This window comes from Aeromonas sp. L_1B5_3 (assembly GCF_963866575.1).
Lineage (GTDB): Bacteria > Pseudomonadota > Gammaproteobacteria > Enterobacterales > Aeromonadaceae > Aeromonas > Aeromonas jandaei.
In genome coordinates this window covers 1-111,987 of sequence record NZ_CAWMDN010000161.1, presented here as the reverse complement: position 1 = coordinate 111,987, position 111,987 = coordinate 1, and the positions used below count along the sequence as shown (strand labels likewise).

96 protein-coding genes and 1 riboswitch are annotated in these 111,987 nt (G+C 57.8%); of the genes, 56 read left to right on the top strand and 40 right to left on the bottom strand.

Features of this window, described 5'->3' with window-relative positions; all coding sequences use genetic code 11:
• The 6 genes from AACR93_RS21360 to AACR93_RS21335 form a co-directional block, all read left to right on the top strand.
• Positions 1 to 611, top strand: a 611-nt coding sequence (locus AACR93_RS21360; RefSeq protein WP_043849838.1) for a TnsA endonuclease N-terminal domain-containing protein, incomplete at its 5' end; no start/stop codon positions are given.
• Positions 612 to 621: 10 nt separating this feature from the next.
• Positions 622 to 2,790: a transposase gene (locus AACR93_RS21355; protein ID WP_231556886.1), complete on the top strand. Its 2,169-nt coding sequence runs from the start codon at positions 622 to 624 to the stop codon at positions 2,788 to 2,790.
• Positions 2,787 to 4,235, top strand: coding sequence for an ATP-binding protein (locus AACR93_RS21350; RefSeq protein WP_024946121.1), 1,449 nt, complete (start codon positions 2,787 to 2,789; stop codon positions 4,233 to 4,235). The genes AACR93_RS21355 and AACR93_RS21350 overlap by 4 nt, the downstream gene beginning before the upstream one ends.
• On the top strand, positions 4,232 to 5,191 hold the full coding sequence (locus AACR93_RS21345) for a TniQ family protein (RefSeq protein ID WP_024946122.1): 960 nt from the start codon (positions 4,232 to 4,234) through the stop codon (positions 5,189 to 5,191). Before AACR93_RS21350 ends, AACR93_RS21345 begins: the two co-directional genes overlap by 4 nt.
• Positions 5,192 to 5,195: 4 nt before the next feature.
• Complete coding sequence (locus AACR93_RS21340; protein WP_042862987.1) at positions 5,196 to 6,812, top strand: TnsD family Tn7-like transposition protein; 1,617 nt, start codon at positions 5,196 to 5,198, stop codon at positions 6,810 to 6,812.
• 54 nt (positions 6,813 to 6,866) lie between these two features.
• Positions 6,867 to 7,166 (top strand): hypothetical protein, encoded by a 300-nt coding sequence (locus AACR93_RS21335; protein WP_024946124.1) that lies wholly within the window; start codon positions 6,867 to 6,869, stop codon positions 7,164 to 7,166.
• A 148-nt stretch (positions 7,167 to 7,314) separates the two neighbouring features.
• Here the strand turns inward: AACR93_RS21335 and AACR93_RS21330 are convergent, their stop codons facing one another.
• Positions 7,315 to 7,758, bottom strand: a complete 444-nt coding sequence (locus tag AACR93_RS21330) for an antitoxin Xre/MbcA/ParS toxin-binding domain-containing protein (protein WP_080630556.1) — start codon at positions 7,756 to 7,758, stop codon at positions 7,315 to 7,317.
• A 251-nt stretch (positions 7,759 to 8,009) separates the two neighbouring features.
• On the opposite strand from AACR93_RS21330, the gene zorA1 reads away from it, so the two are divergent.
• From zorA1 to zorD, 4 genes are read left to right on the top strand one after another with little or no spacing between them, the layout of a single operon-like run.
• Positions 8,010 to 10,223, top strand: coding sequence for a type I Zorya anti-phage system protein ZorA1 (zorA1, locus tag AACR93_RS21325; protein WP_043849833.1), 2,214 nt, complete (start codon positions 8,010 to 8,012; stop codon positions 10,221 to 10,223).
• An 11-nt stretch (positions 10,224 to 10,234) separates the two neighbouring features.
• Entirely contained in the window at positions 10,235 to 10,978 is a 744-nt protein-coding gene (zorB1, locus tag AACR93_RS21320; protein ID WP_024946483.1) for a type I Zorya anti-phage system protein ZorB1, read from the top strand.
• On the top strand, positions 10,978 to 12,738 hold the full coding sequence (gene zorC / locus AACR93_RS21315; protein ID WP_041999544.1) for a type I Zorya anti-phage system protein ZorC: 1,761 nt from the start codon (positions 10,978 to 10,980) through the stop codon (positions 12,736 to 12,738). The genes zorB1 and zorC overlap by 1 nt, the downstream gene beginning before the upstream one ends.
• On the top strand, positions 12,738 to 15,974 hold the full coding sequence (gene zorD, locus AACR93_RS21310; protein WP_041999541.1) for a type I Zorya anti-phage system protein ZorD: 3,237 nt from the start codon (positions 12,738 to 12,740) through the stop codon (positions 15,972 to 15,974). The genes zorC and zorD overlap by 1 nt, the downstream gene beginning before the upstream one ends.
• Before the next feature lie 406 nt (positions 15,975 to 16,380).
• Here zorD and AACR93_RS21305 read toward each other — a convergent pair whose 3' ends face one another.
• Positions 16,381 to 17,934: a methyl-accepting chemotaxis protein gene (locus tag AACR93_RS21305; protein WP_043849832.1), complete on the bottom strand. Its 1,554-nt coding sequence runs from the start codon at positions 17,932 to 17,934 to the stop codon at positions 16,381 to 16,383.
• Between the two features lie 196 nt (positions 17,935 to 18,130).
• Between AACR93_RS21305 and AACR93_RS21300 the strand changes: the two genes are divergently transcribed.
• Positions 18,131 to 18,841 (top strand): HAD family hydrolase, encoded by a 711-nt coding sequence (locus AACR93_RS21300; RefSeq protein ID WP_043849831.1) that lies wholly within the window; start codon positions 18,131 to 18,133, stop codon positions 18,839 to 18,841.
• An 81-nt stretch (positions 18,842 to 18,922) separates the two neighbouring features.
• Here the strand turns inward: AACR93_RS21300 and AACR93_RS21295 are convergent, their stop codons facing one another.
• Positions 18,923 to 19,999 (bottom strand): permease, encoded by a 1,077-nt coding sequence (locus AACR93_RS21295; RefSeq protein WP_043849837.1) that lies wholly within the window; start codon positions 19,997 to 19,999, stop codon positions 18,923 to 18,925.
• Positions 20,000 to 20,107: 108 nt separating this feature from the next.
• Between AACR93_RS21295 and AACR93_RS21290 the strand changes: the two genes are divergently transcribed.
• Entirely contained in the window at positions 20,108 to 20,443 is a 336-nt protein-coding gene (locus tag AACR93_RS21290; protein WP_043849830.1) for an ArsR/SmtB family transcription factor, read from the top strand.
• A gap of 67 nt (positions 20,444 to 20,510) precedes the next feature.
• Here the strand turns inward: AACR93_RS21290 and AACR93_RS21285 are convergent, their stop codons facing one another.
• On the bottom strand, positions 20,511 to 21,893 hold the full coding sequence (locus AACR93_RS21285; RefSeq protein WP_043849829.1) for an amino acid permease: 1,383 nt from the start codon (positions 21,891 to 21,893) through the stop codon (positions 20,511 to 20,513).
• A 348-nt stretch (positions 21,894 to 22,241) separates the two neighbouring features.
• Between AACR93_RS21285 and AACR93_RS21280 the strand changes: the two genes are divergently transcribed.
• Positions 22,242 to 22,565, top strand: a complete 324-nt coding sequence (locus AACR93_RS21280) for a hypothetical protein (protein ID WP_082044047.1) — start codon at positions 22,242 to 22,244, stop codon at positions 22,563 to 22,565.
• A gap of 120 nt (positions 22,566 to 22,685) precedes the next feature.
• Here AACR93_RS21280 and ppsR read toward each other — a convergent pair whose 3' ends face one another.
• On the bottom strand, positions 22,686 to 23,498 hold the full coding sequence (gene ppsR / locus AACR93_RS21275) for a posphoenolpyruvate synthetase regulatory kinase/phosphorylase PpsR (protein ID WP_033116017.1): 813 nt from the start codon (positions 23,496 to 23,498) through the stop codon (positions 22,686 to 22,688).
• Between the two features lie 318 nt (positions 23,499 to 23,816).
• Here ppsR and ppsA point away from each other — a divergent pair, with 318 nt between their 5' ends.
• Positions 23,817 to 26,195: a phosphoenolpyruvate synthase gene (gene ppsA / locus AACR93_RS21270; RefSeq protein ID WP_043849828.1), complete on the top strand. Its 2,379-nt coding sequence runs from the start codon at positions 23,817 to 23,819 to the stop codon at positions 26,193 to 26,195.
• 74 nt (positions 26,196 to 26,269) lie between these two features.
• Here ppsA and AACR93_RS21265 read toward each other — a convergent pair whose 3' ends face one another.
• Both AACR93_RS21265 and asp read right to left on the bottom strand, forming a co-directional pair.
• Positions 26,270 to 26,728, bottom strand: a complete 459-nt coding sequence (locus AACR93_RS21265) for a serine protease chaperone (RefSeq protein WP_043849827.1) — start codon at positions 26,726 to 26,728, stop codon at positions 26,270 to 26,272.
• Positions 26,729 to 26,746: 18 nt separating this feature from the next.
• Positions 26,747 to 28,621, bottom strand: coding sequence for a serine protease Asp (asp, locus tag AACR93_RS21260; protein WP_043849826.1), 1,875 nt, complete (start codon positions 28,619 to 28,621; stop codon positions 26,747 to 26,749).
• Positions 28,622 to 29,082: 461 nt separating this feature from the next.
• On the opposite strand from asp, the gene AACR93_RS21255 reads away from it, so the two are divergent.
• Positions 29,083 to 29,910 carry a MetQ/NlpA family ABC transporter substrate-binding protein gene (locus tag AACR93_RS21255; RefSeq protein WP_043849825.1) on the top strand — a complete coding sequence of 276 codons (828 nt, stop codon included), beginning with the start codon at positions 29,083 to 29,085 and terminating at the stop codon, positions 29,908 to 29,910.
• Between the two features lie 79 nt (positions 29,911 to 29,989).
• On the opposite strand, the gene AACR93_RS21250 is transcribed toward AACR93_RS21255, so the two are convergent.
• Together AACR93_RS21250 and AACR93_RS21245 are read right to left on the bottom strand one after the other, a co-directional pair.
• Positions 29,990 to 31,840, bottom strand: coding sequence for a DUF3413 domain-containing protein (locus tag AACR93_RS21250; RefSeq protein WP_043849824.1), 1,851 nt, complete (start codon positions 31,838 to 31,840; stop codon positions 29,990 to 29,992).
• A gap of 47 nt (positions 31,841 to 31,887) precedes the next feature.
• The gene (locus AACR93_RS21245) at positions 31,888 to 32,115 is read right to left on the bottom strand and encodes a YejL family protein (protein ID WP_005344699.1); all 228 of its coding nucleotides are present in this window, start codon (positions 32,113 to 32,115) and stop codon (positions 31,888 to 31,890) included.
• Between the two features lie 73 nt (positions 32,116 to 32,188).
• Between AACR93_RS21245 and yejK the strand changes: the two genes are divergently transcribed.
• From yejK to AACR93_RS21220, 5 genes are all read left to right on the top strand, one after another.
• Entirely contained in the window at positions 32,189 to 33,250 is a 1,062-nt protein-coding gene (gene yejK / locus AACR93_RS21240; RefSeq protein WP_043849823.1) for a nucleoid-associated protein YejK, read from the top strand.
• Between the two features lie 395 nt (positions 33,251 to 33,645).
• Positions 33,646 to 34,827: a maltose/maltodextrin ABC transporter substrate-binding protein MalE gene (malE, locus tag AACR93_RS21235; protein WP_033116010.1), complete on the top strand. Its 1,182-nt coding sequence runs from the start codon at positions 33,646 to 33,648 to the stop codon at positions 34,825 to 34,827.
• Positions 34,828 to 34,902: 75 nt separating this feature from the next.
• Entirely contained in the window at positions 34,903 to 36,555 is a 1,653-nt protein-coding gene (malF, locus tag AACR93_RS21230; protein WP_041209356.1) for a maltose ABC transporter permease MalF, read from the top strand.
• Positions 36,556 to 36,567: 12 nt separating this feature from the next.
• Positions 36,568 to 37,458: a maltose ABC transporter permease MalG gene (gene malG, locus AACR93_RS21225; RefSeq protein ID WP_041209357.1), complete on the top strand. Its 891-nt coding sequence runs from the start codon at positions 36,568 to 36,570 to the stop codon at positions 37,456 to 37,458.
• Positions 37,459 to 37,526: 68 nt separating this feature from the next.
• Complete coding sequence (locus tag AACR93_RS21220) at positions 37,527 to 38,663, top strand: ABC transporter ATP-binding protein (RefSeq protein WP_042029975.1); 1,137 nt, start codon at positions 37,527 to 37,529, stop codon at positions 38,661 to 38,663.
• Positions 38,664 to 38,771: 108 nt separating this feature from the next.
• Here the strand turns inward: AACR93_RS21220 and ppk2 are convergent, their stop codons facing one another.
• Positions 38,772 to 39,587 (bottom strand): polyphosphate kinase 2, encoded by an 816-nt coding sequence (gene ppk2, locus AACR93_RS21215; RefSeq protein WP_043849822.1) that lies wholly within the window; start codon positions 39,585 to 39,587, stop codon positions 38,772 to 38,774.
• 114 nt (positions 39,588 to 39,701) lie between these two features.
• Here ppk2 and AACR93_RS21210 point away from each other — a divergent pair, with 114 nt between their 5' ends.
• Positions 39,702 to 40,502: an alpha/beta fold hydrolase gene (locus AACR93_RS21210; RefSeq protein WP_043849821.1), complete on the top strand. Its 801-nt coding sequence runs from the start codon at positions 39,702 to 39,704 to the stop codon at positions 40,500 to 40,502.
• 85 nt (positions 40,503 to 40,587) lie between these two features.
• Here AACR93_RS21210 and AACR93_RS21205 read toward each other — a convergent pair whose 3' ends face one another.
• Genes AACR93_RS21205 through AACR93_RS21195 form a run of 3 tightly spaced genes read right to left on the bottom strand, consistent with a single transcriptional unit; the run spans position 40,588 to position 42,759 of the window.
• The gene (locus AACR93_RS21205) at positions 40,588 to 41,394 is read right to left on the bottom strand and encodes a MipA/OmpV family protein (protein ID WP_043849820.1); all 807 of its coding nucleotides are present in this window, start codon (positions 41,392 to 41,394) and stop codon (positions 40,588 to 40,590) included.
• A gap of 35 nt (positions 41,395 to 41,429) precedes the next feature.
• Positions 41,430 to 42,500 (bottom strand): AI-2E family transporter, encoded by a 1,071-nt coding sequence (locus AACR93_RS21200; RefSeq protein ID WP_043849819.1) that lies wholly within the window; start codon positions 42,498 to 42,500, stop codon positions 41,430 to 41,432.
• Positions 42,501 to 42,525: 25 nt separating this feature from the next.
• Complete coding sequence (locus AACR93_RS21195) at positions 42,526 to 42,759, bottom strand: sulfurtransferase TusA family protein (RefSeq protein WP_042029966.1); 234 nt, start codon at positions 42,757 to 42,759, stop codon at positions 42,526 to 42,528.
• 121 nt (positions 42,760 to 42,880) lie between these two features.
• On the opposite strand from AACR93_RS21195, the gene AACR93_RS21190 reads away from it, so the two are divergent.
• Positions 42,881 to 44,335 (top strand): beta-barrel assembly-enhancing protease, encoded by a 1,455-nt coding sequence (locus AACR93_RS21190; RefSeq protein WP_410171358.1) that lies wholly within the window; start codon positions 42,881 to 42,883, stop codon positions 44,333 to 44,335.
• Between the two features lie 92 nt (positions 44,336 to 44,427).
• On the opposite strand, the gene AACR93_RS21185 is transcribed toward AACR93_RS21190, so the two are convergent.
• On the bottom strand, positions 44,428 to 44,910 hold the full coding sequence (locus tag AACR93_RS21185) for a TlpA family protein disulfide reductase (protein ID WP_043849818.1): 483 nt from the start codon (positions 44,908 to 44,910) through the stop codon (positions 44,428 to 44,430).
• 60 nt (positions 44,911 to 44,970) lie between these two features.
• On the opposite strand from AACR93_RS21185, the gene arsC reads away from it, so the two are divergent.
• Positions 44,971 to 45,321: an arsenate reductase (glutaredoxin) gene (arsC, locus tag AACR93_RS21180; RefSeq protein WP_041209366.1), complete on the top strand. Its 351-nt coding sequence runs from the start codon at positions 44,971 to 44,973 to the stop codon at positions 45,319 to 45,321.
• Positions 45,318 to 45,701 carry a DUF2069 domain-containing protein gene (locus AACR93_RS21175; RefSeq protein ID WP_041209367.1) on the top strand — a complete coding sequence of 128 codons (384 nt, stop codon included), beginning with the start codon at positions 45,318 to 45,320 and terminating at the stop codon, positions 45,699 to 45,701. Before arsC ends, AACR93_RS21175 begins: the two co-directional genes overlap by 4 nt.
• 54 nt (positions 45,702 to 45,755) lie before the next feature.
• Here the strand turns inward: AACR93_RS21175 and AACR93_RS21170 are convergent, their stop codons facing one another.
• Positions 45,756 to 46,373 carry an acyl carrier protein phosphodiesterase gene (locus tag AACR93_RS21170; protein ID WP_043849817.1) on the bottom strand — a complete coding sequence of 206 codons (618 nt, stop codon included), beginning with the start codon at positions 46,371 to 46,373 and terminating at the stop codon, positions 45,756 to 45,758.
• A 163-nt stretch (positions 46,374 to 46,536) separates the two neighbouring features.
• Between AACR93_RS21170 and iadA the strand changes: the two genes are divergently transcribed.
• The gene (gene iadA, locus AACR93_RS21165) at positions 46,537 to 47,667 is read left to right on the top strand and encodes a beta-aspartyl-peptidase (protein ID WP_043849836.1); all 1,131 of its coding nucleotides are present in this window, start codon (positions 46,537 to 46,539) and stop codon (positions 47,665 to 47,667) included.
• A gap of 91 nt (positions 47,668 to 47,758) precedes the next feature.
• On the opposite strand, the gene AACR93_RS21160 is transcribed toward iadA, so the two are convergent.
• On the bottom strand, positions 47,759 to 48,661 hold the full coding sequence (locus tag AACR93_RS21160; RefSeq protein WP_043849835.1) for a lysine exporter LysO family protein: 903 nt from the start codon (positions 48,659 to 48,661) through the stop codon (positions 47,759 to 47,761).
• Between the two features lie 533 nt (positions 48,662 to 49,194).
• On the opposite strand from AACR93_RS21160, the gene AACR93_RS21155 reads away from it, so the two are divergent.
• The 10 genes from AACR93_RS21155 (at position 49,195) to maiA (ending at position 58,191) form a co-directional block, all read left to right on the top strand.
• Positions 49,195 to 49,965 (top strand): ABC transporter ATP-binding protein, encoded by a 771-nt coding sequence (locus tag AACR93_RS21155; protein ID WP_033115996.1) that lies wholly within the window; start codon positions 49,195 to 49,197, stop codon positions 49,963 to 49,965.
• Positions 49,966 to 50,015: 50 nt separating this feature from the next.
• The gene (locus AACR93_RS21150; RefSeq protein WP_041209369.1) at positions 50,016 to 50,789 is read left to right on the top strand and encodes an ABC transporter substrate-binding protein; all 774 of its coding nucleotides are present in this window, start codon (positions 50,016 to 50,018) and stop codon (positions 50,787 to 50,789) included.
• 215 nt (positions 50,790 to 51,004) lie between these two features.
• On the top strand, positions 51,005 to 51,745 hold the full coding sequence (locus AACR93_RS21145) for an ABC transporter permease (RefSeq protein ID WP_041209370.1): 741 nt from the start codon (positions 51,005 to 51,007) through the stop codon (positions 51,743 to 51,745).
• 3 nt (positions 51,746 to 51,748) lie between these two features.
• Positions 51,749 to 52,441, top strand: a complete 693-nt coding sequence (locus AACR93_RS21140) for an ABC transporter permease (protein ID WP_042029963.1) — start codon at positions 51,749 to 51,751, stop codon at positions 52,439 to 52,441.
• Positions 52,442 to 52,602: 161 nt separating this feature from the next.
• Complete coding sequence (locus tag AACR93_RS21135) at positions 52,603 to 53,265, top strand: TIGR01621 family pseudouridine synthase (protein ID WP_043849816.1); 663 nt, start codon at positions 52,603 to 52,605, stop codon at positions 53,263 to 53,265.
• 7 nt (positions 53,266 to 53,272) lie between these two features.
• Positions 53,273 to 53,971, top strand: coding sequence for an HAD family hydrolase (locus AACR93_RS21130; RefSeq protein ID WP_231556882.1), 699 nt, complete (start codon positions 53,273 to 53,275; stop codon positions 53,969 to 53,971).
• A gap of 225 nt (positions 53,972 to 54,196) precedes the next feature.
• Positions 54,197 to 55,333 (top strand): 4-hydroxyphenylpyruvate dioxygenase, encoded by a 1,137-nt coding sequence (gene hppD / locus AACR93_RS21125; RefSeq protein WP_043849815.1) that lies wholly within the window; start codon positions 54,197 to 54,199, stop codon positions 55,331 to 55,333.
• Complete coding sequence (locus AACR93_RS21120) at positions 55,326 to 56,477, top strand: homogentisate 1,2-dioxygenase (RefSeq protein ID WP_043849814.1); 1,152 nt, start codon at positions 55,326 to 55,328, stop codon at positions 56,475 to 56,477. The genes hppD and AACR93_RS21120 overlap by 8 nt, the downstream gene beginning before the upstream one ends.
• A gap of 10 nt (positions 56,478 to 56,487) precedes the next feature.
• Positions 56,488 to 57,483, top strand: a complete 996-nt coding sequence (locus tag AACR93_RS21115) for a fumarylacetoacetate hydrolase family protein (RefSeq protein ID WP_043849813.1) — start codon at positions 56,488 to 56,490, stop codon at positions 57,481 to 57,483.
• Positions 57,484 to 57,552: 69 nt separating this feature from the next.
• Positions 57,553 to 58,191: a maleylacetoacetate isomerase gene (gene maiA, locus AACR93_RS21110; RefSeq protein ID WP_043849812.1), complete on the top strand. Its 639-nt coding sequence runs from the start codon at positions 57,553 to 57,555 to the stop codon at positions 58,189 to 58,191.
• A gap of 175 nt (positions 58,192 to 58,366) precedes the next feature.
• On the opposite strand, the gene AACR93_RS21105 is transcribed toward maiA, so the two are convergent.
• From AACR93_RS21105 to AACR93_RS21085, 5 genes are all read right to left on the bottom strand, one after another.
• On the bottom strand, positions 58,367 to 59,035 hold the full coding sequence (locus AACR93_RS21105) for an ATP-dependent Clp protease proteolytic subunit (protein ID WP_043849811.1): 669 nt from the start codon (positions 59,033 to 59,035) through the stop codon (positions 58,367 to 58,369).
• Between the two features lie 361 nt (positions 59,036 to 59,396).
• Positions 59,397 to 61,061 carry an asparagine synthase B gene (asnB, locus tag AACR93_RS21100; protein ID WP_043849810.1) on the bottom strand — a complete coding sequence of 555 codons (1,665 nt, stop codon included), beginning with the start codon at positions 61,059 to 61,061 and terminating at the stop codon, positions 59,397 to 59,399.
• Positions 61,062 to 61,253: 192 nt separating this feature from the next.
• Positions 61,254 to 61,622, bottom strand: a complete 369-nt coding sequence (locus AACR93_RS21095) for a cupin domain-containing protein (protein ID WP_043849809.1) — start codon at positions 61,620 to 61,622, stop codon at positions 61,254 to 61,256.
• A 129-nt stretch (positions 61,623 to 61,751) separates the two neighbouring features.
• Positions 61,752 to 63,326 (bottom strand): cation:proton antiporter family protein, encoded by a 1,575-nt coding sequence (locus AACR93_RS21090; RefSeq protein ID WP_043849808.1) that lies wholly within the window; start codon positions 63,324 to 63,326, stop codon positions 61,752 to 61,754.
• Positions 63,327 to 63,377: 51 nt separating this feature from the next.
• Positions 63,378 to 64,124 carry an HAD-IIA family hydrolase gene (locus tag AACR93_RS21085; protein ID WP_033115984.1) on the bottom strand — a complete coding sequence of 249 codons (747 nt, stop codon included), beginning with the start codon at positions 64,122 to 64,124 and terminating at the stop codon, positions 63,378 to 63,380.
• Positions 64,125 to 64,322: 198 nt separating this feature from the next.
• On the opposite strand from AACR93_RS21085, the gene AACR93_RS21080 reads away from it, so the two are divergent.
• Positions 64,323 to 65,357 carry an adenosine deaminase gene (locus tag AACR93_RS21080; protein ID WP_043849807.1) on the top strand — a complete coding sequence of 345 codons (1,035 nt, stop codon included), beginning with the start codon at positions 64,323 to 64,325 and terminating at the stop codon, positions 65,355 to 65,357.
• 115 nt (positions 65,358 to 65,472) lie between these two features.
• On the opposite strand, the gene AACR93_RS21075 is transcribed toward AACR93_RS21080, so the two are convergent.
• The 4 genes from AACR93_RS21075 to AACR93_RS21060 all read right to left on the bottom strand — a co-directional run bounded on the left by AACR93_RS21075 (position 65,473) and on the right by AACR93_RS21060 (position 70,717).
• Positions 65,473 to 66,459, bottom strand: coding sequence for a zinc-binding dehydrogenase (locus AACR93_RS21075; protein ID WP_043849806.1), 987 nt, complete (start codon positions 66,457 to 66,459; stop codon positions 65,473 to 65,475).
• A 159-nt stretch (positions 66,460 to 66,618) separates the two neighbouring features.
• Positions 66,619 to 67,728, bottom strand: coding sequence for an alkene reductase (locus AACR93_RS21070; RefSeq protein WP_043849805.1), 1,110 nt, complete (start codon positions 67,726 to 67,728; stop codon positions 66,619 to 66,621).
• 242 nt (positions 67,729 to 67,970) lie between these two features.
• Complete coding sequence (locus tag AACR93_RS21065) at positions 67,971 to 69,506, bottom strand: TerC family protein (RefSeq protein WP_041209385.1); 1,536 nt, start codon at positions 69,504 to 69,506, stop codon at positions 67,971 to 67,973.
• A gap of 284 nt (positions 69,507 to 69,790) precedes the next feature.
• Positions 69,791 to 70,717: a cation diffusion facilitator family transporter gene (locus tag AACR93_RS21060; protein WP_043849804.1), complete on the bottom strand. Its 927-nt coding sequence runs from the start codon at positions 70,715 to 70,717 to the stop codon at positions 69,791 to 69,793.
• Between the two features lie 166 nt (positions 70,718 to 70,883).
• Here AACR93_RS21060 and ydiJ point away from each other — a divergent pair, with 166 nt between their 5' ends.
• The 6 genes from ydiJ to AACR93_RS21030 all read left to right on the top strand — a co-directional run bounded on the left by ydiJ (position 70,884) and on the right by AACR93_RS21030 (position 79,806).
• Entirely contained in the window at positions 70,884 to 73,940 is a 3,057-nt protein-coding gene (gene ydiJ / locus AACR93_RS21055) for a D-2-hydroxyglutarate dehydrogenase YdiJ (RefSeq protein ID WP_043849803.1), read from the top strand.
• Positions 73,940 to 74,428 (top strand): hypothetical protein, encoded by a 489-nt coding sequence (locus tag AACR93_RS21050; protein ID WP_043849802.1) that lies wholly within the window; start codon positions 73,940 to 73,942, stop codon positions 74,426 to 74,428. The genes ydiJ and AACR93_RS21050 overlap by 1 nt, the downstream gene beginning before the upstream one ends.
• A gap of 109 nt (positions 74,429 to 74,537) precedes the next feature.
• Positions 74,538 to 75,023, top strand: coding sequence for a hotdog fold thioesterase (locus tag AACR93_RS21045; RefSeq protein ID WP_041209389.1), 486 nt, complete (start codon positions 74,538 to 74,540; stop codon positions 75,021 to 75,023).
• 156 nt (positions 75,024 to 75,179) lie between these two features.
• Complete coding sequence (locus tag AACR93_RS21040; protein ID WP_041209390.1) at positions 75,180 to 77,075, top strand: DEAD/DEAH box helicase; 1,896 nt, start codon at positions 75,180 to 75,182, stop codon at positions 77,073 to 77,075.
• A gap of 330 nt (positions 77,076 to 77,405) precedes the next feature.
• Complete coding sequence (locus AACR93_RS21035) at positions 77,406 to 77,888, top strand: molybdopterin-dependent oxidoreductase (RefSeq protein ID WP_043849801.1); 483 nt, start codon at positions 77,406 to 77,408, stop codon at positions 77,886 to 77,888.
• Between the two features lies 1 nt (position 77,889).
• Positions 77,890 to 79,806: a putative bifunctional diguanylate cyclase/phosphodiesterase gene (locus tag AACR93_RS21030; RefSeq protein ID WP_043849800.1), complete on the top strand. Its 1,917-nt coding sequence runs from the start codon at positions 77,890 to 77,892 to the stop codon at positions 79,804 to 79,806.
• A 79-nt stretch (positions 79,807 to 79,885) separates the two neighbouring features.
• On the opposite strand, the gene AACR93_RS21025 is transcribed toward AACR93_RS21030, so the two are convergent.
• From AACR93_RS21025 to AACR93_RS21015, 3 genes are all read right to left on the bottom strand, one after another.
• On the bottom strand, positions 79,886 to 81,208 hold the full coding sequence (locus tag AACR93_RS21025) for a Na+/H+ antiporter family protein (RefSeq protein WP_041209393.1): 1,323 nt from the start codon (positions 81,206 to 81,208) through the stop codon (positions 79,886 to 79,888).
• A 282-nt stretch (positions 81,209 to 81,490) separates the two neighbouring features.
• Positions 81,491 to 82,159: a ribonuclease T gene (gene rnt, locus AACR93_RS21020; protein ID WP_043849799.1), complete on the bottom strand. Its 669-nt coding sequence runs from the start codon at positions 82,157 to 82,159 to the stop codon at positions 81,491 to 81,493.
• Positions 82,160 to 82,256: 97 nt separating this feature from the next.
• Positions 82,257 to 82,979 (bottom strand): phosphatase PAP2 family protein, encoded by a 723-nt coding sequence (locus tag AACR93_RS21015; protein WP_043849798.1) that lies wholly within the window; start codon positions 82,977 to 82,979, stop codon positions 82,257 to 82,259.
• A 231-nt stretch (positions 82,980 to 83,210) separates the two neighbouring features.
• Between AACR93_RS21015 and AACR93_RS21010 the strand changes: the two genes are divergently transcribed.
• The 9 genes from AACR93_RS21010 (at position 83,211) to AACR93_RS20970 (ending at position 93,466) form a co-directional block, all read left to right on the top strand.
• Positions 83,211 to 84,332, top strand: a complete 1,122-nt coding sequence (locus AACR93_RS21010; protein WP_043849797.1) for a 4-phosphoerythronate dehydrogenase — start codon at positions 83,211 to 83,213, stop codon at positions 84,330 to 84,332.
• A 172-nt stretch (positions 84,333 to 84,504) separates the two neighbouring features.
• Positions 84,505 to 85,521 (top strand): aspartate-semialdehyde dehydrogenase, encoded by a 1,017-nt coding sequence (locus AACR93_RS21005; RefSeq protein ID WP_043849796.1) that lies wholly within the window; start codon positions 84,505 to 84,507, stop codon positions 85,519 to 85,521.
• Positions 85,522 to 85,790: 269 nt separating this feature from the next.
• Positions 85,791 to 88,001, top strand: a complete 2,211-nt coding sequence (locus tag AACR93_RS21000) for a FimV/HubP family polar landmark protein (RefSeq protein ID WP_043849795.1) — start codon at positions 85,791 to 85,793, stop codon at positions 87,999 to 88,001.
• A gap of 160 nt (positions 88,002 to 88,161) precedes the next feature.
• Positions 88,162 to 88,971, top strand: coding sequence for a tRNA pseudouridine(38-40) synthase TruA (gene truA / locus AACR93_RS20995; protein WP_033115966.1), 810 nt, complete (start codon positions 88,162 to 88,164; stop codon positions 88,969 to 88,971).
• Between the two features lie 119 nt (positions 88,972 to 89,090).
• Positions 89,091 to 89,954, top strand: a complete 864-nt coding sequence (gene accD, locus AACR93_RS20990; RefSeq protein ID WP_041209398.1) for an acetyl-CoA carboxylase, carboxyltransferase subunit beta — start codon at positions 89,091 to 89,093, stop codon at positions 89,952 to 89,954.
• Between the two features lie 2 nt (positions 89,955 to 89,956).
• Positions 89,957 to 91,216, top strand: a complete 1,260-nt coding sequence (folC, locus tag AACR93_RS20985; protein WP_043849794.1) for a bifunctional tetrahydrofolate synthase/dihydrofolate synthase — start codon at positions 89,957 to 89,959, stop codon at positions 91,214 to 91,216.
• A gap of 62 nt (positions 91,217 to 91,278) precedes the next feature.
• Complete coding sequence (gene dedD, locus AACR93_RS20980; RefSeq protein WP_043849793.1) at positions 91,279 to 92,079, top strand: cell division protein DedD; 801 nt, start codon at positions 91,279 to 91,281, stop codon at positions 92,077 to 92,079.
• A 157-nt stretch (positions 92,080 to 92,236) separates the two neighbouring features.
• Entirely contained in the window at positions 92,237 to 92,554 is a 318-nt protein-coding gene (locus tag AACR93_RS20975; RefSeq protein WP_041209401.1) for a heavy metal-binding domain-containing protein, read from the top strand.
• Between the two features lie 309 nt (positions 92,555 to 92,863).
• Entirely contained in the window at positions 92,864 to 93,466 is a 603-nt protein-coding gene (locus AACR93_RS20970; RefSeq protein WP_043849792.1) for a hypothetical protein, read from the top strand.
• A gap of 88 nt (positions 93,467 to 93,554) precedes the next feature.
• On the opposite strand, the gene cysG is transcribed toward AACR93_RS20970, so the two are convergent.
• From cysG to AACR93_RS20945, 5 genes are all read right to left on the bottom strand, one after another.
• Positions 93,555 to 94,946: a siroheme synthase CysG gene (cysG, locus tag AACR93_RS20965; RefSeq protein WP_043849791.1), complete on the bottom strand. Its 1,392-nt coding sequence runs from the start codon at positions 94,944 to 94,946 to the stop codon at positions 93,555 to 93,557.
• 172 nt (positions 94,947 to 95,118) lie between these two features.
• The gene (asrC, locus tag AACR93_RS20960) at positions 95,119 to 96,129 is read right to left on the bottom strand and encodes a sulfite reductase subunit C (RefSeq protein ID WP_043849790.1); all 1,011 of its coding nucleotides are present in this window, start codon (positions 96,127 to 96,129) and stop codon (positions 95,119 to 95,121) included.
• An 11-nt stretch (positions 96,130 to 96,140) separates the two neighbouring features.
• Positions 96,141 to 96,980 carry an anaerobic sulfite reductase subunit AsrB gene (asrB, locus tag AACR93_RS20955; protein WP_043849789.1) on the bottom strand — a complete coding sequence of 280 codons (840 nt, stop codon included), beginning with the start codon at positions 96,978 to 96,980 and terminating at the stop codon, positions 96,141 to 96,143.
• A gap of 1 nt (position 96,981) precedes the next feature.
• On the bottom strand, positions 96,982 to 98,040 hold the full coding sequence (asrA, locus tag AACR93_RS20950) for an anaerobic sulfite reductase subunit AsrA (protein WP_043849788.1): 1,059 nt from the start codon (positions 98,038 to 98,040) through the stop codon (positions 96,982 to 96,984).
• Positions 98,041 to 98,236: 196 nt separating this feature from the next.
• The gene (locus tag AACR93_RS20945; RefSeq protein WP_043849787.1) at positions 98,237 to 99,079 is read right to left on the bottom strand and encodes a patatin-like phospholipase family protein; all 843 of its coding nucleotides are present in this window, start codon (positions 99,077 to 99,079) and stop codon (positions 98,237 to 98,239) included.
• 265 nt (positions 99,080 to 99,344) lie between these two features.
• On the opposite strand from AACR93_RS20945, the gene AACR93_RS20940 reads away from it, so the two are divergent.
• Entirely contained in the window at positions 99,345 to 100,361 is a 1,017-nt protein-coding gene (locus AACR93_RS20940; protein WP_043849786.1) for a S66 family peptidase, read from the top strand.
• 63 nt (positions 100,362 to 100,424) lie between these two features.
• Here AACR93_RS20940 and AACR93_RS20935 read toward each other — a convergent pair whose 3' ends face one another.
• Positions 100,425 to 102,680 carry an LTA synthase family protein gene (locus AACR93_RS20935; RefSeq protein WP_043849785.1) on the bottom strand — a complete coding sequence of 752 codons (2,256 nt, stop codon included), beginning with the start codon at positions 102,678 to 102,680 and terminating at the stop codon, positions 100,425 to 100,427.
• Between the two features lie 255 nt (positions 102,681 to 102,935).
• Between AACR93_RS20935 and AACR93_RS20930 the strand changes: the two genes are divergently transcribed.
• Positions 102,936 to 104,021 carry a hypothetical protein gene (locus AACR93_RS20930; RefSeq protein WP_043849783.1) on the top strand — a complete coding sequence of 362 codons (1,086 nt, stop codon included), beginning with the start codon at positions 102,936 to 102,938 and terminating at the stop codon, positions 104,019 to 104,021.
• A gap of 79 nt (positions 104,022 to 104,100) precedes the next feature.
• Here AACR93_RS20930 and lysC read toward each other — a convergent pair whose 3' ends face one another.
• Together lysC and argA are read right to left on the bottom strand one after the other, a co-directional pair.
• A complete protein-coding gene (lysC, locus tag AACR93_RS20925) occupies positions 104,101 to 105,453 on the bottom strand; it encodes a lysine-sensitive aspartokinase 3 (RefSeq protein WP_043849782.1) in 1,353 nt (450 codons plus the stop codon).
• Between the two features lie 90 nt (positions 105,454 to 105,543).
• Positions 105,544 to 105,768: riboswitch (Lysine riboswitch) on the bottom strand.
• Between the two features lie 107 nt (positions 105,769 to 105,875).
• Entirely contained in the window at positions 105,876 to 107,204 is a 1,329-nt protein-coding gene (gene argA / locus AACR93_RS20920; RefSeq protein ID WP_043849781.1) for an amino-acid N-acetyltransferase, read from the bottom strand.
• Positions 107,205 to 107,472: 268 nt separating this feature from the next.
• On the opposite strand from argA, the gene msrA reads away from it, so the two are divergent.
• A complete protein-coding gene (msrA, locus tag AACR93_RS20915) occupies positions 107,473 to 108,105 on the top strand; it encodes a peptide-methionine (S)-S-oxide reductase MsrA (RefSeq protein ID WP_043849780.1) in 633 nt (210 codons plus the stop codon).
• A gap of 245 nt (positions 108,106 to 108,350) precedes the next feature.
• Here the strand turns inward: msrA and AACR93_RS20910 are convergent, their stop codons facing one another.
• Genes AACR93_RS20910 through AACR93_RS20900 form a run of 3 tightly spaced genes read right to left on the bottom strand, consistent with a single transcriptional unit; the run spans position 108,351 to position 109,603 of the window.
• Positions 108,351 to 108,689, bottom strand: a complete 339-nt coding sequence (locus AACR93_RS20910; protein ID WP_042029919.1) for a DUF3802 family protein — start codon at positions 108,687 to 108,689, stop codon at positions 108,351 to 108,353.
• 57 nt (positions 108,690 to 108,746) lie between these two features.
• The gene (locus tag AACR93_RS20905; RefSeq protein ID WP_043849779.1) at positions 108,747 to 109,223 is read right to left on the bottom strand and encodes a GNAT family N-acetyltransferase; all 477 of its coding nucleotides are present in this window, start codon (positions 109,221 to 109,223) and stop codon (positions 108,747 to 108,749) included.
• The gene (locus tag AACR93_RS20900; protein ID WP_043849778.1) at positions 109,220 to 109,603 is read right to left on the bottom strand and encodes an MmcQ/YjbR family DNA-binding protein; all 384 of its coding nucleotides are present in this window, start codon (positions 109,601 to 109,603) and stop codon (positions 109,220 to 109,222) included. Before AACR93_RS20900 ends, AACR93_RS20905 begins: the two co-directional genes overlap by 4 nt.
• A gap of 112 nt (positions 109,604 to 109,715) precedes the next feature.
• On the opposite strand from AACR93_RS20900, the gene AACR93_RS20895 reads away from it, so the two are divergent.
• Complete coding sequence (locus tag AACR93_RS20895) at positions 109,716 to 110,504, top strand: alpha/beta fold hydrolase (RefSeq protein ID WP_043849777.1); 789 nt, start codon at positions 109,716 to 109,718, stop codon at positions 110,502 to 110,504.
• Between the two features lie 375 nt (positions 110,505 to 110,879).
• On the top strand, positions 110,880 to 111,020 hold the full coding sequence (locus AACR93_RS20890) for a hypothetical protein (protein WP_156152878.1): 141 nt from the start codon (positions 110,880 to 110,882) through the stop codon (positions 111,018 to 111,020).
• Here AACR93_RS20890 and AACR93_RS20885 read toward each other — a convergent pair.
• Positions 111,003 to 111,854 (bottom strand): hypothetical protein, encoded by an 852-nt coding sequence (locus AACR93_RS20885; RefSeq protein ID WP_043849776.1) that lies wholly within the window; start codon positions 111,852 to 111,854, stop codon positions 111,003 to 111,005. The genes AACR93_RS20890 and AACR93_RS20885 overlap by 18 nt on opposite strands.
• Between the last annotated feature and the right edge of the window lie 133 nt (positions 111,855 to 111,987).

Below are 111,987 nucleotides of genomic sequence, written 5' to 3'. Positions count from 1 at the left end.
TTCGGAACAGCTATTTAGAAATTGCTGCCTCTCTGAACGTTGTCCATCCAGGTAATTATAAAGAACGAGGTAATCATGGTGGCCGCATCCCAGCCAAAACTATGACTCAGGATTTTGTCATTATTCGGCAAACGGAGGCAGGGAAGCATATATTGAGTCCATATAGCTTCAAATATTCTGATGCGCTGGATCCAGAAATAACATCCCCCCGTGTTGTTAATCGTACATTGGCAAAAGAGCGAATTTCCCTTGAGTATTGGCGTACTCAAAATATTGATCATGTGTTGATAACAGAGAAGAGTTTTGACGCCACCATTATTTACAATTTAGAGTTTCTACGAGAATGTTTTGATGAGGCTGAACTGATTCAGGTTTCGGCAGAATTTTATGCCAATGTTATTGTTCGGTTTAGGCACCACATGATAGCAACCCCTTTATCCACGCTGCTGATGTTAATTCATCAGGTAGCCTATGAACTTAATATTGATAAATTTCAGGTGCAGTGTTTGTTCCAGCACGCGGTTTATACCGGTCGTTTGAATATCGATTTGACACAACGAATCGAGTTATACCGTCCTCTGTCAGTAATACGGAGGTCTAATGCGGGTTAACCAAAAGATCGTGTCTGATACCAAAAATAGTTCCGAGCTGCTGATCATTGATATCTGCTGGGATACAATGCGGCTAGCTGTAACTGAATTGCTACTCGTTTCACCGAAACGGCCATTTACCTTGTCGCTTGACGAAGTTGAAAATGATATTTCTCAAGGGCGTAGACATATAGCAGATCATGATTTTCCAAAAATCATCTATGAAGCAGATAATAACTTAAATCCAAGCTGGATAAAAAAACGTGATGAAGGACTTGCTACGCTTGAACCCCTAATAAGCGATCATGAACTGAGGCATCGTTATCTATATGGTGACTCAAGCGGGATTTTGAAACTACTCATTGATCGTTCAGGAAAAAGTAAAAAGTATGTCACTAGTCAATTGAATCGCTACTTCCGATGTGGTGGCATTCCAAATGCGCTATTACCTAATTACTTCGCATGTGGCAAAAATCACCAGTTGCCTACTACATACCTGGAGCTGGAAAAGGGGAAAGTTTGTCTTGCATCAAAACGAGGGCGCGAAACGCTTTATGGTAAATCTTACCGTGGCATTACCCAACAAGACATTAAAAATATAGTATTCTTCTCCAAGAAAATCCGCTCGGGGACAGAAGTCCAGCTTTCTCGGTTGTATTTGGATTTTTGTATGGAGTATGCTTCGACAGAGTTGCGCCCGATGGGAGCCCCGGACGAGGATATTGCTGAACCGTTCAAAATGTTACTACCCAGAAATTATCTTATTTCTCCCAAATCATTCAAGCGCCAGCTTACTAAATATGTTGATCAGTTGACGTTTTTGAAAAAACGGGTAGGTAGTATAAATTATGATCGAGATTACGCCGGCAAGCCCGGGCTCGCGAGAGCGGGACTCCGAGGACCGGCATCGCGCTACGAAATTGATAGTACTATTGCAGATATATATATTCGATATTCCTACAGCAAAGATGAACTAGTCAGTATAGGACGACCTGTAATCTATAGTGTTGTTGATAGTTTCAGTGGAATGATTGTGGGAATTCATGTTGGTTTTGATAGTCCTTGTTGGCACGGTGCCAGTCAGGCATTATTTAATGCTATGAGTAATAAGGTCGAATTTTGTAGACAGTATGGCTATGAAATAGCTGAGTCTGATTGGCCCTGCCAGGAGGTTTGTCGTGAATTAACGTTAGACCGAGGTTCAGAGAATACTGATAGCAATATAGCTTCCCTCCTTCGCGGTCAAATTGGTATTACTGTAGGCAATTTTAATGCATATCATCGTGGTGATATGAAAGGCACGGTTGAGAAGAGTTTTGATATTATTCAGTCTCTAGCGATTCCCTTTGATTCTGGCAAGGTTGTAAAATCTCCAAAAAAAGAAGACCAACATGCATCCCGTAATTCTTTGTATACCTATGAACAGTTTATGGTTCGACTGATAAAATGTATCATATTTACCAACAATAACAGGGAAAGAGTCCTATCTCATAATTTTGAGATGTCGCGAGATGGTGTGGTTTTTACATCTCGTGGTGTTTGGGATTGGGGGATGGAGCAGGCGATATTGAAACCACGAGTTTCAACAAATCGCCTACGATACGCATTGTTGCCGGAAGCAGAGGCAACAGTTAGGTCTCAGGGAGTGTTCTTCAAAGGTTTATATTATAATTGTAATGAAATTGTACGTAGGGGCTATCTTGACCGAGCAAAAAATATTGGTCGTTTCAAAATAAAGGTTCGATATACCGATATCAGCACTAATCATATCTGGTATGGAGATGACGAAAGTGGAGAGCTCCTCCAACTGGATTTGACTGATCGTAGCGAAGCCTATAAAAATCAAATTTGGGCCAATGTCATGCGCCGTCAAGCGATTGTCAAAGAACAACTGGCTATTCTAGATGAAAGCAGATTTGATGCACGTGCATTATTGGAAATGGATTTAAAACAATGTGATGATGCGATTAGAGCAGAAAGTCGCCATCTTAAAAAATCCAATGCTAAAGGCATTCAGCCAGGGATGAAAACCCTCAAGCATATTGAGGCTGTACAGCAGCGACATAATGAAATGCAAGCCATTTATGCCGATCTCTCTGGGGTCGACAACCGGGATCAAATCCATCGGCCCAAATCGCTGCAATCTAAACAAAATTTGAATGATCCGACAGTAATATCCTTTCAGGAAGACGAACAATGAGCCAGCCAAATTATTATATGCATCCTAATCGACAGTATCGAGACAACCCATTAATTGAGGCGCTGGGTCAGCCATTAACAATGCAGCAGTTTTATGCACTCAGCGAGTTGCCTTTTATTAACAATGTTGATTTGACTGGTGTTGATGCATCACTTCATGGTTATTATATCCGAACCCTGATCGATCAATTGAATGATGTTTATGCCGTTCAAGACGAGGCATATCGTTTATATGATGTCATGCGACGCATGATTGAAGCGGGGTATGATAAACGCAATCCTCTGCGAACAGATATACGGCGGATACTGACGGCTATCGATAGAGACAAGACCAATCCCAATCAGGTTGCATATTTATCAAGCTTGGAACTCTATTCTGTATTGCAGAGTTATTTGTTGATTGGACTGAGTGGTCGTGGTAAATCATTTATGGTAAGGCGTATTCTGAAACTATTTGATCAAGTTATTGAACATTTCAATTATACCGACCACAAGGGGCAGGAGCATACGCTTGATCAATCTCAGGTAACGTATCTGTATGTAGAAATTCACGAGCGTCGTGGTCAAAAAGCGCTGCTGTTGAATATGCTGGAGGCGCTGGATGAGGTGACCGGACAAGCATATGCATATGAACACCGTAATAGGTCTGTTAATGAGTTAATTACCATAGTGCGCAAGCTTCTTATCGGTCATAGTGTTGGGTTGGTAGTCGTTGATGAGGCCCAAAATCTAGCCAAATCCTCCCGTAATGAAGTTTTAAGTATCAATGAAAAAACGTCGATAAAATTTGTCGAGGAATTGTTCAACAGAGTCGGTGTGCCGATCATGCTGGTAGGAACATTTGCAACGCTAGCATTATTTGAGCGTGAAACAACTATCGGTCGGCGAGTGACCAAAAATGGATCTATGTTATTGGCGAGTTGCGATTCTAATAGCTCATTTTGGAACCGCTTTATCCGCCTGCTATGCCAGACTCAATTACTAAAAAATCAATCAACATCGGTAGATATATTGTGTAGGCATATTCATTATCTGAGTGCGGGCATTCCGGCAATTGCCAGTAGCCTGGTTAGGGCCACGCTCGCCTATCTCACGTTCCTGGCACCTCAGGATCAAGATCTTTCGATAGCCGCGCTGGACTTAGTTTTTAATCGTGAATTTAGAGTGTTGACCCCGGCGTTAACTGCACTGAGAAAAGGTGATTACCACAAATTTGAGGATTTTGAGCCGATGCTGATGCTGGAGTCGGTGGCGAGTCATTCTGATGTCATGACACAGATAGCTCCGCCGCCCGCCATGAACCTGATTCAAGGGGAAGTCGAGCTGAGCGACAAACCCGTATCATCGCAGATTGAGGTACAGAAACGTAAAAAACTGGATCAGTTATCGCCGTCAGTATTGTTAGGACAACTCGGCTACAACCTAGATAAGGCGCAGCCGAAATGATCCTCCATCGTTTAGAGTTGCTGCCGGGCGAACATCTGGGAGCCGTGGCTGGTCGAATGCATGTGCTGAGCATCCATGGGACGTTCACCGCTACGGTAAAAGCGCTGGGTCTGGGTAGTCCACCTATTCGCCCCCAACGATTATCTCATGCCGATGACATGGCCCTCGATGCCATTTTTCGGGCGAAGGGGATAGCGCAGCCCTGGCAGACACATGGCTACGGCCATTATCTTACCCCGTTTTTAAGCCTGCCTGAGCAGGGTATGTTGATGTCTGCGTTGACGGGCCACACGCCGCTCCGGTTGAGGGTGACCGGTCAGAACAATGTACAGCATCGATACTGGCGTTGGTGTACAGACTGTATTGCCGAGGATCAGGATACTCAGGGCATGCCCTATTACCACCGCGACCATCAATTGCCAGGGGTGTTTCATTGCCATCGGCATCAACGTGGCCTATCCGGACGCTGTGTTGGCTGTGGTTTTGTAGCCATGGTGTTGTCGGCGCTGCCCATTCCTCCCTATGACAACCTCTGCCCGCACTGCGGCCACTGGATGGGGGGATACGATGGTCATTTTACCGAGCGGATGCGTGAAATCGAGTTGGCATCGCTGGCATTGGCCCAGTCGGGTTGCAGCCTCACTCTGTCAACGCTCACAGGTTATGTGAGAGAGGCTATGGGGATCTCGGGCGAGGCGATGCGCACGGTCAAGAGCATCAAAGCGATCAATGCGTGGTTTCAGCAGATGGACGCGCAGTGTGATCCCCTGGCGCTCACTGCGTATTTCACCAATTCAGAGGGGGACGGTCAGGGATGGCAATTACCTCCTCAGCTGCGTAATGCACGGGGCTACCATGAGCAGTCAGCCCGAGATCCGTTGCACCCCTTGGTCCACCTTCTCATGTTGCAGCATGCAGGCGTCGATCTGATGGGGCTCCTGAGGTCTGAGGGCTGACCTTGTGTTGGGCTCGGTAATCCCGGCGTACATCCCTGGTGAGTCGGCCTACAGTTGGGTCTCGCAGTATTTCGTGCAGTCGGCCTACAGTGACCGCAACCGCGTCTGTGACCGTTTGTTCCATCATCCGGCCATTCGTCTGCATCCGTCATTACCTGGTCATATTGAGGCAACGGCCCAGGCAGCGGGAGTGGATCCACAATACCTGCTGCACCATGGCACGGGTTTCCCGCTTTATGCCCTTACGTTGAGAGACAAGCTGCAAGTCGACACCCTGGCATCTGCGATGTTGGGTGAAGGGCAGGGGCTGATGGCCCTGTCAGGACAAGCGGCCAGCAAGCTGGCTTTTGGCGGTGTCTGCCTGAAATGGTGTCCCGCCTGCTTGCGAGAGGATGAACAGGACGTAGGATGTGGATATTGGCATACGGCGCATCAACTGTACGGGGTCACGGCCTGTACCAAGCATGCGCTGCGATTGCAAACTCTGGCGGCCAGTGCAGGAGGCATTGATCGGCAACTGCTTCTACCGGATCCCGAGATACCCTGTGAACAATCGCGTCCATCTGAACAGGAAATAAACCTTTCTACATATATCACCGCTCTGCATCGGTATCTGTGCGTCCAGTCGCCAACGGAGTCGCTAGCGGAGCTGTACCAGCGATGGCTCGGGCAACAGGGCTATCTGACGGCCCGAGGCCATCTGCGTAGCCAGCCCCTGTTGCAGGCCATGACGGAGTTCTGGCAGGGGTTGTTTGCCGATATAACGCCAATAGTGCCGCCGGGGCTGGCCAACTATCGATACGTCTCGGGGCTGGTGCACGGTGACCGCAGTCACCACTACCTGAAACATGTGATGCTGATGGCGTTTGTGAGTCGCAGCCCAGCGGAGTTCTTCTCCATCGAGGTGCAGCAGGTGTTGCCTGTGCCGCCAGCGCGTGACGCGCAAGCCGTCGAGCGAGCAGTGCTAAGGTGGTTGGCAGAGCCGCTCTCCATGCGTCAGGTCGCCCGCCAGACCGGTTACAGTGTCGGTTATATCAAGCAACTCGCGTTGCGACACAACCACCCCGTCGAACACCGAGCCCAGCGCATCACTGCGGCGGTGGCGCGGGGAATATGGCGGCAGGCGTTCATGGGGGTAAGCCGACAGCAGATCGCCCATTGCCATGGCGTCTCAGTCGGTGCGGTCGAAGCCATCATTCAGAGCCATCAGGGGTTGTCTGATTGGCGGCGGCATCTGGGCAGCGTGCGTAAGCTGCGTGAGCACCGAGATACATTGACGACATACCTGGCACAGCATGTCGATGCCAGTCGCGGTGGCATCGAACAGGCGTGCCGAACGGCATTCAGCTGGCTCTATCGGCATGATCGCTCCTGGCTGTATCAGCAGTTGCCCGCTCCCAAACAGTCTGTCTACCACCCCTCCGTGGATTGGGCACAACGTGACCGGGCACTGGTGGCCCAACTCGAACAGTTGGACGGGGAGGCAAGGTCACTGTCCGCGCTGGAGAGAGCGCTTGGCAGACCGGATTGGCTCAGGAAATACAAAGCTAGATTACCGCTCAGCTATGCGCTGGCTGTGCGACTTGTCGCTGCTTACGCAGCCCAGCATCCCAAACCCTGATGGCCACCGGTGATATCGGCACGGCTGTCAGGGGTCAACACGAGGAGTATTGCCATGAAAGTCGAAGCCATCTTCCCCACCACCCAAGTCGTCGATATTCTCTGCGATGTCTGTGGCAGCAGCACGACAACCACCATTGGTACGCAGGAGTTCGGCACGCTGGCTGCGCGCTGGGGGTATGGTTCGCAGCACGATGGTGAACGATATCAGGTACACCTATGTGAAGGCTGCTTTTTTGGGGCGCTGGCCAACCTGAGACAGGAGCATCGGTTGATGAATATGTTTTCGGATGATTATCAACCCGCAGACCCTGATCAATTTGGGAAAATTGAAGGCAATCGAGAGCTTATCTAACCACGATTTGAGTGGTTGTGTTGATCGGCTCATCAAGTGAGCCGATTGGTCGAGGTGATCGGCTCATCAAATGAGCCGATTGGTCGGGGTGATCGGCTCACCAAATGAGCCTATTGTTGGTGCTTTATGGTCACGTATGAACTGTTAATCAACAGGGGATGCCATGCCTAATCCGGCCGACAAGATCGATAACTGCCTGCGCTCCCATAGGCGTAGTAATCACATCGGCCGGTTTTTCACCACCTAATCCCCACGCAGAGCGGGTGAGCCATCTCATCGTTTTAGCAGTATCTCCCCGGTGTAGGGATATGGCTGCGTCCACTGCTAAGGCTGCCCAGTAAACGCGATCTCCCTGAGCTGTCGATAAGCGATTGCCCCGTTTGATTTGGCGATTCAGTGTGTCTCGGCTAATGCCAATCATCTGGCAAATTGTTCGGGTATTAGACCCCAATAGCTTGCTCAGTTTGACGACGATCTCAGGAGATACACCAGACACTATGTGCTGATGGGCGGCTAGCCAGTTACGTGGTAGACCGAGCGACTCCAGAACAGATAGATTGCTGGTTGGGGGAGATTGCTCTACATGAGTCATCATGAGTCTGCGCCTCCGTCTGGGGGTTGTTGATGGCAGCCCAATGCGAATCATCACTCAGGAGTTCATTGGGTCATCATCTAGTTTGGGGTATTCGTGAGCGGGTGACCACAAGAACGATAAATATATTAAATCCTTTTAAATCAGTCTCTTAAGTTGTTTGTGTCGATTGGGCCCAATTGCATGATTTCGATTAAAAAAGTGTTCATTGGAATTGGTATACTGCATCACTTCAAAATCGGGAGTGATGCATGAATTTCACCTTGTTGTTCGACTGGCTTAAGCACCTTGAGCCCAGCTCTGTCCCTACCATCGTGTTCTGTCTGGTAGTTTTGTTTTCCGCATTTTTTTGTGTGTTTTATCTTGGGCCATCATTTTTGGTGGCGAACAAGTTAAAGCAGGCTAGCAAGGGATTAGAAATACAGCATGAACTACCTGCTTCTGAAAAGTTAGAACAGGCTACAGCCATGTTTGCTGAGCCCAAATATCGGGCCATGAATCATGCATGGAAAGAATACGCTGACACTCTGCACAGACAGAGTGAATTGGTTGAGGGAGAGAGTCGATTAGTTGCTGTGCGAGCAACCTCCCTATCTGCCACTTTCTTCTCAGTGCCTAGTATTGTAGAGACGCCTCTCCGCACCGAGGTTTTCAAACACCTGCCAGGTGTACTGACAGGGTTAGGTATCGTAGGCACCTTCCTGGGTTTGATGTCGGGTTTGATGTCGGGTTTGATGCATTTTGATGTGTCGGATCCTGCCAAGGTTACCGAAAGTGTCTCTCGCTTGCTCAATGACGTGCTTTTTGCTTTTGTTGGGTCTTCGATCGCAATCTTTGCATCCATCGTAGTGACTGGATTGGAAAAATGGCGTTGGGGACGTTGCCTCCAGTTACTGGAAAAGTTGACCGAGTCCATTGATGAACTCTTCAAGGGTGGTGTGGGTGAGGAATATTTAGCTGACTTGGTTAAGGCCAGCAATGAAAGTGCAGTTAATGCACGACAACTGAAAGACAGCTTGGTCAGTGATCTACGCACCATGATGCAAAATCTGGTTGATACCCAGGTTCAGGAAAATCTCAAACTGGCCAATACCCTCTCAACCTCTTATCAAGAGGTTGGCACATCTTTGGCTACCCAGATCGGTCGCTCCATCGAAGATAGTCTTAAAGATCCCTTGGAAAAAATTGCTGGTTCAGTGAAGCAGGCAAGTGGCGATCAGTCAGGCCAAGTTCAGCATCTATTGACGGATGTACTGAGTGCCTTCATGAGCAAACTAGATGCATCTTTCGGTCAACAGTTCAGCGGTTTGCATGAAATGCTCGGTCAGTCAGTAACTGCAATGCAGTCCATGCAGCAAGGCTTTGTGGCATTGGTGGACGATATGCGGCGAGCTGGCGAGTCCTCTTCTCAGCAAAGTGCCACAGTCATCGCGCAACTGCTTACAGACATGCAGGCTGGTCAAGCCAGTATGCAGAATGGCATGAACGAGATGTTGTCAAAAATGCAGGCGGCGGTAGAGCGAATGGGAAGCTCGGGCGAGGATGCCAGTGAACGCATAGCTCACCAATTGGAGAGATTGTTTGCCGAGAGTGAGGCCCGTCAGCAACAGATAGCCGAACACCTGAATAGCTTTATTGAACAGAGCCAGCGGAGTATTGGCCAAGGGCAAGAAGAGGTCATGACCAACATGTCCACAAACTTGACTCAGCTGGGCTCACAACTTAATCAGATGTTCCAGACCTTTAACGCTAACCAAGAAGGAATGGATGCACAGCATCGCTTGGCACAGGCGGATATCAGGAATACAACTGAAACGGTTATTGGTGGGTTGGATAAGCAGCTTAGAGAGACGCTGCAATTGGTCGAGCAGCAGCGCAAAGAGGCACAGGAAGTCATTGACCTTCTTGGCTTGCAAACTAGAGAGCACTTGCAGCAAATGGCACAAGGGGCAGACAAGATGCGCCTTGCTGCGGATCGATTCGACACCGCGGGCAGCAGTGTGGTGCAAGCGGGTGAGACCACTGCCAAAGTATTGGGGTCGGTGCAGCAAGTCGGTGGAGAGCTGGCGGTAGCTTCCCGTGAGCTCACAACCATTATTGGTGAATACCGCAATCATCGAGAGTCTGCGGCCAAAGTTTTGGCCACCATCGAGTCCGTAGTCGCCGGAGCGCAGAGCGAACAAAGCCAGCGAGCACAACTAATTAACGATCTCAGGCAACACGGTGAGCGGATGCGTGACCTTAATCGTGAGGCCACAGAATATTTGGACCAGATTGGCAATGCCCTAGCGAAAGGGTTCAATGAGTTTGCCGATGGGTTGAATCGTAATCTGGTCAAGACCATGGGAAGTCTCGATAGTGAGCTAGACAAAGCGGTGAAGGGGCTTGCTAGTGGTATCGTTGATATGAAGGAAGGAATTGAGGATCTTTCCGAGTTGTTTGAGTCTATCAAGGTGCGGCGCTAAGGGGCTAACTTATGTTCGGGATGAAAGGCGCTCCGGCCTCGCGTCGCAACGATGAGGCGGAAAAGCCGTTTTGGATATCTTATGCCGATCTGATGACTGCCATGATGGTGTTGTTCTTGGTTGTCATGGTTGCTTCACTTGCGTCTGTGACCCAGCGTATTCGCGAAGTTGAGGCTGGAGAAAAGCAAAGAGGGCAGGATATTGCCCGTATCTGTCAAAGCTTGGAGATACTGGCGCGAAAGAAGAGCAACATCATTAAAGTTGACTGTCGTGACAACCGGATTAGCTTTGGGGAGGCCGGTCGCTTTGGTCACAACCAATATTTTCTAGACCCACAGGGTCAGCAGGCATTGCAGGACGTGGTGCCGTTGATCCTGGATGTTACCGATAGCCCAGAGGGGCAACGTTGGATGAAACAGGTGGTGGTTGAAGGTTTTACCGATACGGATGGTTCTTACCTCTATAACCTCCACTTGTCGCTACAGCGTTCCGAGTGGGTAATGTGTGCACTGCTTGACGGACGGAGCCAGTTGCAGCAATCCCTTTCTGCCGAACACCAGCAGCAGATCCGTAGCCTGTTTTTGGCTGGCGGTGTTTCTTTTAACAATGCCAAGGACAGCAAAGAGGCAAGTCGTCGAGTGGAGCTGCGCATGCAGTTTTATGGGCTCAAGGAAGACAAGCAGCAGGCGGCGGAGAGCGCACCTCAGTTTTCTGGTCTGATGACGGCTGAACGTTGTCAGTTGGAGATGCGCTGATGGTGGATGCAATTTCCCGTCTTACGGCGATCTTGGAGTCCAGTGTGGAGCGGGTCAATGGTCGCTATCAGGAGAGGACTCTGCATTCCTTTTCGGCTTTGAAGCGAGCTAGATCTGAGGTTGAGGCTAGGTTTGACCAAGCGGAGGCAGCTCCAGAACCACCGAAGGAGAAGCGTCATGCCGCTCTGGCGGCCTTCCTACGTAATGAACCGCTCACCCGGCGGCAGTGGCGGTTGGTATATGCAGGGCTTGTTGACTGCGTTGAAGCAGGCAAGCAGTTGCTAGATGATGAAAAGGTCTTTCCACGAGTGAGTAGGCATGTATCTGCTCACATCGATAGCCGTGAGTTGGTTCGCCGGGATTGGACTGCTCTCTGCTTCAGCTATTTTGGCTATGAGGCAATAGAGCCTGAGAAGAGCCAAAACTGGCAACAACTGCGCACTTATATCCGGGATGGTTATCGTGTACTACGGAATCCGGAGAAGCTTAAAGCTTGGATGCGGGTAGTTGATGAGCATCAAGAACTTTTTCAGAGTGAAGCAGGTTTACGGTTAGGACAGCAGGTATTTGAGGGGACAGTAACAGATCTTACTCAGCTACAGACTCTTGCCCAAATCCCAGCAGAAAGTTGGCTTTGGCATCAAGTTATCGCGGTCGTGCAGAAAAAAATTGCCGAACTTGATGAAGCTACGTTTTTAGACCGGTTATCAGAGTTGTTAGCGCTGATGGCTATCAATAATCGGCGTTATTCCGACGAGATCATGGCTGCTTGTCTCACTCGATATCATGGTTGTAGCTGTCATGTGCAGCCACAAGCCAACTTGATACAAGCTGGTCTGGAGATCTGGGGGAACCCCCAGTTGAAATCCGATCAAAATCGCTGGCGTCACCATGTGGATAAACCGGTATGTGACATGGTGGGGGCATGGCTTGCCAAGCAGGATTTACAGCACTTTTTTAGTTTGCTGAAAGGTGAAGGCGAGGTTGATCAGGCGCGTCTCTTCTATTGGCTCCGTTTTGCCGATCAGATGAGTTATACCCGTATCGTGATGGGACGTGATGCTCAATTAAACCGAGATGGAGAGTTTGTCCGTTTTCGTGATCAAAATAAGGGCCGCCTAGGAGATTTATCTGGGGGCTCGCCAGCTGATAACGCAGTAATCATGCAGATTGGCGATTACATCTTTGTCGAGTTTTCGCACACAGGAAACGCCTGTTATGTATATCGAGCTAACTCCTGCGGATTTAATCCTGATGCCAGTACATTGCACTTAACTCATGATTTGAAACAAAAAAACCTCGCGAAGGGGCGTTGGATACATGTTCCCAAACCATTAAAGCCCGATGCGATGGAGGGGTGGCAGCAAAAATATGATGATGAGTTACGGTTGCTTGGTATTGTTCCAAACCCACAGGGAGCCAATCAATTATGGAATCGTGTAGTTAAACCAAAAATTGTCAAACCAAGCGTTCCATCATTTCAAGCTCCCCTTGGCAACAATTCTGAATCAAAGAGCCAAGTTGTGAACACACCTGCTGATCGGACCGTTGTGATTCATTCAGGCGGTAAGGGGAAAGTTGATTTTGCTCTGTTGCTCGAACAGTTAGGCGAAAACCTGCGACATTATACGGATCATCGTGAAAAGGGCGGTGCTTTCCATATAGAGATCAAGCAGCGCAATACAGATGACATTTTGCTTCTGAGGCGCAATGGTTTTGTGGTCAAAACTGGCAGCCCGTTTATGTTTTGGAAAAAATGATGCTTGGACGTTGGTTTAGCAAATTTGGGAAAAATAAGCATGATCCGGTTGATCTCAGCCCATGTTGGCAGGCGGATGAGAGAGGGATCGTGTTTGCCGAACGTATACAGAGCGAGCCTGAGCGATGGGCCTTGGTTGCCTATCTGGAGCAGCTTGCCGAGGAGGAGTACGTTGCGGTGCTTAGCGACCGCTGGCTCCTGACATGGCGTGATATGTATCGATTAATGGCCGACGCCGATCATGAAAGTAGTCTGGCGTTGTTGTCGCTGCCTCACTGTACTGATCTACGCCCCAAATTGGAATGCAGAGGCAGCTTGGTCGATCCTCAGTTCACCGTTGCGATTACTCACTGGAGTGATGAAGTAACGGGAGAACATGTCGAGTTAAAACGTCAGGGGGCGTTGGTAACAACGAAGAAGGGACAACGTCTACTGAACGAAGCCAGCTGGCAGCTCTGTGAGTCTCTGCGTGACCTTGCTCGTTGTCAGAGGGATGAGCCGGGTGAGGCGACCAACTATGAAGGGTGGGCCGTTATTCGCAGTGTTGCCAAAGCGGCTAATGCCGACATGGATGGTTTTCTTGCCAAGACAGTGGTAGTTAAACCTCAGCGACTGGCTTTGCGACCACGTAAGGCAGAGATCGACTCTTGTCCTGTCATTGAGGTTGGCGTTGATTTTCCTGAACAACCAGTTGGGTTCCTTTCCTCATTTGATGCTACCCAACGGGTACAGGACAGATACCGTATCACGCAACCAGATGGCACCATCGCTCATGTGTTGATAGAGCCTGAGATCAAGCAAGTACTCGAAGCCATCAAGGCGATACCGGGGAGAAGGGTGGCTGGGGATTCGGCGTTGTCCCTGTTGCGCAATCCCTATGCCCTGCTGGGAGAAGTGACCAGCGTGGTACTCGATCCAGAGCAGCACGAGCAATCGCTTGTCGATGCGGGGATCTATTTTCATCATTTTCGTCTGGAACCTAAATGCGAGGCCGAAAGTGGGAAGATCGCCACCGTATTGCTGCATCTCTCCCCTATAAGCCGAGAGCCACTCCCTGATGAAACACTGAGTTTCAATTCACCTGGAATATTTGCGCCTTTTGTACAGGAGCTGCGCTTTAAGCTGGCTGCTGGTATGAGCGCAGGTTTCTGGCAGGGTTTTGAGCTGGAGTTAGGCGACTTTGACGAGCAGCAATTGTTGGACATCGAAAAGTTGCTAGATCGCTGGCAACGAGAGGTGTCCGGAGAGTTGTTCGATTCTTTGTTTGAACTCTCTCGCTATGGTGATCGCATTATCGGTCTCGGCGAGGTAGTGCCAGTATCATCTCCTTTCCTGACCCGAACAACCGGTCAGGATTGGCTTTCGAGCGAATCGAATGGAATTGAGGAGTCAGTGGGTGATGTTGTCGCACAGATCAATTTTGACGATGCAGCGGCGCTGGATGAGTTATCAAAGCGTATTGACGAGGCGTTTGCAGAGGGAGCAGGGCATCTTTGTTTGCCAGGATCTGAGCAACCCGTGCCATTGCGCTTGGCTGAGCAGATACAAAAGGAATGGCGAAAGCAGATCCGGAGCGAAGAGCCAACAGTTCAAGAATCCATGAGGAAAAACAGCATTGGTTTGCTGGTGGAAGAAAATATCGACGAGGTGGGTTATGCCAAGTGGCGACAAGATGCGATTCAACAGGCGCGTCTTTCCTCCCCGTCATTACCGGAGAGGCTTAAGCCAGAAATCTCGCTGCGTGAGCACCAATTACACGGTGTGGCATGGTTACAGCATCTGTTCGAGCTGTCACCAGAACATGTATCGGGTTGCCTCTTAGCTGATGACATGGGTTTAGGAAAAACGATCCAATTGCTTACCTTTGTGGTTGATTATCTGGAACGTCAACCAAGTGGTGATCCTGTACTTATCGTAGCCCCGGTTTCGTTATTGGATAACTGGGAAGCAGAATTGCGAAAATTCTTCTATGCCGATGACATTGCAGTCATGCGGCTCTACGGTGATGCTCTATCAGAGGCAAAGTTTCGCAGCTATGAAATCCCAGAATCATTGCGTCAGCAGGGTGTAACAAATCTGTTGCGTCCCGGTTGGTTACAGGAGGCTCGTATCGTGTTAACCACATACGAGACGCTGCGTTCCCAAGAGATCTCCTTGGGTCGTCAGTCATGGGCCATGGTGATCTGTGATGAAGCCCAAAAAATCAAAAATCCAGCAGCTATGGTGACTAGGGCTATTAAAGCCATGAAGTCCAGGTTTCGCATTGCTTGTACTGGTACTCCAGTAGAAAACACCTTGATCGATCTCTGGAGCCTGTTTGATTTTGTCCAGCCAGGTTTGCTTGGGGCCTTAAACCAGTTTGGTCGTGAATACCAAAAACCAATTGAAGAGGGGGAGTGCAAGGATCTAGAAGCTCTGGCTCGATTACGTTCCTTGATTGAGCCCCAGACCTTGCGGCGGACCAAGCAGGATGTGGCTAAGGATTTGCCTTCCAAGATAGAAGATCGCACTTGCCGCAATCTGACCATGGTTAGTCGGCAGCGTTCCCTCTATAACCAGCAGATTGGTGAATATCGACAGCGACAATTGGTGCAGGAGGCCGCAGGGAGTAAAGAGAGTTTCATCCTTCCTGTGTTGCATAAACTCAAGCTGGTCTGTGCTCACCCCTATTGTGTGGAGCCTGACCTTTGGTTACGTGAACATTCCCCTAAGATGAGGTGGCTGCTAGAACAACTGGATAACATCCGTTGCAGCGGGGATAAAGTTATCATCTTCACCGAACTACGGGATGTTCAGCGTGAAGTACAGCACGCGGTTAAGGTCCGTTTCGATATATCCCCAACAATCATTAATGGGGACACCAGTACAAGTAGCGATAGCCTGAATAGTCGCCAACGTCTGATTGATCGTTTCCAGGCAGTGTCCGGCTTTAATGTGATTATTCTTTCCACCGTGGCGGTGGGGTTTGGTGTCAATGTGCAGGGAGCAAACCATGTGATCCATTTCACCCGGTGCTGGAATCCGGCCAAAGAAGATCAGGCGACCGATCGAGCATACCGTATCGGCCAGACCAAGGATGTATTTGTCTATTATCCAACTATACGCGATGCTGACATTCAGACCTTCGAGGCAACGCTCGATGATTTACTGGACCAGCGTAGATCGTTAGCGAGCGATATGTTGCAGGGGAAAAATGACTTACAACTGTCGGAGTTTGATGGTGTGCTTAACAAATGATGTCATTACAAGGGGAGCTGCTAGGCTGACTTCCCGTGGTGTCATATACCTACAGCCACACCTTTCAACACCAGCATGTAGCCTCTCTGCTAACTGCGGACAAATGACATGCGTCTGCCTGCCACTGCTCATAAGAGGTAATTAGCTGTTTTGTAATTTAGTTACATGGTCACTATCATGGCAAACAGAGCTTGGTTTCCAACTTCAATGTCCTGCTTGTTCGTTGAGCAGGCGGAGGATTGCTATTGAGTTTCCAACTTAAATGTCACATGTGGTGTCGCTAAGTTACTGAATCGTTTGATCTGCTAGTTTCCAACTTAAATGGTTATGATCATGTCCGGAGTAAACCTATAAACAACAGGGCCACCCAAACGGGTGGCCCTGTTTGCTATGGGAGGGCTGGCCGCTAGCCGAAAGTGCGACTCAAATCTTTGAGCTGGCTTGCCTTGTTCAGCAGGCTGGCGCTGGTCTCGCTCACCTTGTCAATCTTGAGACTGTTGTCGTGGGAGAGCGAGGAGATCAGGTTGATATTGCGGCTGATCTCTTCGATGACCGCTTGCTGTTGGGTGGCCGCGGCGGAAATCTGGTTGGAAAAATCCGAGACCTTGTCGATCTCGACCACGACCTGATTCAGGTTTCCGGTACTCGCCCGGGTGGTGGCAAGACAGGCGTTGGTGCGAGTCACATTGAGGTGCATCATCTCTTTCCATCCCCCCAGCGTGTGCTGGATGTGGCCGATGCTGCTCTGGATCTGCTCGGTGGCCTTGTGGGTACGAGTAGACAGGTTGCGCACCTCATCGGCGACCACGGCAAAACCGCGCCCCTGTTCGCCCGCTCGTGCCGCTTCAATGGAAGCATTGAGTGCCAGCAGGTTGGTCTGATCCGCAATGCCGCGAATTTCAGTCATGATGCTGCCGATCCGCTCCGATTCGCTGGCCAGCTCGACGGCTGACTGGAATGCCTGCTCAGCCTGGGTTGCCAGTGTCGCGATCTCCTCTCCCGCCTCGCAGAGCTGCTTGTTGGTGGTGGTGCAGTGGTGACGAGCCTCTTCAATCTGCTGGTTGCTGTCCTGAATATTGCGATTGATCTCCTCTGCCGCTGAGGCCATCTGGGTCACGGCCGTGGCTATCTGCTGGATCTGTGTATCCTGCGAGGAGATATCCTTACTGGCCAGCGAGGCTGAACCTTGCAGATCGTTGGCCATGCTGTTGAGCGAACCTGTTGCATCGTCAACCCGGCCGAGCACGGTACGGATCCTCGCTTGCCCGAGTTTGATATGGAAATCGGCGATGCTGTGGGGAGCATCGCCCGAGAAGATGAGACGGCTGATGCTGTCGTAATCCTGTTCGAGCCGCTGCAGGTATCTTGGTGTCAGAAAGAGCGGGTGGCGGTTTAACCAGAGCACGGCCAGCAGAGGAGCGATGACCAGCAAGGCCTGGATGGGGGGGAGTAGCCAGAGAGCCATGGCGGCGCAAACCAGCAGCAGCGGAATGCTGAACATGGTCGGCGTGAGCAGGTTCTGGCCAAAACGGATGGCTGAGCCGCTCTCTCTAGCTCTGAGCACCTTGTACATTTTATCGGCCCGAGCCTTGTGCTCCGGGGCGGGACGACAGCGAACCGACTGGTAACCCGAGATCTGGCCCCCCTCATAGATAGGGGTGACATAGGCGTCAACCCAGTAGTAACGGCCATCCTTGCAGCGATTCTTGACCAGCCCGCGCCATGGTTTCCCAGCCTGCAGATGGGCCCAGAGATCGGCAAATGCCGCTTTGGGCATGTCCGGGTGGCGGACCAGATTGTGGTGCTGGCCGATCATCTCTTCGAGGCGGTACCCTGCCACCTGGCAAAACGCCGGGTTGGCGTAGGTGATGTCCCCTTTGAGGTCCGTGGTCGATACCAGCTGGATGTTGTCGGTCAACTCTACTTCGGTATCTATGGTGTGAAGCGCGCTGCTGGCCATGATCAGGCTCCGGTGTTGAGTAACGGAATGCTTCATCTGAGTATGACAGAGAGCCTTATTATTGTGTCTTTACACATTAAAAAATTGTGCTACTGCAGCAGCACTTGCCCCCCTGTTATTGGCGCCATGGTTTGGCGTGAACGCTCTGGCCAAGTAACATGGCATCATGTGATGTAACGCAGTAAAAGGGCTAAGAATGAAGTTGGACGCAATTTTGTGGGATTACGATGGCACCCTGGTCAATTCGGTGCCCAAGAATATCGACATCACCAAAAATATTCTGGCCGAGGTGGCGCCTCATCTGACCGGCGACAATCTACCCCGCTATTTGCGAAGTGAAGCCGACTATCACTATGCCAACCATGCTGCCAAAAACTGGCAGGACCTCTATGTCGACTACTACGGCATGTCACAGGCCGAGATGCTGCTGGCCGGCTCGCTCTGGGCAAAGCATCAGGAGATGAACCAAACAGACGTGCATTTCTTTGCCGGGCTGGAGGCTGTGATAGGCCACTTTTCTGAGGTTCCTCACGGGATCTGTTCGCAAAATTCCCAGAAAAATATCCGCCGGGTGCTGGAGCAGCATGGCGTGAATGGACAGTTCAAGGCTGTGGTAGGTTACGATGATGTCCCCGTGCAGCAGCAAAAACCGCACCCCTTGGGCGGCATCAAATGCCTGGAGTCCATTTTGGGCACGGTACGCAGCGCATCACTGCTCTATATCGGCGATCATGAGGCGGATGTGCAGTTTGCTCGCAATCTGCAAGCAGAGCTTGGCGGCACCGCCCGGGTGATCTCTGTTGCTGTCGCCTATAGCCACTCAACCCCGGAGCTGTGGGAGCACAAACCCGATCATATTGCCCGTAAAGTTGAGGAGTTGTACCCCATCATCCAGCAGCATCTGTAACGGTGAGCCACGGATTTTTGTCCGTAATAAATAAGACGCCGATCATCCGATCGGCGTTTTTCATATCTGGGGGGAGGGTTGTTAGAACAGCAACTGCGTGAGGTAGCCCATCAGGACAGCCATGCCGAGGATCACGGTCAGGAAGGCCACTATCATGGGGGCTTTGAACATCGATCTGAGCAAGATCACTTCGGTCAGGCTGGCGCCGGCGCTGCCGATGATCAGCGCCATCACGGCGCCCATTCCCATCCCTTTGCCCAGCAGTACCGACGCCAGCGGGATCACTGCCTCGGCACGAATATAGAGCGGGATCCCGACGATAGCGCTGAAGGGGATGGCCAGCGGGTTGTCGGCGCCGGCATGGGCGGCGATCCACTCGGCCGGAATAAAGCCATAGATGAAAGAGCCGATGAGTACGCCAAGCAGCAGGAAGGGCAGTACATCGCGAAACTGCTGCCAGGCATCGGCACCAGCCTTGCGCAACTGGGCAGGCAGCATCTCTGTAGCAACCGGGGTAGTAGCTGTATCCGGGCAGCACGAGAGGGTGGGGACCTCTGCACTCAGGGCTGAGGTACTACAGCAGGTGGCGCTTGCCATCGGCCGCATGGCCTTGATGGGACTTGCGCTGATTGTGCAGCAGGCGGTTTGCGCCGGAGAGGCTCTCTTGGTGCCGGGTTTACAACCGGTGGTGCAACTACCGGAGATTGCCTCTCTGGCATCAATGACATGCCGTTCGAACCCCATTTTGTCGAGCAGCAGGCTGGCCAGCATGGAGACGCTGGCGGCAATCACTGCGTAGAGCAGTGTCACTTTCCAGCCGAAGGTGGCCCACATCAAGCCGACGATGATGGGATTCAAGAGCGGGGAGATGAAAAGAAAGGTGATGGTCGGGCCAAAGCCGGCTTTGGCGGAGAGCAATCCTCTCAGCATGGGGATGGTGGAGCAGCTGCAAAAAGGGGTGACGGCACCGAGCAACGCAGAGAGCAAGTAGCCTCTGCCTTTGCGCGCCCCCAGCAGGCGCTGGATCTTTTCATCGGGGATTTTTTGCCGTAGCAAGCTGACCCCTGCACTGATGATCAGAAACAGGATGGAAAGCTCAAAAACCAGGAATAAAAACATATGGGATGCATCAGTCAGCATCGGTAACCAGTGGTTCATCATCATACTCTCTTGGTGAAAACTATATTTCTAAAATATTCGAAATGATGTGATGGTCAAGATATTTCTGGTATTATCGAAATGTCACAGCGTTGCAGGGGAATGAGAATGGAGCTGGAAGAGGTTGCCAAGGCATTGAAGGAGCTGGGTCATCCAACCCGTCTGTTTATCTTCAAACATCTGGTCAAGGCGGGGGAGCAGGGGTTGCCGGTGGGTGAGCTGCAAAAGCAGCTGGAGATCCCGGGATCAACCCTCAGCCATCATATTGCGGCACTGGTCTCGGTCGGGCTGGTGAAGCAGAACCGCGAGAGCCGCACCCTGCTTTGCGTCTCCCAATATGCGGTACTGGAAGAGATCATCGCCTTTTTTCAGGAGGAGTGCTGCGTCAACAGCCCTACCCGTACAGAGCCGTTATCCGCCAAGGCACCGGCTGGTGAACAGTGAGCGATTCGCTTGCATAAAAAAACGCCGATCAGATGATCGGCGTTTTTGCTATTGAGAAGCCAGGTTATCAACCGAGATTGACGGCTGCCTTGGTTTGGGCCTGTCCCTTGCGCTTGATGATGAAGCCGATGCCCAGTACCACCAGCCAGGCCGGGATCAGTTCGACCGAGATGCGGAAATCGGGGGTCATATACATGATCACCAGAATACCGACCATGAAAGCGAGGCAGAGGTAGTTGCCGAAGGGATACCAGAACGCCTTGAACTTGGGCTGGACACCTTCCGCGACCTTGGCCTTGCGGAATTTCAGATGCGCGAGGCTGATCATCGCCCAGTTGATCACCAGTGCGGAGACCACCAGCGCCATCAGCAGACCAAAGGCCTTGCCCGGCATCAGGTAGTTGATCAGCACGCAGAGCAGGGTGGCGATGGCAGAGACCGAGAGGGCAACCAGCGGTACACCGCTCTTGTTGGTCTTGAGCAGCACTTTCGGGCCGTTGCCCTGTTTGGCCAGACCGAACAGCATGCGGCTGTTGCAGTAGACGCAGCTGTTGTAGACCGACAGCGCCGCCGTCAGCACCACGATATTGAGCACGGTGGCGACCAGATCACTATCCAGTGCGTGGAAGATCATCACGAACGGGCTGCCGCCTTCGACCACTTTACCCCAGGGGTAGAGGGACATCAGGATGGCCAGGGCGCCGATGTAGAAGATCAGGATCCGGTAGATCACCTGATTGGTGGCCTTGGGGATGCTCTTCTCGGGGTTGTCAGCTTCGGCTGCGGTAATACCGACCAGCTCCAGACCACCGAAGGAGAACATGATCACCGCCATCGCCATCACCAGACCGCTGATGCCGTTCGGGAAAAAGCCGCCCTGAGCCCACAGGTTGGTCACGCTCGCCTCGGGGCCGCCGGCACCGGAGATGAGCAGATAGCCGCCAAAGCCGATCATGCCGATGATGGCGACCACCTTGATGATGGCGAACCAGAACTCCATCTCGCCAAACGCTTTGACGTTGGAGAGGTTGATGGTGTTGATCAGCACGAAGAAGAAGGCTGCCGACATCCAGGTCGGGATCTCGGGCCACCAGTACTGGACATAGATACCCACCGCAGTCAGCTCGGCCATGCTCACCAGCACGTAGAGCACCCAGTAGTTCCAGCCGGACGCGAAACCGGCAAACTCACCCCAGTATTTGTAGGCAAAGTGGCTGAAGGAGCCGGCTACCGGCTCTTCCACCACCATTTCACCGAGCTGGCGCATGATCAGGAAGGCGATAAAGCCGCCGATGGCATAACCCAGCAGTACGGAGGGGCCTGCCATCTTGATGGTCTGGGCAATCCCCAGAAAGAGGCCGGTACCGATGGCACCGCCCAACGCAATTAACTGAATGTGGCGGTTTTTGAGGCCGCGTTTCAGCTCTTCACCGTCTTGTTTCAAATCCATGGATCTGTCCTTTACCTATCTCTGTTGTCTCTTGCCGGTGTTGGGCTCTTCCTGAGCAGCATCGCGATGCGTAGCCAAAACCTGACGAAATCTGTATTTATTTCGTTACGCCATGTCATTTTCAATTTTTAATCTGGACTGGCAACGGAAGCAGAATAGTGATAATTCGCCATAAATGCACCTGTTTTCCGCGCCAAGTGGTGGTATTTTGGTCGCAAACCAGCTTTTTCATTAGATTTTCAGGTGATGAGATAGGTTTTGCTTGAAATTCAACCAATCGAATTGTGTTTTGTTGACATTTGTTGAGTCGTTTTGATTTCTGGGTGTTTGACCGGGAGGAGAGGGCTGATGATGGAGAGGCAACAGGATGAGCTGCGGCATACCCGTGACGAGGTAACACTGCTGCAGCGCTGGGTTGCCAGCGGATTGCTGGTGACGATCTGGCTGCTGATTGCCGCCAGTCCGCTGCTGCTGGTCGCGATGACGGCCATGATGGGGGGCTGGTTTGTACTGGGTGATGAGGGGTTGTTGCACCACTGGCCGTTGCTTCTGCTGGCCGGAGGTGTGGTAGGGGCGTTGGCGGGTTGTTTGCTGGCCGAGCGGATCCGCAGGCGCCACGGCCTGCTGCCCTTTTATGCCCGTTTGCTGAACAATCCCGAACTCAATCGCTAGGCAATCCCGGGCGGCTTTTCATCACGGCGGCCATGGGGTAATAACCAGAAAAAGAGGGGAGAAGCTTGATGGCTTCTCCCCTCTTTGCATCTGGCGTGGCTTATCTGCTGTCAAGCTGGCTTAACAGAGCTGGCGACGCAGGCCGGTTGCCTCGAGGATTTTGGCGCTGATCTCCTCGACCGAGTGGGAGCTGGTATCGAGAAAACGGATCGCCTCCTGACGAAACAGCCGCTCCACGCTGGCCAACTCCTGCTCGCACTGCTCCAGCGAGGCGTAGCGGCTATTGGCGCGGCGCTGGTTGCGGATCTCGTGCAGCCGCTGTGGCGCTATGGTGAGGCCAAACAGCTTGTGACGGTTGGCCTTGAGGGGCGTCGGCAGTTCCAGTCCACCCATGTCCTGCTCGATAAAGGGGTAGTTGGCGGCGCGAATGCCGAACTGCAGCGCCAGATAGAGGCTGGTGGGGGTTTTGCCGCAGCGGGAGACCCCGATCAGGATGATGTCCGCTTCGTCGTACTCTTTGGTGGTGATGCCATCGTCGTTGGCCAGCGCAAAGTTGACCGCCTCGATGCGATCGTCATAGAGCTTGCGGTTCTCCATGCCGTGGGTGCGATGGGGGCGGGGTTCGGCCTTCACCCCCAGCTCCTGTTCCAGCGGGCTGACGAAGGTGTTGAGAAAGTCGTGACTGCTCGCTTCTGCTTTCAGTACCTCCTCGCGCACCTGGGGATCGATGATGGTGTGAAACAGGATGGGGCGCACCCCGGTCTGGCGAAACTGCTCGTCGATCCGCATCCGCACCTGCCTCGCCTTTTCACGGCTCTCCACGAAGGGGATGGTGATCTGCTCGAAGGCCAGTGGAAACTGGCTCAGTACCGCGTGGCCGAACACTTCGGCGGTGATGGCGGTGCCATCGGAAACATAAAATACGGTGTGCACGTAGAGCTCCTGTTACATCGACCAAGGGGCTGGCCAGGAAGTATCTGTCGAAACCATCCCCCTGTTGTCAACCGATCTGCCATGCCCAAGTTGTGAAGTGGCTAGCAAACCTGAGTCGTTATCTTTTTGTGTCGGCATTGTAGAATGTTCGGGTCATTCGACCATCCCCTATCTTGCTCGGGGATTTTTTTGACAATAAGTAGAAAACGTTTTCATGGTCGTTGGCAATAGAAGAAAGAGACAATAACGCACCTTACTCACCTATAAAAATCGGGCACAAAAAAGGTGCCATGGCACCTTGCCCACCAACCTGGAGACATGCAAGTGCAACAGTACGTACTCTGGTACGAGCAACTCGGAATGCAGGACGTAGAACGAGTTGGCGGCAAGAACGCATCCCTTGGCGAGATGATCAGCAACCTCTCTGGCGCCGGTGTATCGGTGCCGGGGGGCTTTGCCACCACCGCCTTTGCGTTTAACGAGTTTCTGGAGTCAAGCGGCCTCAACGGCAAGATCCACCATCTGCTCGACAATCTGGATGTGGATGACATTGCCGCCCTCAATCGGGCCGGTCAGCAGATCCGTGACTGGGTGATCGAAGCCCCGTTCCAGAGCGCGCTGGAGCAAGCGATCCGCGAGGCTTACGCCAGACTGAGTGCAGGTTTGGATGCCTCTTTTGCGGTGCGCTCCTCTGCCACCGCTGAGGATATGCCGGACGCCTCCTTTGCCGGCCAGCAGGAGACCTTCCTCAACGTGCGCGGCATCGATGCGGTCATGGTAGCCATCAAGCATGTCTTTGCCTCACTGTTCAACGATCGCGCCATCTCCTATCGGGTGCATCAGGGTTATGACCACAAGGGCGTCGCCCTGTCGGCCGGGGTGCAGCGGATGGTGCGCTCGGATCTTGCCGCCTCCGGCGTCATGTTCACTCTGGATACCGAGTCGGGTTTCAACGACGTGGTCTTTATCACCGGGGCCCACGGTCTTGGCGAGATGGTGGTGCAGGGGGCGGTCAACCCGGACGAGTTCTACGTGCACAAGCCGACCCTCAAGGGGGGACGCCCGGCGGTGGTGCGCAAGACCCTCGGCTCCAAGCTTATCAAGATGACCTATTCCGGCGATGCCAGCCATGGCCGTCAGGTGCAGATTGTCGACACCAATGAAGCCGAGCGCGGCCGCTTCTGCATCACGGATGCCGAGGTGATGGAGCTGGCGAAACAGGCCCTTATCATCGAGCAGCACTACGGCCGCCCGATGGACATCGAGTGGGCCAAAGATGGGCAGGATGGCAAGCTCTACATCGTGCAGGCACGTCCGGAAACCGTACGCAGCCGCCAGGAGGCCAACACCCTCGAGCGCTTCGCCCTCAAGCAAGCGGGCAAGGTGCTGATCGAGGGGCGGGCCATCGGTCACAAGATTGGCGCGGGTCCGGCGCGGGTCATCTCCTCCATCAGTCAGATGGACGAAGTACAGCCCGGCGATGTGCTGGTCACCGACATGACCGACCCGGACTGGGAGCCCATCATGAAGCGGGCCTCCGCCATCGTGACCAACCGGGGCGGCCGTACCTGTCACGCCGCCATCATCGCCCGCGAGCTGGGCATTCCGGCGGTAGTGGGCTGTGGCAATGCTACCGATAGCATCGAGGCTGGCCAGCTTATCACCGTCTCCTGCGCGGAAGGGGATACCGGTTTTATCTATGACGGCGAACTCGACTTCGACGTGGCGGTCACCGAGGTGGGCAACATGCCGCGTCTGCCCATCAAGATCATGATGAACGTCGGCAACCCGGACAGGGCGTTCGACTTCGCCCAGCTGCCAAACGCCGGTGTCGGTCTGGCCCGTCTCGAGTTCATCATCAACCGGATGATCGGGGTGCACCCCAAGGCGCTGCTGGAGTTCGACAGCCAGAGCCCCGAACTCAAGGCCACTATCGGCAAGATGATCGCCGGTTACGACAGCCCGCGTGAGTTCTACGTCGCCAAGCTGACCGAGGGCATCGCCACCCTGGCCGCCGCCTTCTGGCCGGAGCGGGTGATCGTGCGGATGTCGGACTTCAAGTCCAACGAGTACGCCAACCTGGTGGGGGGCCGTGACTACGAGCCTCACGAAGAGAACCCGATGATCGGTTTCCGCGGTGCGTCGCGCTACATCGCCGACAGCTTCCGCCCCTGTTTTGCCCTCGAGTGCGAGGCGATCAAGCGGGTGCGCGATGTGATGGGGCTGACCAACGTCGAGGTGATGATCCCCTTCGTGCGCACCGTGGGCGAGGCGGAGCAGGTGATCGACATCCTGGCCGAGAACGGTCTGCGCCGTGGCGAGCGGGGGCTCAAGGTGATCATGATGTGCGAGATCCCGAGCAACGCTCTCCTGGCAGACAAGTTCCTCGAACACGTGGACGGCTTCTCCATCGGTTCCAACGACATGACCCAGCTCACGCTTGGACTTGACAGGGACTCGGGGCTTATCGCCCACCTGTTCGACGAGCGCAACGAGGCGGTCAAGGCGCTGCTGGCGATGGCCATTGCCGCCGCCCGCAAGGCGGGCAAGTACGTGGGGATCTGCGGCCAGGGGCCATCCGATCACCCGGACTTCGCCGCCTGGCTGGTCGAACAGGGGATCGACTCGGTGTCGCTCAACCCGGATACCGTGGTCGATACCTGGCTCTATCTGGCGGAGCAGCATGGCCGCAAGTAAGCCGCTGTCGCAGTGAAGAGAATAGAATAGAAAGGGGGCCATGATGGCCCCCTTTGTTATCCCGCTGACGAGACCTATTTTGGTTGCCGCTCGGCCCCCGACAGCTCGATCTGTACCTTCACCCCCTCGCTCTGGAGCTTGGTGGCGATGGCATTGAGATCGGTGCCCGATTTGGCCTCCAGCAGGGCGATACCGCCGCTGCTCTGCTTGAAGTTCAAGCCGTGGCGCGTCGCCAGCGCCTTGGCAGTAGCATCGTCAGCCTCCACCAGCAGGGTACCGCTGACGGTGAGCTCGGGGCTGGCCGCCCCCTGCATCAATACGTCGCCGCGGCGCAGGCTCTGCTGCGGCACTTTGTCATCCAGACTGCGGGTGACCCGCTTCTTGCTGCCGTTGTCGGGAATGAGGTAGGTCTGGCCGTTCACCTCTATGGTGCTGTACTGCTTGCCATCCATGGTGACGGACTCCTCGGCGCAGAGCTGTCCCGAGAGGGGAGCCAGCAGGGTTGCCAGAAGCAAGGTAACAGGTTTGTTCATGGTAATACTCCTAGCGTGTTAGCTGCGGTTGGCATCGTGACCCAGGACCCGCAGGGACCATGAGATCAGTTTGCCCGGTTGACGGTTGTTGCGCTCGGTCAGGGTGGTGCGCTCCTTGGTCTTGCGATTGAGCAGAGAGACCTGACGGGTACCGTTGGCAACGTCGGTTACCTCCAGTCGCCACTGGCCTTCGGCCGATTCACCGTAGAACTTGTGGGAGAGCAGGCGCATGTCACGCAATCCCTTGGTTCGCACAAAGCCCAGCTGCTGCTGGTCGAGAGATTGGCCGACCAGGCTGTTGAAGGGGCTCAGCAGGATGCTGCGGGTGCCAGCGGGGGAGACCAGTTCGATCAGAAGATCAGGCAGACGCTGGTGATCCAGGCTCACCATCACCTGAACCGCTTCGACCGTCAACGGTGTGGCAATGCGGGTCGCCGAGCTGGTCGGGCTGTTGCCCACATCCGGGATGGCAGCGGCACTGCCGGTGACACTGATCTTCTGCCACGGCAGCTGCACCAGCGGGGGGAGGGGCTGGTGATTGGCTGCCAGCTCAAGCGCCTTGTTGACGTCGATCAGACCAAAACCGTAAGTCGGGCTGAACCACATGCCGGCGGCATTGCGCTCCCACCCTTCCAGCCCTTTTACGTCGCGCACCTTGCCGGTGCTGCTGGTGTAGCTGACCATCACGGGTTGATGTTTGGCATCGACCCGGGTAGCGCTGCGCGCTAGCAGATCCCGAAAATCGCGTACTGACAGATCCGGGTAGGCGGACATCAGCAGTGCCATGGCGCCCGAGGTACTGGGGGTGGCAGAGGAGGTGCCGTTCATGACGCCGTTGTAGTCGCAACTGGCATCCAGTTGCGGGTTGCCGTGCAACCGGTTGGTGCGGGGATCGTCGGTGCGGTTGTAGCCCATATCGCAGCCGGGCAGATCCGTGGTCACCATGGCGGGGGAGTCGGTACCGTACTCGCCGCCGGTGGCGCTCAGGAAGACGTTGCTGCCGACGCTGGAGTAGGAGGATCTGACGCCATCTGCGTTGAGCGCGCTCACCACCAGGTTCCAGAAGTTGCTGTTTGAGGGGTCGAGATTGCTGTTCTCAAACGGCAATTTGGGGCCGTTGCCGGTGCGATTGAGCACATAGCCGCCCGCCGCTATCTTGTTGAAGCCGTTGCCGGCAGCCTTGATATAGGCGGCACTCTGCGCCTTGAGGGTTTGCTGTTCGAACAGGCGGTCGAGCTGGGCCTGATCCAGATCGTTGGCCGGACGGGGATCGACCAGGCTCATGCCATAGCTCTGGTTGAACACCCGGTTATCGTGGCTGGCATCGCTGTCGCCAAGGGCGTAGAGCCAGTCTTTCTGCAACTGCTGGCTGTTGTCGTCCAGCAGGTTGAACCCCTGCAACTGGGCCCGCGGGGCGATCCCCTTGGTGCCGATGGCGTTGTCTACCGCCGCTATGATGCCGGAGACCGAAGTGCCGTGCGCCGTATCCGCATCAGTCGGGGTCGGGTCATCGCTGCCGGTCACCACGTTTTTTGAGCCCGGACGGACGTTGTCCGCCAGATCCGGGTGGGCGATAGCCAAGCCATCATCCACTACGGCCACATTGACCCCCTGACCCAGCACGCCGGTGCGATGTGCCCACCAGAGGTTGAGATCGTTACCTGCCACGCCGCCACGGGCGCTGAAGGCATCCTGGCCACTGTTGAGCAGATACCACTGCTGATCCTGCAGCGGGTTGATGCCGGGCAGACAGCGTTCGCTGCTGCTGCGGCCGGTATCCAGTCCGGCTTCCTTGCCGGTCAGGGGGGCACAACTTTCATTTGCCTGAACAGATGCAACTGGCAGAGCCGACAGCAGTGCTGTGATCGCCAGTGCTAACGATGTTTGCTTCATTATTTTTAAACTCCATCTTATAGAGCACCTTCCTGGGTGCGAATGGAATCTACACATGGATAATGAAGAGCCAAAAGAACCTGTTTTCATAAGTTAGATCAGCCTCAAAGAAATCTGATCTTTTTTATGTTAGATATTCCATTGGAGCTGATCGTGTGTTTTATTGAGAGCATTTATCAGCGCTCGCTATTGATCTTTTTGTTGTTAGCTCAGGTGGTTAGCTGTCTTTGTTAACTGATGCCCGCTGAGCACAGCCACACTGGCGCTGTTTGTTTGCACTCCGTTCTCTTCATTCCCCATCTCTGCGTCGCCCGGCTCATAAGCTTCCTCATTTTTGTCGCTTGGTATTGGTAGCCGACTCTGATAAGTTGTCTTTCATTAGCCATTTGGACGTCCAGATTTCCAATTTGAAATCAGTAGTCCGCTATCACCTTGATGAGTCTTGAGACAGGGAGTCTTGTATGTTGCGTCGCACCTTCTGGTTTTGTTCTCTATTGCTCTTGCTGAGCGGCACTCTGGCTGGCACTGCCCGGGCGGGTGAGCAGGATCGCCAAGAGATTGTGATCGGCACTACGGTGGGGGATTTTGCCGACATGGTAACCGACTCCATCAAGCCGCAGCTGGAGGCCAAAGGGTACAAGGTCAGGCTGGTGGAATTTACCGACTATGTTTCCCCCAACATTGCGCTGGCGGATGGCTCGCTCGATGTGAATTGTTTCCAGCACAAGCCTTATCTTGAGAGCTTTAGCAAAGACCGCGGTTTGTCACTGACACCCGTTGTGCAGGTGCCCACCGGGCCGATGGGGCTCTATTCAGGCAAGTTGGCCACGCTCGATCAGCTGAAAGAGGGGAGTACGGTGGCTATCCCCAACGATCCCACCAATCAGGCGCGAGCCCTGCTGATGCTGCAGGATCTGGGCTGGCTCACTCTCAAGAAGGGGATTAACCCGCTCAAGGCGAGCGAGTTTGATGTGGTGAATAACCCGCACAATCTCAAGCTGGTGCTGCTCGAGGCGGCGCAACTGCCCCGTTCGCGGGAGGATGTGGATTTTGCGGTGATCAACGGCAATTTTGCCGCCTCCAGCGGCATCCCGTTTAGCCAGGGGCTCTTTCTTGAGCGCAGCTACAACTTTATCAACTGGGTGGTCGTGAAGCAGGTCGACAGCGAGAAGCCATTTGTCAGGGATGTGGCGGCCGCCTACAACTCGGCCGAGTTCAAGGCTTATGCCGCCAAGCGGTTTGCCGGCTACAAATTGCCGCAGGCATGGTCGACCGGGCAGGTTCAATAATCCACACCAGTAATTGCTTGGCGCAACTCCATAAAAAACGCCCCCGAATGCGGGGGCGTTTTGTTTGAATAGTTGCCTGTCAGGGGTGACGGTAGAAGCGGTTGAGCTCGTTCATTACCTGGATCATGGCGCCCATGTCGGGGGTGGCCCGCTTGATGGGTTGATAGCTATTGCGATCCAGCAGCTCGAAGTCACCCTGTTTGTTGAAGTGGGTGATGGTTCCGCTCTGGTAGATGGCAAAGTCATTCTGATCCCCGGCCAGCAGCCAGTTGCGCGGGCTGAAGTCGAACAGCGAGCGACCAATGCTGTAATCACGCGGCGGGTTGCGCACCCCCAGCATCCCCTGCATCAGGGTCGGCGCCAGGTCGAAATGGCTGCTCGGCTGTTCGATCACCTGGCTGCTGCGGCCAGGCCAGGCCACCACCATGGGCACCTGTACCTGATAGAGGGAGTAGTTGCTGCCAGCGCCCCAGCTGTTGCTCTGGGTGTCGTTGAACTCCTGACCATGGTTGGAGGTGATGACCACCACCGTATTGCTGTCCATGCCCTGCAGCTGCAGCTTGGTTAGCATCTCTTCCAGCAACTGGTCGGTATAGAAGACCGAGTTCTTGTAGCGATTCTCCAGCTTCACCAGGTTTTCCGCCCGATAGGCGGTGGCCGGATTGAAGTTGGTCAGCTCCGGCTGGAAAGGGCCCTTCATGGTTGCGGGCAGCTGGTAGTCGCCAGGACTTGAGAGATAGACCAGCGAGAACCAGGGGCGCTCCGGCGTACGCTTTTCCAGCCACTGCTGCCAGTCGGTCAGCAGCTTGCCGTCGTTGGTCTGCTCGGAGACAAACACCTGTTTGCGCAGACCGGCGAGGATGCTCTTGCGATACTTCTGGCCATCTTCTATCGCCCCGAACAGGCCGAACTGGTAATCCTGGCGCAGCAGTTCGTCAAACAGCACCGGCGGGCGTTTGTCGCTGCTGATCTCTTTGTAGTAGTGACCGGGCAGGCCATAAAAGAGGCTGAACATCCCCATCAGGTCATCGTTGCCGCCGCTCAGGTGATTGCGGAAGCTGAGATGCTGATCCGCATAGCGCTGCAGATTGGGCATGTTGATGTTGTTGAGCATGTCAAAGCGCAGCGAATCGACCACCACAATCAGCAGGTTGCTGTGGGTGAGGGGCGCATTGACGTTGAGTGGCCGCAGCGGATAGCGGATCCGGCTGTCACTGTCATCGCTCTGGCTGGCCGCCTGCTTCTCGTACTGATCCAGATCCAGCCAGCCATGTTTGGCCAGGAAGGAGCGGGCCGTCATGGGGTAGGAGAGGGGGAAGTTGGCACGCTGCATGGTGATGGGCTGATACAGGGTGGCATCCGCCCAGCTGTTGACCACGTGGGTCAGGATAAAGCAGACCAGCAGCGCCAGCCCTACCTGATTGCCGTACTGACGGCGCTTGCGCTTGTTGATTTTGCGCCAGACATAGGCCGACAGCAGCAGTTGCAGCAGGAAGATGGTCGGCACGGCGACGAAGATGATGCTCCAGATCGAGCCCTCCTCGGTCTGGGCCTGATCCAGCAGCAACTGCCACACCTGGGCATTGAGGTGGAACTTGAAGAGCCGGAATACCTGGGTGTCGATCAGTAAAAGCACCAGCGCCAGCGTCGCCACGACGGCGGAGATGAAGCGTAGGGGCTTCTCTTTGGGCAACACGAAGCTCAAAGGGAAGATCGTCAGCAGGTAGGTGACGAAACTTAAGAACGAGAAGTGGCCAATCCAGCTTACAACGAGGTAGACCACGCCAAGGGTGGTCGACGGCCAGCTGATGGCGCCCAGATAACGGGTGGCAATCAGCATGGCGAGAATGATGTTGAAGAAGGAGAACCAATGCCCCCAGGTGATCAGGCGAGAGACATTATCACGATAGGGGTTACCGGTTTCGACCATAGTGATCCATCTGCGTTGAGAAACGTCAAATCAACAGAGTCGGGGACTCAGTGCGTGTCGTGGCGGTTATCGACCGATGCGGTCAGGGCCTGGACAAACTTTTCGGTGATGGCCTGACGCTGGGCCGGAGCCATACCGTTGATGATATTGGTAGTCAGGTTGCCGAGCACCATCAGACTGAGATCCACCGGCGCCTTGTGCTTCTCCAGGGCGGTGATCAGGTCGTTCATCAGGGCGTCAAACTGCTCGTTATTGTACTTTGATACGATGGGCATAATCTTCAGTTCATCTCGGTTCAAAGCGCCTTATAATACTTCACCCTTTCGGCTAACACTATGGCTTTGTGACATGAGTCTCGATATCGACAAGATCATACTTCACTCCCTGCGCCAGGGCGGCGATGGTCAACCACACGCCGATACCCGTAGCCAGACCCTGCCTCCCGACGAGGCGGTACAGGGACTGATGGCGGAACTGCATCGCATCTACAACGGCAAGGGAGGCAAGGGCTTTGGCTTCTTTGCCGACCCCGAGGCCGCCGTCGCCGAGCTGGCGGAGGGGGAAGAGGCCCCCAAGCAGCCCTCTCCCGCGTTTCGCATCGCTCTTGAACAGCTGCTCGGCGAGCAGAGCGAATTTGTTCCCTTCTCGGTCAATGTGACCCAGATGCTGGTCAAACAGCTGGTGGAGCACGCCCTCGATGAGCAGGGGGTATTGCTGATTGCCAAATACAACTATGTCGGTGTCGATTATCTGATGATCGCCCTGCTGGAGGGCAAGGAGAGCGTCACCGTCAGCGAAGCGCTGGAGTTGCGTCATATCCAGTATCTCGATATTGGCAAACTCAATCTGGTGGCCCGCATCGATTTGACCGAGTGGAAAACCCAACCCGAGTCACGCCGTTATATTACCTTCAGCAAGGGACGTATTGGCCGCAAGCTGGGCGACTTCTTTATGGATCTGCTGGGTGCCCGTGAAGGAATGGATGCCAAGATCCAGAATAAAGGGTTGCTGCAGGCGGTTGAAGATTATTGCGAGAGTCGCCAGCTCGAACCGGCAGAGCGCAATGACTATAAAAAGCAGGTCTTCAAATATTGCACCGAGCAGGCGAGTGCCGGTGAAGAGATCGAGATCAAGGAGCTGTCGGCGGAACTCTCCGCAAAAGATGCCGGCGAGGGTGACCTCGATTTTTACAGCTTCATCGGTCAGGAGTACGAACTGGAAGAGCGCTTCCCGGCCGACCGTTCTACCCTGCGCGGGCTGACCAAGTTTGTCGGTTCCGGCGGCGGTCTGACCCTGAGTTTTGAGCAGAAGTTGTTGAACAGCCGCGTGTTTTATGACCCGCAGACCGACACCCTGACCATCAAGGGGGTACCGCCCAACCTCAAGGATCAGCTGCTGCGTCAGTCGTAATGTGATCAAACCGTCATTTCCGGCAAAAAGAGACTCTGCCCTGGCAGAGTCTCTTTTTTATTGGGCGAAAGGGGCAGGGCGAAACCGGGCCGGTGCTTTGTTAACAGATCAAACAAAATAAACCACCTGAAAGGGTTTTCATTCAAGTGAAAACCCTTTCATTGGGGTAATTATATTTCAGTTTGGTAATTATATTTCGGTTGTTGTTTTGAAATAAGCCGATAAACAGGGTTATTTCCCCGATTTAAGAAAATGTTTTCAAAACTTTCTGGAAGGAAATACGTAATTGCATTTCAAAAATGCGAGTTGCGTCATGTGAGGCGAATGACGCTTGGGATAATATTCACTTCGCACACAATGCTCTTACAGCGCGGAACTACTACAAGGAAAGGCTCATGAAAAAGAAATTGCTGTCATCCCTGATCGGTCTGGCCACTCTTGGCGTCGCTTGCACTGCTACTGCTGCCATCGATGAAGGCCAGCTGACCATCTGGATCAACGGTGACAAGGGATACAACGGTCTGGCTGAAGTGGGTAAGAAATTTGAAGCAGAAACCGGCATCAAGGTTACTGTTGCTCACCCGGATCAGGTTGAAGTGAAATTCCAGCAAGCCGCCGCCACTGGCAACGGCCCGGACATCTTCTTCTGGGCTCACGACCGTTACGGTGAGTGGGTCAAGGCCGGTCTGCTGGTTCCGGTAACGCCGAGCGCTGCCACCAAAGCCAAATTCGAACAGCTGGCATGGGATGCCATGACGGTTGACGGTAAAACCTATGGCTACCCGGTTGCCATGGAAGCAGTCAGCCTGATCTACAACAAGGATCTGCTGCCTGAGCCGCCGAAGACCTTCGAAGAGATCGCCAAGATTGACGAGACTCTGAAGAAGAACGGCAAGCGCGCCATCATGTGGGCCTATGACACCCCCTACTTCAGCTACCCGCTGGTGGCTGCCAACGGTGGCTACGCCTTCAAGAAAACCGCTACCGGTTATGACGTGAAAGACACCGGCGTGAACAACGCTGGCGCCAAGATCGGCGTAGGCTACATCTCCGAGATGATCAAATCCGGTCACCTGGAGAAGGGTATCGACTACGGCGTAATGGATGCCAAGTTCAACAAGGGCGAAGTGGCCATGATGATCAACGGTCCCTGGGCCTGGAGCAACCTGGACAAGAGCGGTATCAAGTACGGCGTAGCGCCGCTGCCGACCCTGAAGGGCAAACCGGCTAAAGCCTTCGTTGGCGTACTGGGTGCCACCATCAACGCCGCCAGCCCGAACAAGGATTTGGCCATCGAGTTCCTGGAAAACTACCTGCTGACCGATGCCGGTCTGGCTCCGGTCAACGCCGACAAGCCGCTGGGTGCCGTTGCGCTGAAATCCTTCCAGAAGACTCTGGAATCCGATCCGCACATCAAGGCCACCATGCTGAACGCCCAGGCTGGCGAGCCGATGCCGTCCGTGCCCGAGATGAGCCGTTTCTGGTCCTCCTTCGAAACTGCCCTCAAGAACGTGACCTCCGGTCGTCAAGGTGTTGACGAAGCGCTGGATACCGCTGCCAAGCGTATCGTTCAGTAAGCACGCACTACCCGGGAGGCCGCAATGGCCTCCCTCTCTCTCAAATCTCTCTTGGCGTTATAAAGGTTAATTGGCATGGAAGTAGTACCTTCTGTTGAGTCCTATGCCGGTCCGAAGGATAAGCACACCTGGCTTAAGTGGACTATCGCGGCCCTGGTCGCCATCCTCAACGGCTACGCAGCCGTGATGATGTACGCCAGTGGCGAGTGGGTATTCGCGCTGCTGGATCTGGTGGTGGTATCCGTCGGTCTGTATGTCTTCATGAACAAGAAGACCTATGCCCATCGCTACATCTTTCCGGGTGTGGCTGGCATGGTTGTATTTATCATCTTCCCTCTTGCCTACACGATTGGCATCGCCTTCACCAACTATTCAGGCACCAACTTGCTCTCCGTGGAGCAGGCTCGTGATTACCATCTGAAGAAAACCTACAAGGTGGCGGGCGGTGAATTCGATTTTACGCTGCTGGGTGGCGACAACGGCCAGTTCCAGCTGCAGCTGAACCAGGATGATCACGCCTATATCAGCCAACCCGTTACCCTGATGAACAACAAGGCCCGCGAGCTAGCCGTGAGTGAAGGTCGGGCACAGGCAACTCCTCAGGTCATTGAGCTGACTCCGGTCACTGGCGAGATCGCCAGCAAACCGGCTCCCATTCGCGCCATCGTTGATCATCGCACCCACCTGAGTGCGCTGGATCTGGTGCTGCCGGATGGTTCCACCCATCTGACCCTGAGCAGCCTGCGCAAGTTTGCCGCCCAGAAGTCCCAGTACACCCGTCTGATGGATGGCGCCGTGCTCAAATCCGGCGTGGTGATCAAAGACAGCAACCTGCTGCGCGACAACCAGAGCGGCGAGCTGATGCTGCCCAACGGCGAGACCGGTTTCTACCAGTACATCGACGATCAGGGCCAGTTTGTCGGCAAGGGCATCGCTCCGGGCTTTGTGGTCAGTGTGGGCTGGAAGAACTTCGCCCGCATCGTGACTGACCCGGGTATTCAGGCGCCGTTCCTGCAGATCTTCGTCTGGACCGTGATCTTCTCTGCCTGTTCCGTGGCGTTCACTCTGGCCATCGGTATGGTGCTGGCCTGTCTGGTGCAGTGGGAATCGCTCAAGGGGCGCGGCTTCTATCGGGTCATGTTGATCCTGCCCTACGCGATTCCGGCGTTTATCTCCATCCTGGTGTTCAAGGGGTTGTTCAACCAGAACTTCGGTGAGATCAACATGTTCCTGGAAGCGGCCTTTGGCATCAAGCCGGACTGGTATACCAATCCCATGCTGGCCAAGGTGATGATCCTGATCGTCAACACCTGGCTGGGCTACCCCTACATGATGATCCTTTGCATGGGCCTGCTCAAAGCCATTCCGGAAGATCTCTATGAAGCGTCCGCCATGGACGGTGCCGGTCCGGTGCAGAACTTCTTCAAGATCACCGTGCCGCTGCTGATGAAGCCGTTGACCCCGCTGTTGATTGCCTCGTTCGCCTTCAACTTCAACAACTTCGTACTTATCCAGTTGTTGACCAACGGTGCTCCGGACATCATCGGTGCCAGCACCCCGGCCGGTACTACCGACCTGCTGGTGAGCTACACCTACCGGATTGCATTCCAGGGATCGGGTGGTCAGGACTACGGTCTGGCCAGTGCCATCGCCACCGCCATCTTCCTCATCGTAGGTGCGCTGGCGCTGCTCAACCTGAAATTGTCCAAAGCCGACAAGCAGCTGTAAGGAGGCTTCAACATGGCAATCGTACAACCCAAATCAGTCAAATACCGGGTGTGGGCAACCCACCTGGTCATGTGGGGCTTCCTGGCGCTGATCATCTTCCCGTTGATCATGGTTATCGCCATCTCGTTCCGTAACGGTAACTTCGCGGTAGGGGAGATCATCCCCTCCAATCCGACCCTGGATCACTGGAAACTGGCGCTGGGCATCTCCATCACCAACGCCGACGGCAGCATCACGCCGCCGCCATTCCCGGTGCTGACCTGGTTGTGGAACTCCATCAAGATCGCCGGCATCACTGCCCTGATGATCGTGACGCTCTCCACCACCTGTGCCTACGCCTTTGCCCGTCTGCGTTTTCGTGGCAAGTCCACCATCCTGCAGGGCATGCTGATTTTCCAGATGTTCCCGGCTGTGCTGGCACTGGTGGCCATCTACGCGCTCTTTAACAAGATTGGTGACTACATCCCCTGGCTGGGTCTCAACACCCACGGTGGCCTGATCCTCGCCTACATGGGCGGTATCGCCCTGCACGTCTGGACCATCAAGGGCTACTTCGAGACCATCGACTCCTCTCTGGAGGAGGCTGCGGCCATCGACGGTGCGACTCCGTGGCAGGCATTCCGCCTGATCCTGTTGCCCCTGTCGGTGCCCATTCTGGCGGTGGTGTTCATTCTGGCCTTTATCGGTTCCATTACCGAGGTGCCCATGGCCTCCATCCTGCTGCAGGATGTGAACAATCTGACCCTGGCGGTCGGAGCCCAGCAGTACCTCTATCCGCAGAACTACCTGTGGGGTGACTTTGCCGCAGCCGCTGTGCTCTCCGGCTTCCCCATCACAGTGGTGTTCCTGCTGGCACAGCGCTGGCTGGTTGGCGGTCTGACTGCCGGTGGCGTGAAAGGTTAAGTTTATGGCCGGGGGAGAAGGCTCCCCCCGCTATCACGATTTGCAAAGATTCAAGAGCGGAGCTCGTCATGGCTGAAGTAGTACTCAACAACGTTCGCAAAAATTACGACCCGGCTGTTCACAAGGACACCCTGCGCAATATCAACCTCTCCATCAAGGAGGGCGAGTTCATCGTCTTCGTCGGCCCGTCCGGCTGCGGCAAATCCACCCTGCTGCGGATGATCGCGGGTCTGGAAGACATCACCAGCGGTGAGCTGACCATCGGCGGTCGCTACATGAACGACGTGCCGCCGGTAGAACGCAACGTGGGCATGGTGTTCCAGTCCTACGCCCTCTATCCGCACATGAACATCTACGAGAACATGGCCTTCGGTCTGAAGCTCAAGAAGATGGACAAGGAGAACATCCACAAGCGGGTGATGCGTGCCGCTGAAATTCTGGGTCTGGAGCCGCTCTTGGAGCGCAAGCCTAAGGCACTCTCCGGCGGCCAGCGCCAGCGGGTTGCCATCGGTCGCTCCATCGTGCAGCAGCCGCAGGTGTTCCTGTTTGACGAGCCGCTCTCCAACCTCGACGCCGCGTTGCGGGTCAAGATGCGGATCGAGATCGCCAAGCTGCACAAGGAGCTCAACTCCACCATCATCTACGTGACCCACGATCAGGTGGAAGCGATGACCCTGGCCGACAAGATCGTGGTGCTGAGTCCGCTCAAGGCCGATGCCGCCAGCAACCTGGAGCAGTTCGGTTCACCGCTGGATCTCTACCACAACCCGGACAACAAGTTTGTGGCCGGTTTTATCGGTTCGCCCAAGATGAACTTCCTGGCTGCCGAGCTGATGGAGATTGGCGAGCAGGAGTGCGTGGTCAAGCTCTCTACCGGCGACAGCGTGCGGGTGCGGGTCGATGCCCGTCGTGGCGCGGTGGGTGACAAGGTTGAGCTGGGTATCCGCCCGGAGCATCTGGTGCCGCTGAGCCACGCCCATGCCGACAGCAAGCTGAGCGGCGTAGTGCAGGTTGCCGAGCATCTGGGGGCCGAGTCCTTCGTCTATATGGATGTGGATGGTCACGACTTTACCGTCAAGACCACCTCGGATGTGGATGTGGCGACCGGTCAGAGCTACAGCGTGGGGATCCCGGCTGAAGCCTGCTATCTGTTCGATGCCAAGGAGCAGGCGTTCCCCCGCACAGCCAAGTACATCCGTACCTGATAGCGGTTTGGTGCAAGTTTTCCGTATCTTCAATGCCTTTTTGCCGGTCTTGCGACCGGCTTTTTATTGCCTGCCGTTTGGCTAAACCGGCAGGCGCGGTAGCTGGGCTCAGCCCTCGAGATCGGCAGTAATATCGGGCACAAAGGTCTGGCTGGTCAGGGGCGGGCGCTCGTACCCTTCGGTCTTGATGGGGGGGAGCTTGATGGGCTCGTAGTGGATCGCCTCGTAGGGCACCTTGCCCAGCAGATGGGCGATGCAGTTGAGGCGGGCGCGGCGCTTGTCGTCCGCCTCCACCACAAACCAGGGGCTGTCCTGGGTGTCGGTGTAGGTGAACATGTCATCCTTGGCGCGGGAGTATTCGACCCAGCGCGAGCGGGACTGCAAGTCCATCGGACTGAACTTCCAGCGCTTGATGGGGGTGTTGATCCGCTCCTTGAAGCGCTTCTCCTGCTCCTCATCGGAGACCGAGAACCAGTATTTGATCAGGGTGATGCCGGAGCGGATCAGCATCCGCTCGAACTCGGGGCAGGCGCGCAGAAACTCGCGATACTCGGCGTCGCTGCAAAAGCCCATCACCCGCTCTACCCCGGCGCGGTTGTACCAGGAGCGGTCAAACAGCACCATCTCGCCAGCAGCGGGCAGGTGTGCCACGTAGCGCTGAAAGTACCACTGGGAGCGCTCGCGATCCGAGGGGGCGGGCAGCGCCGTGACCCGGCAGACCCGGGGGTTGAGGGGCTCGGTGATCGCCTTGATGACGCCCCCCTTGCCGGCAGCGTCCCGTCCCTCGAACAGCACTACCACCTTGAGCCCCTCCTGCTTGACCCACTCCTGCAGCTTGACCAGCTCCTCCTGCAGGTGGGCGAGGTGGTGTTCATAACATTTCTTGTCGAGACGTGGCCGCTTCTTGCTCTTGTCCTTCGGCATCTTCTTCTCCTCTTTGAGTCCCTTCTTGCCGTCACTTCAGCTTGCACCAGGGAGAGTCGACTGCCAAGGGGGACGTGATACACTGCCCGCCCATCGCTGGCAACAGGAGATAACATGAAGCATTTTATGGAGATAGCGGGCCGCCGGATGGCCTATCTGGATGAAGGGCAAGGGCCGGTGCTGCTGTTTGGTCACAGCTATCTGTGGGACAGCACCATGTGGGCGCCGCAAATCGAGGCGCTCAAAGGGAGCTATCGCTGCATCGTTCCCGATCTGTGGGGCCACGGCGATTCCGATCTGCTTCCGGAAGGCGCCTGCACGCTGGCAACCCTGGCGCGCGATCATCTGGCACTGCTCGATGCCCTCGGGGTTGACGAGTTCGTGCTGGTGGGCCTTTCCATCGGTGGCATGTGGGGTGTGGAGCTGGCGCGCATGGCCCCAGCTCGCCTCAAGGGGCTGGTGCTGATGGATAGTTTCGTTGGCCTCGAGCCGCAGATCACCTGCGAGCGCTACCTCGGCATGCTGGCGATGATCGAGCAGCTTGGCACCGTGCCGGCGCCTATCGTCGAACAGGTGGCGCCGCTCTTTTTTGCCAATCAGCCTGATGAAGCGCTGATGAGCGGTTTCAAGGCGCGCCTTACCGCCTGGCCAAAGGATAAGATCGCCGCCATGGTGGCGGTGGGCCGCAGCTTTGTGACCCGCGAGGATCGCATCGAGTGGCTGGAGGAGATCAGCACTCCTGCCTTGGTGATGACCGGCTGCGAGGACAAAGCGCGTCCAGTGCTGGAGGGCTATCTGATGGCCGAGGTGCTGGGCTGCCCGTTCAGGGAGATCCCGGCAGCTGGCCACATCTCGTCGCTGGAAAATCCGGCCTTCGTCAATCAGCAACTGAGCGAATTTCTGGCAGCGCTATGAGCCTGAATGGGCAGCCTGAAGATGGTCGTGAAAAAGGGAGCCGAGGGCTCCCTTTTGTTTGTTCTTATCTCACGGTGCATCACCGTTACCAGATATAGCCCAAGGCAAATCCCGCATAGAGTTCGCCATCGTGCTGGACGATGGGGCTGTTTTTAATGTCCCGATCATACAATTCGTAGTTCATGGCAAACATGCCAATCCAGTTGGGACTGAAGCGGTAGCTGGTGATGAGCGCCGCCATGGGGGAGAGGGTTGACCCCGTATCCCAGGCTGGACGCTGGGCGGTGGCCTCGCTCTCGGAGATGCCGCCGAAGTAGTAGTTGACCATCTTGTCGCTGCGTAGCATCACCCCCATCCCCGGCATGATGAGCAGGTTGTCGCGCTGAATGGGGAAGTCGGCCCACAGCAGCAGCTCCTGACCCTTGCTGCGGCCGGTGATATCGCTGTTGGCCCGCACGGTCAGCAGGGCGTAGGGGGTGATGATGTTGCCACCGATCCCGCCTTCCAGCTGCCATTTGCGCTGTTCCATGCCGCTGAAGGCGGGAGAATCCTCGGGATCCAGATTGCCAAACCGCACCCGGCCATAGCCATACAGGGCGACATGTTCATCCTTGTGGAAGTAGTAGCGCGCCCGATCGCCGAGAAACATAAACTGCTTGCCGAAGTAGATAAAGCCCGGGATGGCGTAGGTGGCATTATCCTGCGCCTCATAGCGGGCTTGTCCCCCGATGAGCGCCGCACCGGCGACAAAGCCTTGTGGCACCGGACTGGTGGGGCTGTCGCTGGTGAGCAGATCCATAGAGCCAAGGTCGATATCGGCGCGGGCGGGCAGGGCGGCAGCGAGGAGCAGGGCCGTCAGCACTGCCGCTCTGATTTGACGGAAACAGGTCATGGACACTCCGTTGTCACGATTGCATGGGAAGTGGGTTATTTTGCGGCGCTCGGCAGATCTTCACGTTTCGGCCAGGCATTGATCACCGCCTTGACCAGGGTAGCGAGGGGAATGGCGAAGAAGACCCCCCAGAATCCCCATAGTCCGCCAAAGACCAGCACGGCGATGATGATGGCCACCGGATGGAGGTTGACCGCCTCCGAGAAGAGCACCGGCACCAGCAGGTTGCCATCGAGGGCCTGAATGACCAGATAGGACACCATCAGCCAGGCAAACTCCGGGGTGAGGCCCCATTGAAACAGGGCAACCATGGCCACCGGCACCGTCACCACGGCAGCGCCTATATAGGGGATCAGCACCGAGAAGCCGACCGCGACCGCCAGCAGCACCGAATAGCGCAGTCCCATCAGGGCGAAGGGGACATAGGTGGCGATGCCTACGATGAGTATCTCGATCACCTTGCCGCGGATGTAGTTGATGATCTGGTTGTTCATCTCGACCCACACCCGGTTGACCAGGGTGCGGTTGCGCGGCAGGAAGCGGCGCAGGCTGCCCATCAAGACCCGCTTGTCCTTGAGCATGAAAAAGACCATCAGCGGCACCAGGATCAGGTAGATCATGATGGCGACCACGTTCACCAGCGAGCTGAGAGAGGCGCTCACCAGATGCTCGCCGCCACTGAGAATGCGTTGGCGGATGTTGTCGATGACCGTCTCCACCAGACTGACGTCGATCAGCTCGGGATAACGGTCAGGCAGGGTGCGGACATAATCCTGAGCGTGAGTCAGCATGGCCGGCGCCTCTTTGGCCAGATTGATCCCTTGGCTCACCAGCGTCGGGATAAGGCCCAACAGGGCGGCGACAGCCACCGTAATAAAGAGGATCAGAATGACGCTGGTAGCCAGCGTGCGCGACAACCCCGCCTTTTGCAGCCTGGCCACCGGCCACTCCAGCAGGTAGGCCATCACCAGCGCCACCAGCAGGGGGGCCAGCAGATCGCCAAACAGCCAGATGATGGCAAAGCAGAAGACCAGCAACAGGAAGAGGGTAACGGCATCGGGATCGGAGAACCGGGTCTGATACCAGCGCTTCAAGACTTCTAACATGACTGCATCCTTACACGACAGGGGCTCAAGATGGCTGTGTCGCCCCGACAACCAGCTGCAAAGAGAGGGTATTATCCGGCTCGGGGGTGAGAATGACCCCGTGGCCGAGACGCTGCAGATAGGCCGGAATATCCTGCCGGGAGCCCGCATCGGCCAGCCGTATGGTCACGGTTTGACCGGTTTTGGCCTCCCGCAACCAGAGCTTGAGCCGGATCAGCGGCTCGGGACAGCGCCAGGGGGTCAGGTCGAGATATTCCATGGGGGCTCCATCACGCAGATGGCCGCTATTATGGCCGTGATAAGAGCATGAAACAACGCTTGTAGCCCTTGATGGGCAAGGGTATTCTGCCGAGGCCCTTTCTGATGGAGATAGAGATAACGTGGCACGCTTTTCCCCCCTGATGGCATCACTTCCCCTGCTGGCTTCCCTGATGGGCGCCACGTTTCATGCCGAGGCGAACAATCAGCTTCCCGACATAGGCACCGCCGGGGTCTCGGCCCTGCCCATCGAGCAGGAGGTACGCTACGGCAATGCCTTCATGCGCTTTGCCCGTGCCGGTTTGCCGATCATAGATGATCCCGTGTTGAGCCAATATATCGACGATCTGGGGCAGCGCCTGCTCTCCAACGCCGATGGGGTGCGTTTCCCGTTTACCTTCTTCCTGATTAACGATCCCAGCATCAACGCGGCCGCCTTCCTTGGTGGGCGGGTCAAGGTGCACACCGGCCTGTTTCTCTACGCCGACAGCGAGAGCGAGCTTGCCTCGGTACTGGCCCACGAAATCACCCACGTGACCCAGCGCCACATCGCCCGCTATATGGAAGCGCAGGCAAGCAGCTCTGCGGTGACTCTGGCCGGTCTGGTGGGCTCCATTGCGCTGGCGGTGATCAACCCGACCGCCGGTATTGCCGCGTTGCAGACCACTCTGGGCCTCTCCATGCAGTCCGCCATCAACTACACCCGCGACAACGAATACGAAGCGGACCGGATCGGCATGAAGACCCTCTACGATGCCGGTTTCGATCCCATGGGGATGGCCAACTTCTTCCAGAAACTGGCTGCCGAGTATCGCTATGCCAGCAAGCCGCCAGAAATGCTGCTGACTCACCCGCTGCCGGAGACCCGGATCAGCGAGGCGCGCGCCCGGGCGAGCAGTTATGGCCGCCGCGACTTGCCGCCGAGCCTCGACTTCTGGTTGGCCAAGGTGCGCATTCAGGTGCGCTATGGCACCGATACTCCGCAGGGGATGCTGAGTTACTTCGATAGCCGGATCCAGAAAGGGGATTACCCGCTCAAGGATGCCGCCATCTACGGCAAGGCGCTGGCGCTGATCCAGCTCAAACGCACCGACGAAGCGGACTCGCTGATGAAAGAGCTGGCCACCCGTCATCCGGAAGATCTCTTTATCGTCGATGCCCAGACCGACATCGATCTGGCCAAGGGGCGCAGTGCCCAGGCCATCGCGCGCCTCGAGAAGTTCCGCAGCCAGATGCCGGACAACGAGGTGGTGGTTGTCAACCTTGGCAACGCCTATCTCGAAAGCGGCAACTACAAGAAGTCCATCGCCATCCTCGACCCCTATGCCCGCGCGCATGAGGAGAACAATCTGGCCTGGAACCTGCTCTCCGACGCCTATCGCAAGGCGGGTAGAATGACCGAGCTGCACATGGCGCGGGCTGAAATCCTCTCCCTGCGCGGTGATTATCAGGCGGCCATCGACGAGCTGATTGTGGCGCGCGGCACCACCAGTGACCGGATGACTCTGGCCCGACTGGAGGCGCGTATCACCGAGCTGGAGCGGGCCAAGAAGGATCTCGACAGCCTCAAGGGGTGATGAGAGGCTATTGCCAACAACAAGGGTGCACTCTGGTGCGCCCTTGTTGTTTATGGTGAGTCAGAGAAACAGCTTTGAGCGCTGTGGGCAGCTCAGTTGCCCGGATGCCTGATGGATGCCTTGAGGGCGTCGATCTGCGATTGACCCAGTTCACCAACCAGTGTTTGCTTGAGTTTGCCCTCACTATCGAGCAGGTAGCTGGTAGGCAGCCCGCTTGGACGAGGGAAGGGGAGCCTGGCATCCTCATTGGCAATAAGGAGCGGCACCTTGATGTGGTACTGGGCGGCCAGCTTGTCCAGCTCGGCCGGGGTGATCGGGTCGTAGTTGATTGCCACCACGGCGATCTCTCCTTCGGTAGCCAGCGCGTTGAGGTGCGCCATCTCTCGCAGGCAGGGGGCGCACCAGGGGGCGAAGTAGTTGACCAAGAGCGGCTTGCCGGCAAAGTGGTCAAGCGCCACCGTTTGCCCCGCCGCGTCGGTAAATTCGGGGGCGGGCGTGCAGGCGCCCAGCAGGCCGGCCACAATCAGCCAACAAATTCGTTTCAATTCCTTTCCACTGCCGCTTACCCTGACCATCACTTTCCCCTACAATAGCGCCGTTTCTTGTCCCATCTTGCGATTAATCAGGGAGTTACCATGAGCGAGACCCAAATCTACCACAATCCGCGCTGCTCGAAGAGCCGTGAAACCTTGGCGCTGCTGGAACAGCACGGGATCGCCCCTGATGTGGTGCTCTATCTGGAGCAGGCCCCGAGTGAAGAGGAGATCCGCAAGCTGCTGACCCTGCTCGGCTTTAGCGACCCGCGCCAGCTGATGCGCACCAAGGAGGATCTCTACAAGGAGCTGGGCCTCGGCGAAGTGAATGGCGACGACCTTATTCGTGCCATGCACCAGCATCCCAAGCTGATCGAGCGCCCCATCGTCATCAAGAACGGTCAGGCCCGCATTGGTCGCCCGCCGGAGCTGGTGCTGGAGATCCTCAAGTGAGCACCCGCTTTGCTCGTCTGCTGACTCTGGTCGGCTTCTTTGGTCTGCTGGGCTGGGTCATCCTTTGGCATCTGTGGCTCTCGCCCCATCCTGACCTCAACCCCTGGCTGCTGCCGGTGATCTGGACGGTACCGCTGCTCTTCCCCCTCAAGGGGATAGTGCAGGGCAACCCCTATACCCACGCCTGGGGCAACTTCGTGCTGATGCCCTACTTCCTCCATGCCCTGACCCTGATCACCACGGATGAGGGGGAGCGTTGGCTGGCGGTGGTGGAGCTGCTGTTCACCACCCTCGCGTTTGTCGGCACCATCTACTACGCCCGTCTGCGTGGCCGCGAACTGGGCCTCAGCATTCGCAAGAAGAAAGACGAAGCCAGGTAATGTAAGAAGTAACGTGAAGCTACGTAATGAAGAACGCCCCGCAAGGGGCGTTTTTTATGGCGGTGATACCAGACCCGAATCTGCCCGGAGCAGGGCCAGCTGCTGCACGCTGTGATGCATCAGTTGCGGGTAGAAGCGCAGAAATCCTGCTTCGCCCCCTTGCCATTGAGCCGCATCGAGGGTGAGCAGTGCATCGCCGAGCGGCATCGGGCGGCGTAGCCGGCGGCCAATACCATTGAGGGCCTGCGCCAGCCCCTCTTTGCGCTGATAGGAGGCGATCCAGTTCTGCTCGGCCATCCGCTTGAGGGGAAGCGGCAACCCCTCTGGCAGGACGTGGTGGTCAGCCAGCAGCTGGCCATAGCTCTGCGCGAGAAAGCGGGGCAGGGGATCTGCGCTGAACGCTTGCCAGTGCTGGCTCAGCCAGTGGTCGTAGAGCATATCCACCACTATGCCGCCAAAGCGGCGCCAGGGGGCCTCGAAACAAGCGACGGCCGCCTTGTGCTCGGGATGGCTATCGGTGAAGGCATCAATTTTGCGGTGCAGCCAGATCCCTTCGTCAAACGGTGCGGCAAGGCCCGTTGGTAGCGAGCCTTTGACAAAATCACCGAGCAGGTTGCCGGTGAGGGAGCTTCCGGTGTGGGCGGCCAGATGAAGGTGAGCCAGAAAGTTCATGATGAAAGCGGGGCCTGCGAACGTATAGTGCCGCTGAGAGTAGCGGATCTTCCATCTCTCATGAAAGTCTTGTTCAGGAAGTGCTTTCACCGGCGCGCCAATAGTGGGTAAATAGTCCATCTGCCTGATGGCATGTCACGGTATTGAGCGAGGAGTAACCATGATGTTGACCCTGATCGAGGGGGCCGAAATTTTCAGCCCCGCCTACCTTGGCCAGCAGGATCTGCTGGTGGCGGATGGCCGCATCGCCTGGATGGGCAAGGGAATGAGCGTGCCCGCCGACTGGCCACTGGTGCGCGTTGATGGACGGGGCCACTATCTGGTGCCCGGCATGGTGGATCCGCTGGCGCATATTACGGGAGGTGGCGGTGAGGGGGGCTTTGCCTTTCGTACCCCCGAACTGGCGGCGAGCGAGGCGCTCAAGGCCGGAGTGACCACGCTGGTGGCGGCGCTTGGTACCGACAGCCTGACCCGCTCGCCGGCTCAGGTGCTCGGCAAGGTGCGTGAGTTTCGAGCCGCCGGCGTGAGCGCCTTCATGTATACCGGCTCCTACCATCTGCCGGTCAAGAGCATCACCGGCACGGTGGAGTCCGACATCATCCTGATCCCCGAAGTGCTGGGGGTGGGAGAGGTGGCCATCAGCGACCACAGATCCAGCGCACCAACCCATGACGAGCTGGCTCGTCTGGTGAGCGAGGCGCGGGTGGCCGGGTTACTCGCGGGCAAGAGCGGGGTCAGCTTCTTTCATCTTGGCGATGGTCAGGGCGCACTGGCGCCGCTGCGGGCCCTGCGCGACAAAACCGATATTCCGCTGCGCCAGCTCTATCCGACCCACTGCAACCGCAATCCCTGGCTCTTCGCCGAGGCGATCGAATGGGGCAAGGCGGGAGGTTGGGTCGATCTCACCACTTCCAGCTTTCCCGATCTGGTCGAGGATGGCGAGCGGCTGGCGGCCGATGCGCTGGTGGAGCTGTTGGCCGCCAACGTACCAGCCGATCGCATCAGCTTCAGTTCGGATGCCAACGCGAGTCTGCCGCGTTTTGATGGCGAGGGGCGCCTTATCGAGATGCGCTGCGGCCAGATCGCCAGCCTGTGGCAGGAGTGCGTTCGTGCCTGTCTGCTCGGAGTACCGCTCGAGGTGGCGCTGGCGGTCGTGAGCGCCAACCCGGCGCAGGCGCTGGGGCTTGGCGGCAAGGGGCGGATCGGGGTTGGTCAGGATGCCGACTTGCTGCTGATCAAATCAGCTTCGCTCGCCATCACGAAGGTGATGAGCGGCGGTCAGTGGCGTAGCTAAGCACTTGGCGTTTTATTGCGCGTATCGATTTCCAAACAACCAAACAAAAAGCCCGACAACTGTGTCGGGCTTTTTGTTTGGGAGAGGCAGCCTAGATAGCCAGAAAGCCGAGGATCAGGATGGGGCCGAGCAGGCTCAGAATAAAGCCGGAGACGATAGCCACTGGCACGACGGTGATGCCCCCCGACTTCTGGATGACCGGCAGGGTGAAGTCGAGGGCGGTGGCGCCGCCATAACCGATAGCCGCCGAGGGGTGACGGCGCATCAGGATCGGAATGATCAGGATGGCGATAAGCTCGCGTCCCAGATCGTTGATAAAGGCGGCAGAGCCCAGCACAGGCCCCAGCTTGTCGGCCACCAGAATACCGGAGAGCGAGTACCAGCCAAAACTCGATCCCAGCGCCAGCCCGTGAGCCAGGGGCATGCCCAGCAACTGGGCCGCCAGCAGGCTGCCGAGCCAGCTGCTGACAATGACGGTGGCGGCGATCTTCATCCCCCAGGGGTTGAGCAGGATCTGGCGCAGCCGCATGCCGGAGTTGCGCATCTGTACCCCGACCAGAAAAAGCAGCAGCATCAGCGCCCACTCGCTCCACTTGTCGATGGGCAGGGCGCGCAGATCTACCAGCAGACCCAGCAGCACACCGCCCAGTACCACAAAGCAGAGCTGCAGCGACTCCCACAGGAGATGGAGTTTGCTCGGCATTTTGGCACCGCTGGCGGCATGGGTCGGCGGCGAGCGCTTGTCGAGCCACCAGAGGGCCAGCAGGTTGCAGAGGGTAATGGCGCCGAGCATGATCCCGGCCACTTTGAAGATGACGGCGAGGTTGCTGCCAAGGTTCTCCACATAGGCAAGCCCCAGCCCCATCAGAAAGAGAATGAGGTAGACCATCTTGCCCAGCCCCTGATTGACCAGCTTGATCAATCGGGCGGAGGAGAGGGGAACCAGATAGCCGATCACCAGTGGCAACAGGATCAGCAAGACATTGAGCAACATCGGGGCCTCGATCACAAAAACTGATAAAAATCCCACCTTATCATTACTTATTGGCTCTGTGTCACATTTCTCTCGCTTTCCATGGGGTGTCGGGGCCATTTATTAGGGAGTTGTTACTTTTCAGCTTGATGTGGGGTGTGCGAAGGGGAACGCAGCTTCCTGACAAGGGGCCAATAAAATCAGTTTGATCCATTCGCTCCAGCCAGAATCTGCATGGGGAGTGGCTGCATAAAGCCATTTTGGAGTCGTTACGGGCCGAAAGTGGTTTTTCTCTTGCCACGGCCATGATTGGGGTATAAAAAGGCGGTATTCCAAACGCCGATGAAACGGCTGTTTATGCAAACAAAGTGCTGAAAAATACGTGATAGTCGAATAAAAATAGAGCGATTAACCAGGATCCCCGCGTTCCATATTGTTTTTTCACTATCCGGGTGATATTTTCGCTGAAGGTTACCGTCGGTTAAATTTTTGTTAAGTTGGCGATGGTGGAGTCACGCCCCTGCGGCGTCTAGGGACAGACAAGGTTGTAATGGATGAGCGACGTTGCCGCACTGGAAGTACGTGATCTGCACAAATATTTTGGCACCCACGAAGTGCTCAAGGGCATCGACATGACTGCCCACAAGGGGGATGTCATCTCCCTTATCGGCTCCTCGGGCTCGGGGAAGTCGACTTTTCTGCGCTGTATCAATCTGTTGGAAACCCCCTCATCCGGCAGCGTCTCCCTCCATGGCGAATTGATCCGGATGAAAACCAGCCGTTCCGGCGAACGGTTGCCGGAAGATATGCGTCAGGTTGAGCGCATTCGCAGCCGGTTGGCGATGGTTTTCCAAAGCTTCAATCTCTGGTCGCACATGACCATCATGCAGAACATCATCGAAGTGCCGATCCAGGTGCTCAAGGTGCCCCGTGCCGAGGCGATCGCCAAGGCGGAGCAGTTGCTCAACCGGGTTGGACTCTGGGAGCGGCGCGACTACTACCCGGGTCACCTCTCCGGCGGTCAGCAGCAGCGTGCCGCCATCGCCCGTGCGCTGGCGGTGGAGCCCGAGGTGATGCTTTTTGATGAACCCACTTCGGCGCTCGATCCCGAGCTGGTGGGAGAAGTTCTCGGCCTGATGCGCGAGCTGGCCGAAGAGGGGCGCACCATGCTGGTGGTGACCCACGAGATGTCATTTGCCCGCGATGTATCGAACAAGGTGATGTTCTTGCATCAGGGCAGAGTGGAGGAGGAGGGCAACCCCAAAGAGATTTTTGCCCATCCCAAATCCGAGCGGTTCAAACAATTCATCTCCTCCATCTATTGATGGCCGGAGCCCGGATTTACACGATCGACTGTTTTATCAAGGAGAGATACATGAACAAGCTGATGCTGGCGACTACCGTGATTGCTGCCCTCTCTTCCGGCAGCCTGATGGCCAAGGAGTGGAAAGAGGTGCGTATCGGGGTTGAGGGTGCCTATCCCCCCTTCTCCTGGACCGAGCCTAATGGCGAGGTAAAAGGGTTTGATATCGACATCGCCAATGCCCTGTGCGAAGAGATGAAAGTGAAGTGCACCCTGGTCAAGCAGGATTGGGACGGCATCATTCCGGCGCTGCTGTCGCGCAAGTTTGACGCCATCATCGCCACCATGGATATCACTGAAGAGCGCAAGAAGAAGGTGGACTTCACCCAGAAGTACCAGCACATTCCGGCTCGCTTTGCCGCCAAGAAAGGGACTGACGTCAAGCTCGACAAGGCCTTCATGGAAGGGAAAACCGTGGCGGTGCAGCGTGCTACCTCCATGGATACCTTCATTACCGACAACTTCCCGAACGCCACCATCAAGCGTTACGGCACTGCCGATGAAGCCTATCTCGATCTGAAATCCGGCCGTGTCGACTATGTGCTAGCCGACTCCGCCGCCATCACCGACGGTCTGTTCAAGAAAGAGGGGGGCGATGCTTTTGAATTCGTTGGCCCGAAACTGACCGATCCCAAGTGGTTTGGCGAGGGTGCCGGTATTGCGGTGCGCAAGGCTGACAAGGATCTGAAAGAGAAATTCAACGCCGCCATTCTGGCGCTGCGTGCCAACGGCAAGTACAAGGCGATCAACGACAAGTACTTTGAGTTCGACGTATACGGCGAGTAAAAACCGGAGCCGCGTACGGTGAGTCATTCGCCACATAGATAGCGAATAACAGGCTGACCGGCTCACCTCGCCAGTTGTCATCGGGCCCGTTCTCTCCGTGTGGAGCGATGGGCCCTATTAATTGCAATGGAGCTGCATCTGACCGTGTTAAGGATGTGGGTTCTCTTGTTGTTCAGAGGCATCAGCCCACTCGATAAGTTGCAATGGAGCTGCATATGTTTGATTTGAAAGGATACGAAGCCTCGTTGCTGGAGGGCGCCTGGGTCACGCTGGAGGTAGCGCTCGCCTCCCTGCTGCTGGCGCTTCTGCTCGGCATGCTGGGGGCGCTCGCCAAGCTCTCCCCTTACAAGTGGGCCCGCGCCATTGCCAGCAGCTATACCACCCTGATCCGCGGCATTCCCGATCTGGTGCTGATGATGCTGCTCTTCTTTGGCGGCCAGGTGTTCATCAACGCCGTCTGTTCCTGGGTCAACGAGACCTACAATAACTGGTTGCTGCAGAGCAACCCGTCTCAGGAGTGGGTCTCCCTGCTGCCCGATTATGTGGATATCAGCCCGTTTGCCGCCGGTGTGGCGACCATCGGCTTCATCTTCGGCGCCTATATGACCGAGACCTTCCGCGGTGCCATTCTGGCGGTGGACAAGGGGGAGCTGGAGGCTGCGCGCGCTTTTGGCATGCGCTCAAGCCAGCTCTTTGTGCGGATCCTCTTTCCCCAGATGATGCGCCACGCCCTGCCGGGCTTTGGCAACAACTGGCTGGTGCTGCTGAAAACCACCGCGCTGGTCTCCATCATCGGGCTCGATGACATGGTGCGCAAAGCGTCGCTGGCGGCGGGTTCGACCCAGCAACCCTTTACCTTCTACATGGCCGTGGCGCTCATCTTCCTGATCTTCACTGCCGTCTCTACCTCGGCGCTCAAGTGGGCCGAGCGTCACTACGCCATCAAAACGAGGTAAGCCATGGATTTTTCAATCATTCTCAAAGAGTGGCCCACCTACTGGGAGGGCCTCTACACCACGGTCTGGCTGGTGGCACTCTCCCTGCTGCTTGGCCTGATGATCGCCATCCCTCTGGGCATTTTGCGCAATAGCCGCAACTGGCTGATCAAGGGGCCGATCTGGGCCTACATCTACTTCTTTCGCGGCACTCCGCTGCTGGTGCAGCTCTTTATCATCTACTACGGTGCTGCCCAGTGGGAGTGGCTGAAGAACAGTGCCGCCTGGTCGCTCTTCTCCGAGGCCTGGTTCTGTGCGTTGCTGGCATTTACCCTCAACACAGGCGCCTATACCGCAGAAATCGTGCGCGGGGCGGTACACAACATGCCGCGTGGCCAGATTGAGGCGGCCAACGCCTTTGGTATGACCCGCTGGCAGACCCTGACCCGGATCATTCTGCCCAACTCGTTTCGCCGGGCGCTGCCTGCCTACAGCAACGAGGTGATCTTCATGCTGCAAGGTTCGGCGGTGGCGGGCATCATCACCATCGTCGATCTGACTGGCGCGGCGCGGATCATCAACTCCCGCTACTACAGTCCGTTCGAGGCGTTTTTGACAGCCGGTCTGCTCTATATGCTGCTCACCTTTGTCATCGTCTGGTTATTCAAGAAGTGGGAGACTCGCTGGCACGCCCATCTGCGCCCGCGCAGCGTTTGACTGGTCATCGCGCATGAAAAGCCCCGCCATGTCGACGGGGCTTTTTTTCGCCCGGCAATCGCCATCGGCCGTTTGCCAAATGGTGGCCGAGCAGGGACAATGCCTGCCCGAGAGCAGCCGGCGTGCCGGTTGCAGGCCTTTTTCCAGTTCGCCGAGGTGTTATGTACCGGATCCTGTTTCAACACGCCGATTTTCTGGTTATCGACAAGCAGCCCGGCATCGGCATGCATGACGAGAAGGGGGAAGAGGGAGGAGAGACTGAGCCCGGGCTGGTCAATCGGGTGAAGGCCGATACGGGTCTGACCCTCTATCCGGTACACCGGCTCGACAAGATGACCTCCGGTCTGGTGCTGCTGGCTCGCACCACGGAGGCGAACCGCGAACTGAGCATGGCCTTTGCGGCCCGCGAGGTGAGTAAACAGTATCTGGCGCTCTCCGATCGCAAACCCAAGAAGAAACAGGGTTGGGTGAAGGGGGATATGCAAAAGGGGCGCGGCGGCAGCTGGATGCTGGCGCGCACGCTGGATAATCCTGCCATCAGCTGGTTTGATTCGGTGTCGGTGCGCGAGGGGCTGCGGCTATATCGCATCAAACCGCAGACCGGCAAGACCCACCAGATCCGGGTTGCCCTCAAAAGCATCGGTGCCCCCATTCTCGGGGATGAGCGCTATGGCGGCACGCCAGCCGATCGCGGCTATCTGCACGCCTGGCGGCTCAGCTTTACCCTGGCGGGCGAGCCGTTCGATTTTGTCTGTCCACCCACGCAGGGGGCCGAGTTTGTCACCCCCGAGCTGACCGCCGCGATTGCCGCTCTTGCGCTTTGAGGCTCCCATGACAAGCCGCTCACCAGCTGAACCCGTGGTGCCGAAAGAGGGTGGGGGATATCAAGAGAACGAGGGGGCGCCGCGCTGGATCCTGGCCGACTTTGACGACACCCTGGCCCCCGGCGACAGCCACGCCGGTCTGCTGCGCTATATCCTGCGGCGCCGGATCTGGCCGCTGTTGCTGTTGCCGGTGATTACGCTGGGTGGTTTGGTCTATCTGGTGCCCAACCAGCGGCGGCGCGGCATCTCCCTTATCTGGTGGGCCATCACCCTAGGGCTCTCTCCCCTCGGCTGGCGCAAGCTGGTGCGCGCCTACTGCCACACTCGTCCGGGGCTGTATCGTCAGGCTCGCGATCTGCTGCAACACGAGGGGGCGCGCTGCTGGGTGATCTCCGCCAGTCCCTGCGCGCTGGTGCGAGCCCAGTTCTATCAGCAACTGCCCGGCCAGTTGCCCCACCGGATCATTGGCTCGCAGATGCACTACCGTTTTGGTGGCCTGATGCCGCGCTTTTATTGTCACGGTCAGCACAAGCTGCTGCCGGAGATTTGCGCCCTCGATGCCGAGCTGACCCTGAGCGACAGCCTGCACGATCTGCCGCTGCTGGGGTTGGGGAAAGAGGCGTGGTTGATCAATCCGACGCTCACGCGACTGCAAAAAGCCCGTGCCCGCTTGCCCCATCTGATGGTCAAAAACTGGCAACTGTAAGGCAAAGCTGACAGCCATGCGGGTCGTCACACTTTGATCCGCAGGGCTGCGGCTTGAATGTCACAATCCATTTACATCTTTTTGCTGCCAGCTGCGAAAAACTATCTGCAACCTGCCTCTTCTCTTCCTGCTACGCCCTGCCTCTAATGAAACAAGTTGTTAACACTTGCTGCGCCGCTGCGTGCCGCAATCCGTTTTAACCGAATCAAGAGCAAGGAGCGCCCGATGAATGCCACCTCTTCCGCCACCCACACCATCAATCCGCTAGGCACAGATGGCTTCGAGTTTGTCGAGTACACAGCCCCCGATGCCAAGGGGATTGCCGCTCTCAAGAGCCTGTTTGTGTCGCTCGGGTTTGCCGAGGTCGCCAAGCACAAACACAAGCAGTGCTGGCTCTACCGGCAGGGGGATATCAACTTTGTGGTCAATGCCGAGCCCCACTCCCAGGCGGAGCAGTTTGCCAGCCTGCACGGGCCGAGCGTTTGCGGCATGGCATTTCGGGTGAGCGATGCGGGCAAGGCCCAGCTGTTCGCCATCGCCAAGGGGGCCAAGCCCTTTGTCGGCAAGATTGGCCCCATGGAGCTCAATATTCCCGCCATCTACGGTATCGGCGAGAGCACTCTCTCTTTCGTTGACCGCTATGGCGACAAGGGCTCCATCTACGATGTGGATTTTGTCTTCTACCCCGACTGGCAGGCCCGGATGGCGGAGGTGGATGCCGGTCTCATCGAAATCGATCACCTGACCCACAACGTCCATCGCGGCAATATGGATGTCTGGTCCAACTTCTACGAGCGGATCGGCAACTTCCGTGAAATTCGCTACTTCGATATCGAAGGCAAGCTGACCGGGCTGCATTCGCGCGCCATGACTGCCCCCTGCGGCAAGATCCGCATCCCCATCAACGAGTCGGCGGATGACAAGTCGCAGATCGAGGAGTACCTGCGCCAGTACAAGGGGGAGGGGATCCAGCACATCGCCATGGCCTCCAGCGATATCTACCACACCATCCGCACCCTGCGCAGCCGCGGCACCGGCTTTATGCCGACCCCGGATACCTACTACGAGAAGGTGAACGGTCGGGTCGAGGGGCATCAGGAGGATCTGGCGGCCCTGAAAGAGCTGCGCATCCTCATCGACGGCTCCCCCACCAAGGATGGCATCCTGCTGCAGATCTTTACCGATACCGTGATAGGCCCGGTCTTCTTCGAGATCATTCAGCGCAAGGGCAACGAAGGGTTTGGCGAGGGCAATTTCAAGGCGCTCTTTGAATCGATCGAGCTGGACCAGATCCGCCGCGGCGTGCTGGATGGCGGTGAGGATGAGAAGGGTGCCCGCAAAGAGGGAGCGAGCAATGCGTAACTGGATTAACTTTCCCCACCGGGAGGGAACCCACTCCCGACAGGCTCATGCCGACCTGCCTGAACAGGCCATCTATGAGCGCGAGCTGGGGCGCAGTGGCTTTTTCGGCCCCGCCACCCACATGCACCACAAGCATGCCCCCACCGACTGGAGCAGTTGGGAAGGGCCGCTGCGGCCACGGCTATTTGACCTCAATGCCCTGCAGGAGGAGGTGAGTTCGCTCTCCCCCTGGGTGGCTCCCGACATTCTCAGCAACCCCCACTGCCGCTACCGGATATGGCGGCTCTCCGAGGCGATGCCGTTTCTGGTGCGCAACGCCGACGGCGACGAGCTGCTCTTTATCCACGAAGGAAGCGGCGAGTTCTTCTGTGACTACGGCCACCTGACCCTGCGGGACGGCGACTATGTGGTGATCCCCCGCGGTACCATGTGGCGCATCGAGCCGACGGAGCCCCTGTTCATCCTGATGATCGAGGCGACCAACGACAGCTACCAGCTGCCGGACAAGGGGCTGGTGGGCAATCACGCCATCTTCGACCCGACTGCGCTCGATGTGCCCGCCATCAACGAACGCTTTTTGGCCCAGCAGGATGAGAATCCCTGGTCGCTGCAGGTCAAACGCCACGATCAGGTGTCGGTCATTACCTGGCCGTTCAATCCGCTGGATGCGCAGGGGTGGCACGGGGATTTGTGCGTGGTGCGCCTCAACTGGCGGGATATCCGCCCGCTGATGAGCCACCGCTACCATCTGCCGCCGTCGGCCCACTCCACCTTTGTTGCGAGTCGCTTCGTGATTTGTACCTTCGTGCCGCGCCCCATCGAGAGCGACCCCGGCGCCCTCAAGGTGCCCTTCTATCACAGCAATGACGATTACGACGAAGTGCTCTTTTACCACGCCGGGGACTTCTTCAGCCGGGACAATATCGAGCGGGGCATGGTCACCTTCCACCCTGCCGGTTTCACCCACGGCCCCCATCCCAAGGCGTTTGCAGCGGGGCAGGCCTATGCCAAGAAGTTCACCGACGAGGTAGCGGTGATGCTCGATACCCGCGATGCGCTGAACGTCGGCAGTCTGTGCGAAGGGATCGAGAACACCCGGTATGTCTCCAGCTGGCAGCGCCCGGACGCGGCTGCCGGCAAATAAGGAATCGCTTATGAAATTGGCAACATTGAACAATGGCAAGCGCGATGGCGCTTTGGTGGTGGTGAGCCGGGATCTGACCCGTGCGGTGCGGGTGAGCGAGATTGCTTCCACCCTGCAGGCTGCCCTCGACGAGTGGGCCGAGGCTGCCCCCAAGCTGGAGGCTGTCTATCAGCAGCTTAACGAGGGCCGTGTGGCCGAGGCATTCCCCTTTGACGAAGCGTCTTGCCTCTCTCCCCTGCCGCGTGCCTATCAGTGGGCTGATGGCAGCGCCTACGTCAACCATGTGGAGCTGGTGCGCAAGGCCCGCGGCGCCGAGATGCCCGAAAGCTTCTGGCACGATCCGCTGATGTATCAGGGGGGCTCCGACAGCTTCCTCGCCCCCCGTGGGCCGATTGTCATGGGCTCCGAGGAGTGGGGGATCGATTTCGAGTCGGAAGTGGCCATCATCACCGATGATGTGCCGATGGGGGTAAGCCCGCAGGGGGCTGCCAGCCACATCAAGCTGCTGATGCTGGTCAATGATGTGAGCCTGCGCAACCTGATCCCGGGGGAGCTTGCCAAGGGATTTGGTTTCTTTCAGTCCAAGCCGTCCAGCGCCTTCTCGCCGGTGGCCATCACTCCGGACGAGCTCGGCGATGACTGGCGTGATGGCAAAGTGCATCTGCCGCTTCTGACCCACCTCAACGGTGCGCTGTTCGGTGCGCCAGAAGCCGGGGTGGACATGACCTTCAACTTCTTCGAGCTGATTGCCCATGCGGCCAAGACCCGGCCCCTTGGTGCGGGCTGCATCATCGGCTCCGGCACCGTCTCCAACTACGATCGCAGCGCCGGCTCATCCTGCATCGCCGAGCGGCGCATGCTGGAAATTCTTGATTGTGATCAAGCTATAACCCCCTATATGAAATTTGGTGATAGAGTGGCCATCACCATGCTGGATCGCAATGGCAAGAGTCTGTTTGGCACACTCTCCCAGCAAGTGGTGCAGGGTGGCAGCCAGACAGAGTGATGATCCCCGAGAGATGGGGGGCCGACAGGGGGCGAGGCTGCCTGTCGGCTGACAAAAGAAGGACGAAGTATGTTGCAGTTGTTTGGCTACTGGCGCTCGTCAGCCAGTTTTCGGGTGCGGATCGTGTTGCAGCTCAAGGGACTGGATTATGAGCAGCACCCGATCAATTTGCGGCAGGGGGAGCAGCGCGAGAAGAGTTACAAACGGATTAACCCTCAGGGGCTGGTGCCCTTTCTGGTGGATGGCGATGTGCAGATCGGTCAGTCGGTCGCCATCATGGAGTACCTTGACGAAACCTATCCCGCCCACCCCCTCATGCCCTCGGCCCCCGAGGCGCGCGCCAAGGTGCGCCAGATTGTCAACATGATCGCCTGCGATATCCACCCGCTCAACAATTTGCGGGTGCTTAACTATCTGGAAGAGCACTTCAGAGTGGGCAAGGAGCACGAGGCGGTTTGGTATCGCCACTGGATTGACGAGACCTTCACTGCCCTTGAACAGCTGCTGATGACTACCGCCGGTATCTATTGCGTCGGCAACGAGGTCACTCTGGCGGATTGCATGCTGGTACCCCAAGTCTACAACGCCCGCCGCTACGAGATGACGCTGGAAGCGTATCCGACCATCAACCGCATCGTCGCCAACTGCGAACAGTTGCAGGCCTTTATCAAGGCAGCCCCCGCCAACCAGCCGGATGCACAACCCTGAGCGCGCGATGCAGCATTTTGATGGCTAAAGCAGCAAATACTCATTGAGCAAGTGAGACGACTGGCTCACTCACGAAATATGTTCGCGCTGTTGCCAAAACTCAGCTTGTTTTGTGAACTGCCATGGCAGCCCTTCCTGTGTGTTGGAATGGCTGCCATGGCGGGATTTGCATCAATTAGTTCTGCATATCCGTGATGTAATAGGTCACGGGATATGTTGTCTGTTTTTTCATGTCCTGATTCACGAGACCTACTTTTTTGGCATTTTCAATGTTGTAGGTTGCACGTCGACTCTCAGACGAGGTGATGGCCTTTAGCTCCTCTGCCGGAATTTTGGTGCAGGAGGAGTAAATGGTGCGAAAGAGCGAGTTGTATTTTTCAGCGTCGTCCAAAATACGCTGTGCCTGATCCGGCTTCAGGTAATCATTGATTTCATTTGCCGCGGCAGCAGGATGAAGTAAGAAAGATGCCATTGGCATGGCATAACGCTCATTCGATGCACAGTAAATTATAGTTGCAGAAGAGGCGACATTTGATGCGTTAATCATATTCAGCTTCGTCGGGTTTTTACGCAACGCCTCGTAGGCCATATACCCGGAGTCCATATCACCGCCCCCGCTATTGAGATATATGTCTATATTTTGAATGTTGCGATAATTGCCGTTGATTTCATCAACAGAGGATAACAGCCAGGCCACTGTCTGTGGGTCTATGCCTGCATTGAAGTAGATGGCTGCCTTATCTACATCTGTGTCATTGACCGTATTTCCCTTGATGAAAAAAATGTTGGCGTGCACATGTATCGGTAATGCCAGAGCAAGCAAAATTAGTTTTTTTCTCAACATAGATACCTCATGGATAACATATTCTGGGACACTTGGTTGCTGACAATATCACTATTTCAAATATCGGCATCTGAAAAATAGATTGCTGTTAATTGATACCTACATTAATACAGTGTCGGCTACCCTGATTTCACCTCAACATGACGAATGCCATAGTGCCAGTTATGTAGCAGGGGGATACACCATCCCATTCTTCGATACGTGGTGCTCTGTCCGAGCCTATGCTCACACTTTCAACGTTGGTTTTATGGGCCATGTTCTGATCGTCGGTTTACTCTATTTGCCATAAGAAAAAGCCCTTCACCGTGGTGAAGGGCTTTTTGCTATCTGGCGTTAGCCGCTGGGGTCGCCCCGCTCTGGCTTAGTAGCCCTGCTGGTGCACATCCATTACTGCGCGGCCAGACGGGTCGGCCATCTCCTTGAACTTGGCATCCCACTCCAGCGCGGTGGGGGTGGAGCAGGCGACCGACTTGCCGTAGGGCACGGTGCGGGCGGCGGCTTCCAGCGGGAAGTGCTCGTCGAAGATGGCGCGGTAGAAGTAGGCCTCTTTGGTGAGCGGGGTGTTGATGGGGAAGCGGAATGCGGCCGCCTCGAACATCTGATCCGTCACTTCGGTCTCGACCATGGCTTTCAGGCTGTCGATCCACGAATAGCCTACGCCGTCGGAGAACTGTTCCTTCTGGCGCCATGCCACTTCGTGGGGCAGCAGATCTTCAAACGCTTCGCGCAGGATATGCTTCTCGATCTTGCCCTTGCCGCACATCTTGTCGGCGGGCTGCAGGCGCATTGCCACATCCATGAACTCCTTGTCGAGGAAGGGCACACGACCTTCCACGCCCCAGGCGGCCATCGACTTGTTGGCGCGCAGGCAGTCATAGAGGTGCAAGGAGGCGAGCTTGCGCACGTTCTCTTCGTGGAACTCGCGGGCGTTGGGCGCCTTGTGGAAGTAGAGATAGCCACCGAACAGCTCGTCAGAGCCTTCGCCGGAGAGCACCATCTTGATCCCCATCGCCTTGATGTAGCGGGCCATCAGATACATGGGCGTGGAGGCGCGGATGGTGGTGACGTCATAGGTCTCGAGGTGATAGATGACGTCGCGCAGGGCATCCAGACCTTCCTGCACGGTGAAGTGGATCTGGTGGTGGATGGTGCCGAGGTGATCAGCCACTTTACGGGCGGCAGCGAGATCCGGCGACCCTTCAAGCCCCACGGCGAAGGAGTGCAGTTGCGGCCACCAGGCTTCGCTCTTGCCATCGTCCTCGATGCGGCGCGCCGCATAGAGCTTGGTGATGGCGGATATGACGGAGGAGTCCAGCCCGCCGGAGAGCAGCACGCCATAGGGCACGTCGCACATCAGCTGGCGTTTGACCGCAGCTTCCAGCGCCGCTTTCAGCTCGGCCTTGTCGCTGATGTTGTGCTCGACCGCGCTGTACTCCATCCAGTCGCGCTTGTACCACTGTTTGAGCTCGCCATCCTTGCTCCACAGGTAGTGTCCCGGCGGGAAGGTTTCGACGCTCTTGCAGACCGGCACCAGCGCCTTCATCTCGGAGGCGACATAGAAGTTGCCGTGCTCGTCGCGGCCGGTATAGAGGGGGATGATCCCCATGTGGTCGCGACCAATCAGGTAGGCATCCTGTTCGGCGTCATAAAGAATGAAGGCAAAGATGCCGTTGAGATCGTCGAGAAACGCCGGGCCCTTCTCCTTGTAGAGGGCCAGCAGCACTTCACAGTCGGATTTGGTCTGGAACTGGAAGTCGACCTTGAGGGTTTTCTCCAGCTCTTTGTGGTTGTAGATCTCGCCGTTGACCGCCAGCACATGGGTGCGCTCGGGGTTGTAGAGCGGCTGGGCGCCATTGCCCGGGTCGACGATGGCCAGACGCTCGTGTACCAGAATGGCTTTGTCGGAGCTGTAGACGCCGGACCAGTCAGGCCCGCGGTGACGAAGTCGCTTGGACATCTCCAGCGCCGATTTGCGCAGAGCTACTGCATCGGACTTGATATCCAGAATGCCGAAAATTGAACACATTGGCGGTAATCCTCTTGATTTTTATATGAGCCCCCCACGTTTGGGCTCGAAATTCCATTTACATTCCTCGTCAGACACAATGCCTAGCGGAAAAACCTTTTGCAAGCGGGAAAACCGCAGAAAATCATGCCGTAAGCGTCAAGCGGATCAACAGGATAAGGGCTGCTGCAACGGGGCTGGTTGACGTGAACGTCAAGCCGAGGCGGGTTCGAAGATGACGTAGACCTTGCGACAGGGGGTAAGGGTTTCCCACTCTCCGACAAAACCGGCGGGAATGACGAATTGATCGCCGGGTTTGAGGGCCAGCTGGCCGCCCAGACTGTCGTGGATCACCACATCCCCCTCCAACAGCTGGCAATACTCGTGCTCGGTGTAGTGGATGGCCCAGCGGCCCGGCTCGCAAGCCCAGAAGCCGATGTGAAACTGCTGGCTGGGATCGGAGTAGTGGTTCCACACCGTCTGACTCGGGTTGCCCGCTTTAATGCGCTCAGGGGCAGGCATTAGAGGGGTAGGGGTCGCCTCGTGGCGGTCGAGCAAAATCCAGTCGTTGAGGGTCTTCATGGTGCCTCCTTGGCTTCGGCAGATAGGAACGCGGGGCCATCCGGTCCCGCGTTTGTTCGTTTTATTAAACGAGGTTGTGCATAACTTAAACGATGCACATTCCCTTGCCAAGGGCCGCTGGCCGCAGGATCAGAGCGGCTGCAAACGGCGGATCACATGGCGGGCAAAGCCGCTGCCCGCTTCGTTGTAGACGTTGAACACTGCATCCACCCCCTGCTCCTTGAGGGAGGCGATATCATCCTCGAAGCGGACGATGGCGGCTATCTTGCCGGCCAAGCCGTGGTTGCGCAGCTTCTCGATGGCGTAGAGATTACCCGAGTGGTGGGGCATCGCCAGCAGCACCAGATTGACCTGATTGGAGAGCAGCACCTTGTCCCAGAAGTCGGTATCGGTGGCATCCCCCTCGATGACGTTCATCCCCTGGGCGCGCAGGGTGGGCAGCTTCTCGCTGTCGTTCTCCACCCCGAGGATGACGTTGCCGTATTTATTCTCCAGCTCGAAGTAGGCCCCCTGACCGATCCGCCCCATACCTAGGATGATCACCTCCGCATCGCCAAGCTCGATGGGTCTGTCTTCCGGATGGAGGTTGCTCGCCTGCAACCCCTTGAGCCAGTGACCGATACGGTGGTAGATCCGCTCACTCTGGGCATTGAGCGGAGCGGAGATCATAAAGCTTGCCGCCAGCGCCAGCGAAACCGCCACCAGCCACTCGTAGGAGAGCCAGCCCGCCTTGGCGGCGATGGCGGCGACGATCAGGCCAAACTCCGAGAAGTTGGTAAGCGCCAGGGTGGAGAGCAGGGCGGTGCGCACCCGCAGGTGAGCGCCGCTGTAGACCAGATAGTAGAGCGCGCTTTTGAGCGGCAGGGCCAGCACCAGCGCCAGTGCCAGTAACATGGTGTCGTGGGTCGGCAGACCGTTGAGACCGATGGTGAGGAAGAAGCAGATAAGAAACAGGTCTTTGAGGTTGAAGAGTGCCTTGGCAAGGCCCGCAGCTGCCGGATGAGAGGCGAGCATCATACCGATGATGAGGGCTCCGAGATCCGGCTTGAGGCCGACCACCTCAAAACCGGCTGCACCTACCACCAGTGCCAGAAAGACCCCGAACAGCACCTGCAGCTCGCCGTGACCGGCCCGCTCCAATAGCTTGAACAGCAGCGGGCGCAGCAGCGGCAGTCCCAGTACCCAGAGCGCCCAGATACTGGGCCACTTGCCGCTGGAAAAGGCCAGAAACGCCACCGCGAACACATCCTGCATCACCAGCACGCCGATGGCGATGCGGGCGTAGAGGGCATTCATGTCGCTGCGATCTTCCAGCACCTTGACCGCAAAAACGGTGCTGGAGAAGGAGAGGGCAAAGCCCAGCAGCAGTGCCAGCTTCCAGTCCAGCGACAGGGCCAGCACCAGCCCGAGCCCCTTGCAGACCAGCAGCACCACGGTAAAGAGCAGGGTGGAGAGCAGCAGATGCAGGCTGGTGGTGCCCCACACATCGCGCCGCATCAGGGTCTTGATATTGAGCTTGAGACCGATGGTGAACAGCAGCAGGGTGACGCCGAGATCGGCGATCTCGTTGAGGGCAGGGGTGTTGTGATAGCCCATGCCATTGAGGATAAAACCGGCGGCCAGAAAGCCGAGCAGAGGGGGCAGGCCAATCAGATTGACCAGCATGCCGCAGCCAAAGGCCACGGCGATGAGAATGGGTTCCATAACAGGTCCAGCTGGGGCAGGGGAGACCTGCCCGGTTTAAATCCTTGGGTATCAGACGATATCGATGTCGACCACGGAGTCGAAGATGTGGTTCGGCCGAAACGGCATGCGGTCAATATCGGCGACCTTGCTCACTCCGGATAGCACCAGCACCGTCTCGAGGCCTGCCTGAAAGCCCGCCAGAATGTCGGTGCGCAGGTTGTCGCCGATGATGATGGTGTCGTCGGAGTGGGCCTCCATCCGGTTGAGCGCCGCACGGATGATCCAGGCGCTCGGCTTGCCGACATAGAACGGCTTCTTGCCGGTCATCCGCTCGATGGGGGCGCACAGGGCGCCGCAGGCCGGGTGCATCATGGGGCCGTGGGTATCCGGGTTGGTGGCGATAAAGCGGGCCCCCTGATCGACGAACTTGGCCCCCTGCTGGATCATGGTCCAGTTGTAGTTGCGGGTCTCGCCCACCACCACGAAGTCGGGGTCGATATCGGTGATGGTAAAGCCGGCCTTGTAGAGCTCGTGGGTCAGCGCCCCTTCACCGATCACATAGGCCTTCTTGCCATCCTGACGCTTGAGAAAGTCGGCGGTGCCCATGGCGGAGGTGTAGAAGCACTCCTCCGGCACCTCGATCCCGGCTGAGCGGAAGCGGTTTTGCAGATCTTTCTGGGTCTGGGCCGGGTAGTTGGTCAGAAACAGCAGCTTGCTGCCCTGCTCCAGCAGGCGATGGACGAAGCGGTCGGCGCCGGGAATGAGATCGTTGTTGTGCAGGATGACACCGTCGATGTCACAGATGACGTTCTTCATGAAAACTCCTTGTCAGGGCGCAGACGAGCTGCCAATCGGTAAGACGTTCAATCATTTATGATTTTTGTGACGCCATTATAAATCTGTTTGATGACAAGTCTCCCCTGTCTTGCAACTTGAGCGCACAATAAGCATGAAGTCGGGGCAATCGTGTGGAGGGGTTGCCCCCGGGATCTGGTCGCTGATGGAGCCGTCGCCATGGATAACCCTATTGCCGAACACTTTATAGCCGAATTGCCCAAGCTGGAGCTGCACCTTCACATTGAGGGTACCCTCGAACCCGAGCTGATGTTCGAGCTTGGCAAACGCAACAACGTGCCGCTGCCCTGGCCCGATGTGGCCAGCGTGCGCGCCGCCTATGACTTTGACTGCCTGCAATCTTTTCTCGACCTCTACTATCGCGGTGCCAGCGTGCTGGTGACCGAGCAGGACTTCTTCGACCTCACCTGGGCCTATCTTGAGCGGTGCGCCGCCGACAAGGTGGTGCATGTGGAGATCTTCTTCGACCCGCAGACCCACACTGCCCGCGGCATCCCCTTTGCTACCGTGCTCGGCGGTATCGAGCGGGCGCTGCAGCGCGGGGAGCAGGAGTTTGGCATCAGCTGGCGGCTTATCATGAGTTTTTTGCGCCACCTCAGTGAGGAGGAGGCGTTCGCTACGTTGGCAGAGGCCATGCCCTTTCTGTCACGGATCCACGGCATCGGCCTCGACTCGGGGGAGAAGGGCAATCCGCCCAGCAAATTTGCCCGGATTTTTGCCAAATGCCGCGAGCTGGGGCTGCCGGTGGTGGCCCATGCTGGCGAAGAGGGGCCTGCCGACTACATCTGGCAGGCGATCAACGAGCTGCAGGTGCGGCGCATCGATCACGGGGTGCGCTCGGCCGACGATCCCGAGCTGCTCCGTTATCTGGCCGATACCCGGTTGCCGCTCACCGTCTGCCCCCTCTCCAACACCCGGCTCAAAGTGTTTGACCAGATGGCCCACCACAATGTGCTGCGGCTGCTGGAACAGGGGATCTGCGTGACCATCAACTCCGACGATCCCGCCTACTTCGGTGGTTACATGGGGGCCAACTTTGCGGCGCTGGCGAACGATCTCGGTGCCACAGCGGATCAGCTCTGCCGTCTTTCGCTCAATGCGGTGGAGGCGAGCTGGCTGAGTCTGGCCGACAAGGCGCGGTTGACCCGGGAGATCCGCAGTTATGCCGCGACCCACGGGGTGATCCTGCACTGAGTCAGGCGCTAATGAAGTCGAGATAACATGCAGTAGATATAAAAAGAGAGGCCCGCCATCACAGGCGGGCCTCTCTCGTTTCAATGGCAGGTGTTGTTGCCGGGGGAGGATAGCATTACGCCACTCGCACCAGAAACTTCTCGCCCTGTCCTTCGCGCTTGAAGCGCTCGAGCAGGGTGGGCAGTTCCTCAAAGTTGCCCACCACCAGCGGCGGCAGGGTCAGCTCGCCGCTCGCCATCTGCTCCATCATGGCGACACCGGCGGCGACCAGCCGGCTCCACTGTTTGTCCGAGCCAAAGGCGTGCTGGGCACCCAGTGCAATCTCGTGCAACGAGTGGCAGTGGGCAAAAGCGGGTAGCGGATTGTGTGGAATACGCCCCAGCACAGTCACCATATGGCCGTAGTAGCCAAGGGCGGGCAGCAGGCTCTCTGCCTGCTGGCTGGAGACCAGATCGATGATCCCCTCGAACGGCTCGTTGCCGTTGGCGGCCTGCAAGGTGGCCAGCCAGTCTGGTTCCCGATAGTCGGCCACCCCCTGCACACCTATCTGCTTGAGCCACTGATGGTGGCGTGGACTGGCGCTGGCAAATACCCGCGCTCCTTGCTGGAGGGCCAGTTGCACCGCAAAGCGGCCGACGCTGCTGCCAGCGCCTGTGATGAGCAGCGCTTCCCCGTGCAGGCGCGGCAGCTTGGCCAGCGCCTGCCAGGCGGTGAGACCGGGACAGGGCAGGGCGGCGGCGGCCTCGTCGCTCAGGGCATCGGGCACCGGCAGCAGAGCGCGCGCCGGCACCCGGGTGTGACGGGCAAAGCTGCCGTGGTGGCGCAGATCGGTGTGGTAGGCGACCCGGGCGCCGAGACGCAGATGGCTGACGTTGGCGCCGAGCGCCACGATCGTGCCCATGCCATCGACGCCGGGCACCTGACCATCCTGCCAGTGGGAGTGGCCATATTCGATCAGCTTCCAGTCCACCGGATTGAAGGCGATGACCCGGTTGGCCACCAGTACCTCATTGGGGTCAAGGGGAGAGAGCGGGAGGTCGGCGAGGGTGAGCTGCTCCGGTTCACCCGGGGCATGCCAGCACCAGGCTTGGGTGTGATTCATGATGACTCCTTGCGAAACAGTGGGGAGAGCTTGATGAGATTATTGCAACAGCAAGACAGTAAAAATTCCACTGTTGCAATTGCGCAACAATACGGCAGGCCCCAACCTGTGGGGCCTGCTTAACGTGGTCTGCTGGCCATTGGCAAGCAACGGCCGGTTTTATGCGTCATCGGCCTGATAGGTCGGGTAGTCGGTCAGCCCCTTCTCGCCGCCGCCAAACAGGGTGGCCGGATCGTGGGGGGCCAGCGGATAGCCGTGGCGCAGCCGCTCCGGCAGATCCGGGTTGGCGACGAAGGGGCGGCCAAAGCCAATCATGTCGGCCCAGCCCGCCTTGAGGGCGGCGCGCGCCCGCTCGCCGTCATATTTGCCGGCATAGATCAGGGTGTTGGGGAAGGCATCGCGCAGACCCTGCTTGAAGTTCTCCGGCATCAGGGGGGCATCGTCCCAGTCCGCTTCGGCGATGTGCAGGTAGACCACGTTGAGTTGGCCCAGCAGGCGGGCGGCGGCCAGATAGGTCTCCTGCGGGTTGGCATCGACGGTGCCGTTGAGGGTGGTGAGCGGCGCAAGGCGCACCCCGACCCGGTCAGCGCCGATCTCGCTGCAGACCGCTTCGGTCACCTCTTTGAGGAAACGCAGCCTGTTCTCCAGCGAACCGCCGTAGCCGTCGGTGCGGGCGTTGGACTCGGAGTCGAGGAACTGGTTGATGAGGTAGCCGTTGGCGGCGTGCAGCTCGATGCCGTCAAAACCGGCGCTGATGGCGTTGCGAGCCGCCTGACGGAACTGGCCCACTACCGCATCGATATCGGCCTGGGTCATGGCGCGCGGGGTGACGGTCTCGACAAAGCCGGGGGCATCGCTGCCGTTATCGACAAACACCTTGACGCCGACCGCGGGCAGGGCCGAGGCCGAGATGGGCTGGGCGCCGCCGATGTTGTCCGGATGAGTGACCCGACCCACGTGCCAGAGCTGGGCGAAGATGGTGCCATGTTTGGCGTGAACGGCGTCGGTCACCAGCTTCCAGCCAGCGATCTGATCGGCGCTGTAGATACCCGGCGTCCAGGCGTAGCCCTTGCCCATGGGATCGATCTGGGTGCCCTCGCTGATGATAAGGCCGGCACCGGCCCGCTGGGCGTAGTAGCTGGCCATCATGGCGTTGGCCACATCACCGGGCTGACTGGCGCGGGAGCGGGTCATGGGGGGCATGACGATGCGGTTGGCGAGGTGCAGCTGACCCAGTCGCTGCGGGCAAAACAGGTGATCGTGGCTCATCTTGATTTCCTCATGGTGGGATTGAGGCTGACTCTAGCCGCCAATAGCGTTGCAACAAAGAGGGGTAATTGCACCATTGAATTGCACTGAACGCAGCAATCGTGGCTGGCAGGGAATGAACGTCGCGCCGGATGGCTGGCGGGGCCAAGCGGGCGCCGCAATCGGTGCATCACATGCAAATGAAAGGAGAATAAAAAAAGAGGGCTCACAGGCCCTCTTCTTATGGTTGCGTTGCGGCTCGATTAGCCAGCGACCGGCATCACCCGTACTCGCTCGATGCGTCGCTCACTCACCTCCAGCACCTCGAAGTTGAGCGCCTGCAGTTGCAGCTGCTGGCCCGGGGTGGGCAGGGTGCCGAAGTGGGAGAGCAGCATGCCGGCCAGAGTCACGTACTCGTCGCTCTCGCTCACCAGCCCCTCGTGCTCCAGCACCTGCTCCACATGGTGGATGTTGGTGCTGCCATTGATGAGCCACCCTTCGCCATCGCGGATCATGTCGGGGGTCTCATCCTCATCCGGCAGTTCGCCGACAATCGCCTCCAGCAGGTCGTGGGTGGTGACCAGACCCTGGATCACGCCGAACTCGTCGGCCACCAGAATGAGGCTCCCTTTCGCCTTGCGCAGCTCCGCCAGCAGCTTAATCACGTTGATGGTCTGCGGCACGATAATGGGGTCGTTCTGCTTGGCCAGCGCGCTTAAGGATTGCCCTTCGTTGAGGGCAAACAGCAGGTCGCGCGCCTTGACCACGCCGATCACCTCGTCCAGATCCCCGTCACAGACCGGGAACAGGCTGTGGGGTTCGCGCTGCAGCAGGATGCGGATATCCTCGCTGGTGTCGTTGATATCGATCCAGGCCATCTCGGAGCGCGGCGTCATGATGGTGCGGATGGAGCGCTCGGCCAGAGACAGCACGCCAGTCACCATGTAGCGCTCCTCCTCGCCAAAGCTCACCGGCGCGGCGGCCGGGGCATCCAGATCGTCATCCGGTCGGTCCTGATACGCCTTGCTCCCCATCAGCTTGAAGATGGCTGCGGTGGTGCGCTCGCGTAGCGGCTGTTTGGCTTCGTGGCGCATGGCGCTGTGCTGGGCCAGCTGGTTGAAAAACTCGATCAGCACCGAGAAGCCGATGGCCGCGTAGAGGTAACCCTTCGGAATATGGAAGCCGAAGCCCTCCGCCACCAGGCTGAAACCGATCATCAGCAGGAAGCTCAGGCAGAGCACCACCACGGTCGGGTGGGCGTTGACGAAGCGGGTCAGCGGCTTGGAGGCGAGCACCATCACCACCATGGCGATGGTCACGGCGGCCATCATCACGCCCAAGTGTTCCACCATGCCGACGGCGGTGATGATGGAGTCCAGCGAGAAGACCGCATCCAGCACCAGAATTTGGGCGATCACCACGCCAAAGCTGGCGTAGGCGCCGACAGGGCCATCATCGTGGGGCTTGGCCTCCAGCCGCTCGTGCAGCTCGGAGGTGGCCTTGAACAGCAGGAAGATACCGCCCCCCATCAGGATCAGATCGCGCCCGGAGAAGGGGTGATCCCAGATATGCAAAATGGGGGTGGTGAGGGTGACCAGCCACGACATCACGCTCAAGAGCACCAGCCGCATCAGCAGGGCGAGGCCAAGGCCGAGTACGCGCGCCTTGTCCCGCTGGGCGGGGGGCAGCTTTTTCACCAGAATGGCGATGAAGACCAGGTTGTCGATCCCGAGCACGATCTCGAGAATGATCAGGGTAAAAAGACCGATCCAGATGTGGGGATCCAGCAGCAATTCCATTGTGTGACCTCAAAAAAACAGACAGAGCGAACAGTGAACAGGGCTAGCGAAAGCCGCAGCAGCAAGGCAATGGCGTTATTCAGAGGCGCTGGTTAAGCAGAAACAGATAGCTTTTGACGGGAAGAAACGAAGGGCAACTTCGGGGATTGTCCATGATGGGCAATAAAACCTCGGGTTAAAAATGAGCCCTGATGATAGCGGCTGGCGCCAATTTGGCAAGTGGGCGGTGTCGGGATGTGACGCAGCCGGTGGAGGCTGGCAGGCAGCCTCCACCGGTTATCGGGTTACAACCAGCGCTTTTCGCGGGTGAAACAGACCGAGAGCCAGGCATCGCCCAGGGTATCGCCGAGGCGGGACCAGAGCTCCTGACGCAGGGCATCCTGCCGCTCGACGGGCCAATCCTGACCCGGGGCGACCAGAATGTTGAGTTCGAGATCGAAGCGGCGACCGCTTTTCGCCAGATGGCTGTAGCACTCGACGCCGTGACGCTGGCGCAGCGCCTCGACTTCGTTCTCGATCAGCTGGGAAACATCCCCTCTGGGGGCGATTTTCAGCACTTCCCGCAGGTTGCGACCGAGCACCTTGATGGGAATGAGGGTAGCGCAGAGGGCCAGCAGCGAGACCAGTACCGGGTCGATATAGCGGTTGTATTGGCCGTAGCCGATGGCATCGAGGCCGATGGCGACCACGAAACCGATAAGCAGGGTGGCACTGAGCAGGGTATCCACCAGCCACTCCTTGGAGTCTACCCGCACCAGTTCGGAGTCAACCTGCTCGGCGACCTGGGCTTCAATCCGGTAGAGGATGGCGCAGAAGAAGGTGGAGACAACGGCATAGATGAGGGCATGACCGAGATCGATCTCCCGTCCCCCTTCAAACAGGGTGGTGAGGCCGTTGTAGAGTGCCGCCAGACAGAGCAGCAGAATAATGGAGCCGTTGATGACGTTGGCGATGGGCTCGAAGTGCGCATAGCCATACTGGAAACGGTCATCGGAGGGGCGGGTGACGAGGTAGGCGGTGACCAGACCGAGGCCCGTCATGCCCATGCTGAACAGGGTAAAGATACCATCGAGCATGATGGCGTTGGAGCCAACGAACAGGCCGTAGCCGATGCCGAAGATGGCGAAAGTGATGCAGCCAAACAGCGACAGGGTGAGCGCCTGCTTCTCTGTGGTGACCAGCGTACTGATAACATGGCTGTGGTGAGCCATAAAAGTCCTCCTTTCAAATGGTTAATATTGCTACGCGCAAGCGGTTTTCGAGCTGATATACTGCCCGCTCACATGTGAGCGGACTGGCCTGATTGCCATTGACGGGCGATGGGTCAGTCGTAGTCGCCGGGGTGCCGGCATCAAGCAAATAAGGGAACAAGGATTCATGATCCCGAGACTCGATTACCAGGACAGTTTGTCACCCACAACCCTGTCGTACCTAGAGTTGCTAGGGCGCAGTGCCTTTCGTGGTGATATCGAAAAGTCTTATGCAAGCCGGTTGGCGATGGCGACGGACAACAGCGTCTATCAGGTAGTACCTCAGGCGGTTCTCTATCCGCGCAGTGCGGACGACATAGCAGTGATGCTCAAGCTGGCGGCGGAGCCGGCGTACCACACTCTGAGTTTTTTCCCTCGCGGTGGCGGTACCGGCACCAACGGTCAGTCATTGGGCGGCGGCATTATCGTCGATCTCTCCCGTCATATGAACCAGATCATGGAAATTAATCTGGAAGAGGGGTGGGTGCGTGCCCAGGCCGGGGTGGTGAAAGACCAACTCAACGCCTACTTGAAACCCCACGGCTACTTCTTCTCGCCTGATCTCTCCACCTCCAATCGCGCCACTTTAGGCGGCATGATCAACACCGATGCATCGGGGCAGGGCTCGCTGGTCTACGGCAAAACCTCGGATCACGTGCTGGGGCTCAAAGCGGTGCTGGAGAATGGTGACCTGATGGCCACCGAGCCGCTAAGTGGCGAGCGACTGGCCGACAAGTTGGCGCTGGAGAATCGGGAAGGGGAGATCTATCGCACCCTCTATCGTATCGGCAAGGAGCGCCGCGCCGACATAGAGGCGACCTTCCCCAAGCTCAACCGCTTTCTGACCGGTTACGATCTCAAGCACCTCTATCAACCTTACACTGATACGCTGGATGTCAGCCGGGTACTGTGCGGCTCGGAAGGATCCTTGGGATTCATCACCGAAGCCAGACTCAACATCACACCCATTCCGCGCTACCGCACCCTGGTCAACGTCAAGTACGACAGCTTCCCCTCCGCCCTGCGCAACGCCCCCTTTATGGTGCAGGCCGAGGCACTGTCGGTGGAGACGGTGGACTCTCGAGTGCTCGGGCTGGCCCGCGCCGACATCATCTGGCATTCGGTCAAAGAGCTTATTCAGGATGTGCCCGGCAAGGATCTGCAGGGGCTCAATATTGTCGAGTTTGCCGATACCGACGAGGCAGAACACAAGGCCAAGGTGGTAGAGCTCTGCCGCCGTATCGACGATCTGCTGGCCAACGGTGAAGCCGGGATCATCGGCTATCAGGTGTGTGATCACCTGCCGAGCATCGAGACCATCTACGCCATGCGCAAGAAGTCGGTGGGGCTGCTCGGCAACGCCGAAGGGCGCAAGAAGCCGGTGGCCTTCACCGAAGATACCGCGGTGCCGCCAGAGTCGCTGGCCGATTTCATCATGGAGTTTCGCGCCCTGCTGGACGCCCACGGCCTCGACTATGGCATGTTTGGCCATGTCGATGCCGGTGTGCTGCATGTGCGCCCGGCGCTCGATTTGTGCGACCCCGAACAGGAGGTGCTGCTGCGGCGCATCTCCGATCAGGTGGTGGCCCTCACCGCCAAATATGGCGGCCTGATGTGGGGTGAGCACGGCAAAGGCTTTCGCTCCGAATACAGCCCCGCCTTCTTTGGCGAGCTGTGGGAAGAGCTGCAGCGGGTCAAGGGGGCGTTCGACCCAGCCAACCGTATCAACCCGGGCAAGATCTGTGTCCCCTATGGCAGCGATGCCGAGCTGGTATCGGTGGATGGGCCCAAGCGCGGCAAGTTTGACCGCCAGATCCCGGTGGCGGTGCGCGAGAGTTATACCCGGGCCCTCGATTGCAACGGCAACGGTCTCTGCTTCACCTTCGAAACTGACTCCCCCATGTGTCCCTCGGTCAAAATAAGCCGCGATCGCCGCCACTCCCCCAAGGGGCGGGCGGGACTGATGCGCGAATGGCTGCGTCAGCTGGCGGAGCAGGGCTTCGACCCGTTGGCGGAAGAGGTGGCACTTCACTCCGGCGGCGTGCGCTTCAAACAGCTGGTGGACAAGGTGCGCAACAGCTGGGCCAAACAGCGCGGCGAGTATGACTTCTCCCACGAGGTGATGGAGGCGATGGCTGGCTGTCTGGCCTGCAAGGCGTGCACCAGTCAGTGCCCGATCAAGGTGGATGTGCCCGATTTTCGTGCCCGCTTTATACAGCTCTACCACGGCCGCTACCTGCGCGCGCCCAAGGATTACTTTGTCGGCACCGTCGAAAGCTATGCGCCGCTGCTTGCGAAAGCGCCGAAGCTGGTCAACTTCTTCCTCGAAAAAGAGTGGGCCCAGAAGGCGGCTGAAAAAGGCATCGGCATGGTCGATGTGCCGCTCTTGAGCGTGCCGACCCTGGCCGAGGAGCTGCGCGATAACCGCGCCCGTTACTTCGACCTGCAGGGTCTGGAGGCCATGACTCCCGAGCTGCGTCAGAAGGTGGTGCTGATCGTGCAGGATCCCTTCACCAGCTATTACGATGCCCCTGTGGTGCGGGATCTGGTGAAACTCGCCAGCAAGCTCGGGTTCCAGCCCTACCTGCTGCCCTTCAAGCCCAACGGCAAACCCCAGCATATCAAGGGGTTCCTGCGCGCCTTTGCCCGTACCGCGGCGAGCAGCGCCCAGTTTCTCAACAAGATTGCGGCGCTCGGCATCCCTATGGTGGGGGTGGATCCGGCCATGGTGCTCTGCTATCGCGACGAGTACGCCAAGGCGCTGGGGCCGGCGCGCGGTGATTTTCAGGTGATGTTGCCGCAGGAGTGGCTGCTTTCGCTTCCGGCCGACGTGGTGCCGAAACGTGAAAATCAGACAGCAGAGCCCTGGTATCTCTTTGCCCACTGCACCGAGAAGACTGCCAAGCCCTCGACCCACGGCGACTGGGGCACCCTGTTTGGCCGCTTTGGCGCCAAACTGAAACCGGTCCCGGTCGGTTGCTGCGGCATGGCGGGCACCTATGGTCACGATGTCAAACAGGTGGAAAACTCCAAGGGCATTTATGGGTTGAGCTGGGCCGAACCGCTGGCCCGTTTGCCACAGGATCGCTGTCTGGCTACCGGTTATTCCTGCCGCAGTCAGGTCAAACGGATGGAGGGAGAGAAGATCAAACATCCGCTGCAAGCCCTGCTGGAGCTGCTCTGATGCTGCGATTTCCCAAGCGGTTTCGGGTGCCGAAAGCCTATCGGCACCCGCGTTTCTTGTTGTTGCCCGCCACCCCCGCTCAGGCGGTGGTGGAGTTTGTCGCCATCTTGCGCGAGCGCGAGCAACTCCATCAGCTGTTTCGGCCAAACGATCTCTGGCCCTCCGCCAATTTCAGCCTGAGTCAGCACGAAGGAGATCTGGAGTGGCAGCAGTCGGAGTTTCTGGCCAAGCGCTCCTTTGCCTATGGCCTCTGGAGTCCGGATCGGGAGCCGCAATTCTGGGGCGGAGTTTATCTCTACCCCTCGGTACTGCCGGAGGTGGAGGTAGAGCTCTTTTTCTGGAAGGTGGCCGAGGCTCCCATCAGTGATGAAGAGCTGGAAGAGCTGCTGCGCGACTGGCTCGCCAACGTGTGGCAGTGGTCAGAGCCCCGCTTGCCGGGTCGGAAGATGCCCTGGGCCGAGTGGCCCGGCGTCACCTACCCCTGGTAAGGGGGCCGGTTTCAGGTTTTTCCCTGCCCCGGCTGCTGGCCGGGGCAGGCTTGTTGTGCAATGCAGTGATGCTCCATTTTCCCCATGCAATTGAAGGAGTTCTCTTTTCATGAGTCAGGAATCATCCCCCATCTGGCGCAGACCCATGAGCCTTGAAGGGCTCAACGCCAGCTCCCGAAATACCCTGATGGCCCACCTCGATATCATCTATACCGCTTTTGGCCCCGACTGGCTGGAGGCCACCATGCCGGTGGATCACCGTACTCACCAGCCGCTCGGTATGCTGCACGGTGGAGCCTCTGTGGTGCTGGCGGAGACGCTGGGCTCTCTGGCTGCCAATATGGCGGTCGGGCCTGACAGTTATTGTGTGGGTCTGGAGGTGAACGCCAACCATCTGCGAGCCAAGCGGGAAGGGGTGGTAACGGGGCGCTGCTCGCCACTGCATCTGGGGGCGACGACTCAGGTGTGGCAGATAGAAATTCGCGATGAGCGTGGTCGTTTATTGTGCACCAGCCGGTTGACCATGGCGGTGCTCAAGCACAAGCGGGGCAAGGACTCCGGAGAGGAACGATCTGCAATAACGCATCATGAGTGAAAAATAAGCAAGCTTAACTCGCAAGATCCCTCTATAATTGCCAACGTCTTGAGAGGCTTATCACATTTTTCAAGACAGCAGAACAAAGTGGCGCTATAATCGCCGCCTTTTTGCTATTCCGCGGTGTTAGCCGCCTGCCTTAATCTGGAAGAATCTATGTCTGATACCGAACAACTGCCCCTTTTTAGTGAGCTTGGACTGGCCGCGCCTGTATTGAAAGCGCTGCAGGACGTGGGCTATGAGCGCCCGTCCCCCATCCAGGCCGCAGCAATTCCCCACCTGATGGCGGGCCACGATCTGCTGGGGCAGGCGCAAACCGGTACAGGGAAGACCGCTGCTTTTGCCTTGCCTCTGCTGTCTCGTCTGGAAGCTGGTAACCGCAACACCCAGATCCTGGTGCTGGCGCCGACTCGCGAACTGGCTCTGCAGGTGGCTGAAGCGTGCCAACGCTATGCCCACCACATGCCTGATTTCCACGTGCTGCCTATTTACGGTGGCGCCTCCTACGAAACCCAGACCCGCGCTCTGCGTCGCGGTGCTCAGGTTGTCGTCGGTACTCCGGGCCGCGTGATGGACCTGATCCGTCGCAAGAACCTGGATCTCTCCGGTCTGAAAGCTCTGGTGCTGGATGAAGCGGACGAAATGCTGCGTATGGGCTTCATCGACGACGTGGACTGGATCATGGATCAGTGCCCGGCCGGTCGTCAGGTTGCGCTCTTCTCTGCCACCATGCCGGAGCAGATCCGTCGTGTGGCCCAGAAGCACCTGAAGCAGCCCAAAGAGATCAAGATCGCTTCCAAGACTGCTACCGCTACCACCATTCGTCAGCGTTACTGGCAGGTGACCGGTCTGCACAAGCTGGACGCCATGACCCGTCTGCTGGAAGTCGAGCCCTACGAAGCTCTGCTGGTGTTTGTGCGTACCAAAAACGCCGCTGAAGAGCTGGCTGGCAAGCTAGCCGCTCGTGGCCACGCCTGTGAAGCACTGCACGGCGACATCCCGCAGAAGCTGCGTGAGCGTACCGTTGACAAGCTGCGTCAGGGCCAGCTGGACATCCTGATCGCCACCGACGTAGTCGCCCGTGGTCTGGACGTTGAGCGCATCACTCACGTAGTGAACTACGACATTCCGTACGACACCGAATCCTACGTTCACCGTATCGGTCGTACCGGTCGTGCCGGTCGTAAGGGCGAGGCCATCCTGTTCGTGGCTCCGCGCGAGCGCCGCATGCTGCGCGCCATCGAGCACGCAACCCGTCAGGCCATCGAGCCGATGAAGATGCCGAGCACCGAGGACATCAACCAGCACCGTCTGGCCAAGTTCAAAGAGCGCATCCGCGAAACCATGATGGGCGAAGAGCTCGAGATCTACCACAACCTGGTAAACGAGCTGATCGAAGAAGATTCTGCCGATCCGCTGGAACTGGCTGCCGCACTGGCCAAGCTGGTACAGGGCGACCAACCGCTGCTGCTGGATGACTCCATCCCGGATCCGCTGTTCAACAACAGCAACGATCGCGGTGGCTTCGAGCGCCGTGACTTCAATGACCGTGGCGGTCGTGACTTCGGTGACCGTGGCGATCGTCCGGCCCGTCGTATGCCGTCCCTGGAGCCGCGTCCGCTCAAAGACAACCCGGACGTGGAGATGGAGCGCTACCGCGTAGACGTGGGTGCCCATCACGGCGTCAAGCCGGGCCAGATCGTGGGCGCCATCGCCAACGAAGCGAACATCGAGAGCCGCTTCATCGGCAACATCGACATCGCTGACGACTTCTCCACCGTCGATCTGCCCAAGGGCATGAGCGCCGATGTGCTGGAAGTGATCAAGAAAGCCCGTGTTTGCCAGCGTCCGCTGCAGATCACTCGCTACACCGAAGTGCCGGCCGGTGGCAACACCAGCAGTCGTCCGCCGCGCGGTGATCGTCCGTTCCGTGGCGACCGTCCTTTCAACAAGGATCGCCGTCCGCAGGGTGACCGTCCCTTCAACAAGGATCGCCGTGAAGGCGGTTTCGACAAGGGTCGCAAGTTCGGTGGCAAGCGCCGCGACAGCTAATCCCTGATTGGTAATGCCAGAAGGCCGCTCATTGAGCGGCCTTTTTTTATGATTTTTCCTGATGGCGCTTAGCTATAGCGAATCGAGGGTGCACAACTTACTTCGGTGATAAAAACGAGAGCCAAAAGGGCATTATTTTTTTGTTAAACGGTTGTGAGTGATAGGGGAGTGGTGTCATCCTGTCTCAGGACATTGAGGTCGTAGTCAATAAGGTGTGCCTCTGCTTGTGTTGTGTGGCTGCGACTTTAGTCGGTATCCCCTCTCTTTCGTTTGCATATGGCAGAAGAGAGTACGATTAATAAACTGAACACAATGACATGGAGGTTCATCATGACCGGATGGTTTGGCAGAGTGCTGTTGTTGTCTGGGTGTCTCGTATCAAGCGTGGTGCTGGCAGACGATGCGTTTCTGACGATTAAGGGTGATGGGTGTTGCAATGGCAAGGGGCAGATTAGTCTGACCCGGGCCGAGTTTGAGGCACTACCGCAAAGCGAAGTGACCACCAAAACGCCCTGGACCGAAGGCAGTCACACTTACCGCGGTGTGCTGCTGCGGGAGCTGGTGAAGAAATACGGCCTAAAGAGCAGCGAAGTGAAGGCTATGGCCGTCAATGATTACTGGGCTGCCGTGCCTGTCGAGGATGGTGACAAATATCCTGTGCTGGTTGCCGAGAAGCAGGATGGCAAGCCGCTGACCCTGCGCAACAAAGGACCTCTCTGGATTATCTACCCGCTCTCCGATTACCCCGACCTGAACAAGGAGCTCTATCACAGCCGCATGGTGTGGCAGCTGATTGGGCTAGAGAGCAAGTAACATGCTGCGCGGCAAGTTTGTCAGCCTGATCCTGATGGTGACTGCCTTTTTGGGGGTCGCCATCTGGTCGGTCTGGAACTATGACCGCGCATTCAATGCAGTGACTCGCTATACCCAGTTATCAGCCTGGGCGTTGGCACAGTTGGAGTTGGAAGTTCACGGTTTTGGCGAATCACTCCAGCTTTATTGCGCCGGCTCGGTGAGTCAGGAGGAGATGAACAAGCGGTTTGATATCGCCTGGAACCGACTTGATGTTTTCCTGCATGGTGAAGAGGCAAAGCCGGTCAGGTCTCGCTTTGGTGCTGCTCAAGCCGCAGGGCAGCTGATGTCGCTGTTTGAAGAGTACGAACAGGATGTGGTGAGCGGAACGCGCGATTCGACCAGGTTAGCTCGTTTCTCGATAGAACTTGATCGCGATCTGGCGGCTATTCGTGATGTCATGGTGAAGAACTTTACCGGCCCCTCTGCCATTGCTCAGCGCGAGCTGCTCAATGAGTCGCGTACCCAGAATTTTGCCATTCTCGCCTTTCTGATGTCGGCAACTATGGTGATGCTGGTGATGCTGTTTCGCGAAGTGCGTCACCAGCAGTTTCTTGCGTGGAACGATCCCCTGACCCGTCTCCCCAATCGGGCGGCGCTTATCAAGCACCTGAAGTTGCGGGCTGCCTATCGTGGCGGCGGCAGCAGTATCACTGTCTGCCTGGTGGATCTGGGCCACTTTCGTGAAGTGAACGACAGCCTGGGATATGAGATAGGGGATGGACTGCTTAAACAGCTGGCCGAACGGATCCATAGCGTGGCGGCGCCCGGTATTTTTGTGGCCCGAACCGGCAGTGACGAGTTTGCCATCATTATCTCCGGCGCCATGCCGACTTATCTGCGTTTCCCCTTTCTGGAGCAGTTGCGCACCGAGTTGGCCGATCTGGCCTTTGCGGCAGATCCGGCGCACCGGGTCAGGGTCTTCATGGGGGTGAGCCAATACGCTCGTCCGGTACATACTCCGGAAGAGATGCTGCTGTTTGCCGATATCGCCCTCGATAGTGCCAAGCGCCAGCGGCTTCATCGTTCAGTGGTCTTCTCCCGAGCCATGCATCAACACTACCTGCGCAACCGCCGCCTCTCGACCGAGCTGCGTGAATTGATCCAGAGCCCCGAGTGCCAGCAGCTCTGTCTCTACTATCAGCCGATAGTGCGTGGTCAGAGTGCGGTCCGGCTTGGAGCCGAGGTGCTGATCCGCTGGAATCATCCGGAATATGGCTTTATTCCGCCGCTCGATATCATAGCGCTGGCAGAGGAAAACGGTCTGGGAGAGGCGCTGGGGCTCTGGATTTTCCACCGTTTGCAGCGTGACCTTTCCATCTTCCCGAGCGATCTGGTGGAGTTGTTGGAGATCTCGGTCAACCTCTCCAGCTCCATGTTCAATATGGGGCTGGCTGCCAATGTTGAGGAGAGGATGAGTGTCGGCCCGCTCGGGTTACAGCAGTTGATCGTGGAACTGACGGAGACCATAGCACTGGATGATATCGAGCTGAGCAAGCAGATCATCGCCTCATTGCGCCACATCGGGGTGCGGGTGGCGCTCGATGATTTTGGAACCGGCTGGTCCTCATTCTCATATCTGCGTGAGCTCTATTTCGACAAGCTGAAGATTGACCGCTCCTTTATCACTGCCATCGACAACGATACCCGGCAGGCGCTCTTTGTTGAGGCTATCACCTCGCTCTCTCATCAGCTGGGGGTGCGTGTCGTGGCCGAAGGGGTGGAAAACAATGACGAACTCAAGGCGGTGCTGAGCATAGGGGTGGACGAGATCCAGGGTTACTTCTACTCAAGGCCGTTGACCTTGCAGGACTTTCTCCAATTCTGCCACCGCTACTTTGTCAATCGTGCCATCATGCAGGAAGTGGCGCTCGGGTAGAGCAGCAAACAACTTGCCATCAGCAACAAAAAGGCGGCCAACAGGCCGCCTTTGCTATCTAAACAGTGTCACTTTCAGGTCAGAGCACCATGGCGGCAATCCAGCCGAAGATAACCAGCGGGATATTGTAGTGGATGAAGGTGGGCACCACGCTGTCCCAGATATGGTCGTGTTGGCCATCGGCGTTGAGGCCCGATGTGGGGCCGAGGGTGGAGTCCGAAGCAGGCGAGCCTGCGTCCCCCAGCGCACCGGCGGTACCGACCAGCGCGATGATCGCCATGGGAGAGAAACCCAGTTGCAGGCAGAGCGGCACATAGATGGTGGCGATAATGGGCACGGTAGAGAAGGAGGAGCCGATCCCCATGGTGATGAGCAGGCCCACCAGCAGCATCAGGAAGGCGGCAATGCCTTTGTGCTGACCGATGGAGCTGGAAACGACCTGAACCAGACTTTCGACGCCGTGAGTCGCCTTCATGACGGCAGCAAAGCCGGCGGCGGAGATCATGATGAAGCCGATCAGCGACATCATGCGTACCCCCTGGGTGAAGGCATCCTGGCTCTCGCGAAACTTGATGACGCCACCGCAGGTGAAGATGACGAAACCGGCCAATGCACCCAGCACTATGCTGTTGGTCATCAGCTGGAGACCAAGTGCGACGCCGATAGCCAGCAGAGCAACCCAGATATGGTTGAGATTGAGCTCGACGGTTTCCGGCTCGGCTTCCAGGATCTTGGCCAGGTCATACTGGCGGGGTTTACGATAGCTGAAGAAGACCGCAATCAGCAGACCCAGCACCATGCCACAGCCCGGGATGGCCATGGCCAGCGGGATCTGGCTGGAGGTGATCGGCACACCGTTATCGATGAGGTTCTTGGCCAGAATATTGTTCAGGAAGATGCCGCCAAAGCCGACCGGCAGCACCATATAGGTGGCGGTCAGGCCGAAGGTGATGACACAGGCCACCTGACGACGGTCGATCTGCATCTGCGCCATCACATGGAGGAGGGGCGGGATCAGGATCGGAATAAAGGCGATATGCACCGGGATGATGTTTTGCGAGGAGATGGACACTGCCAGAACGGATGAGAGCAGCAGGGTCTTGACCCACAAAATGCGGCTGCTGCTGGCATCCTTGCCCAGCTGGCTGATCACCTTGCTGGCCAGCAGGTCGGTGATCCCGGAGCGGGAGATGGCGACGGCAAAGGCCCCCAGCATGGCGTAGGAGAGGGCAATCTCGGCGCCTCCACCCAGACCGCCGCTGAAGGTTGCCAGGGTATCGGTCAGGGAGAGCCCGCCGACCAGGCCGCCAGCAATGGCGCCCAGCGCAAGTGAGACCACCACATTGATCCGCAGCAGACTGAGCACCAGCATCAGTCCGACTGCGATAACAACTGGATTCATTTGATTTCCTTATGTTTGTTATTGCTGTCTGTCATGTGAAGGGGAGTTAGTTTGCGAAAAATGTGACAAATGTCGAGAAAAAAATCGGTCAAAACGGGCATCTGACCAAGGTCATCTGAAACAAAGTTGATCGGGGATGGTATTTGCTCTTCGTATGTCGCGCCTCCCATCTTGCACTCGTGTGGAAATAGCCAGGGGGATAAAGCGGGTGGTGGAGGGGCAATAGAGACAAAAGAGAGTCAAGGCACATAAAGAAAGGCTGCCTGCGGCAGCCTTTGCAACTTATTCCAGATCCTCATCTCCGGAGGCGGAGTCGCTATCCGGCCCGACTGGCGGCCAGCCGCCCATGCTCTTCCAGCGGTTGACGATATGGCAGAAGAGGTCGGTGGTCCGCTCGGTGTCATAGAGAGCAGAGTGAGCCTCTTTGTTGTCAAACGGAATGCGGGCGCTCTGGCACGCCTTGGCCAGCACGGTCTGGCCCAGCGCCAGCCCGGAGAGGGCGGCGGTATCGAAGGTGGCGAACGGATGGAACGGATTGCGCTTGAGGCCGGCCCGCTCGGCTGCCGCCATCACGAAGCCGTGATCGAAGGTGGCGTTGTGGGCCACGATGATGGCGCGGCTGCAGTCGCTCTCCTTCATCCCCTTGCGGATCCCCTTGAAGATCTCGGTCAGCGCCTCTTTTTCAGAGACAGCTCCGCGCAGCGGGTTGAAGGGATCGATACCGGTGAACTCCAGAGCGGCACGCTCCAGATTGGCACCTTCGAAAGGCTCCACATGAAAATGGTAAATCTGATCGGGCAGGAGCCACCCCTGCTCATCCATTTTCAGGGTATAAGCCGCGATTTCGAGCAGGGCATCGGTTTTGGCGTTGAAGCCGGCTGTTTCAACATCGATGACGACGGGGTAAAAACCACGAAAACGGCCCTTGAGGGTATGAACTGCGTCGGTCATGGGATCTCGGTCAGCATAAAATGAGGCGGCATTATGGCAAAAAAGCGCAGGCTTGTCCCCATCCCGCAAGAGGGAGCCTTGTGGGACAAGCGATGGCTCAATATCTGTGCAGCCACCAGCGAGCGGCTAGTAGTGCCGTGATGCTGCCGAGAATGGCGCTGGCCAGCACATCGGTTGGCCAGTGCATGCCGATCACCATGCGTGACAGCCCTATTCCGAGAGCCCAGAGCGGCAGCAGCCAGACCCCTGCCGGTGCGCGGGCCAGCCAGATGAGGCCAAAGTACTGGGCAAGGCTCATGGCGGCGATGCTGTGGCCGGAGGGGAAGGCGTAGTTCACCTCCTTTTGCCAGTGATTGCCAAGCCACTGGGGCAGTGCCAGCAGCTGGCTGGCAGCGTGTACCTGTTCGCTGCGCACTTCGGTACTGGCGGCGTAGAAACTCTTGATGGCGGGGATCAGGGACTGGCTCTCCAACCAGAGCAGGTAGGGTCTGGGCTCCTCGGTCAGATGCTTGATGATGCTTTTGATGAGCCAGTCTCCGGCGAGCAGCACCAGCAGCGCGCCGGCCAGAGCCAGCAGGGATGAGCGATCGAGCTGCAGTTTCTGCCTGGTCAGCAGCAACAGCAGCGCGGCGCTGATCCCAATTCCGGGAATATCGACCATGCGGGTGAGGGCATAAGGCCACCAGAGCCAGCCCGATTGCAGCGAGCCGGTCAGAAAGGGTTGCCAGGGGAGGATGGCAAGCAGCAGCAGGGGCAGGATCAAGAGGGTGGTAAACGCGAGCACCTGACTGCGGGAGAGGGAAGGGTTATGGGGCGGCATGATCTCTATCGGCAAGGGTCTGAAAAAAGAGCGCCATTGTGCCACTGCATGGTTTGACGGCAAAGCAGACCTGCCCTTCTGTTTACCTCTGCTTACACATTTGGCTGTTCGTTCATCAATTACCCTTAATTACCCTTGGTCTGCGGTAACCAAGTGCATGTCAGGCTGAAATATTGGCGGGCTTTGGGCTAGAATGGCGCGTCCATGGCGGTTGCCTGCAAAGAGAGCCCGATGAAAATAGTCGTAGATGAGAATATGCCCCACGCCGTGGAGCTGTTTGCCGAGTTTGGAGACGTGGTTGCCCTGCCCGGGCGGCAGATGCAGGCCAACGATCTGCAGGACGCCGATGTGCTGCTGGTGCGTTCGGTGACCAGGGTGAACGCCGACCTGCTGGCGACCAGCCCCAAACTGGCTTTTGTCGGTACCGCGACCATCGGCACCGATCATGTCGACAAGGCTTTGCTGGCTAGCCGCAATATCCCTTTTTATAGCGCCCCCGGCTGCAACAAATATTCGGTGGGGGACTATGTGCTCTCCGCCCTGCTGGTGTTGGCCGAGCGCTACGAGCTTGAGCTCGCAACAATGACGCTGGCGGTGATTGGGGCTGGCAACACCGGCGAGTGCGTGGCTGGCAAGGCCGAAGCGCTCGGTATGCTGGTGCTGCGCTGTGATCCCCCCAAGGCGCGCAATGCCCCTGATGCGGATTTTGTCGACTATCAGACAGCCCTTGGCGCCGATATCGTCAGCTTCCACGTGCCCATTACCCGTGAAGGAGTGGATGCGACCTACCATCTGCTGGATGCCGAGCAGATTGCTGCGCGCCCCGCCGGGCAGATCCTCATCAACGCATCCCGTGGCGAGGTGTGGGATAACCGGGCACTGCTGGCACGTCAGTTGAGCGATAAGCCATTGCGGTTGGTGATGGATGTCTGGGAGAACGAGCCTGAGCCGCTTGCACAGCTGGTGCCCCATACCGAGATTGCCACTCCCCATATTGCCGGCTATAGCCTGGAGGGAAAGGCGCGCGGTACCTGGATGCTCTATGAGGCGCTCTGCCGCCAGCTGGGGCGAGAGCCCCGTCAGGATCTGCGTACACTGCTGCCGGTTGCCGATGTGCAGGCGGTGGTGCCCGGACGGGCGCCGGATCAGGCATTGATCAAGCAGCTGGTTCACCTTATCTACGATGTGCGCCGCGACGATGTCCGTTTTCGCGCCCGGCTGGGTGTCCCGGGTAGCTTCGATGAGCAGCGCAAACATTATCCGGAGCGCCGCGAGCTCTCCTCCCTGCAAATCAAGGGTGAGTTTGCCTGTGACATGCTCGGCGCCGCCGGATTTGATATTTCACACTCATAAGAAGGTGGGTGAGCCGCTACGCCCGCACTACTTATGACCCCGTTTTTACCAATCCGCGGCAGGTTTGCTCTGCCTCGGATTGGCCATATCAGGCGAGGATGCCCCGCATATCGGAGCCCCGCCGACCATGGCGCCAGCAGGCGCCATAGCCGTTTTATTAGAGGAGAACAGAATGAGCCAGCAGTTTAATGTCGCGGTATTGGGCGCAAGTGGCGCCGTGGGCCAGGCCATGATCGAGATCCTGGAAGAGCGCGAGTTTCCGGTCGCTACGCTCTATCCGCTGGCTTCCAGCCGCAGCGCCGGTGAAACCGTGCGCTTTGATGGCAAGAATTTCGAGATCCTCGATGTTGAGGAGTTTGACTGGAGCCAGGTGCAGATTGCCCTCTTCTCTGCCGGTGCAGAGGTCTCTGCCAAGTGGGCACCGATTGCTGCCGAGCACGGCTGCATCGTCATCGACAACACCTCCTGCTTCCGTTACGACGAAGATATTCCGCTGGTGATCCCGGAAGTCAACCCGGATGCGCTGGCCGATTTTCGCAATCGCAACATCATCGCCAATCCCAACTGCTCCACTATCCAGATGCTGGTGGCCCTGAAGCCGCTGCATGACGAGGTGGGCATCGCCCGTATCAACGTCGCCACCTATCAGTCCGTCTCCGGCTCCGGCAAGGAGGGGGTGAGTGAACTGGCAGGACAGACCGCTCAGCTGCTCAATGGTCGCCCGGTCGAGCCGACTCTCTACCCCCAGCAGATCGCGTTCAACCTGATCCCGCAGATCGACAGCTTCACCGACAACGGCTACACCCGGGAAGAGATGAAGATGGTATGGGAGACCCAGAAGATCCTGGGCGATGCCAGCATTGCCGTGAACCCGACTTGCGTGCGGGTGCCGGTCTTCTACGGCCACTCTGAAGCTGTGCATGTCGAACTGCACCAGCCGCTCGATGCCGAGCAGGTGAAAGATCTGCTGCGCGCAGCGCCGGGCGTGACCCTGTTTGAAGAGGAAGAGGACTATCCGACACCGGTACGCGATGCAACCGGCAAGGATGAAGTGCTGGTTGGCCGCATTCGTCAGGATATTTCTCACCCCAATGGTGTAAATATGTGGATCGTGGCCGATAACGTTCGTAAGGGCGCTGCCACCAACAGCGTCCAGATTGCCGAACTGCTGGTTCGAGACTACCTGTAAGGCCGTATGGCCAAGAGGGTGCGCCGCAGGACGGCGGCGCTCCCTCTGGGCAAATAGCGTGGTGTGTGACCGGCACCGCACTGCGGTGTTGCAAGATTCTTTTGCGATATCAACTGATTAAGTTTTTTTCTACACTCAGAGGCAAGTTGGGTGCTAAATGTGTCGGACTGCTGGCTTGCAAGGCGAGCCTGATTTATATTGAACCGACTGTTTTGGGGTAACTATCCAGATTTTTCAATGTGATAGGGCCGTCATACGAAGGAACGAATATGGGACATTCCCGCATAACATTGGCAACGCTACTCGCATTGGGTCTGCTGGGCACCGTTCAGGCTGCAGACTCCTCACGGGAGCCGTTTTTTGTCGAACTGAAAGGCCCTGACGAGCCCGCACCACCCGCTGTCAACAGCCAGCCGCTGGCCCAGCCCGTCGCGCAGCCGGTTCGGGCAACCGCCCAGCCCATCGTCCGTCAGGTGGCAACCGCCAATCCCGCCAGTTATGGCCCGATTCGTCCTACCGATACCCTCTGGAGTCTGGCAAGCAAGTATCGTCCCTCCAGCCGCGTCAGCGTCTACCAGACCATGGTCGCGATCTACGAGAAAAACCCCCGCAGTTTTGCCGATGGCAACATCAACCATATTCTGGTGGGCTCGCGCATTCTGCTGCCCACTGCCGCCGAGGCGAGTGTCATCACAGATGCCGAGGCCCGCGCCAAGTTCCGCAGCGACAATGCCAGCTGGAAAGGGCTGAGCCCCAAATATCTGGCCAACAAACAGGCTCATACGGCTAAACCGGTCGCAGCAAAAGCCGCGCCAGCCAAGCCTGAAGTGGCCAAGGCAGAGCCTGCGAAGGCGGCGCCAGCGCCGTTGCCTGCCGTCAAGGCGGCACCCATTCCTGCACCTGTGACCGAATCGAAACCGGCTGTCGAGACCAAGGTGGCTGACGCCAAGGAAGTAGCCAAGGTCAACGAGGCTCCGGCGAAAGAGGCCGTTGCCCCGGCACCGAGTGCGGCAAGCGGTACCGCGCCTGCTCCGCTGCCTTCCGATCTGGACAAACCGGTTGGCAAACCTGCTACCGAGATGACCCTGGCGCTGGAAGATGCCAATGCCCAGCTCGCCCAGGTGACCGAGATGAACCACAGGCTCAAGCTGCGCCTGCAATCCCTGACCGAAGAGGTAGAGACCCTCAAGGCTCAGCTGCAGGATCAGACTGCGCTGGAGAAAGAGATTGCCGAGCTCAAGGCCAAGCCGGTGCCGCCCGTGGTGGCAGAGCCCGAGCACAAGCAGAACTGGCTGATGGACTTGCTCTCCTCACCGCTCAATCTGGCGATGATCATTTTGCTGCCGGTGTTGCTGGTGCTGGCGCTGGTGACCCTCTGGCTGCGCGCCCGGGCCCGTCGTGAGCTGGAAGAGCAGGAGAAGAGCCTCTCTGAATCCACCGCAATGATGATGGATCAGGATCACAGCGAGTTTGATGATCTGCTCAGCGTCGATATCACCGACAACGAGCCGGAGCGTCCGCTGCCTGACCTCAACACCCCGGATGGCTTCATGCCGGTTGAGCCGGCGCCGAAGCCCGATGTTGAACTGGTGTTCAGCGACGAGGGCGAGATGGATTTGCAGGGCTTCGAACCCGAGCGGATGCCTGCTGCTACCAGCCGTGACCCCGATCTGGTGCCGGATCTTGATCTTGCCCATGACGAGCCGATTGCGCTTGCCAATGAGCCAGCCATGGATCTGGCCAGCGAGTTCAATCCCAAGCCCAAAGGCGCCAACGAGATCATGAGTGAAGAGGAGCTGCAGGCTGCGCTCTTCGCCGAGCTGGACGCTGATCTTTCTGCCGATATCGAGCCGGAATTGAGTGCGCCGGCGCATGCTGAACCTGCCGATGATGACCTCGCCAGTTTCGATCTCAGCGATTTCGAAGGTGCCTTTGAGGAGCCGGCTGTCGAGATTGAGGATGAACATGCCATCGACCTGAGCCTGGATGGGGACGCCAGTGCTGACGAGATGCTGGCCGAGCTGGGTCTGGAGCCTGAACCGGTCAAGGCCAGGAAAGAGGCTGAAGCGGATCTGGAGTGGGATCCCAACGAAATGGCGCTCTCCGATTTCGAAGATGCCTTTACCGAGGTCGAATCGCACCCTGCCGATCTGCAACCCCGCGAGCAGGCGCAGGAGAGCGGTTACGTCGAGATCGACAAGCTGTTGGCGGAAGCGGATGCCAGCACATCGGAGCCGGAACCCTATCAGGGCTTCTCGCTGGATGTGGGGCTGGACGGTTTCCCCGAAGTGCTGCCGGAGTCGACCGGATTTGATGTGGATGCCGATGATGGCGGTGTTGGCGCCAAGTTGGATCTGGCACGTGCCTACCTTGAAATCGATGACAAGGACAGCGCCCGCGAGCTGCTGCAAGAGGCGGCAGAGCAGGGGAGTGACCATCAGCGCGCCGAAGCGGAAAAACTGCTCAAGCGACTGGGATAATCCCATCATCCCGATGAACTCGAACGACAAGGGCAGCCAGCGGCTGCCCTTTTTACTTGTTGCCGTGGCCGGAGCTTGCGCGGATTTTGGGATTTTTGCCGCGAGATGCGTATAATCCGCCCCGTTTCTTTCACTGCTTTACCAAAAGACACCCTTATCCATGCGAATTGCCCTAGGTATTGAATATGACGGCAGCCGGTACTTCGGCTGGCAGCGTCAGCGAGAAGTGATCAGTGTGCAGGAGGAGCTGGAGAAAGCCCTCAGCCGGATCGCCAATCATCCTGTCTCCATCCAGTGCGCAGGACGCACCGATGCCGGTGTCCATGCCACCGGTCAGGTGATCCACTTCGATACCGATGCCAAGCGTGCCGAAGGGGCTTGGACTCTGGGTCTCAACTCCAACCTGCCGCCCGACATCGCCGTGCGCTGGGTCAAGGAGGTGGACGAGGAGTTCCACGCCCGTTTCAGCGCTACCGCCCGTCGCTACCGTTATGTCATCTACAACCACAACTACCGGCCAGCCATTCTTGGCAGCGGCGTCAGCCATTATCACGAGGCGATTGATGCCGAGCTGATGCATCAGGCCGGGCAGTGCCTGCTGGGTGAGCAGGATTTCAGCTCGTTCCGGGCCGTCGGTTGCCAGTCCAAGACGCCGTGGCGCAATGTGACGCACCTCTGCGTCAGCCGTCAGGGCCCCTATATCGTGCTCGATATCCGTGCCAATGCCTTTTTGCACCACATGGTGCGCAACATCACCGGCTCGCTGCTGCTGGTGGGGCAGGGGCTCAAACCGGTGGAGTGGGTAGCCGAGGTGCTGGCCGCCCGTGATCGCAATCTGGCCGGGCCAACCGCCAAAGCGGGTGGCCTCTATCTGGTCGATGTGGATTACCCGGCTGAACTGGCTCTACCCCGGGTACCGCTTGGCCCGTTGTGGCTGCCGGACTCGGCACCGGGTACGACCAGTTTTTAGTAACTGCGCCCGAAAAATTGTGGTTTAATGACCCGTCATTTGTTGCCATCGAGCTATTAAGTCATTGAACAGACAAGGCTCGATGCGTTTTGTCAGGCACAAAAGCATTAAGGAATTCCATGAGCTGGCTTGAGAAGATTCTTCCCAAGAGCAAGATCACTGCCCCTCGTCGTCACAACATTCCGGAAGGGGTGTGGACCAAGTGCAGTGCTTGTGAACAGGTGCTCTACCGGGCAGAGTTGGAGCGCAATCTCGAAGTGTGCCCCAAGTGTGATCATCATATGCGCATCAGCGCTCGCGCCCGTCTCGAGAGTTTTCTCGACGAGCAGGGCCGCACCGAAGTCGGTGCCGAGCTGGAGCCTCATGATGTCTTGAAATTCAAGGATTCCAAGCGCTACAAGGATCGTTTGTCTGCCGCTCAGAAAGAGACGGGGGAGAAAGATGCGCTGGTGGTGATGAAAGGGACCCTCAAAGGGGTACCGGTTGTCGCCTGTTCGTTCGAGTTCTCCTTTATCGGTGGCTCCATGTCCTCCGTGGTCGGTGCCCGCTTCGTGCGCGCCGTTGAGGAGAGCATCAAGGAAGGTCGTGGTCTGGTCTGCTTCTCCGCTTCCGGCGGTGCCCGCATGCAGGAGGCGCTGTTCTCCCTGATGCAGATGGCCAAGACCAGTGCCGCGCTGGATCGTCTCTCCAAAGCCGGTCTGCCCTACATCTCCGTGCTGACTGACCCCACCATGGGTGGCGTCTCCGCCAGTCTGGCCATGCTGGGCGACATCAACGTAGGCGAGCCCAAGGCGCTGATCGGCTTTGCCGGCCCGCGAGTTATCGAGCAGACTGTTCGCGAGAAGCTGCCGGAAGGGTTCCAGCGCTCTGAATTCCTGCTGGAGAAGGGCGCCATCGATCTCATCATCGACCGCCGCGAAATGCGTAACCGTCTGGCCAGCCTGCTCGCCAAACTGATGAATACTCACGTCATCGCAGAGTGAAGATGAGTTCAAACATGCATCAATTCCAAAGCCGGTCGCTTGTCGACTGGCTTTCTTATTTGGAGCAGATCCATCCGGTCTCTATCGACATGGGGCTGGAGCGGGTCGGCACGGTTGCCCGTCGCATGGGGCTCACCCGATTGCCGTTCAAGGTGATCACGGTGGCGGGCACCAACGGCAAGGGCTCCAGCTGTGCCATGGCGGCCAGCATTCTGATGGCCGCCGGCTACCAGGTCGGCGTCTACTCTTCGCCCCATCTGCTGCGCTTTACCGAGCGGGTGCGGGTCAACGGTCAGGAGCTGGCAGATAGCGATCACTGCGCCGCCTTTGCCGAAGTGGAAGCGGCGCGCGGCGAGATAGCGCTCACCTTCTTCGAGTTTGCGACCCTGGCCGGTTTGTGGCTCTTCTGCCGCGCCGCGCCCGATGTGCTGCTGCTGGAAGTCGGCTTGGGTGGTCGGCTGGATGCCACCAATGTGGTGGAGTCCGATGTCGCCATGATCACCTCCATTGCCCTCGATCACTGCGACTGGCTGGGTGATACCCGCGAGGCGGTGGCGGTGGAGAAAGCCGGGGTGTATCGCGCCGGTAAACCCGCCATCAGCGGCGAGCCCAATCCCCCTCTGACCATCGCGAGCGAGGCGGCGCGTATTGGTGCCAATCTGCGTCAGGTCGGTATCGATTTTCGTGGCGATGAACACGAGAACAGCTGGGATTACCACGGTCTTCACCAGTGGCGCGACCTGCCCAAACCGGCGCTGCCGCTGATGAATGCGGTCACCGTACTGGCGGCGCTGGAATCCCTCGGCTTGCCGTTGCCGGAGTCTGCCATCCGCGACGGGCTTGCCAATGCCCTGCTGGCTGGCCGGATGCAGCAGCTGCAAAGTGCGCCGCTGGTTATCGTCGATGTGGCTCATAACCCCCATTCGGCCGCCTATCTGGCCGCCCAGCTGCGCAAGATGCCCTGTGCGGGTGTGCGCCGCGCCGTGGTCGGCATGCTCAAGGACAAGGACATGGCGGGGTCGCTTGCCGAGCTCGACGGTCTGATCGGCGAGTGGTATCTGGCCAGCCTGACCGGCCCGCGGGCGGCAAGTGCGGCCCAGTTGGCACAGGCGCTTGGCTCCGGACAGGGGCCGGCGACGACCTTTGACAGCGTCGAGGCTGCCTATCAGGCTGCCTTGGCCGTATCGAGTCCTGACGATATGGTCATTGTGTTTGGTTCGTTTTACACTGTCGCCGATGTGCTGGCGGGGTTCGCCAGCTAGCCAGCCCCTCTTTGTCGGGGGCATGCCATGAATTGGATCAAGTAAAGGAAGTAGGAGTCAATTTGGCCTCGAAGTTTCAAAACCGTCTGGTGGGCACCGTTATTCTGGTGGCCCTGGTCGTTATTTTCCTGCCGGACCTGCTGGATGGTCACAAGCTGGCGCAAAAGGAGGAGGCGTTTGCCAAAATTCCGCTGCGTCCCGATCTTGAGCCGGCCAAGCCCGCACTGCAGGTATCGGCGGCAAGCACGCTGCCGGCCGAGCATCTGGCCAGCCAGCAGCAAGCCTCGGCCGCCCAGCAGTGGCAGGTGGAAGAGGTCGCCGACCCCATGACCCTCGGCAATCAGGGGAGTGCCGCCCAGCAGGTCGGTGCGCAGGTTGCTCAGCAGCCGGTGCAGCAGGCCGCGCCTGCCAAGCCGCAACCCAAGCCGGAAGTGGTCGCCAAGGCGCCGGTTGAACAACCCAAGCCGGCACCAAAACCGGTTCCGACCAAGCCGGTCGAGGTAGCCAAGGCTCCGACTCCTGCGCCAGCCAAACAGCAGGCAGGCCAGATCAAGTCCCTCGATGACCTTATCGAGAGCAAGATGAGCCAGCCGACCACGCCAGCGCCCGCCGCGGCACCAGCGCAGGGCAGCTGGATCCTCCAGCTCGGCGCGTTCAAGAACGTCGACAGTGTCAACGCTCTGGTGAGCAAGCTGCGTGCAGCCGGTTACTCTGCCCATACCTCGCCGCGCACACCCGTGCAGGGGCAGATCAACCGGGTCTTTATCGGGCCGGATGTCTCCAAGGCCAAGCTGCAGGGGATCCAGGGACAGATCTCCCAGATGACGGGGCTGAGCGGCTCGGTCGTCGCTTACAATCCCTGATGGTCATTGCACTCGCATCACAACACCGCGCCCGTCGCGGTGTTGTTTTATCTGGTCGTCGCTATTTTTAAGCGCTGCGTCGCAAAGGCCACCACCCGGTTGGGATTTGCGGGGAGTTGGGTTAGTCTGAGCCCTCTGTCACCCATAGGAGTTCAAGATGATCCTCTCGACAACCCCCACTCTGGAAGGCAAGAGCATTCGTGAATACCGCGGCATCGTGGTGGGCGAAGCCATCCTTGGCGCCAATATCTTCAAGGACCTCTTTGCCGGGATCCGCGACATTATCGGTGGCCGCTCCGGCGCCTACGAAAAAGAGCTGGCCCGTGCCCGCGAGATTGCCTTTGATGAGCTCAAGGAGCGCGCCTCTGCGCTGGGGGCCAATGCGGTGGTCGGCATCGATATCGACTACGAGGTGGTGGGGCAGAACGGCAGCATGCTGATGGTCAGCATCAGCGGCACCGCCGTGGTGGTTTGAGATAGCAAGCTTTCCCCCGTGCGCTGAACCCGCGTGTTGAACTGGCAAGCCGATAACCGGGTTATCGGCTTTTTTTGTGCGCGACGCTTGAGAACAGAAATGCCAGATAGGGGGGATAATGAAGACAGCTTTGAAATTAACTAATTGATTTTGTTTATTTATATTTTTTCATAACCGGCGAGATCGGGTTTTATTTTTTTTAACTGGGTCACCCTCATCGGCTGGACTAGAGTTGTTGCCATCAGGATGACCTCTCATCATGGATGACACCACTTTTCTTGAACCACCATTTCTTGAAGGCGTATCAGGATGCACAAAAAATCTGCTCTGTTGACTGTTATCACTCTGGCCATCGCTGCTTATGCTGGCAGCGCGGCGGCAGCGGTACCGAACTTTACCGCTGACTGCCCGATGAACATCAAGGTCAAGTCACAGGATGGCAACGTCTATATCAATGGCAAAAAGGCCTCGCTGAAGACCAATGCACCCAATGCCTACTCTGCCCAGAGTGGCAAGATCATGATCGGCATCAGCGCTGATTCCGCTACCAGCGAGCCGAGCATTGATTACGCCATCAAGCATGACAGCCGTGCCAACGGCATCTGCACCGTGCAATCCTGGTCGGCAGGCAAGGCCACCACACAGCCGATGGCCAAGGGGGATTCTCCCTATCAGGGCAAGTGGGTCGCCAAAAACAGCGGGACTGGCCAGACAGTGGCCGTCATCCGGGTGGATGGCAAGGAGCAGGTGTGGGTCAACGACGTCAAGGTCAAGGCCAAGCGTGCCGATGGGGCGCTGCAGATCCGGCAGGGGATGATCCTCTACACCCTGCAAGGCGACCCGCGGGTGCGCGGTGAGAGCGAGTGGCAGGATAGTGATGCAGGCTCGACTGGTCCTATCTCTTTCGAATAAATCCGTTTGCCAATTCCGATAAAAGCGACGCAGGCCATGGCCTGCGTCGCTTTTTTACTGGTCTACTAAGGGGGGACGCTATGAGCGGTTACACCCCGACCAGGGTATTGGCTTCGCCGTACCAGTCCAGTTTGTCAGCCAGAGTCACGACCGAACCGATGATGATCAGGCTCGGGCTCTCGACCTGAGTGGCCAGCTGCGTCAGCTGTTGCAGCTCGCCGCGCACCACCCGCTGTTGCAGCCGGGTGCCCTGTTCCACCAGCGCCACCGGGGTGTGGCCGGGCAGACCGTGGGTTTGCAGCTCGTCCTGAATGCGGCCGGCATGGGCCAGCCCCATATAGAAGACCAGGGTCTGGTGGGGGGCCGCCAGCGCCGACCACTCCTGCGCGATATTGCCCGCCTTGTCGTGGCCAGTGATGAACTGCACCCGCTGGGCGTGATCTCGGTGGGTGAGGGGAATGCCGCTGTAGGCGGCGCAGCCCGATGCTGCCGTGATGCCCGGCACCACCGAGAAGGGGATGCCCGCCTCGGCCAGAGTCTCCAGCTCTTCGCCGCCCCGGCCAAAGATAAAGGGATCGCCCCCCTTGAGCCTGACCACCTGTTTGCCAAGGCGAGCCTGCTCCAGCAACAGCTGGTTGATCGCCTGCTGGGGCACGCAGTGGCGACCCGCCTCCTTGCCGACAAAGATCCGCTCTGCATCCCGGCGCACCAGTGCCAGCACCTCCTGCGAGACCAGCCGGTCATAGACCACCACATCCGCCTGTTGCAGCTGCTGCAGACCGCTCAGGGTGAGCAAGCCCGCATCGCCGGGGCCGGCGCCCACCAGGGTTACGCTCCCCTTGCTCAGCACCGGCTCATTCAATAGCTCGGCGACGCTCTGCTCGGCGGCCTGTTGCTGGCCGCGCGCCAGCTGGCATGCCAGTCGCTCATGGCTAAAGAGCCGCTCCCAGAAGCGGCGGCGAGCCAGCTTGTCCGGTATGGCCTTGACCCGCTCGCGCAGCTTGCCCGCCAGCGCCGCGAGCTGGCCGAGGTGTTGCGGCAGCATGGCTTCGAGTTTTTCCCGCAGCTGGCGGCTCAGCACTGGCGCCGAACCTGCGCTGGAGATAGCCACCATCAGCGGCGAGCGGTCGATGATGGCGGGCATGATGGCGCTGCAGTGGGCCGGAGCGTCCACCACGTTGCAGAAGATTTGGCGCAGGCTCGCTTCGTTGAAGACCTGCTGGTTGACCTCGGGCTGGTTGGTGGCGGCGATCACCAGCCACTTGCCATCGAGCAGCTCGGGGTGAAAGTCGGCGGCGCAGACGGTCAGTAGTCCCTGCTCGGCCCAGCTCATCAGCTGGGGGTCGAGATGGGGAGCATTGATGGTCACCCGTGCTTTGGCATCGAGCAGCAGGCGCGCCTTGCGCACCGCGACCTCGCCACCACCGACGATAAGCACCGGCTTGTTTTGCAGCTGACAAAAGAGAGGGAGAAAGTCCATAACGGGCTCCGGATGCGGGTCCGGCAGCGGAGGGCTGCGCAGGACGAAAAGAGGAGAAGGGGTTGGGGTGCAGTGAGAGGAAAAAGGGGGAAGCGTGATCCACGCCCGGGCCAACGACAGATCCCCACCGGTTGTCGGCCACTATGATCAGCTTCCCCAAACGAGGTTTTTCCTATTGCACCGCTTTGACATGCATGTTGGCGACGTACTGATCTTCGGCCCAGAAGATGCGGTCGGCGACCATGGCTTCCGGGTTGAGGGTGACGCCGCGCAGCACCCGCTCCTTGAACTTGTGATAACCGGCCCGATCGATAAGGTGACCCATGTGCAGGTAGATGGGTTTGCCATCCAGCATCTCGGCCTCGAACTCGAACAGGTTCTTGATCACCGCATGCAGCACCTCTTCGGTGACCCAGTTGAGAAACAGCTTGCCGGTACGGGGAGTCTTCTTGCTGGTGCGTCCCCCCAGCTTGACCATGTAGAGCTGCTTGGGATCCCGCTGCCAGGCGAGGGTCGGGCAGGCCAGCACGCATTCGCCACAGCCGATGCACTTGCTCTCCTCCTTGACCGCCTTGCCATGCTTGATGGCGAGGCAATCCACCGCGTGGTGGCTGCACGCCTTGACGCAGGCGCCGCAGCCGATGCAGCGCTCGGCATTGAAGTGGATCTTGGCGATGCCGAGGATGCCGAAGTCGGCCATGTTGGCCTTGGCGCAGTCGTTGGGGCAGCCGGCGATCACCATCTTGAGGTGATAGGGATTGGGGTAGAGGTGCTTCTCCATCCGCTGGGCCAGCCCGGTGCAGTCGATATTGCCCTTCTGGCAGATGGTGTTGCCCTGACAGGCGACGATGTTGCGTCCGCCGATGCTCTGGTAACCGGCGCGGGTGTCCTCTACCTCGATGCCGCAGGTCTCCACCTCAATCTCCCTGATAAAGGGCTCGAGGGCGGCATTGACCTTGTCCATGTCCTGATACTTGATGCCGGGCATCGCCAGCTTCTGGCGGGTGGTGAGGTGGATCAGGCCGTTGCCGTACTGTTCGGCAATCTGCTGGGCCACCGCCAGCAGGTGGGCGGGCATGATCCCGCCGGGAATGCGCACGCTGATCATCGCTTCGCCGCGCACCTTGGAGAGGCGGTATTCGTTCTTGGCGCGGGCCTTGATGATGTCGATATCGAGACTCATGGTGTTCTCCCTCAGTCGATCAGATGCTGGGCCTGGTCAAAACGAAAGACCGGTCCATCCACGCAGATATAGGTGTCGCCCATCCGGCAGTGGCCACACTTGCCCACAGCGCAAGCCATGCGGCGTTCGTAGTCGACCCAGATGCGCTCCTTGGGGATGCCACGCTCAAGCAGGGCGAGCACCACGAAGCGGATCATGACGGGAGGGCCGACCACGATGGCCTGGATATCCTCGCTATCCGAGAGATCCAGCTGGTCGATGTAGTCGGTGACCCGGCCGATGCGAAACTGCTCGCTCTCCTCACCCTCATCCAGCGTGACGATGAGGTTCTGGCGCTCGGCCCAGAGCGGCATCTCGTGGCGATAGAGCACCGCCTGCTCGTTCTTGAAGCCGAGGATCATGTCGAGGGACTTCACCTGTTCCGGGTGTTTGCTAAAGCGACGCAGCAGCCCCTTGACCGGGGCGACGCCGGTGCCGCCCGCCACCACGATGAGGTGCTGGTTGCGATAGGCCTCCAGCGGGTAGCCGTTGCCGTGGACGCCGCGCATCCACACCTTGTCGCCCACATCGAGGGCAAACAGGGCATCGGTGACCTTGCCGACTTTGCGGATCAGCAGATCCACATAGCCATCGCCATAGTCGGAGACCGAGATGGGCGCCTCGCCCACGGTGGGCAGGGAGATCTCCACAAACTGGCCGTAGTGGACATCAAAGTCGCGGGATACCCGAAAGTTCCACTCCAGTTCGGTGTGACGCTCGATGGCCAGAATGGTGTAGGCCTTGGGCAGCAGGCGATTTTCGACTGCTTCCTGCTGCTGTTCTGCTGTTGCGGTTTGTTGGCACTGGCACATATCAGTTCGCCCCCTGCGCGTGGTCGGCCGCGATGGTCTGTTCGACCACATCGGTCATCTTGTTGATGATGTTGCTAAAGGAGATGTAGTGAGGGCAGCGATCGTCGCAGCGGCCGCAGCCGACGCACATGTGCTCTTCCCCCTGACGGGCCTTGTAGTCGTTGACCTTGTGCAGGGCGCGATAACGCAGACGCTCGCCATGTTTGGCACGAAAACCGTGGCCACCGGCCATGTCGCTGAAGCCATCTACCATGCAGCTGGCCCACTGGCGACGGCGTTCACCCTGCTTGGGGTTCTCCGCATAGGTGAGGTCGTGCACGCTGTAGCAGCTGCAGGTCGGGCAGGAGGTGGTGCAGCGGCCACAGCCGATGCAGCGGCTGTCGTACTCGGCCCAGACCGGATGGGCGGTGAGGATCTGGCGGATCTGCTGCGGGTCGTCACAGACGCTGTCCGGGGTGCGCACCTTGACCGGGTTGCTCTGGACAAACTCCGGGGTGAAGTCGTCGGGCTCGCCCAGCTTGGCAAAGTAGCCGAGCAGCTCGGGATCCTTCACCTCGATGCGGGCCCCCTCATCGCTCAGACGAATGGCGGCGGCGTAATCCCGGGTCTCGTTGCTACCCATGGAGACGCAGAAGCAGTTCTCGAAGCTCTCGCGGCACTCCAGCAACACCAGTTTGAGCTTGCTGCGCAGCCGGGCGTAGTAGACATCGCTGTTCTGGCCGTTTTTGAGATAGACCTGATCCAGCCGGCGCAGGGCGTGGATATCGCAGCTGCGCAAGAACAGCAGGGTGGGTTTGGCCTCCACCCTGGATTCGCGCAGCTCCAGATTGTCAAAGTGGAACAGGGTCTGGGTGATGGGGAGCACCACCTCTTTCGGGGAGAAGTGGGACTTCTCCTGCCACACCAGATCGGCCGGATGGCGGATGCTATGGTAGGTGACGTTGTCGGTGTCGGAGAAGCGACCGCCCCGATATTCGGCCGCAGGGGCCATGATCCGGTAATCGGGTAGCAGCCGCTCGAACAGCTGCGCCAGCGCGGGCTGGGTGAGAAGAAACGACATAAATAAACACCTTGTCTTGGGGTGACATGCCTTGGCATTGCAAGGGGCGTGTCTGTCCAGGTATTGACTGGCCGGGAGAGCTGGGTTGCTCTCGCCGCGGTCCGGTTTATGACTCATCTTGTTCAACTGACCCGATTGTTATTGTGTTGGCGGCGCGTGCGTCGCGGCAGGTCGGGTCATGCCTGTAAAGCTGTTATCAATTGAGCAGGGCGGCCTGATAGCCTGCGCACTTGCCCATCACGTATCCCATCTCCAGCTTGTTGATATCGCGGGTAAAACGGGACACGGGGAAGTAGTCGGCCGGGGCGATCACCTCGATCTGGCAATCAGCGGGCGGATTGGCGATGAAATCGAGCGCCTCGTTGTAGCTGCGATCCCTCTGCTCCAGCGCCTGTGCCAGCGCGGGGTGAGTCTTGAGCAGGGTGCGGATCATCCAGGGGAAGGGCATCGGTTTGAGCCGGTAGCCCAGCGGCTCGGAGAGGATCACCGTCATCTGGCGGGCGCCGCGGCGGTAGGCCTCGATCACCGGGATGGAGTCGGCGACGCCACCATCGGTCATCGGCACCCCGTGCACCTCGGGATATTCGCGAGAGGCGAGGGGAATGGCGCAGCTGGCGGGCAGCACCTCATCCATGTTCTCCGGCTTGACCCGGATGTACTCCGCCTTGCCAGTCAGGGCATTGGTCACCACCGCATAGAAGGGGATGCCGCTCTCCCGATAGCGATGGATATCGAGGGGGTATTTGCGGCAGCTGGTGTGCCAGAGCCAGTGGATATCCACCAGATTGCCCCCCTTGGCAAAACGCAGGGGATCCAGAAACTGCTGGCTGCACGCCAGTTTGGTCAGGATCTCGTGGCTGCGGCCATGCTGGCTGGCGAGATAAGCCAGCAAGTTGGTGGCCCCCGCCGAGACACCGATGGCGAAGTCAAATGGGCGATAGTCATGCTCGATAAACGCATCCAGCACGCCGCTGGCAAATATGCCGCGCATGGCGCCGCCTTCTACAACCAATGCGCTGGGGGATGCGTTTTTGTTCATGACAGGCACCTCATTGATAAGTCAGAGAGAAAAAGTGGGAAAGAGAACGTTCGGGCTGTCAGGCCGACCATTCTGACAACCAACCGGGGTTGGCCATCGCAATGAGGTCATTCTAGGAAGGGGATGGTGTTTAGAATATCTGTTAATAATGAATAAAGTGTTTTGTATTTCTAAACGATACTGATAAACCCGTTGTGATCAAAGGGGTTGTGTAGGAGTCTCAACGACTCTGTGATGGCTGGATATTGGCAAGGATGAGTGTGTCATGACGTTATTGGTTCCCCCGCTGCTACAACGTGGCGATACCATCGCTTTTTTCTCCCCCTCCAGCGCGGCGACCGCCTGGGCACCCAACCGTTTTGCCCGCGCAAAAGCCTTTCTTGAGGGGCAGGGCTTCAGGCTCAAGGCGGGCAGCCTCACCGGCCAGCAGGATCACTGGCGATCCGGCTCCATCGCCGCGCGGGCCGAGGAGCTCAACGCCCTTATTCGCGACCCCGAAGTGCGCTGCATCATGTCGGTGATTGGCGGCAGCAACTCCAACTCCCTGCTCCCTTATCTCGATTTTGATGCGCTCAAGCGCGATCCCAAGATCATCGTTGGCTACTCAGACGTGACGGCGTTGCTGCTCGGCATCCACGCCCAAACTGGTCTGGTTACCTTTTATGGCCCGGCGCTGGTGGCCTCCTTTGGCGAGTTGCCGCCGTTGGTGGATGAGACGCTGGCCAGTTTTTTACAGATTGCGTTGGCCGATGACGCTGGCGTCCCCTGCACGCTGCCCACCCCGGCAAAGTGGAGCGATGAACGGCTCGATTGGGAAAACCAGACCCGGTCTAAGCAGTGCCAGCCCAATCGGCTGATCTCGGTGGGCTCAGGCCGGGTTGAGGGGAGGCTGATTGGCGGCAACCTCAACACCATGGCGGGGATCTGGGGGGCCCCCTATATGCCGCCCATCGAGCGCGGTGACATTTTGCTGCTGGAGGACAGCCTGAAATCTGCCGAGACGCTGGAGCGATCCTTTGCCCATCTCAAGCTGTGCGGGGTGTTTGAGCGGATCGGCGGCCTGATCCTCGGCAAGCACGAGCTGTTCAACGATCAGGGTAGCGGCAAGCGTCCCCTTGATATTCTGCTGGAGGTAGTGGGGGAGCCAAGCTTCCCTATTCTGGCTGAGTTTGACTGCGCCCATACCCACCCCATGCTGACGTTGCCGCTGGGTATCGAGGTGGGGCTTGATCTCGACCGCCAGCAGCTCACCTTGCTGGAGCCCTGGTGGCGAGCAGAATGAGGGCGAAATGAATGTCAAAAAACAAGGCCGCTTAGCGGCCTTGTCTGTTTTTGTGGGGCGTGATCAGGGCAGGGCATCGGGTCGGAAGCTGGCGCGGATCTGCGGCACCAGGCTTGAAGGGTCGAACCCTTTCTCCTCGCCCAGCACCGGATGGAGCAGGGGTTTTTCTTCGATTGGGGTGATATCCCCCGCCAGCAGCTGGCGGGTGGCCTGACCCATCTGGTAGAGCTGGCGCACCGGCGCAAACTGGGTCGCCAGATTGAGGGGGTCATCGGCGCGGGTGAAGGCCATCATGGGGATCTGATAGGTGGCATCGCGCGCCGGTTTGTCGCCGTGAATGCCCTTTCCGGCGGACATCAAAAACGGCTGGTGATCGCCAAAGGCGATGACCAGATAGCGTTTGCCCGACTGATCGAGACTCTTGAGCAGCCGCTCCAGCGAGGCCATGGCATCCACTACCCCGGTGTAGTAGGTATTGAGCAGCTGCCTGTCACTCTCGCTCTCGTTCGGGCAAGCGCCGCTGCGCTCCTGTGCCTGATAGCGGGGGCCATCGAAGGGGCCGTGGCCCTGCATGGTGACCGCATAGGCAAAGAGCGGTTTGTCATCCTGTTCGCTGCGTTTGAGCAGGTGATCAACGAGGGCATCGTCCGAGATATAGAGCCCCTTGTGCTCGAGGGTGGAAAAACGGCTGTCGAACCAGCGTTCCTGATAGCCAAGCGCCGGGATCGCCTTGGCGCGGCCCCAGAACTTCTCCACATAGGGGTGGACGAAGAGGGTCTGGTAGCCACTCTGGTTGGCACTGCGGGCAAGGCCCGGCACCTGATCCGAGAGGTAGTAGTAGGGCACCACACCCTGCTTGAGCAGCCCCACCGGCAGGCCGGTGTTCATCTCGAACTCCGCCAGCACCGTCATGCCGCCGGTGGTGGGGGAGTGGATGGTCTTGTGCCACTGCTGGATGGTGGCGGGCAGGTTCAGGGTGGGTGCGGGGGCGCAGAGCCGCCCTTGCCAGTCGAGCATCAGCGACTCATATTGCAGCACGATCACCAGATCCCAGCGCGGCACCGCCCCCTGTGGCGGTTGGCTCAGCTGGGGGGTGAATTCGTTGATCTGCAAGGGGTAGCGAAACACGCTGCCCTGCTCCAGCATCTCGTCCACCAGATTGAACAGGTAGAGACCGGGGCCGGAACGGATGATGTCCCTGTGGTAGTTGACCGCCCGATCCACGTAGCGCACGTTGGCCCCCAGCAGCTTGTTGCTGGTCTGGGTGGCAAAGACGCAAAGGGCAAAGAAGGCCACGGTGGCGGCGGCGGTGCGCAGGATCCAGCGGGAGAGGGCAAAGCGCCAGCAGAGGAAGAGCACCATAGCGCCGCCAAGCAGCGGCACGACGGGGTGCTGATCCTGCAGGATCCGCAGCAGCGCCATCAGGTTGCCGAGATCATCGCCGCCGAGCGGCACGCCGTAGATGGCGATCTTCATGAAGTTGGCCAGCAGCCCTATACCGGAGAGCGCGGTAAAGACCAGCCCCATGTAGAGGTTGAATCCGGCCAGCGCGCAGAGGCTCCAGCCCAGCACCATGCTGCCCCAGGCGAGGTAGTAGTGCTCCGGGCGAAAGCCTGACCAGAGCAGAAATTCCCCCAGTTTGAACACCACGAAGCCGTGCAGCAGCACGAAGGTGAGGTTGCCGAGCAGCAGGCTGCCGATGATGCGCCAGCGCAGACTGCGGCGCAGCCTTGGCAGCACCGCCTTCAGCACAGCGGCGCTCAGCGCCAGTACCAGCGTCAGGCTCACCATCAGATAGGTGAGGTTGAAGCCCTGCTCCGGCAGGGTCTGCAGGATCTGGCTGAAGTCGCCGCTCTCGGGGCGGTCGGCCAGCAGCAGGCCGATCCGCAGCTGGTAACGGCTGGACAGCGCATCGTCGGGGGCGCGCAAGGTGCTGTTGAGATCCAGGGTGCAGCGGCGTTGGCGACATACTTGAAGCTTCTCCACCGGCTGGCTCAGCTCGTCGATCCGCTCCCCCTTGTCGTTGAGCAGCTCCACTCGCACCTTGTCTCCCGGCTGGAGCGGCCCTCGCAGTTGCCACTGGCTGCGCACCACCAGATAGAGGCCACGGCTGTCGCTCTTGTAGAGCAGGGCGTGGCGGGTGAGGGTGGCCAGCGGGTTGTCGGCGGGCCCCAGCACCAGCGGTTGGGCACGGCCAAGCCAGCTGCCGGGATTGATGAGGGGCAGCAGCAGGGTGACGATGAGCAGGCCACCGAGCAGGGTCAGCAGCAGGCGGGAGAGGCTCAGGGCGCGGCGACGGCCTGAGAAGGGACGATTCATATCAGCTCATCCTTTGAGCAAGTGAGAGAGATGCAGATCATCTGCATACTATTTGACCCGATGGTGCGTGGCCGGTTCATGGATGTCAATTTAATGACCACCTGATGAATTTTTGGTTGCACTTCGGCCCTGCATATTGTGATCCCGATCGAGAGGTTGTCCGGAATATGTGATGAAAGCGTCATCATGAACGTTTGCTGCTGGTCTGCGAGAGAGGTGCTGTTTAGTCTCTCAGTAGCGACAGGAGGTACATGTATGAATCCCAAGGTGATGGCACGGCAAGCCAGATTGCTGCGTATGCTCGAGAGCAAGGAGGAGATCCGGATCGGGCGCGAACGTGACTGTCCGCTTCCCGTGGCGCAGCTGGTCAAACTCAAGGATTCCCATCCGTCGGTGATCAAGGTCTATCGTCACGGTCTTACCGCCGAGGTGTTTCATCTCAAGATCGATGGCCATCACTGGTGCCTGAAGCGGCGCCGCAACGATTCGCTGGTCGCCAACCTCGATGGCAAGACCGCTTTCCTCACCGAACTGGAGCGGCGGCGCGAAATCGAAGCGCTGCGCGAGTTGCATCCCACCGTGCTCTCCCACGTGGTCTGTACCAGCTTTGGTTCGGCCCGCGCCGGCATTCTGGTCTCGCCCTGGCTGCGGGGTGTGCCGGTGCATCAGCTCAACGAGCGCAATCTGGCGCAGATGCTGGAGGTGCAGGGGGAGCTGGCCCGCTGGGGCTGGTTCGACTGGGACCCTAGCCCGGGCAACCTGCTCGATGACGGCGAACATATCAGCGTGTTCGACTTTGGTTACATGTGGCCCTTCGATCCTCGCTTCGAATACAACTCCAACGGGCTGGTCGACCCGCAATTTCATGTGCCGGAGCGGCTGGAGACCCGCACCCTCTCAGGGCTCTGGCTCGATGAGGCCGATCCCTTGCCGCAGTTCCGCTACTGGCGCGAGCTCTGTCTCAAGTGGGTGAAACGGGAGATCCACCACCTGATACGGGAAGGCGCCAGCGCACCCGTGCTGGCCCGGTTGCAGAGCCTGCAAGGGGAGTGGAGTGCCGCGCTGGCAAGCGACGAGGCGCTCGCCGCCAACTGGTGGCGAGATATGTATCGCAGCCACCGACTCGATGTGGCCGACGATCTCAGTGGCCGCAGCTGCAGCCCGCTCACCCTGCGTCGTCTCGACTGGCTGGAGCAGGCGGTGACCGACCACTACGAGCAGCTGGTCGACAATCTCTCCAGCGAAGAGCTGGGGCTGGGCCAGAGCGAGCTGCTGGCCAGATTGCAGCGCCAGCGCCGCGAAGTGATGGCGTGCCAGTTGCCGGTGACCACCTGCGCCTGAGCCCGCCTCAGCGAAACAGAAATGAAAAGGGCACCTTGCGGGTGCCCTTTTGCATGGTCGGATTTGCCAGCCGTGAGGGTTAGTCCAGCAGCTCCTGATGGAGGCGGTTGACGATCTGGCCCGCTTCGCCCTCTTTGACCAGGAAGCAGAGGTTGTGGGCGCTGGCGCCGTAGCAGATCATCCGGATGTTATGGTCGCGCAGGGCATCGAATACCCGGCTGCCCACCCCGTTGACCTCACTCATCCGGTTGCCGATGAGCGCCACCAGAGCCAGCTCGTTCTCCACCTCGACTTTGCAGAGCTGGCTGAGTTCGGCCAGCACCTTGTCGCTGAGCACTGGTTCGCCATTGCTCTGGCTGCCGGTGTGATCCAGGGTGAGCGACACGCTCACCTCCGAGGTGGTGATGAGGTCTACCGAGATGCGGTGACGGGCCAGAATGCCGAACACCTCGGCCAGAAAGCCATAGGCGTGGAACATGTTGAGGCTGTGCAGGGTAACCAGTACCTGCTGGCGACGCAGGGCCACGGCGCGAAACAGCGGGCTGGTGTCCGTGGTGGAGCGGATCCAGGTTCCCCCTGCCTGCGGCTCCCTGCTTGAGCCGACAAAGACCGGAATGTTCTGGCGCACCGCCGGTTGCAGGGTGGCGGGGTGGAGCACCTTGGCGCCGAAGGTGGCCATCTCTGCCGCCTCGACAAAGCTGATTTCGGGAATGGGGCGGGCCCGGGTGACGAGGCGTGGATCCGTGGTGTAGATGCCGGGTACATCGGTCCAGATCTCGATACTGGTGGCATCGAGCGCTTCGGCGAGCAGGGCCGCGCTGTAGTCGGAGCCGCCACGGCCAAGCGTGGTGGTGCGACCATCGCCATCGGCACCAATAAAGCCCTGGGTGATGACGAGGGTGTCGCCAAGCACCGGGCCCAGCGTCTGCTGGCAGAGATCGCGAGTCGCGTTCAGGTCGACGGTGGCCTTGCCAAAGCGGCTGTCGGTGCGCATCAGCTGGCGTACATCCTGCCAGTGGGCATTGACGCCGCGCTGGCGCAGCAACTCGGTAAAGAGGCGGGTCGACATCAGTTCGCCGCAGGCGATGAGGCGATCAGCCAGTTCGGCATCGGTTTGCTGGCTGGCCTGCTGCGCCATGGTGCGGATCTCGCCGAGCTGATCGTGGATCAGGGCGGTCACCTCGGCGGGGTGGCCAAGGTCGGCCAGAATGGCCTGCTGAATGTCAGCCAGCCTGGCCAGCTGGGCTTCGCGGCCCGCGTCGTCCAGCTCACCCTGAGCCAGTGCCACCAGCAGATTGGTGACGCCGGCGCTGGCGCTCAGCACCACGATGCGGGTGGCGGGATTGGCCAGCACGATATCGGCGCAGTTGTTCATGGCCGCGGCGTTGGCGACACTGGTTCCGCCAAACTTGGCGACATTGATCGGGCTCATTGCTTACTCCTGTCTTAATTTAAAAATCCGGATCCATCGGGCAAAAAAGAGAGGAGGAGGCTGAAAATGGCAGGAATGTGCGAAGCGATCCCGGCCAGAAGCACTCCACCCGCAGAGCCCATCCCGTACCCGCCCCTGACAGGGCGCGGTGGGGGATGACCACTACCGATGACAACCCGGGGGATTCAGCCCCCGCAGCCGACACTGAGGTTTCCAGTCTCCTCAGATGTCTCGGCGCTGCTCCCCCTGACCCAAGTTCACCGGACTCTGGCGTCCTCTCTCGGGCTGCCTGGGCAGCGCTCCTCTTCTGGCTCCACCATGGCGGTGGAGTGCATTTAGAAATACCTTGCGTTGGATTGGACTGTCAATCGAGTTTGTAAAAAAGTTCAAAATGTCAGCTAACTCAACGCAAAATCAATAGGTTACACAATGGTTTTTGACAAAACCTTGGAACGACGCTGCCAGTTGTAGAGGCGCTGGCGCTCAACCGGCAGATCCTCCACCTCCAGCGGTTCGAACCCCCGCTCCCGGAACCAGTGGATGGAGCGGGTGGTGAGCACGAACAGGCGGTGGATGCCGAGCCGCTTGGCCCGCTCGGCCACCTTGGCCACCAGCTGATCCCCCCGGTTGGAGTTGCGATAGTCGGGATGGATGGCGACGCAGGCCATCTCCGCCATCGCCTCTTCCATAAAGCAGTAGAGCGCCGCGCAGCCGATGATGAGGCCATCGCGCTCGATGATGGTGAACTTGTCGATCTCCATCTCCAGCTGCTCGCGGGAGCGGCGCACCAGAATGCCTTCCTCCTCCAGCGGGCGAATGAGGTCGAGAATGCCACCGATGTCCTCGATGGTGGCGGCGCGGGCCTGCTCGGCGCTCTCCCGCACGATCTGGGTGCCGAGGCCGTCGCGGCTGAACAGCTCCTGCAGCATGGCGCCATCATCCTGATAGCTCACCAGATGGGAGCGGGGCACCCCGCCGCGGCAAGAGGCAATGGCCGCGCGCAGGTAGCGGGCAGTGCCGGACATCTCTTCTCCCGCCAGCTCCAGTTCCACCAGCAGCTCTTCGGCCTGTTCGGGGAAGAGCTCGGAGATAGCCTCGCCGTGTCTGTCCATTACCCCCTGGGTGCTGCTGAAGCAGATAAGCTTGTCCGCCTTGAGATCGACCGCCACCCGGCGGGCCACCTCTTCCGAACTCAGGTTGAAGCTCTCGCCGGTGACCGAGCAGCCGATGGGGGAGATGAGCACCAGACTCTTCTGATCGAGCTGGCGGGTGATCCCCTCCACGTCGATACGGCGCACCCGGCCGCTGTGGCAAAAGTCGATACCATCATCCACCCCCAGCGGCTGGGCGGTGACGAAGTTGCCGCTCACCACGCTGATCCGCGCACCCTGCATCGGAGTGTTGGCGAGCCCCATGGAGAGCTGGGCTGTGATGTCATATTGCAGGCCACCACACACCTGTTTGATGATGGCGAAGCTCTCGTCATCGGTGACCCGGATCCGCTTGTGGTACTGGGCCTCGATCCCTGCGCGGGCCAGCGCTTCATCGTTTTGCGGACGTGAACCAAACACCAGCACCAGCCGTATGCCCAGCGTCTGCAGCAGGGCGATATCGCTGACGATATTGGCAAAGTTGGGGTGGCAGACGGCTTCTCCCCCCATCATCAGCACAAAGGTGGCGCCCCGATGGACATTGACATAGGGAGTAGATTGCCGAAAGGCATTGACCAGACTGGGCTCACGTTCACGCACTTGATATTTCTTCCATAAAAAAACAGCGATTGGCTCAATATATGAAAATAAATTCACAAATCAAGACTAAATATTGATTTGGTTGGGTTTGTTGGCCAACCGGATGCCTTGCCCGTGCGTAACTGGTCGAAGTGGCAGGAGAGGCGCAGGGGAGTGAAGAGGAGGATGGGGGCGGGAGGCGCCGGTTGATCCGGTGCCACAAACTGTTATCTTCGATGCTCCTTTTCGTCATCGTGCATTGGCACCGGTTTTTACAAGGAGTGGCTTGATGGAACAGATTATTTCGCCGGCAGAGGCGTTGCCGGGGCGCAGCGAGGCCATGGTGATTGGCCAGCAGCATGCAGTAAACGGCCATCCGACTCAGGGGCACTGGCCCGAGAACATGGCGATCGCCTGGTTTGGCATGGGCTGCTTCTGGGGCGTGGAGCGCCTGTTCTGGCAGCAGCCCGGGGTCTACTCCACCGCGGCAGGTTATCAGGGCGGCGTCACCCCCAATCCCACCTACAAGGAGGTGTGCAGCGGGCTGACCGGTCATGCCGAGACGGTGCAGGTGGTGTTTGATCCGGCGGTCATCAGCTATGGCGATCTGCTCAAATTGTTCTGGGAGCAGCACGATCCGGCGCAGGGGATGCGGCAGGGTGGGGACATTGGTACCCAGTACCGTTCGGTCATCTTCTATGGCGATGAGAGTCAGCAGGTCATCGCCCAGCAGAGTCTGGCTGCTTACCAGCAGGCCATGGCGGCGAGCGGTGACAGCCGGGCCATCACCACCCGCATCCTGCCGCTGGCGCCTTTCTACTACGCCGAGGAGTATCACCAGCAATATCTGGAGAAGAACCCGGATGGCTACTGCGGATTGGGTGGTATTGGAGTCTGTTTACCGCCGAGCCTGAACCGCTGAACAGGTTTGTAGTCGATTCCGTAAAAAAAGTGAAAATAAATGGTCGGAGGAGGGAACTTATTGCGACCAGTCGGGACTAACTAGGTAGCGTCCAGGGATCGGATGCGAAGTCCAGACACATTTCTTGCCTTGATAACCGCCTGATGAATGAACGCACTGGCGGATTGAAAATGATAGCAAGCAGGGCTGCCCATCAAGGCGGCCCTTTTCATATCTGCTTGTTTTAGCTCGGGAGGGGCGATCGGTCAGGCGATCGCGCTGTCGAAGAGGTTCTTGATAAGATCGATAAACTCGATGAGGAAGGCTTTCTGCTCCGGGGTCGGGGCACGCAGCCAGACGGCGGAGAGCACCTCTTCCAGATCGGCGACCACGGCGTCCGCCTCCTGCATGATGGTAAAGCGCACCTTGGGTGCCAGCTGAGGGTTCTGCTCGCAGATGGCCATCAGGTTGCTGGCCACCCGGCTACTGACGAGATCCTCGATGGTCTGCTCGCCACCCGCGTTCTGTTGCTGGGCCTCAAACAGTCCCAAACTCTCCACCAGATACTCGATCAGCGAGATATAGCCTTCACTCTCTACCACCATGGTTGCTGCCTCAATACAGTAACAATACGAAAATTAAGCGTATTTTAGTGGCTTGATCTAGCTTGGCAAGCAGCAGTGCAGGCGATGGCGGGTAAAACTGACTCCGCCGCGCTCCACGCTTTCCACGCCGGTCAAGGTAAAGCCATGCCGTAAAAATAGCTCATAACTGAAGGCGCTGGCCTCGGTTGTGATGGCACTGATGCCAAGGGCACGGGCACCTGCCAGCGCTGTGGTGAGCAGCAGATTGCCCAGCCCCTGCCGCTGGTGGGCTGCTCCGACGTAGAGCAGGCTGAGGTGGCCATCGGCGCTCAGGGTGACAAAACCGGCAGGCGCTTCACCCAGCATGGCAACCCAGCCATGATGCTCGCGCAGCTGGCTGATAAAGCCGGGATGACGGGCGCCGAGCGCCCACTGCTCCACCTGCTCCGGGCTGTAGTGCTGGGGGCCGGTGTGGCGTATCGCCTGCTCGAACAGGGTGACCAGCGCTGGAATATGTTGCTCGCCAAGGGGGGCGATAAAGAGGAGAGGCGTCATGCCGAAGCACCCTGATCAGCGGCATTGCCGGCGGGGGCCATGGGCCGTCTGGATTTCGGCAAACCGGCGACAACCCGCTCATAGGAGTGGTGCACCCAGCCTTGCCAGAGATCATCGGGCAAGGTGTTGTTCAGGGTCACTGTGTTCCAGTGTTGCTTGTTCATATGCCAGCCCGGTTTTACCTCGGGGTGAAGCTCGCGCAGCAGCAGCGCCAGCTCGGGCTCGCACTTGAGGTTGATGGTGAGCGGGTCAGCTTGCCAATCCACCAGCGCGAACATCTTGCCGGCGATGCGGTAGACCAGGATCTCCGGGCCAAACGGGGTATCTTCCTGACTGCCCGGCAACGAGAGCAGAAAGTGGCGTAAAGGGGTTAACTCCATGGTCTGGTCTCGCTGTGGGTGATCCGATCAGTGCGGTTGCATATCAATCAGGGGAAGGCATCTGTTACTATGCGCAGCCGAGTATACCCCCCATCACCGAGGGAGCCTATTGATGTTGTATCACAAGACTTTCGAACTGGGTCCCGAGCGGGATTGGGTGGTGTTTGTCCACGGCGCCGGTGGCAGCTCCTCCATCTGGTTCAAGCAGCTGCGCGCCTATCGCGAGCACTTCAACGTGCTGCTGCTGGACTTGCGCGGCCATGGCCAGTCCAACAGGTTGCAACAGGTGATCCTGGGCCACTACAGCTTTCGGGCGGTGACCGAGGATATCGTTCGGCTGCTCGATCATCTCGATATCCGCCGCGCCCACTTTGTCGGCATCTCCCTTGGCACCATCCTTATTCGCCATCTGGCCGAGCTCTGCCCGGAGCGGGTCAAGAGCATGGTACTGGGCGGCGCCATTTTGCGGCTCGATATCCGCTCGCGAGTGCTGGTGCAACTGGGCCGACTCGGCCAGCACGTCCTGCCCTATATGTGGCTCTACCGGCTGTTTGCCTTCATCATCATGCCGCGCCAGCACCATCAGGAGTCGCGCAACCTCTTTGTGCGCGAGGCCCGCAAGCTCTGCCAGAAAGAGTTCAAACGCTGGTTCCGCCTCGCCACCGAGGTCAACCCGCTGATGCGTTATTTTCGCGAGCGCTCCCTGCCCATTCCGACCCTCTATGTGATGGGGGAGGAGGATCATATGTTTCTGGCACCGGTGCGCGAACAGGTGGCCCGCGATGCCAGCTCCTCGCTGGCGGTGATCGAACAGTGCGGCCATGTCTGCAATGTGGAGCAGCCGGAGCAGTTTAATCGCCGTACCCTGGCGTTTATTCAATCGCTGGGAGTGAAGAGATAATATATAGCCAATAGGGTACTCTGAGATCTAACCGTAATAAGTACGTTTTAAAAATGAGTATGTAGCACTATGTATTTTATTTGGTTTTATTAAGACAGGTGAGAGTTAAGTTATATAGTTTTTTTGTTTAAGTTTTTCATGCGATAAACAGCTCTAGAAATGCGAAAATGTGATAATGAAGAGTATGTAAAAAGTATAATCTGAGTGATTCCAAGAGCTGTTGTTGGAACTAACAATATCAGAACATATATAATTATGCTAATGATGGCCATGATAAGTGTCTTGCTCATGAACCAATCAAGATTTATTGTGTTTATCTTGAGAGCGTAATCTTGAGTCACACTTCGAATTGTTATTATTGAGCTGGAATAAATCATGGCGCTAGCTATCGCCCAATCACCAGTTATTAACAAGTCATACCATTTACCAGTAAATCCTTTAACTAAAATCAATGCTAAGAAAGGAATTATGATGAATGTATATGATATCGCTGAATATTTAATCTCCTCCGAATAGTTCACCTTGTTCTCCGTTGCATTGAATTATGTCTATGACCTTTTTTATCTGTGCGTTTTTAATTGTTTGCTTTCCTTTTATTTTCCACAATTCATATACTGAATGGACTAGTAGACTATCTTTCGCATTGATTGTTTTATTGCCATTTTGGAATTCCCCCAACCAAGAATGATCTTTTATGTGGGCATTGTAGATTAATTTTGTTTGAGTATTTTGAAGGCGCCAGTTTAAATCTCCACGAAAGCAAGAGGTTATTACGTCAACTATTTCTTTACCATCATGCTTTTCAAGGAAATTTGAGAACATTTCCTTGGGACGTTTGCTAAGTCTGAAGCTTGTATCTATGTGTACTACATTAGAATTAACACCTGAATTTAACTCCTCCGTGATAGTTAGTGATTCGTTAGGCTCTATCCTTCGGTTCGCATCTGACCATTTTTCCATCGCCAGTGCAATATCTAGTTCATTTAAGGTTGGTTCGACCCTATCTTTAAACTTACCGCTAGCATTAACTTTTTCTTCTAATTTTCGATTATGTTTTTGAGTTATTTTTGACAATGATTCTAAAGAGCCTACTTCACCAGTAAGGTCATTAATTAAATCATTTGGACTAGTTAAGTCATCAAATAACTTTATCAGCCTTAATATTATGGAGCCACTTTTAATCTCGCTTAATTCTATGCGGAATTCTAAGTTATGGTCTAATGCATCAGCAATTGCTGTACCGAAGTCTTCATATGCTGATATATATTGGCCCAATGCAAAAAATACTTCACCTACGTTTTTTCTGTTTTCATTGTACTTTAAGTGGAATTCTACAAATGTTCTAGACATAATATTAAGTCATACCAAATATGAGGTGAACGCTACAAGGAGAATAATACTCTGAAGATCATATTCTATTTGGATGGCATTACTAGTTATTCAGTTGGGTTGCGCTATAGAGTATTTTTTTTTTTTTTTTTTT

Excerpts from the sequence above, each read along its gene's own strand:
- AACR93_RS21085 (WP_033115984.1), bottom strand. The coding sequence starts at position 64,124 with ATGAAGAACGTCATCTGTGACATCGACGGTGTCATCCTGCACAACAAC.
- AACR93_RS20975 (WP_041209401.1), top strand. The coding sequence starts at position 92,237 with ATGATCCTCTCGACAACCCCCACTCTGGAAGGCAAGAGCATTCGTGAA.
- AACR93_RS21205 (WP_043849820.1), bottom strand. The coding sequence starts at position 41,394 with ATGACCTGTTTCCGTCAAATCAGAGCGGCAGTGCTGACGGCCCTGCTC.
- AACR93_RS21210 (WP_043849821.1), top strand. The coding sequence starts at position 39,702 with ATGAAGCATTTTATGGAGATAGCGGGCCGCCGGATGGCCTATCTGGAT.
- AACR93_RS20910 (WP_042029919.1), bottom strand. The coding sequence starts at position 108,689 with ATGGTGGTAGAGAGTGAAGGCTATATCTCGCTGATCGAGTATCTGGTG.
- AACR93_RS21135 (WP_043849816.1), top strand. The coding sequence starts at position 52,603 with ATGTACCGGATCCTGTTTCAACACGCCGATTTTCTGGTTATCGACAAG.
- folC (WP_043849794.1), top strand. The coding sequence starts at position 89,957 with ATGAGTTCAAACATGCATCAATTCCAAAGCCGGTCGCTTGTCGACTGG.
- AACR93_RS21090 (WP_043849808.1), bottom strand. The coding sequence starts at position 63,326 with ATGGAACCCATTCTCATCGCCGTGGCCTTTGGCTGCGGCATGCTGGTC.
- AACR93_RS21080 (WP_043849807.1), top strand. The coding sequence starts at position 64,323 with ATGGATAACCCTATTGCCGAACACTTTATAGCCGAATTGCCCAAGCTG.
- arsC (WP_041209366.1), top strand. The coding sequence starts at position 44,971 with ATGAGCGAGACCCAAATCTACCACAATCCGCGCTGCTCGAAGAGCCGT.
- AACR93_RS21245 (WP_005344699.1), bottom strand. The coding sequence starts at position 32,115 with ATGCCCATCGTATCAAAGTACAATAACGAGCAGTTTGACGCCCTGATG.
- asnB (WP_043849810.1), bottom strand. The coding sequence starts at position 61,061 with ATGTGTTCAATTTTCGGCATTCTGGATATCAAGTCCGATGCAGTAGCT.
- AACR93_RS21195 (WP_042029966.1), bottom strand. The coding sequence starts at position 42,759 with ATGGAATATCTCGACCTGACCCCCTGGCGCTGTCCCGAGCCGCTGATC.
- AACR93_RS21010 (WP_043849797.1), top strand. The coding sequence starts at position 83,211 with ATGAAAATAGTCGTAGATGAGAATATGCCCCACGCCGTGGAGCTGTTT.
- AACR93_RS21265 (WP_043849827.1), bottom strand. The coding sequence starts at position 26,728 with ATGAACAAACCTGTTACCTTGCTTCTGGCAACCCTGCTGGCTCCCCTC.
- AACR93_RS20890 (WP_156152878.1), top strand. The coding sequence starts at position 110,880 with ATGGCGCTAGCTATCGCCCAATCACCAGTTATTAACAAGTCATACCAT.
- cysG (WP_043849791.1), bottom strand. The coding sequence starts at position 94,946 with ATGGACTTTCTCCCTCTCTTTTGTCAGCTGCAAAACAAGCCGGTGCTT.
- AACR93_RS21185 (WP_043849818.1), bottom strand. The coding sequence starts at position 44,910 with ATGGTCAGGGTAAGCGGCAGTGGAAAGGAATTGAAACGAATTTGTTGG.
- lysC (WP_043849782.1), bottom strand. The coding sequence starts at position 105,453 with ATGAGCCCGATCAATGTCGCCAAGTTTGGCGGAACCAGTGTCGCCAAC.
- malG (WP_041209357.1), top strand. The coding sequence starts at position 36,568 with ATGGCAATCGTACAACCCAAATCAGTCAAATACCGGGTGTGGGCAACC.
- AACR93_RS21140 (WP_042029963.1), top strand. The coding sequence starts at position 51,749 with ATGGATTTTTCAATCATTCTCAAAGAGTGGCCCACCTACTGGGAGGGC.
- zorA1 (WP_043849833.1), top strand. The coding sequence starts at position 8,010 with ATGAATTTCACCTTGTTGTTCGACTGGCTTAAGCACCTTGAGCCCAGC.
- AACR93_RS21280 (WP_082044047.1), top strand. The coding sequence starts at position 22,242 with ATGATGGAGAGGCAACAGGATGAGCTGCGGCATACCCGTGACGAGGTA.
- AACR93_RS21030 (WP_043849800.1), top strand. The coding sequence starts at position 77,890 with ATGCTGCGCGGCAAGTTTGTCAGCCTGATCCTGATGGTGACTGCCTTT.
- ppk2 (WP_043849822.1), bottom strand. The coding sequence starts at position 39,587 with ATGCCGAAGGACAAGAGCAAGAAGCGGCCACGTCTCGACAAGAAATGT.
- iadA (WP_043849836.1), top strand. The coding sequence starts at position 46,537 with ATGTTGACCCTGATCGAGGGGGCCGAAATTTTCAGCCCCGCCTACCTT.
- AACR93_RS21345 (WP_024946122.1), top strand. The coding sequence starts at position 4,232 with ATGATCCTCCATCGTTTAGAGTTGCTGCCGGGCGAACATCTGGGAGCC.
- AACR93_RS20895 (WP_043849777.1), top strand. The coding sequence starts at position 109,716 with ATGTTGTATCACAAGACTTTCGAACTGGGTCCCGAGCGGGATTGGGTG.
- AACR93_RS21035 (WP_043849801.1), top strand. The coding sequence starts at position 77,406 with ATGACCGGATGGTTTGGCAGAGTGCTGTTGTTGTCTGGGTGTCTCGTA.
- AACR93_RS21105 (WP_043849811.1), bottom strand. The coding sequence starts at position 59,035 with ATGTTGAGAAAAAAACTAATTTTGCTTGCTCTGGCATTACCGATACAT.
- AACR93_RS21285 (WP_043849829.1), bottom strand. The coding sequence starts at position 21,893 with ATGGATTTGAAACAAGACGGTGAAGAGCTGAAACGCGGCCTCAAAAAC.
- AACR93_RS21250 (WP_043849824.1), bottom strand. The coding sequence starts at position 31,840 with ATGGTCGAAACCGGTAACCCCTATCGTGATAATGTCTCTCGCCTGATC.
- AACR93_RS21130 (WP_231556882.1), top strand. The coding sequence starts at position 53,273 with ATGACAAGCCGCTCACCAGCTGAACCCGTGGTGCCGAAAGAGGGTGGG.
- asrC (WP_043849790.1), bottom strand. The coding sequence starts at position 96,129 with ATGAGTCTCGATATCGACATCATCAAGGCCCGCGCCAAGAACGAATAC.
- AACR93_RS21120 (WP_043849814.1), top strand. The coding sequence starts at position 55,326 with ATGCGTAACTGGATTAACTTTCCCCACCGGGAGGGAACCCACTCCCGA.
- AACR93_RS21300 (WP_043849831.1), top strand. The coding sequence starts at position 18,131 with ATGAAGTTGGACGCAATTTTGTGGGATTACGATGGCACCCTGGTCAAT.
- AACR93_RS20945 (WP_043849787.1), bottom strand. The coding sequence starts at position 99,079 with ATGAACAAAAACGCATCCCCCAGCGCATTGGTTGTAGAAGGCGGCGCC.
- AACR93_RS21200 (WP_043849819.1), bottom strand. The coding sequence starts at position 42,500 with ATGTTAGAAGTCTTGAAGCGCTGGTATCAGACCCGGTTCTCCGATCCC.
- accD (WP_041209398.1), top strand. The coding sequence starts at position 89,091 with ATGAGCTGGCTTGAGAAGATTCTTCCCAAGAGCAAGATCACTGCCCCT.
- AACR93_RS21045 (WP_041209389.1), top strand. The coding sequence starts at position 74,538 with ATGAGTCAGGAATCATCCCCCATCTGGCGCAGACCCATGAGCCTTGAA.
- AACR93_RS21305 (WP_043849832.1), bottom strand. The coding sequence starts at position 17,934 with ATGGCCAGCAGCGCGCTTCACACCATAGATACCGAAGTAGAGTTGACC.
- AACR93_RS21150 (WP_041209369.1), top strand. The coding sequence starts at position 50,016 with ATGAACAAGCTGATGCTGGCGACTACCGTGATTGCTGCCCTCTCTTCC.
- maiA (WP_043849812.1), top strand. The coding sequence starts at position 57,553 with ATGTTGCAGTTGTTTGGCTACTGGCGCTCGTCAGCCAGTTTTCGGGTG.
- malF (WP_041209356.1), top strand. The coding sequence starts at position 34,903 with ATGGAAGTAGTACCTTCTGTTGAGTCCTATGCCGGTCCGAAGGATAAG.
- AACR93_RS21295 (WP_043849837.1), bottom strand. The coding sequence starts at position 19,999 with ATGAACCACTGGTTACCGATGCTGACTGATGCATCCCATATGTTTTTA.
- zorD (WP_041999541.1), top strand. The coding sequence starts at position 12,738 with ATGCTTGGACGTTGGTTTAGCAAATTTGGGAAAAATAAGCATGATCCG.
- zorC (WP_041999544.1), top strand. The coding sequence starts at position 10,978 with ATGGTGGATGCAATTTCCCGTCTTACGGCGATCTTGGAGTCCAGTGTG.
- AACR93_RS21070 (WP_043849805.1), bottom strand. The coding sequence starts at position 67,728 with ATGAGCCACGATCACCTGTTTTGCCCGCAGCGACTGGGTCAGCTGCAC.
- AACR93_RS20900 (WP_043849778.1), bottom strand. The coding sequence starts at position 109,603 with ATGGAGTTAACCCCTTTACGCCACTTTCTGCTCTCGTTGCCGGGCAGT.
- AACR93_RS21350 (WP_024946121.1), top strand. The coding sequence starts at position 2,787 with ATGAGCCAGCCAAATTATTATATGCATCCTAATCGACAGTATCGAGAC.
- AACR93_RS21000 (WP_043849795.1), top strand. The coding sequence starts at position 85,791 with ATGGGACATTCCCGCATAACATTGGCAACGCTACTCGCATTGGGTCTG.
- asrB (WP_043849789.1), bottom strand. The coding sequence starts at position 96,980 with ATGTGCCAGTGCCAACAAACCGCAACAGCAGAACAGCAGCAGGAAGCA.
- malE (WP_033116010.1), top strand. The coding sequence starts at position 33,646 with ATGAAAAAGAAATTGCTGTCATCCCTGATCGGTCTGGCCACTCTTGGC.
- hppD (WP_043849815.1), top strand. The coding sequence starts at position 54,197 with ATGAATGCCACCTCTTCCGCCACCCACACCATCAATCCGCTAGGCACA.
- AACR93_RS21220 (WP_042029975.1), top strand. The coding sequence starts at position 37,527 with ATGGCTGAAGTAGTACTCAACAACGTTCGCAAAAATTACGACCCGGCT.
- AACR93_RS21170 (WP_043849817.1), bottom strand. The coding sequence starts at position 46,373 with ATGAACTTTCTGGCTCACCTTCATCTGGCCGCCCACACCGGAAGCTCC.
- AACR93_RS21155 (WP_033115996.1), top strand. The coding sequence starts at position 49,195 with ATGAGCGACGTTGCCGCACTGGAAGTACGTGATCTGCACAAATATTTT.
- msrA (WP_043849780.1), top strand. The coding sequence starts at position 107,473 with ATGGAACAGATTATTTCGCCGGCAGAGGCGTTGCCGGGGCGCAGCGAG.
- AACR93_RS21015 (WP_043849798.1), bottom strand. The coding sequence starts at position 82,979 with ATGCCGCCCCATAACCCTTCCCTCTCCCGCAGTCAGGTGCTCGCGTTT.
- AACR93_RS21115 (WP_043849813.1), top strand. The coding sequence starts at position 56,488 with ATGAAATTGGCAACATTGAACAATGGCAAGCGCGATGGCGCTTTGGTG.
- rnt (WP_043849799.1), bottom strand. The coding sequence starts at position 82,159 with ATGACCGACGCAGTTCATACCCTCAAGGGCCGTTTTCGTGGTTTTTAC.
- ppsA (WP_043849828.1), top strand. The coding sequence starts at position 23,817 with ATGCAAGTGCAACAGTACGTACTCTGGTACGAGCAACTCGGAATGCAG.
- AACR93_RS21075 (WP_043849806.1), bottom strand. The coding sequence starts at position 66,459 with ATGAATCACACCCAAGCCTGGTGCTGGCATGCCCCGGGTGAACCGGAG.
- AACR93_RS20930 (WP_043849783.1), top strand. The coding sequence starts at position 102,936 with ATGAATCCCAAGGTGATGGCACGGCAAGCCAGATTGCTGCGTATGCTC.
- asp (WP_043849826.1), bottom strand. The coding sequence starts at position 28,621 with ATGAAGCAAACATCGTTAGCACTGGCGATCACAGCACTGCTGTCGGCT.
- zorB1 (WP_024946483.1), top strand. The coding sequence starts at position 10,235 with ATGTTCGGGATGAAAGGCGCTCCGGCCTCGCGTCGCAACGATGAGGCG.
- AACR93_RS20935 (WP_043849785.1), bottom strand. The coding sequence starts at position 102,680 with ATGAATCGTCCCTTCTCAGGCCGTCGCCGCGCCCTGAGCCTCTCCCGC.
- AACR93_RS21330 (WP_080630556.1), bottom strand. The coding sequence starts at position 7,758 with ATGACTCATGTAGAGCAATCTCCCCCAACCAGCAATCTATCTGTTCTG.
- AACR93_RS21060 (WP_043849804.1), bottom strand. The coding sequence starts at position 70,717 with ATGGCTCACCACAGCCATGTTATCAGTACGCTGGTCACCACAGAGAAG.
- AACR93_RS21335 (WP_024946124.1), top strand. The coding sequence starts at position 6,867 with ATGAAAGTCGAAGCCATCTTCCCCACCACCCAAGTCGTCGATATTCTC.
- AACR93_RS21040 (WP_041209390.1), top strand. The coding sequence starts at position 75,180 with ATGTCTGATACCGAACAACTGCCCCTTTTTAGTGAGCTTGGACTGGCC.
- AACR93_RS20970 (WP_043849792.1), top strand. The coding sequence starts at position 92,864 with ATGCACAAAAAATCTGCTCTGTTGACTGTTATCACTCTGGCCATCGCT.
- AACR93_RS21065 (WP_041209385.1), bottom strand. The coding sequence starts at position 69,506 with ATGGAATTGCTGCTGGATCCCCACATCTGGATCGGTCTTTTTACCCTG.
- AACR93_RS20905 (WP_043849779.1), bottom strand. The coding sequence starts at position 109,223 with ATGACGCCTCTCCTCTTTATCGCCCCCCTTGGCGAGCAACATATTCCA.
- AACR93_RS20940 (WP_043849786.1), top strand. The coding sequence starts at position 99,345 with ATGACGTTATTGGTTCCCCCGCTGCTACAACGTGGCGATACCATCGCT.
- AACR93_RS20885 (WP_043849776.1), bottom strand. The coding sequence starts at position 111,854 with ATGTCTAGAACATTTGTAGAATTCCACTTAAAGTACAATGAAAACAGA.
- AACR93_RS21160 (WP_043849835.1), bottom strand. The coding sequence starts at position 48,661 with ATGTTGCTCAATGTCTTGCTGATCCTGTTGCCACTGGTGATCGGCTAT.
- ydiJ (WP_043849803.1), top strand. The coding sequence starts at position 70,884 with ATGATCCCGAGACTCGATTACCAGGACAGTTTGTCACCCACAACCCTG.
- AACR93_RS21255 (WP_043849825.1), top strand. The coding sequence starts at position 29,083 with ATGTTGCGTCGCACCTTCTGGTTTTGTTCTCTATTGCTCTTGCTGAGC.
- yejK (WP_043849823.1), top strand. The coding sequence starts at position 32,189 with ATGAGTCTCGATATCGACAAGATCATACTTCACTCCCTGCGCCAGGGC.
- AACR93_RS21025 (WP_041209393.1), bottom strand. The coding sequence starts at position 81,208 with ATGAATCCAGTTGTTATCGCAGTCGGACTGATGCTGGTGCTCAGTCTG.
- AACR93_RS21290 (WP_043849830.1), top strand. The coding sequence starts at position 20,108 with ATGGAGCTGGAAGAGGTTGCCAAGGCATTGAAGGAGCTGGGTCATCCA.
- truA (WP_033115966.1), top strand. The coding sequence starts at position 88,162 with ATGCGAATTGCCCTAGGTATTGAATATGACGGCAGCCGGTACTTCGGC.
- AACR93_RS21145 (WP_041209370.1), top strand. The coding sequence starts at position 51,005 with ATGTTTGATTTGAAAGGATACGAAGCCTCGTTGCTGGAGGGCGCCTGG.
- asrA (WP_043849788.1), bottom strand. The coding sequence starts at position 98,040 with ATGTCGTTTCTTCTCACCCAGCCCGCGCTGGCGCAGCTGTTCGAGCGG.
- AACR93_RS21095 (WP_043849809.1), bottom strand. The coding sequence starts at position 61,622 with ATGAAGACCCTCAACGACTGGATTTTGCTCGACCGCCACGAGGCGACC.
- AACR93_RS21050 (WP_043849802.1), top strand. The coding sequence starts at position 73,940 with ATGCTGCGATTTCCCAAGCGGTTTCGGGTGCCGAAAGCCTATCGGCAC.
- AACR93_RS21005 (WP_043849796.1), top strand. The coding sequence starts at position 84,505 with ATGAGCCAGCAGTTTAATGTCGCGGTATTGGGCGCAAGTGGCGCCGTG.